Consider the following 112,475-nt stretch of genomic DNA (forward strand, 5'->3'; position numbering starts at 1 on the left):
GCGTCCATGGCAGGTTCCTTATTTGTCGTTGAAGCGGCATTCCACGCTGCGGGCGTGGGCTTCCAGGTTTTCCAGCCGGGCCAGCCGGGCGATCTTCGCGCCATGGGCGGCGATATAGCCCGGAGCGGCGGCGATCAGGCTGGTTTTCTTGGTGAAGGTGGCAACCGACAAAGCCGAGGAGAACCGCGCCGTGCCCATGGTCGGCAGCACGTGGTTGGGGCCGGCGAAATAATCGCCCACCGGCTCGGGGCAGTGGTTGCCCATGAAAACCGCGCCGGCATGGCGCACCTGGCCGACGAGCGCCCAGGGATCGGCCACGCACAGCTCGAAATGCTCCGGGGCAATGGCGTTTATGAGCTCCATGCCGACGGAAAGGTCCGGCACGACGGCCAGCGCCCCGTAGTGGGCCAGGGATGCGGCGGCGATGTCGTTTCGCGGCAGATCGGCCAGTCGCCTGACCAGGGCCTCGCAGGTGGCGTCAAGGAGCTTTTCGTCCGAGGAGACGCAAACGGCCGCGGCCATGGGGTCGTGTTCGGCCTGGGACAGCATGTCCGCGGCCAGCCAGTCGGGATTGGCCGAGGTGTCGGCCAGGATGGCGATCTCGCTCGGGCCGGCGATCATGTCGATGCCGATCGTGCCGATCAGCATCCGCTTGGCCGTGGTCACGTAGATGTTGCCCGGCCCGGCCACCACGTCCACCGGCGCGATGGAGGCCGTGCCGTAGGCCAGGGCGGCAATGGCCCAGGCGCTGCCGACCCGGTAGATTTCGTCGATGCCGAGGACCTTGGCGGCGGTCAGGATATAGGGATTGAGCGATCCGTCCTGGCGTGGGGGCGAGACGACGACGATGCGCGGCACGCCGGCGACCTGGGCCGGGATGGCGTTCATGAGCAGGCTGGAGATAAGCGGGGTCTCGCCGCCGCGTCCGCCGGGCACGTAACAGCCGGCCGCGTCCACCGGGGTGACGATCTGGCCGAGCATGGTGCCATCGGCCGAGGGCATCCACCAGGAGCGCTCTTTTTGGGCGGCGTGGAAGGTGCGGATATTGTCCGCCGCCTCCTCGATGATGGCGCGGTCGGAAGCCGGCACGGCCGCAACGCCGGCGGCGATGTCGGCGGCGGAGACGCGCAGGCAGGCGGCGTCGAAGGTTTTGCAATCAAAACGGCTGGTCAGTTCGATCAAGGCTTCGTCGCCGCGCGTGGCCACGTCGTTCAGGATGTGGCGGACCTTGTCCTCCGCGTCCGAGGCGGCCGCCGTGCGTCCGGCGAGCATGTGCCGTAGCGCCCCGAAATCGTCGGGGCCGGAAATGGTAAATCGTGGGCAGGGCATAGGATATCCTTAGGGATAAGGCATTGCAGAGACGTGCGCCAACTCCCGGATTGGGGTCGCGCCGAACCTCCAGGCATGTAAGCGTATACCCGGCAAATGTCGAGAAGGCATGGGGGAGGGGAGTTCTTCGGGGGCCAGGGGGAATTTTCCGAAAAGCTCCCCCCTGGCATCTTTACTACGACGTACTAGCCGAAGAGCTTCTTCTTGCCTTCGATCAGTTCCGTCACCACGCTCGGATCGGCCAGGGTCGAGGTATCGCCCAGGCTCTCCACCTCGTTGGAGGCGATCTTGCGCAAAATGCGCCGCATGATCTTGCCGCTTCGGGTCTTGGGCAGTCCCGGCGCGAACTGGATCACCTCCGGCGCGGCGATGGGGCCGATCTCCTTGCGCACATGGAGCTTGAGCGTTTTGAGCAGCTCCTCGCTTTCCTCGTAGCCGGCCTTGAGCGTCACGTAGGCGTAGATGCTCTGGCCCTTGACCTCGTGGGGCATGCCGACCACGGCCGCCTCGGCCACGGTCGGATGGGACACCAGGGCCGATTCGATCTCGGCCGTGCCCATGCGGTGGCCGGAGACGTTAATGACGTCGTCCACCCGGCCCATGATCCAGAAATAGCCGTCCGTGTCGCGTCGCGCCCCGTCTCCGGATTCGTAGCTCCCCTTGAACCCGGCGAAATACTGCTGCTTGAAGCGTTCCGGCGCGTTCCAGATGCCGCGCAGCATGCCCGGCCAGGGTTTGCGAATGACCAGGAACCCGCCCTGGTTGGGGCCGACTTCCTTGTTGTCGGTGTCCACGATGATGGGGTCGATGCCGGGCAGGGGCAGGGAGGCAGAGCCCGGTTTGAGCATCGTGGCGTAGGGCAGGGGAGAGATCATGAGCCCGCCGGTCTCGGTCTGCCACCAGGTGTCGACGATGGGCAGTTTCCCGTGGCCGATGTGCTCGTGGTACCACATCCAGGCCTCGGGGTTGATGGGCTCGCCCACCGAACCGAGGATGCGCAGCGACGACAGGTCGTGCTTCTGGGTCCAGGCCGGGCCGGAACGCATCAGCGACCGGATGACTGTCGGCGCGGTGTAAAAAATGTTGACTTTGAACTTCTCGCAGATCTGCCAGAAGCGGTCCGGAGCCGGGTAGGTGGGTACGCTCTCGAACATGAGCGAGGTGGCCCCGAGCGCCAGCGGCCCGTAGACGATGTAGGAATGTCCAGTGATCCAGCCTATATCGGCCGTGCACCAGTGGATGTCGTCGTCGTGCAGATCGAAGACGAGCTGGCTCGTGTGGGCGGCATAGGTCAGGTAGCCGCCGGTGGTGTGGTAGACGCCCTTGGGCTTGCCCGTGGAACCGGAGGTGTAAAGAATGAACAACACGTCCTCGGCGTCCATGGGCTCGGGCTCGCAGCAGCCCTGGACATCGTGGTCGCTCATGACGTCGTGCCACCACAGGTCGCGGCCGGGGAACATCTCCACCTCGTTGCCGGCGTGGCGCACCACCACGACCTTCTCGATGCTGGCGCATTCCTTGACGGCTTCGTCGGCGTTGGGCTTAAGCGGTATGGTCTTGCCGGAGCGGATGACGGCGTCGCTGACCACCAGCACCTTGGCCTCGCAGTCGTTGATGCGGTCACGCAGGCTGTGGGACGAAAATCCGGCGAAGATGATGCTGTGCGGCGCGCCGATGCGGGCGCAGGCCAGCATGGCAATAGCCAGCTCCGGAATCATGGGCAGATAGAGGCTTACCCGGTCGCCTTTTTTCACGCCCATTTTTCGCAGCACGTTGGCGAACCGGCAGACATCGTCGTGGAGCATCTGGTAGGTGTAGGTGCGCACATCCCTGTCGTCCTCACCCTGCCAGATCAGCGCCGCCTTGTTGCGCCGGCCATCGGTCAAATGCCTGTCCAGACAGTTATAGGTGGCGTTGAGCTTGCCCCCGGCGAACCATTTGATCTCCGGCTTGTCGAAATCGTATTCCAGGACCGTGTCCCAGGGCCTAAACCAGGTGAGCAGCTCGGTGGCGCGCTCACCCCAATAGCCGTCCGGGTCCTCGATGGAACGCTTGTAAATGGCGTTGTATTCTTCGATGCTTTTGATGTGGGCGCGCTCGCGGCCTTCTTCCGGCGGCTCGTAGCGGCGTTGTTCGTGCATGAGGCTTTCGATGTTGTCTGCGATCATGTTTTCCCCCCGGGTTGGGTGATGTGGTCGAATCGAAGGCGAGCTTGCCGAAAAGCAGCCGGCCCGGCCAGAATTTTTCGATGAAAGGCGGCTTGCAACCAATAAACCGATCGGCCCCTGGCGCAAAGGCCGTTTATCGAGAATTCCGCGCCGTTCGTCGAAAGAGGGCCGGATTTTGGGCGGTGCCGCATCCATAAAGCCGACCTGATGTGCGGCGGGGGATTGCCAAAGGCCCTCATCCAAAAAAAACACGCCTTGCCATCGAGCCCGGCCACCAGCCGCTTTGCAGCTATTTCCCTATTACACGAGCTGGTTACCCATGGGAAGCCCACGAATAGGCCCCTCCTGCCAGGGCAGCGCTCTCAAGAGATGGTTGCCGTGTCGATAAAATAAGACGATTCTGGCATGATGAGTGCATGTTTTATCTCGACCCACCTTTGCTTCCGGAGGGCCAATCATGCAGCCGAAAACCTGTGGCGAATGCGCGCAATGGATGTGCACCTTGCCAGGACGGCGCAAGGACGACGCGCCCATGGAACGGGTGTGCGCCAAGGGGGGCCGCTGTGTCTGCCACACCATGCTGGCCGATCCGGCCTGCTTTGAGCCCGTTGTCGGGACCGCCTCCCGACCAGACGGAAACGAAGCGGCCACCTGCGGCGACTGCGAGGAATGGCGCCGATCCCCTCATGGGCGTCGGCGGGAAGACTGCGAAGCATACCGGCTTTGCTCCAAAGGCGGCAGGCTCGTTTGCCGCACCATGCGCGCCGATCCCTTCTGCTTCGTTCACCGGGCGGCATGTGCCATGTAAAGGCCGATGGGGCGCATTGCGAACCAGCGGTTCCCGCCGGCAAAAAATGCCTTTTGGGCTTTTCCCGCACAACCTGCCTGCTTCCTCGCAAACATCTTGGACAATTCCGATGTATTTCGTATGATGTTGCGCATAAAGCAGGAGGAAGCATGTCCGACAACGCGACTGCCATGGTTTTGGCCTCTTTTATCGGCGATGCTCTGGCCCTTGGCCCGCACTGGGAATATGATCCCGAGGCGCTCGCCAAGCGATTCGGCCTGGTGACGGGCTACACCACCCCGGACCCCGACGGCTACCATGGCGGCAGGAAGGCCGGTGAGCTGACCCATTACGGCGATCAGACCCTTATATTGCTGCGTTCCCTGGCCGACCGGAAGGGGTTCGACATCGACGATTTCGCCGCCAAATGGCGGCAGCGGATGGCGTCCTATGACGGGTACATCGACGGCGCCACCCGCATGACGCTCAAGATTTTCGATTTCGGCGAGTCCCCCGAAAATTCGGGCTCCAATTCCAACGACCTGGCCGGCGCGAGCCGGGTGGCCCCCCTTGTCTTCGCCCTGCGCCACGACCTGCCCGCCCTGGTCGAGGCGGCGCGTGCGCAGACCAAGATGACCCACAACCATGCCCAGGTCATCGAGGCGGCCGAATTTTTCGCCCGCGCCGCCTGGGCGCTTTTGTCCGGAAAACCCCTCGACGCCGCTCTGGACAGCGCCGCCGAAGCCGGCTACGCCAGCGCCCCCGTCGAACGTTGGCTGGCGCTTGGGCGCGAGTCGGCCGGTGAGGAGACCGTGGCGGCCATCGGCCGTTTCGGCCGGTCCTGCCACATCGACGAAGCCATGCCCGGCGTGATCCATCTCCTCGTCCGTTACGGCGACGACCTGCGCACGGGCCTTGCGCAAAACGTCATGGCCGGCGGGGACAGCGCCGCCCGGGGCATGCTGGTCGGTATGCTGCTCGGCGCATCCCTGGGACGCGACGGGCTGCCCGAGGAGTGGGTCGGGGGACTCGCCGCCCGCGAAACCATCGAGCGGGATCTGGCGGCCATCGGAGCGTAGGGGCGCCGCCGGGAAAAGAGGGCGTGTTCCTTTCGACGCCAACACGCGTAAATAGCAAATTATTTATTCCAACGCGCGGTTGCGTTTTGCAAGCGACGCCAGAGAACGCCGGCGCTTCACCGGATTTTACACCCGTTCCCTTCTGGGGTATGCAGTAAAAGATTGCGCCAAGTCCGCCGGCCCAGGCCGGAGCAAAAGGCCGTCTGCCCCGACGGGCGGCCAGGGGGGGAACATGGAAAGCACCAAGGCGTGTTTGCCCGACATGTTTCAAAACCGGATCGAAGACCTGGTCAACGTCCAGACCACGGACGAGGAGATGACGGCCCACATGAAGGAGCTTACCTGCCGCATCCGCGAGCTGGAAGCCCTGGCCGGCGGCAGCGAGGATGATCAGGTGCGCCAGCTCGGCGAGGACATCCAGCGCCTGTGCGACCGCATCCGCCGGGACTACGTGGCCATGGCCTACCACCAGGGATTCGTCGATGGGGCGCGCTTCAAGCAGATCGTCGATGACCCGGAGGCATGATTTCAAAACCGTTTTGCCGGCCCACCCGCCGTCAATACCTTGAGATGCTATCACCTCTATGCCGCACAAGGATATCCAGGACATCGCCCACTGCGTCTACATGATCGATCTGGTGCTGCGCGAGATCATGAATTCGCCGCATATCACCAACAAGGCTTTCGCCACCCAGTGTATTATCGAAAGCTTTGTGCGCATTCTCCGCGAGGAAGGCTATAGCCTCACGGAAAACCGCCTCAAAAAGATGCTCGCCTACGCGCACTGATTGTCCGCGTCGGGTGTGTTCCAGAGGCGGACAGGCGCCGGTCGGCACAGCCTGCCCTTGATTGCGGCCTGCACCACGGGCCTGGCTGGACAAGATGAAGCACGCCGGATAGTAGCTCTTTTTTTCAACAGCACGGAGGTCCAGCCTGGACGCCACACGAAGGTGGGCGCGGTCGCTTGCGGCCTGCCCAGGGGACGCCCCGGCGAAACGCCATGCCAAGCCCAGTCCATCTGGGTATCTTCCATGAAATAGGCGAGCGGCCGCCGGCTGGCGGTCCCAACCATGCCCGCCCGCCATGGCGGCGACAGGCCGCTTTGCATCCGCCACCGACCGGGAGTTTTTCGTGAGTACAGCCGTCAAACCCGCCTGGATGCTCGGGCCGGTCCGGGAACCCATCACCCCGGAAGTCTCCAAACGCATTGATGTCCTGCGCATTTTGCTCATGTTTCTGATCGTCCTCAACCATGGAGCCAAGGGCGTGACCGTGCGCATTGGCGACCCCGGGCCGCTCACGACCCTGATGGTGACGCTTTTCAACGACCATATCATCCTGGTGACCGTACCGCTTTTTTTCGCCATCTCCGGATTCTTGTTCCTGCGCAAGTTCGAGTTGTCCCTGGCCGCCTACGGCGAGATGCTGCGCAAGAAATTCTTCTCACTGTTCATTCCCTATGTGCTGTTCAATATTTGGATCGTCGCCTGGTTCTATTTCGTCGGCAGCATCGAGACGATGGGCTCCTGGAACTACTTTGTACAGCACGGCCTTTGGGCCAAGATATTCGGCGTCGGCGGCTATGCCACGCCCGTCAACTATCCCTTGTGGTTTTTGCGCGACCTGATGCTGGTGTTCGTCCTCTCGCCCGTCCTGCTCCTGTTTCTCAAGGAAGCCCCGGGGGTGGGACTGGTCACCCTCTTTGTCCTCTGGACAGGGCTTGACCACGATCCCTACTCATACCACAGCTACTTCTTCATGTTCTACCTCGGCGGCTTTGTGGCCCGCTCCCGTCTGACCTTGTCCGGACGATCCTGGTGGCAGCGCTGGGCGGCACTCGTTTTCATCGTGCTGACTGTCGTACTGGTCGCCCAAACTTCCTTTGGCATTACCGACCCAGTGGTGCAGCGCTTTGTTTTCAAGTGCTACCTCGTGATCGGAGTGGCCTTTTTCTGGTATGTCTCGTCGTTTCCCCGCATCCGGGACAGCGCCATGCTGCACCGCATGGCCCGGTTCAGCTTTTTCATTTATCTGGCCCATGAGCCCACGGTTTCCATTTTTCAGACGAGGCTCCTTTCCGTATGGGTGCCTGCGAGCGATGTGCAGCAAACCATATTTTACTTTCTCACGGGAGTGGCCGTGACCTTCTTTTTATGGGGCGTGGGCGAAGTCTTTTCCCGGCTTCTGCCGCGCGTGTATGCTGTGGCCACGGGGGCGCGTCTGCCCAGGCGCAAACCGCTGCCAGCCGCCCTTGCGCCGCAAGGGCATTGATCGATTTTCCTGTTTTACGGGAAAAGAGGATATTCGGACAGCTGGTATCATCCGTATTCATATTGGAATCATTGAAGAAAAAATAGAGAATATAACCAATTTGCACGGCACGGAACATGCTTGGTCTCGCCAAGGGAGGAACGACGCTCTATGTTGCGTATCCTGCTTGCCGAGGATGATGCCAACCATGCCACCCTGGCCCGCCAGGCGCTGGAGGAAGAGGGACATGTCGTCACGACTGTTCCCGATGGCCGCGTTGCCTTGGAAACCATCGCCAAAGAGCCTTTCGACCTCATTTTGCTCGACATGCGCCTGCCGCAAGTGGACGGCCGCGAATTTATCGGCCAAGTGCGGGCCGAGAAGACCCGTCTGGCCGATATTCCCATCGTGGTCCTGACCGGCTACGGCCTGCGCCAGCACCTGGACTTTTTCAACCGCTTCGGCGTGCGCGACTATCTAGCCAAGCCGTACGACTGCGACGAACTCACAACCATCATCCGCGCCTACGACCACCCCGCGCCAAGCGGCGCTCCCAACACGCCGTCGGTGTCCTGAAAAGAAACCGCCGTCCTCGAAATTCGCCTGTACGAATCTCGGGGCACGACACGGGAAGCTCGTTGCCACTCGAGCCGCGCGCTCCCGGCTTCCCTACCGGGGCAGTGGACTTTCCCCGACTTTTTCCGTAGACCGCTCGGGTGACACTCACGCCATCCGGCGGCAACAAGCGAGGAAACCATGCTTCGCATCGAAGACCTGCATGTGAAAATCGGCGACCGGGAAGTCCTCTCGGGCATCAACCTGCACATCGCCGAAAACGAGACGTTCATCCTGTTCGGCCCCAACGGCTCGGGCAAGACCACATTGCTCATGACGCTCATGGGCTTCGGCAACTACGAGATCACCAAAGGCCGCATCCTTTTTCGCGGTCATGATATCACCAACGCAACCATCTACGAGCGGGCGCGTCTGGGCATCGGCATGTCCTTCCAGCGACCGCCCACCATCCATGGCCTGAAGACGCGCCATCTGGTCACCATGTGCGCCCGGGGCGACGAAATCGACGTGGAAGAGCTGGCCAAGAAGGTCAACATGGACGAATTTCTCGACCGCGACATCAATGCCGGCTTCTCCGGCGGCGAGATCAAGCGGTCGGAATTGCTCCAGCTCATGGCCCAAAAACCTTACCTGCTGCTTTTCGACGAGCCGGAATCGGGCGTGGACCTGGAAAATATGAAGCTGATCGGCTCGACCGTGCGCGAAGTCCTCACCGGAGGCATCGAGCCCCGGCCCGGGAGCAGCATGAAGCAGCAGCGGGTGACCAAGCGTCCCGTGTCCGGGCTCATCATCACCCACACCGGCTACATTCTCGAATACGTCAACGCCGACCGGGGGCAGGTGCTCTATAACGGCCACCTGTGCTGCGAGGCCAATCCGCGCGACATCCTGGACCACATCAGCCAGTACGGCTACCAGGAATGCGTGCGCTGCCTCAATTAGCCCAAGGAGCCTGCGTCATGGAAAAGATCGATCTGCACGACTTTCGTTTCAGCGGTTCCACATTGGGCCAGATCCCCGATCTGCGCAATCTCGACCCGGCGGACAAGGCCGAGATGCTCATGTCCGGCGTGGATGTCGAGGAACATCAACGCGCCGGCACCTATTTGCAGGTGGACCACGGCAGCGTTCACTGCAAGAGCCTGCAAAAGGGCGTGGAAATCCTCGACATCAAGGACGCCCTGAAAAAATACGACGGCCTGCCCGGCCACTTCTGGACACAGGTGGACAAGGACAAGGACGAGTTCACCCGGGCCGCGGCCGAGAATCTGCACGGCGGCTATTTCGTGCGCACCGAGAAGGGCGCCAAGATCACCGAGCCAGTGCAGTCCTGCCTGTTCCTCAAGTCCGACATGGTCGGCCAGAACGTCCACAACGTGGTCATCGTGGCGGACGATTCCGAACTGCATATCATCACCGGCTGCTCGGTGGCCCATGGCTCGAAGGGCGCGGCCCACTTCGGCATCTCGGAATTCTTCGTGGGCAAGAACGCCAAACTGACCTTCACCATGATCCACAACTGGGCCGACTCCACGGTGGTGCGGCCGCGCACCGGCGGTGTGGTGGAAGAGGGCGGGGCATTCATCAACAACTACGTGCTGCTCAAGCCCGTCAAGGACCTGCAGTCCTATCCGGCCATCCGTTTGAACGGCCGGGGGGCGGTGGCGCGGTTCAATTCCGTCATCGTCGCGCCCAAGGGGTCCTATGTCGACTCCGGCAGCCGTATCGAATTAAACGCTCCGGACACCCGGGGCGAGATCATCGCCCGCACCATCGCCTCGGGCGGCACCATCGTGTCGCGGGGCTTTATCGGCGGCAACTCCGTGCCGGCCAAGGGCCATCTCGAATGCAAGGGGCTCATTCTCGGCGGCGGCGTCATCCATGCCGTGCCCGAGCTGCTCGGCACCATGGACGGCGTGGAGCTGTCCCATGAGGCGGCCGTGGGCAAGATCGACCAGGAAGAGATCGAATACCTCATGGCCCGGGGCCTGGACGAGGATGAGGCGACCTCCACCATCGTGCGCGGTTTCCTCAACGTGGACATTATGGGCCTGCCCCAGGAGCTCCACGACGTCATCGAAAAGACCATCGCCGAGTCCCAAAAGGACATGTTCTAGTTACACCCGCCTTCCCCAAGACTTGGCCAATGACACGAATGCCTCATTGGCCCCGTAAAAGTTTTGGGGAGGGGAGAGCGCGAGAGGGGGACCCTTTTTTCAAAAAGGGTCCCCCTCTCGCATTTCTTTTCCCGCCGCCCGCCCTTGCCAGACGCGACCGGGTGGGGTAAGCACCGCAGCTGCGGTCGGCAGTTCACCCAGGCGTCGCCGCCCCGTACGGGGAGCTAAACCTGCCATTTCCTTTTTCCGCGCTGACACCTTATCCGTGCCGCGTCGGAAGCCGGCGACCACCGACATCCTTTTTACGGACAGGCACGCTTGATAAGGATAAGCGATGTCCAGGACCGCCTTGCCTTTGGCTGTCGGCGACATAGCGGCCTTTGCCCGCGTGTTGCGCGTCAGAATCATGGAAAGCGAGACCGCGCCGAGCCATTTGGAACTTCTCAACTGGCTGGCCCGGGCCGCAGGCTACAAGAACTTCCAGCATTTCCGGGCGACTGCCGCGCCCGCAGCCGTGCCGGTTTCCGAACCGCGCACGCCCCGGCTCGAACCGGTTGACGAAAACCGGCTCAAGCGCCTTGTCCGCCTTTACGACGCCGACGGACGGCTGGCGCGTTGGCCATCCAAGCGCGGCATGCAGCTGACCTGTCTGTGGACGCTGTGGGCCGCCTTGCCGCCCAGACGTGTTTTCGACGAACCGACCGTCACCGGGATTCTGGGTGCGGCGCACGGGTTCGGCGATCCGGTGCTTCTGCGCCGCGAGTTGTGCGACATGGGGCTTCTCTGGCGCACGCCCGATTGCCGGGCCTATCGCCGCATCGAGCGCCGTCCGCCGCCCGAGGCCCTGGAACTCATCCGCCGGGTGCGCGGCGGACGCGGCCTTGCCCCGGCACTCTCCCAAGCATGATCCTCCGGAGGGAGGCGTCGTATCCGCAGCGCGTCCTTCCTTCCCCGGCCTTCCATGAAAAGCGCCCGGGACCGGCAACATGAACCGGTTCCGGGCGTTTTAACGTCCGTTGCGCATGACTTCAGGGTTTTGGGAGCTCGAAATAATCGGTCCGGTCGATGCCGGGAAATGTGAGCAGCACCGGGGTGCAGGTCCCCTGGCGAATGACGCGAAGCCGGCACGGGAAGACCTTGCCCGGTGCGATGCCGTATTTTTGCAGGAACCTCGAGCCGGGAGCCATGCCGTTTATGAGCGTCAGCGTGTACGTCCGGCCGGGCGTATAGAGCGATTCGCCGGCAATCGGCGTGTCCGGGGTAAACGTGTACGTCACGTCGAAGGCGGGATAGGGCGTGGGGATGGCTCTGGTCGCCGGCGTGTCCAGCGGTCGCGGCGTCACGGCGACGATGACCGCCTTGCCGGGAAAGTCCGCATAGGTACAGGGACCGCCGACGCGGGTGGCGGCAACGCCGGCCAGGGCGGTTGTCGGTTCGAAACACGGGGTGGCGAGCCAGGCGAAGGTCAAGGCAAAGGCCAAGGCCAGGGGCGGGATGACCAGGGGCGTAGGTGTCCGCGCCATTGTTCCCCTCCTCAAGGTTTTCAAGAAAATGAAGGGTTGAATAAAGCAGTATCGGCTGGTTGGTGAGCCGGTTCATTGGATGGTTCGGCTGGATTGTTGGATGTGGGGGCTGGATGGATGTTTGGGTTGGTGGGCCGGCGGGGGCAGGGCGGCCGCATGCGGCGCATATTTGAAGAATACGCCTTCGCGTCCGACCTGCCTCCCGCCGGCCCTGGCCATACGGTCCATGCCCGGAAGCGATTTCAACTCCGGTCACGCGGTTTGGCCGCGCTGTCGCAACAGCAATTTCTCTCTTTTCTTTTGTTGAAACGACTGGCCTCCTGTTTCTCCCAACATAAAGAAACGTTCCAGGAGGGTTGGGATGGAACTCCCCCTTTAAAGTTTTTGAAGGGGGTCCCGGGGGAAACTTTTTTCAAAAAGTTTCCCCCGGGCCGCCGGAGGCTCCCAAATCCTCTTCCTATTTCCTATTTGGCCAGCAGCCGCAGGTACAGGTCGCCGCGCATGGGGCCGATGCGCCGGCCCATGCCTTTGAGCCGTATGGGCCGGCCGACCACGAAATCCGGGGGCAGGGTCACTTCCACCATGGTGGGCTTGCTGTTGCCCAGGCCATGGCGGATGCCCACCCGGATGCGGGTGCCTGGAAAAAGGCTTGTCGTCGGCAGATGCACGGTCTGTTCGTCGTCGAGTTGTTTTTGAAAGTATCCCTTGAGGGATCCCCAAAAACCTTTGGTAATATCGAGCGATAGCGCCTTGTCTCCCCAGTGGAAGGAGACCTTGCGCGGTCCTTTGGCCGTGACCGGGCCGCTGCCGGCGGCGGACTTGTTGCGCACCTGCTGGTAGATGTCCTGGAACACCTGCCGGGCGAACGGGTCCTTGAGCAGGTCCTGGAGCACTTCCTCGCGGCGAAAATAGAATCCGGCATCGGCGTTTTGCTTGGACGCCTGGGTATAGGCGGCCTTGGCCTGACGCTGGCGGTGGGCCTGACCGGCGGTCGGGTCCGGGCGCGGGCCGGTGCCGGCTTTTGTCGTGGTCTTTTGCCCGGGCTTGGGCCTGGGGCCGGTCTGGGAACCGGGCTCACGGTCGCGATTGGCATGGAAATGCCGCAGCAGCAGATAGGCTTCGTTTAAACGCTGGAATTTGCGCTTGGCGCCGGGGTCGTCGGGATGCAGGTCGGGATGCAGGGAAAAGGCCAGCTTGCGGTACGCGGATTTGATGGCTTCGAGCTCGTCCGTTCCCGAAACGCCAAGCAGGGCGCGCGCTTCGTCAAGACGCATCGCATCCGCAGGGGCCATGCTCCGTCTCCTCGGCTGGCTGTGGCGGCATGACGGCCAGGGCCTCGGGCGCTCCCACACCCTGGATCCGGGCCAGCCCATGGCGGCACAGGTATTCCATACCCTGGCGGGCGAATTCCGCGTGGTCCACTTCGGTATTTATGCCCGGGCAATCCTCGGCGGCCATGGCGTGGCTGGCGGCGTCGATGATGTTGCCCCGGAAATACGGCCAGGCCCGGCACACGTCGGGACGGGCCGGATGCACCGAGCACCCTTCGTCGTAGAAGATGCAGTAACCGTCTTTGCCCGTGGCCAGACGGTCCTTGCCGCCGACATGTTCGGCGAACCGCGCGAGCATCGCCTCCGGTGCGAGTTCCAGATGCGCGGCAAGGCGCGTGATGTCACTTTGGGCCAGCATGATGCCGCCCACTCCCTGGCAACAATGGCCGCAACGGCGGCAGATGAAAGCGGCGACTTGCGGCATTGCGACTACCTACCCCCAAAGACGCCGGTGTTCAACCATGATGCAACGATCTTCCACCACAACCATGCCGCTTGGCTGCAAAAGTGTCCGGGCCTCGGGACTGGCGATGCCGGACTGCATCCAAAAGCAGCGCGGCCTATGCGGCAGGGCCAGCGTTTCGGCGGCATGGGCCGGACAATGTTGCGCCGCCCGAAACAGGTTGACGATGTCCACCGGGACATCGATTTCGGCCAGGGTCTTGCGGGCGGGCAACCCCCAGACCACACTCCTGGCCGGATGCACCGGAATGACGGTAAAGCCCGCCTCGAGCAGATAGCGCCCGACCATGTCCACTTCGGTGCCGAGACGGTCCTTGGCCCCGAGAAGGGCAATGGTCGCGCCCGGGGCGAGAAGTTCCTTGAGCGGCGCATCGGCGTACAGCACTGCCTGCCTCCGAGAGGTTTTCGTTTGCCGGAAAAAGGTGTATCCGCTTGGCGGCATTCATGCCCGGAGGTTTCGCGCGCATGTCCGTTTCCGCCATTGATCGTATAAGCACTGCCCAGGCTCGGGCCTTGTGGGAGGACGCCGACGTTTTCGCCATCGGCAAAATGGCCCACACCGCGAGGCTGGCCCTCCATCCCGAGCCGGTCGTCACCTACATTGTCGACCGCAACATCAATTATACCAACATTTGCGCCTGCGGCTGCCGCTTTTGCGCCTTTTTCCGCCCGCCAGGACACGCGGAGGGCTATGTCCTTTCGCGGGAGGAGCTTGCGGCCAAAGTGGGCGAAACCGTGGCGCTCGGCGGCTGGCAGATCTTGCTGCAGGGCGGCATGCACCCGGACCTGCATCTCGATTTCTACACCGGCATGCTGGCCTTCTTGCGCGACCGCTTCCCGGAAGTGGCCGTGCACGGCTTCTCGCCGCCGGAGATTGCCTTCCTGGCCAAAATGGAAGGGCTCTCCATAGCCGAGGTGCTGACCGAACTCAAGGCGGCCGGACTGGCCTCGCTGCCCGGTGGCGGGGCGGAAATCCTGTCCGATCCCATCCGGAGCAGCGTCTCGCCCAACAAGTGCCCGGCCGACGACTGGATCGAGGTCATGCGCCAGGCCCACGCCTTGGGCCTTCGCACCACGGCCACCATGGTCATCGGCCTTGGCGAGACCATCGACCACCGCCTGGAGCACCTGTCGCGCATCCGCGACCTGCAGGACGAAACCGGCGGGTTCACGGCCTTTATTCCCTGGACCTTCCAGCCCGGCAACACCGGGCTCACCGTCTCCGAGGCCTCGTCCTGGGAATATCTGCGCTGGCTGGCCCTTTCCCGCCTTTTTCTCGACAACGTGCCCAACGTCCAGGCCTCCTGGGTGACCCAGGGCCCCATGGTCGGCCAGATGGCGCTTTTTTTCGGCGCCAACGACCTCGGCTCGACCATGATTGAGGAAAACGTGGTGGCCGCGGCCGGGGTGCATTTCCGCATGGAGGAAGAGGAGCTTCGCCGGTTGGCCGTCCGGGCCGGATTCACTCCCGTGCGGCGCAACATGGACTATTCCCGGCGCGAGGATTGATTGTCCCGGCCGGAACGGGTGCTTAAGGCCACGCCGCCAAGGGCCAGTCCCCCACCGGTCCACTGGGCCGGGGTGAGGGTTTCATCCAGCATGAAGTAGGACAACAGGCAGGCGAAGACCGGAATGAGGTTGAGAAACGCCGCCGCCTTGTTGGCCGGGACCAGACTCACGCCGTAGTTGTAGAGCCCGTAGGCCACGAAGGTGACGCCAAGGCCGAGAAAGACCACGGCCAGGGTCGGTCCGAGCTCGATGTGTTCGGGAAAGGGCGTAAAAAGAAGTACGGGCGCGAAAAAGACCGTTCCGGTAAAGGCCTGCATGGCCGTGAGGTAGAGCGGCCTGTGCCGGGCGGCCAACCGCCTGGCCGTGACGATGTAGCCCACGGCGCAGCACATGGCGATAAATTCCAGAAAGTTGCCGAGCACGGGTCGGGGCGCGTCCCCGGTCGCCCCGCCGGACGCGCTCATGATCACCACCCCGCCCACTGCCAGCAGCAGCCCGATGCCCGCTTTTTTCTCAAGCTTTTCTTTAAGGAATAGCGCGGCGGCCACGGCGGTCAACAGCGGCAGCATGGCCGTGACCATGGCCGCTTGCGAGACCTGGGTGAGTGTGAGCGCCTTGGCCTCGAACACGAAATACAGGCACGGTTCGCAAAGGGCCATGAAGAGCATCCCCGGCCAGTCGCCCTTGGCCGCCCTGAATCCGCCCATGCGCCGCCAGATGAGCCCGAAGACCAGCGAGGCCAGGGCCATGCGGCAAAAGACCACCAGCAAGGGCGCGTAACCGCGCATGGCGATCTTCATGGCGATAAACGAGCCGCCCCATAAGAGCGTGCCCGCCGTGAGGGCGAGAACGGCCCGCCAGGGTGGTCTGTCGTTGGCCATGCACCATATCCGGGGGAAGGTTGTGCGGCGCTATATCACTTCGACCGACAATCGGTCGCATTCGTGCGTCGCGACGGAGCGCCGCTATACCGTGTCGGGTCGTAAAAGAAAACACAAAGGGAGTTGTGATGTTTGAAGCCCTGGAACGTTTGCCCGAAGAGGAAATGACGTCCCGCCTGGCCAAGTGCCGGGCCGCATTGGCCAAGGTCGCGCCCGAAGCCGGCGGATTGCTCGTTTTTTCGAGGCTGGCCATCTACTATTTGACCGGAACCTGGGCCAACGGCGTGCTGTGGCTGCCGGCCACCGGCAAGCCGGTCCTGGCCTGCCGCAAAGGCCGGGAGCGGGCGCTGCTCGAAAGCCCGCTGGAAACGATCGTCGGCTTCCGGTCCTACGGCGACCTCATGCCGCTTTGCGAAAAGGCCGGCAGCCCCATAACGCCCCTTTGCGCCGCCGAGCAGTCGGGGCTGTCCTGGAATCTGGCCGGACTTTTAACCTCGCGGCTCCCCGGCGTCAGTTTCGTACCCGGCGACGCGGCCCTGGCCATGGCCCAGGCGCAGAAATCGGCCTGGGAACTCGCCAAGATCCGCCTGTGCGGCGCGCGCCACGCCGAAGGCCTCATGGAACGCCTGCCGGCCGTGATGCGTCCCGGCATGAGCGAGCGCGAGATCGCCTGCAAGTGCTGGGACGTCTTTTTCGACCTCGGGCACCAGGGGCAGCTTCGCATGACAAACGGCGACGAAATCTTTCTCGGCCATATCGCGGCCGGGGACAGCGGCAACTACCCGAGCGTTTTCAACGGCCCGGTAGGACTGCGTGGCGAGCATCCGGCCCTGCCTTTTTCCGGTTACGCTGGCGCGATCTGGAAAAAGGGCGGCGTGCTCACCATCGACAACGGCTTTACCATCGAAGGCTACGTCACGGACAAGACGCAGGTCTATTTTGCCGGCAAGGCGGCCGATATTCCGGACAGCGTCCGGCGCGGCCACGACCTGTGCATGCGGGTGCAGCAGACCGTGGCCGCGGCGCTCAAGCCCGGCGCGAAGCCGAGCGAGCTTTACGCCCTGGCCCTGTCCATCGTCGCGCAGGCCGGCATGGACGAGGGATTCATGGGACTTGGCGAAAACAAGGTGCGCTTTCTGGGCCACGGCATAGGACTTGCCATCGACGCCTGGCCTGTGATCGCCAAGGGCTTCGACGAGCCCCTCGAAGCGGGCATGACCCTGGCCCTCGAACCCAAGTTCGGCATCCCCGACGTCGGCATGGTGGGGGTGGAGAACACCTTCGAGGTGACCGAACAGGGCGGAAAATGCCTGACCGGCGACAGTTACGACATCATCTGCGTCGAGTAGGGAGGGAAGAAGCTGGGGGAAACTTTGTCTTACGAAAAGTTTCCCCCAGGCCCCCTTCAAAAGACTTTTAATAGAACGGGTTGGCTGTTGGAGGGGACTTTGAGAGGGAAGAGGGCACTCGTCAGATTTTCTGCTCCACGGCCATAAAGCAGGGGATGCACAGGGTCTTGCCGGCAAAGCGCCGAGAGCGCGACTCCATCACGGATTCGCCGCAGGCCTCGCAGACGAGGCTCGACAGGATGGCCGCCCGCCTGGGGGCCACCCCGGCCGGCTCGGTGCGCGTGAAAAAGGTTTCGGGATCGCTTTCGAGAATCCGTTTGGCGCAGCGTAAGGCCAGCGCCGGCAGTTCGGCCTTGGCCTTGGCATTTTGGGGGTCGGCGTTGAGCGTCTCGCGCACGGCCGCGAACTCCGGGTCCACCAGCTTGTGCAGGTCCGGCCGGGCAAGCAAACGCACGGCTGCGCCGTCGCGACGACGGTGGAAGGTGAAGGCGTTTTTGCCGTAATCACGGTGGATCAGGTTGCCCTTGCCGTAGGTGCAGCCCATCAAAGCCTGGATGGCGTCCACGGCGCACATGTCCGTTTCGACCACGGCCACCACGTCCTCGTCGCCGTCATGGCCGCAGACGGCGAGGCCAATGCGCGCCGCCTGGATGCCGATGGCCAGCCCCGGACACATATGCCCGTGGTAATCCACCGCCCGGGTCGTCAAGGCCGCCACATCGTCTCTTGCTCTTTCCGTTTCCATGTCTGTCCCCACTTTACGGCTGGGTGTTTTTGAAAAATGCCGGCTTTTGGCCAAGCGGCCCGAAATCGTGGGTCATTTCCGCGTAAACGGGCTTGCCGAGCAGAAACCGGTAGATTTCGTCGGCTTTGGCCACTGGATCGATGTCGGCGAAGGCTTGTGGATAGAGGATTTTCCCGGCCGCGTAGGCGTCGACCACGATGGTGTCCAGGTTGGTCAGATACATGACGAAAGGATAGAGCACAAAGACCTTCCCGTCCTTCACCGCGCGCAGGGACCCGACGAATTCGGGCTGCTGGCTGTATTCGTCGGCAACCAGCGGCAAGCCGCCGGCGTCGACGAAAAGGACATCCGGATTGAAGGCCAGGAGCTGTTCCTTGTCGATGAAGGCATGGCCGTCTTTCGTGACGCGGCTGGCCAGATTGTCGGCCGAAAGCCACTCCAGGGGGGCATACGGGTTGTCGGTGCTGGTAAGCCCATGCGTGCCGCGAAGGCCGGTGCCGCCGACGTAGACCGTGGGCTTGACGTAACCCGGCGCGGCCAGTCCTTTTTGCGCCCGGGCCCGCACGTCGGCCTCGGCCTTTTTCATGAAATCCGCCACCGCCGCCGCGCGGTCCGGGCAGCCGAGAATGTCTCCGGCCAGGGCCAGACTGTCCAGGACCTTGGGATCGTAGCGGGCGAACTGGCCATAGCTCAAAACCACCACGGGAATGCGCAGCTTGGCCTGCATGGCCTCGGCCACGGCGGCGTCCATGGCGGTTACGAAGATGATTTGCGGCGCGACGCCCAGCACGGCTTCCAGGTCAGGCTCCTGGTTGAGGCTTTTGGGGCCGCCCGGACCGATGACGGGGAGCTTGAGGAGCTCCGGATGGGCCAGGCTGTAAGGGCGGCCGGTACGCCTGTCCTTTTCGAAGCGCTCGATGCCGACCACCCGGTCCGTGGCGTCGAGATAGGCGATAAGCCGCAGCGTGCCCGGTCCGAGGCAGATGATGCGCCGGGGATTTTCCGGCACCGTGACCTGGCGTCCGGCTGCGTCGGTTACCTGCCGCGACCCGGCGGGCGTGTCCGGCGCTGCGGGTGCAAGGCCGGCGACCAGAAGGAGCAGGGCGCAACACAGGAAAAAAACGCGAAACGGGTGCGGCATGGCGGGTTCCTTTTGCGGTCGGGTTAGGCGGCGTCGGCAACGCCCAGGGGCGCGGCCACGGGATGGCCACCCACCTCGCCAAAGGCCACGTCCACGCCGTAGACCGCGCGCACGATCTCGGGCGTCAGTCCCTTGGCGTCGACCCGGGCCAGGACCGCGCCCCGGGAAAGCAGCACGAAATCGTCGGCAAAGCGCATGGCCTGGGACAGGTCGTGGAGCACGGCGGCGGCGGCGACGCCCTGGCCGGCCACGGCCTGCCGGACGATGGCAAAGACTTCCAGCATGTTTTTGAGGTCCAGGCTGGCTGTGGGTTCGTCGAGGAGCAGCACGTCCGGCTCCTGGACCAGGGCCCGGGCAATGGCGGTCTTTTGCATCTCGCCGCCGGAGAGCGCGTCGAGGCGACGAAAGGCCAGGGCGGAAAGCCCCAGCCTTGTGAGCACGCCTTCCACGATGCCCATGTCCCGTCTCGATGGACGAAGCCCCATGTGGGGGCGGCGGCCGAGCAGCACGGCCTCGAACACGGTCAGGCTTTCGGCCAGCTGGGACTGGGGCACATAGGCGATGCGCCGGGCCGCCTCGCGTCGGGACAAACGAGGCAGTTCCGCCTCGCCGAGGCACACCGCGCCCCGGTGAGGGCGGATCAGGCCGCCCAGGCACTTGAGCAGGGTGGATTTGCCCGCGCCGTTGACGCCGAGAATGGCGGTGACGCGCCCGGGCGCAAGCCGCAGGCTCACATCCGTAAGCACGGCCGCGCCGTTGTAGGCAAAGGAAAGATTTCGCGCCGACAGGCTCATGTCCGACCTCCTCCCCGCAGCAAGAGAAATAAAAACAGCGGCGCGCCCATAAAGGACGTGAGCACGCCCACGGGCAACGCGCCCGTCCCGGCCAGCAGCCGGCCGGCCGTATCGGCCCCGAGCAAAAGAAGCGCGCCCCAAAGCCCCGCATGGATGGCGAGGGGGCCGTGATCGCAGCCCACGGAACGTCTGGCGATGTGCGGGGCAAGCAGGCCCAGAAAGGCGATCACCCCGCATACGGCCACCACCACCCCGGAACAAAGCGCCGCCAGCCCCATGCCGACAAGGCGCAGGAGCTTGGTGTTGACGCCCACACTCTTGGCCACGTCGTCGCCGGCCAGCAGGGCGTTTAAGTCCTGGCGGGCGTAGAGGCAAAATCCGCCGGTAACGGCGGCGGCAAGGCCCATGACGATAATTTGCGCGCCTCTGGCCCGGGACACATCTCCGAAGCTCCAGAAGACGATGGCCGCGAGCTGGAGTTCGTCGGCGTAGAACTGGATAAGGATGGTGCCGGCGGTGAAAAGCGAGGAGAGCGCTACGCCGCAAAGGATGATCGCCTGGGGCCCGAGCCGCTTGACCAGGGCAAGCCCGGTCACCAGGGCCGTGGTGCCGATGGCCCCGGCAAAGGCGCACAGGGACATGGTGAACACGCCGCCGATCCGGGCGAATTCGGCGCTGGACGTGGCCAGGGCGTTGCCGGAAAACGCGCCGGCTCCCAGGAAAACGATGCCGCAGGCCGCGCCAAAGGCCGCGCCGTGGCTGATGCCGAGGGTGAAAGGCGAGGCCAGCGGGTTGGACAGCAGGCTTTGGGTCAAAACGCCCGAAACGGCCAGACCGAAGCCGCCGGCGATGGCGGCCAGGATGCGCGGCAGCCGGATGCCCGTGACCACCACCGCGCCCGGTCCCTGCCGGTTGCCGGCCAAAACGGCCAGGATGTCGGACAGGCCGAGGTCGTAGCTGCCGGCGGCCAGGGCATAAAGGGCAAGGGCGAGAAGGGCGGCGCACAGGACGAGCGCCTTGACCTGCTTGGCTTTCTGGCGGGCCAGGTGCCCGCCGGCCAGGGACGTCGTGGGGGCCATGCAGGAAGACGGCATGGAAGATGCGTAATACGAAATTAAATATTTTACAACACAGAGTGAACGATTTTCTATTTTCTATCCGCTTGGTCGGAAAGGAACGCGCGCCATCACCGTAGCGCGGGGGCCAAGAAAAAAATCAGATGCGGCCGATCAAAAGGCTTGGCCTGGGAATAGAGCCCGAGCCGCGCCAAGCCGACCCGGAACCGCTCACACGCGCCGCCCCGGCGGCAAGAGCCAAGGCAAAAAGAAGCAACCGCGGGTAAACCCGAAGCCGCCAGGGCGTCAGCAGCGCGTTTTTCACCGAGAGAATCCGGTCCGTCCACGATGCCGGGGCGCTCCGTTTCGTCGTGCCCGCCTACATGGAGTCCATTTTGAAGGTTATCAGTGACAGAAAAGCGCCCTGGGGGTCGCCTATCACGCAAAAGCGCCCGACGCCCGGGATGTCGGTCGGCTCCTTGTAGACGGTGCCGCCAAGCTCCACGGTTTTTTTCGCCGCCGCGTCCACGTCGTCCACGGAAACGTACGAGCCCCACACCGGCGGCATTTTCGCCGCTTCGGGCGGTATGGGCATGATGCCGCCGACCGCCGTGTCTCCGGCCTTGACGATGGTGTAGGTCATGCCCATTTCCGGCATGGGCTTATCCTCGGTGGTCCAGCCGAGCAGCTTGGCGTAAAAGGCCTTGGCCCCTTCCACATCGGTGGTCATCAGCTCGTTCCAGCTGAAAACGCCCTGCCTGGTGAAGTCCTCTCCCATGATCGCACCTCCCGTTTTTTCGGGATGACCGCCAATCGGCATTCCCGCATGATTTCCCTACGAAAAAGGGGGCGGACTGGCAAGAAGGCGGGGGGTAGCGCCAAAGCACGATCCTCTCGGGCCGGATGTCGCATCGCCCATAAAAAAAGCCCCCGCAAAAGCGGGGGCTTTGTCGGCGGAGCCTTGTGAACCCTGCGTTACTTCTGGGCGACGTGGTGGCAGCCGTTGTTGGAACAGGGGGACACGGAAAGGGGCTTTTCACCCTTTTCCTTGCGGGCGATGTTGGTCTTCATGTGGCAGCCGAGGCAGCTGTTGGCGGCGTTCTTGTCGTGGAAGGCCCGGAAGTAGGACATGGGGTCCTGACGTTCCTTGAGGTTGTCGTGGCAACCCTCGGTGGCGCAGCCTTCGATCTTGCTCTTGCCGTCCCACATGTGGTGGCAGGTGACGCAGGGAATATTGCCGTGCTGGCCGTGGGAAAAAGTGACGGGCGCAAAGCTGGTCTTCAGCACCCCGGCCGGGCGCTTGAAGGTCAATTCCAGGGGATAGCAGACAGTGGACTTGGCATCGACGATCGCACTGAATTTGCCGCCCTCGCTGTAGGCCGCCGAGGCCAGCGCCAGGGTGAACACGAAAAGGACCAACATGGAAAACATGACCTTGGAACGCATCCGACTCCCTCCTTAAAAACTCCAACAAACGGTGAATGGATCTTGCCGCTGCGAATACACAGGCGGCCGTCGCAGGCGTGAGCCCCGCCGCCGTAATTCAAGTGAAAAGCGTAAAATTTCACAAGTCGGAAGTCAACAGATTTTCCAAAAATACCGTTGTCCCAAAGCGGATGCGTTCGGTCGGCCAGAGGCCGTCTCAGCGCCTCTTACCGGTCATCCGCGTCGGACGCATCATCGAGGTCATCGCCATCCAATTTTTCACTGGCTTCCAGGGCGTCCATGAGGTCGAGGCTTAAGCGGATGAAATCCGAGGCGGTGATGATGCCGACCAGCTTGCCGCTTTCGACCACCGGCAGACAGCCGTATTTCTGGGTCAGGAGCACCTCGGCCGCCTGGCGCAGGGGGAGTTCCGGCGTGGCCATGGCCACGTCGGCGCGCATGACCTCGGCAATGGGGATGCCGCCGTAGATTTCGTCCTCGGTGGTCTGGTCGATTTCGGCCAGCCGGGACACCGAGGCGGCCAGGATGTCGCGGTGGGTGAGCAACCCCACGAAGGCGCCGGCGACATCGATGATGGGAAGATGGCGGATGCGGGCATCTTCCATGGTCGTTTTGGCCGCAAGCAGGCTGTCGGTATCGCGCAGGGCAATGAGGTCCTCGGTCATGAGGTCGCGGGTGAGCAGCATGGAATCCTCCTTGTCTGCCGGAGATGGCATTGCCGGCTTGCCCTGTCAAGCCGGTCCGCGTTGACTTGAGGCGGAAATTCTGTTTTCCAAATAAGATCGCGCCGGCGCGCGGGATGGCCTGACATCGGGTCGGGCAGAGGGCGGAGGATGAACGGGGCGGAGCCGACAATCGATTTGAAGCGCAATCGGGACCGCATGGTCCGGGACCAGATCGAGGCCCGGGGCGTGTCCGATCCCGAAGTGCTGCGGGCCATGCGCAAGGTGCCCCGGCACTTGTTCGTGGAAGAGGCGCTCATCCCGCAAGCCTACGAGGATCATCCCCTGCCGCTCGGCCATGGCCAGACCATCTCCCAGCCCTATGTCGTCGCCTGGATGACGGAACTGCTGGAGGTGAAACCCGGACTCCGCGTGCTGGAGATCGGCACGGGCTCGGGGTATCAGGCCGCGGTCCTGGCGGAGATGGGCGCGTACGTGTTCACCGTGGAGCGGGTGCGTCCCCTCCAGGCGGCCGCCCGCAAGCGTCTGGAGGGACTGCGCTACCTCAAGGTGTGCTTCAAGCTCGACGACGGCACGTTGGGCTGGCCCGATGCGGCCCCGTTCGACCGCATCCTGGTCACGGCCGGCGGCCCCAAGGTGCCGGAGCCGCTCATCGAACAGCTCGCCGATCCGGGCCGCATGGTCATTCCCGTGGGCGAGACCAGACGCAGCCAGCGGTTGCACGTGGTGCGCAAGGAAAACGGCCGGGTCATAGCCCGAAGGCTCGGCGAGGTGACGTTCGTGGACCTGGTCGGGGCCCACGGCTGGTAGCCGCAAGGGAGAAGGCGCATGGCGCAAGGAAGTTCCTGCCGGTCCTGTTCCGGCAAGCCCGAAGCCCCGGGACGGGACGCCACCCGCGAGGGACGCATCGGCGAGACCCTGGCCAGAATCCGCTACAAGATTTTCGTCATGAGCGGCAAGGGCGGGGTGGGCAAGAGTTCGGTGGCCGTCAACGTGGCCTGCTCCCTGGCCGACGAAGGCGCCAGGGTGGGGCTTTTGGACGTGGACCTCCACGGCCCCAACGTCACCCGCATGCTGGGCATTTCCGGAGCCATGGAAGCCCGGGGCGCGGCGGCCATCGCCCCCAAGCGCCTGGGCGACAATCTGCTCGTGGTCTCCATGCAGTCCCTGCTGACGGACCCGGACCAGGCGGTGCTGTGGCGCGGCCCCATGAAGACCACGGCCATTCGCCAGTTCATCGCCGACGTCGACTGGGGCGAACTCGACTACCTGGTCATCGACTCCCCGCCCGGGACCGGCGACGAGCATCTGGCAGTGCTCAAAACCGTGCGCGACGCCCTGTGCGTGCTGGTGACCACGCCCCAGGAAATCTCCCTGGACGACGTGCGCAAGACCGTCAATTTTCTCCAGTACGCCAACGCCAACATTCTGGGCGTGGTGGAAAATATGAGTGGGCTCGTGTGCCCGTATTGCCACAAGGAAATCGAGCTCTTCAAAAAAGGCGGCGGCGAGACCCTGGCCCGGGCCTACGGCCTGGAGTTTCTCGGGGCCGTGCCGCTTGATCCGGCCACGGTGGTGGCCGGGGACCTGGGGCGGCCGGTGGTGCGCCTGGAAGAGGACTTCCCGGCCAAGCGGGCCTTTGTCGCCCTGGCCCGGTCCATTGCCGCCGCCTGCCACTCGAGTCTCGAAGCCGCCGCGTCGCCCTGTACCTGAGACGGGACGGGCCGGCATTTTTCCAGGCCGCAACCGCCCCGGTCGTGCCGCGCGCGCCTGCCGCCGCCGGACCGAATGCCGCCCGAGGCTTTACGCCGGCCGATGATTGCTTTATTTGCCTGCGAGCCGTCCTTTTTAACACCAAAGGCCAATCCCCATGTTCAATCTCGCCAACAACCTGACCCTCGCCCGTATCGCGGCCGTGCCTATCCTGGTGATTCTGCTGTATTTCCCAGGAAGGATCACCTGCCTTGTGGCCTTGCTCTTTTTCATCGCCGCCTCGGTGACCGACATCATGGACGGGATGGTGGCCAGGCAGCGCAACCTCGTGACCACCTTTGGCAAATTTCTCGACCCGCTGGCCGACAAGCTGCTCGTGAGCTCCCTGCTCATCATGCTGACGAAGCTCGGCTGGGTGGAAGCCTGGATTTCGGTCATCATCATCGGCCGGGAAATCGCCGTGACCGGGCTTCGGGCCATGGCCATCGACCATGGCGTGGTCATCGCTGCCGACCGGTTCGGCAAGCTCAAGACCATATTGCAGATGCTGGCGCTGTGCCCGCTGGTGCTGCATTACCCCTGGTTCGGCTTCAATCCCGTGCCGCTGGGAAATATTCTTTTGTATCTGGCCGTGGTATTGACCCTTGTATCCGGGGGCAATTACTTTTATGGATTCGGGAAAAAAGTGATCTGGGCCAAAGACGCCCCCCGGTAGGGCGACGGCCCGCCCGGACGGAAAAAGCAAGTACGACGCTATGAAAGCCAAAAACATTTCCAAGCTGGCCAGACGCCGGGTCCGCGTGGCGCGGCCGGCCGGCGGTCGAGGGGCGCGCGGCGCGCATCGACGCGACGAGAACCTGTCGGCCCGCATCGAAAACTGCCTGCATACCATTCTGGAACTCGAGCCGGACCTGGAGCGCCTCCAGTTCGGCCACTACCTGCTGCGCGACTTCAACATCCTCAAGATGTTCCTTTCCCATGTCGAGGAAATCGAGGTACAGGAGCAGGACGTGGCCCGCATCGAGGCGGCCACGGAAAATTTCCTGAAGGAGCTCAAGGAACCCTTGGAGCAAAACGAGTACAAACGTTCGAAAAAGTACGTCGTGCAATGATATGATCTGGCGACGGTTCCTGCTGACGGGCCTTATCTTCTTCAATATCTTTCTGCTCTATAATCTTATATGGAGTGATAACGGTATTTTTGCCTATCTGGAACTCAAGACCCGCCATCAGCAACTCAAGGAACGCCTGGAAGCCATCAACGACCATTCCCTGGACCTCAGTCAGGAAATCCGCTGGCTCAAGACGGATCGCGCCTTTACCGAAAAGATGGCCCGATCCCAGATGAATTACCTCAAGGGAAACGAAATCCTCTACCAATTTCCCAAAGACTCCCCCGCACCCGAGCAACAGGAGGGGCAGAGGACCGATGGTCAATAAAATCGATTTTTACCGGGAAGTTCTGGAGATCGAACCCAATTCCAAGATCTTCTTTCCCCTGGCCCGCAAGCTGGCCGAGCAGGGCCAAACCGATGAGGCGGCGGCCGTGCTCGCCAAGGGCATCACCTTTCATCCCGATCATCTCGAGGCCAAATTTTTCCTGATCGAACTGCTTACCGGACTTGACCGGCAGGGGGAGGCGGACGCGGTCTTTGCCGACGTCGGCAAGATGCTCTCCAACTACCCCTCGGTCTGGCTGCTGTGGTCCCGCGAGGCCGCCGCCCGGGCCAAGGACCCGTCGTTGGCCATGCTTTTTCTGGCCAACTATTTTCAAAACCAGACCCTTACCTGGTCCGAGGTCATGGAGCGGGGGCTCAAGAGCCTGCGCCGCAGCGCGCCGGGGGCGGCGCCCGGGCATACCCCGGACGAAGCCGCGACTTCGGAGCCGCCGGCCGCGATGCCCGAGCCTGCGCCGGTCGCGCAGTCCCGGGAGGCCATAGCGCCCAAGGAACCCAAGGAATCCAAGCCGGCCTCGTCGGCGGTCGCGCCAGCGCCCGCCGAGGGAGGCGACGAGGCCCCGCAACTGCGCGGCGCCAGGGAAGTGATGGAACTGGCCGAGATTCTGGAACCGCCCGCGGAGGTCGGTGACAAAGGCAAGGCGCGTTCCGGCAAGAGTCGCGACACCGCCGTGCGCACCAAGACCATGGCCGCCGTGCTGGCCGAGCAGGGCGACACGTCCGGGGCGCTTGGCATTTACGAAGAGTTGCTTCGCAGCGCCCCATCCGAAACCGAACGCCAGGATATCGAGGCCCGCATGGCCGCGCTTGCGCCCGGCAAGGGGGGAGCGACGTCCGATGCCCCGGCGGTGACCGACGTCGCCGACGACACGGCCGGCAAGCCCAAAAGCGCCGCCAAGCTCGTCAGTTTTCTGGAGGCCCTGGCCGGACGCCTGGACGCCCGGGCCGAAAGCTGACGCCGTAGGACGATTCCGGCGACCGCCTGATCCCGTACAATCTGGAACTTCAAGAGGAAATGGCCTTGAAACGCACTGTAAGCGCGGCCCTTGCGGCCTTGTGTTGCCTTCTTTTTCTCAGCGGTTGCGGCTCGATCAAGACCTCGTGGCGCGACACCAAGAAACTGTACCGCGAGTACATCAATACCGACCCGACCATCGATTTCTCCGCCCAGGGCATCACCGACAAGGGACTGCAACGCCTTGCCGCCCTCATGATGCCCGTGGATGAGCGCCTCATGGCCATGCTGCGCGCCCTGGGCAGCCAGGACACGCCCCCGGAAAACGAATGGTGCCAGCAGTTTTTGACCAACCATTCCTGGATTTCGGCCGTGTCCGTGCTCGACGCCTCCGGCGCGGTGCAGTTCCAGGCCCCGTCGGTATCCATGCGGCCCCTCGATTTTGCCGGGCTGTTGGAATTCGGCGACCGCTACAAGGTCCGCAAGATGGGAGCCCAGGTCAAAACCGACGAATTCGGCACCGTGGTCATGGTGGCCGCACCGTATTTCAAGAACAACGAGTGGGCCGGCCTCGTGGTCGCAAGCTTCGATCCGCGCAATCTGGCCAAATTCTCGCCCCAACCCGACGCGCTGTCCATCCTGTCCACCGAAGGCGTGGTCTGGGCCGGCGGCGGCCAGGGCGAAGCCCTTGCCGGGCTCAAATGGGACGAGATCCTCAAGAGCTCGGTTAACGGTGAAATCACCTCCGGCGGCGCGGAGTATCTCTGGCAGGCCCGCTATGTCGGCCAGCTTGAATTCATCTACGTCACCGACGCCCGGGAAGCGCGGGCCACGAAGCCAGAGCCGGCCAAGGCGAAGGAAGCGCCCAAGGCCGATGCGCCCGACGCCGCGACTCCGAAAACAGGCGCGCCGCAAACGCCCGAGTCCAGGGCTTCGCAAGGGGTGCCGGTAAGCCCTCCCGCCATTCCCTAGACGTCGCCGCGACACGTTCTCATGGCCGGCGGCTCGGGCCGCCGGCTTTTTTTTATTTGTGACAACCCCTGGAAAATCTTGTGGGAACCGCCCGGCCATTGTAAAAAGACCGACACCGCACGCACCGTCAGCCGTTTCGCACCCGGCGGAAACCATGACGGCGGGAGGAATAAAGCATGCCCCAAGTTACCGTGACCGAACATCTGCTGTTGCACCAGAAGGAATCCCCCATGGCCTCCGGCCGGTTCACCCGGCTTTTAAACGAGCTCATTTTGGCGGCCAAGATCATTTCCCGGGAAGTCCGCAAAGCCGGCTTGGTCGATGTTTTGGGATTTACGGGCGAGATCAACGTCCAGGGTGAGCAGGTCCAGAAGCTCGACGAATACGCCAACAAGGTGCTCATCCACCGCATGGAGCGTTCCGGCGTGCTGTGCGCCATCGCCTCCGAGGAAAACGCCGATTTGGTCCGCATTCCGGATCAGTTTCCCAAGGGCGATTACTTCCTCATCTTCGACCCGCTCGACGGTTCGTCGAACATCGACGCCAACGTCAATGTGGGCACCATCTTTTCCATCTACCGCACCAAGAGCGAATGCGGCGGCGACAAGCTGTGCGACCTGCTCCAGCGCGGTTCCGAACAGGTGGCCGCCGGCTATTTCCTGTACGGCACCTCCACCATGATGGTGTACACCACCGGTCGGGGCGTCAACGGCTTCACCCTGGACCCGAGTGTGGGCGAATTTCTGCTGTCCCATCCCGACATCAAGATTCCGGAAACCGGCCGGGTCTATTCGGTCAACGAGGCCTACTGGGACTACTGGGACGAACCGACCAAGGAGATCGTCCGCTACTTCAAGGGATCGGACAACCTGCGCGGCCAGCCCTACGCCGGGCGTTACATCGGGTCGCTGGTGGCCGACTTCCACCGCAACCTGCTTTACGGCGGCGTTTTCCTCTATCCGGCCGACCATCGCGATCCCAAAAAGCCCAAGGGCAAGCTGCGGCTTTTGTGCGAAGCCTCGCCGCTTTCATTTGTGTGCGAACAGGCTGGCGGCCTGGGCAGCGACGGCGTGCGTGACATCCTGTCCATCGACCCCGAGGAATTGCACCAGCGGGTGCCGCTTTTCATCGGCAGCAAAAACGACGTGGCCAAGGTGGTGGAAATATACGCCAAGGCGCGCCAGTCGTAAGACGCCCATGCTTTGTCTTGGCCTCGAGACCTCCTGCGACGAGACGGCCGTGGCCCTTTGCGAGGACGGCCGTCCCGTGGCGGAAAAGCTCGCTTCCCAGATCGATGTGCACGCGCTTTTCGGCGGTGTGGTGCCGGAGTTGGCCTCGCGGGAGCATCTGCGCCGCATGGGGCCGCTTCTGCGCGCGCTTTTCGCCGATTCGGGCCTGACCCTGGCCGATGTCGACGCCGTGGCCGTGGCCCGGGGCCCGGGGCTTCTGGGCAGCCTGCTCATCGGTCTGGCCACGGCCAAGGGACTCGCCCTCGGAGCCGGCAAGCCGCTTATCGGCGTGGACCATCTCCATGCCCACCTCATGGCCGCGACCATCGGCCGGGAGGTGCCGTATCCGGCCCTGGGGTTGCTCGTTTCCGGCGGGCATACCCAGATCATGCTGCTGCGTTCGGCTCTCGATATCGCGGTTATGGGGCGCACCGTCGACGACGCCGCCGGCGAGGCCTTCGACAAGGCGGCCAAGTCCCTGAATCTCCCGTACCCGGGCGGGATCTATATCGATGTCCTCGGCCGGGACATCGAAGCCGACCACACGCTTTTTCCCAGGCCCTTTCTCGACAACCACCATCTCGATTTCAGCTTCAGCGGCCTCAAAACCGCCGTGGCCACCTACGTCGCCGCCCACGGCGAGCTGCGCCTGCCCGTGATGCCGTCCCCGGGCGGGGCCATCGACCCAAACGTCTGGCCCATGCCCATGCGGCGTGTCTGTGCCGCGCTCAATTTCGCCATCGCGGATACGCTTCGCGTCAAGATGGAGCGGGCGCTGGACTCCCGGGACACCGGGCCGGTACGCGCGCTTCTGGCCGCCGGCGGCGTGGCCGCCAACAGCCGCATCCGGGAAATGCTCACGGATCTGGCGGCGCGCCGGGGGCTGCCTCTTTTCCTCCCCCGGCGGGAGCTTTGCGCCGACAACGCCACCATGATAGCGGCCACGGGCTGCCTGCTCGGGCGGGCCGGCCTGACCCATGGCCTCGATTGCGACGCCGTGCCCCGCGGCCGGCGGGTGCCCTGGGATTACCGGGAGGGGCCTCCCCTTGGGCGGGCATCGGTTGACAGGCGGCCCGCGCCGCAATAGATTTGCAAAGTTGCAGACTGCGTAACGGTCAGGCGGCGGAGCATTCTCCGCCGCATCCCAATTCGGATAAAACCCGGCCGCCAGGCGGCCGGCCAAGCCACAAAAGGAGTATGCAACCATGGCCATTCAACTTAGCGACGCGAATTTTGAGGCCGAAGCCCTGCAGTGCGATCTGCCGGTCCTGGTGGATTTCTGGGCTCCGTGGTGCGGGCCGTGCCGGGCCATGGGTCCCGTCATCGACGAACTGGCCAACGAGTACACCGGCCAGGTCAAGGTGGCCAAGATGAACGTGGACGAAAACCCGAGCACCCCCAGCAAGTACGGCATCCGCGCCATCCCCACCCTGATCCTTTTCAAGGGCGGCGAAGTGGTCGAGCAGATCACCGGCGCCGTGTCCAAAAGCAGCATCAAGGAAATGCTCACCCAAAAGGCTTTGTAGTTCATGAAACGTTATGACGCCGTGGTGATCGGGGGCGGTCCGGCCGGTATGACGGCCGCCCTGTATCTGGCCCGTTCCGACGTATCCGTGGCCATGGTGGAGAAGCTGGCCCCGGGCGGTCAGATGCTCATGACGCATCTGATCGAGAATTATCCCGGCTTTCCGGACGGCATCGAGGGCTGGAAGCTGGCCGACCTCATGGCCGCCCATCTCGGCCATTACGCCGTGGACCGCGTCGGCGACGAGGTCCGATCCATCGAATCGGTCGACGGCGTCCACCGCATCACGGTCGGCGACGAGACCATCGAGGCCACGGCCGTGGTCCTTTGCACCGGCGCCCGCTACAAACGGGTGGGCATCCCCGGGGAAAAGGAATTCGTGGGCAAGGGCGTGTCCTACTGCGCCCTTTGCGACGGGAACTTCTTCCGGGGCCAGACCGTGGCCGTCATCGGCGGCGGCAATTCGGCCCTTGAGGAATCCCTTTACCTGTCCCGGCTGGTTAAAAAGCTCTACCTCATCCACCGGCGCGACGATTTCCGGGGGCAGAAATGCTACCAGGACCGCTGCACGGTGAGTCCCGTCATCGAAATCCTGCGCTCGACCATTGTGTGCTCCATTATGGGCGGGGAGAGCGTGACCGGCATCGAGGTGCGTAACGTCAAGGATGGCAACTGCCACGTCATCCCGGTTGACGGCGTGTTTGTCTTCGTCGGCTTCGAGCCCCAGGGGGACTTCTATCCCGAGGGACTTGCCCGCGACGACAAGGGATTCATTGCGACCGACGCGGAAATGCGCACCAATATCGAGGGCATTTTCGCCGCCGGCGACATCCGATCCAAATCCTGCAGGCAGGTGGCCACGGCCGTCGGCGATGGCGCCAACGCCGCCCATGCCGCCTACGCCTACATCAGTTCGCGCTTCTCGCAAGGCTGACGGCCGGACCCGGACGGACGCCGTTGCGAGACGGAGGCGGACGGACGGGTTCGGTTTTTTCCATTGTGCGCCCTCGACCCATCTGGTAAGAGGACGCGCATCAAAACGCCGGACGCGACGCCGACATGTGGGGGCGTCGCGTCCGGCGCAATGCGCCCGGACCCCTCCGGGCCGTATTTGGGAATGTACCATGAATGCGATGATGCGCCGCTTTCTGCCGTTGACCTGCCTGCTGCTGTTTCTTGGCGGTTGTGCCGGGCTCATGGACTATTATTTTCTTCCGCCGCCGGAGGATACCGCCCAGGAACTTTATGAAGCCGGGCGGCAGTCTATGTCGGAAAAGGACTACTACGGGGCCATTAAATATTTTATCAAGCTCAAGGACCGCTACCCCTTCAGCCCTTACACCCCGATGGGCACCATCGCCCTGGCCGACGCCTACTTCCTGACCGAGGATTACGGCCCGGCCGCCGAAACCTACAAGGAATTCGAATCCGTTCATCCGCGTAGCGAAGAAATTCCCTACGTCCTCTACCAGATCGGCGTCTCCAACTTCAAGCGCTCCGAATCCATCGACATGCCGCAGGGCAATCTCCAGGAAGCCTTGCAGTACTTCTACCTGCTGCAGCAGACGTTCCCGGACACCGACTACGGCAAGGAGGCGGCGGAATATATCCGGCGCTGCCGGAAGCGCCTGGCCGAGCACGAGCTGTTCGTGGCCGACTTCTACTGGCGTACCGACCAGTACGGCGCGGCCTGGAAGCGCTACATGTACACGGTGGAGAACTTCAAGGACCTGGAGGAAGTGGAGGCTTACGCCAAGCTGCGGGCCGAACTTTCCTACCTCGAATACCAGAAGACCTTAAGCGAAGCCGAGCGCCGCAAGATCGAAGGCAGCTGGCACAACTGGCTCAAGCGCTGGTTGTAACGCAGGCATGCGGGCGGGGCCATTGCCGGTCCCGCCCGTTTGTGCGTCCCATCCCCCTCATCCCCGAGATCCAGATCCCATGACGCCGGAACAGGAAACGGAGCAGTGTGACGCGCCGGCCGCTTTCTGGCCGCCGTCCATGGAGCGCGGCCGCGTGGCCGATGCCGCTTTTGCCAAGGCCTACGCCCGGGTCACGGACCGGCAGCGTTCGCTGCTCAAAACCGGTATCGCCGCCATCTACGCCGCCTGCGGCGGTCCCATGCCCCCGTATCGCCGCCAAAGCGTGGGGCTTGGCCACGATCTGACCCTTGACCGGTTGGATGTGCCGCTCGATTTCGCCGTGGTTTTGTGCGGCGCGGGCTTCACCTCGCCGGCAAGGCTCGCCGCCGCCGTCATCCCGGCCCTGTGCGCCCGGGTGCCGGAAGTCGCGGCCGTGCGGGTGGGCGGGGGAAGCTGGCCCCAGCCGCTTTTGACCACCCTGGAGCTTTGCGGCGTGGAGGCAGCCTGCCGCCTCGGGGTGCGTTCCCTGTCCGGGTTGTGGGCGGAACTGGCGCCAAAGGGCAGGGGAGCCGTCGTGCTCCTGGACGGCGTGCCGTTTCCGAGCGAAAGCCTCGCTGGCGGCCTGCGGCTGTTGTCGGCCAAGACCTCGGGTCGATGCGGTATCCTGTGCGGCCCGGACGACGACCTGGACCACGAGGCCTTGCTGTTCGCCCAACCGGACATGGTCTTTGGCGTCCATGGCCGGGACGAAAATTGTTCCGCGCCGTTTGTCCCTGCCCCGGGCGGGCTGGCCGAAGCGGCCGATTGCGGCTATGATGCCCTTTGCGTCGCGCGTGAAGCGGTGCCCAGCGCCCTTGGCGCGGCGCCGCTGGTCCTTGCTCCCGGCCGGGAAATTTTCTGGCTGTGGCCGCAACTTATGCCCGACGCCTTTCGCCGCGTGGCTACCGCCGCCGCTGTCGACGACAGAGCCGTAAGCGGCTGCTAGCCCACGGCCATCACGTGCCAACCCCGACGGAGCGTTCATGAGCGCCAAGAAGGGAGCCGGCAAAAGCAGGCTCCAAAGCCTCCGCAACATCGGCATCATCGCCCACATCGACGCCGGCAAGACCACCTTGACCGAGCGCATCCTCTTTTACACCGGCAAGATCCACCGCATGGGCGAGGTGCACGACGGCACGGCCACCATGGATTTCATGCCCGAGGAGCAGGAGCGGGGCATCACCATCACCTCGGCCTGCACCACCTGCGCCTGGAATAACGCCGTCATCAACATCATCGACACCCCCGGGCACGTGGATTTCACCATCGAGGTCCAGCGTTCCCTGCGTGTCCTCGACGGCGTGGTGGGCGTCTTTTGCGCCGTGGCCGGGGTCGAGCCCCAATCCGAAACGGTCTGGCGACAGTCCGTGGCCTACGGCGTGCCCAAGCTCGCCTGCGTGAACAAGCTCGACCGGCTCGGCGCGGATTTCGAGGCGGTGCTTACCGCCATGCGGGAAAAACTCGGCGCGAATCCCGTGGCCGTGACCATTCCCGTGGGCCAGGGGGCGGAGCTTGCCGGGCTGATCGACCTGATCGGCATGGAACGCCTGGATTTCGACCAGGCAAGCCAGGGCGGGGAGATCACCCGCCGTGCGCTGTCCCAGCAAGAGGCGGATATGGCCGCGCCCTGGCGCGAGGCGCTTGTGGAGGCGGCCTGCGAGCACGACGAAGGGCTCATGGATGCCTATCTTTCCGGGGAACCCATCGACCGGGCGGTCCTCATGGCGGCCCTTCGCGCCGGCACGCTCTCCCATGCCCTGGTCCCGGTCTATGCCGCCTCGGCGCTCAAAAACATCGGTGTCCAACCGCTGCTCGACGGTGTGCTGGCCTTTTTGCCGAGTCCCCTGGACCGGGGCGAGGTGACGGGCCTTGATCCCCGCACCAAAAGCGAAAAACGCTTGGCCCCGGACCCCGATGCGCCCCTTTCCGCGCTGGCCTTCAAGGTCAGCATGGAAACCGGGCGCAAGCAGGTTTTCGCCCGCATCTATTCCGGCCGCCTCGAAGCCGGCAAGGACGTCTACAACGCCACCCGGGACTGTATCGAACGGCCGGCCCGGCTTTTTCGGCTCCACGCCGGGCACCGGGAAAAGCTCGAATCCGCCGGCCCGGGCGAGATCGTGGCCGTGGCCGGACTGCGCCAGACCGTCACCGGCGACACCCTGTGCGATCAGGGCGACCCCATCGTGCTCGAGTCCATCGCCGGCTACAAACCCGTCATCAGCCTGGCCCTCGAACCCCGAAACGCCGAGGAGTCCGACCGGCTCAAGGAAGTCCTCGACAAACTGCTCCAGGAAGACCCGACCCTGACCCTGGTCCACGACGCGGACACCGACCAGCTGATCCTTTCCGGCATGGGCGAACTGCACCTCGACGTGGTGCTCGAGCGGGTGCGTCGCGAATACGGCGTCTCCCCCCGGGTCGGCAAACCGCAAGTCGTCTACCAGGAAACGGTCACGACCCAGGGCGTCGGTGACGGGCTGTTCGACCGGGAGCTTGGCGACAAGCGCCAGCATGGCCAGGTGGCCCTGGCCGTCTCGCCGCTGCCCCGTGGAGCGGGGCGGGACATCGCCTTTGCCATCGACACCCAACCCTATCCCCAGGCCTGGATCACGGCCATGGAGGAGGGGCTGGTCGACGGTTTGCAAAGCGGGCCCATAAAGGGGTATCCGGTCCAGGACGTGCGGGTGCGGGTAACGGGCATCGGCACGGTCGAGGGGGTAACCTCGGCGGTCGGCTGCCGCCTGGCCGCAAGTCAGGCGCTCAAGGCCGCTCTGACCGCCGCCAAGCCGGCCCTGCTCGAACCCATCATGGAGTTGGAGATCAGCGTGCCCGACGCCTTTGTCGGCGACGTGGTCGGGCTTCTCGGCTCCAAGGGGGCCAAGATCGAGAACATGGTCGATCGCGGCGGGCACAAACTCGTCGAGTCGCTGGCGGCTCTGCGACAGATGTTCGGTTTTTCCACGGAGTTGCGTTCGGCCACCCAGGGCCGGGCGGCCATGACCATGCGCTTTTCAAAATTCGACCTGCTGGCCTGAGCGCCGCGCCATCTACCATTCATGTCCACACGCGCCCTGGTTCCCCCGGAGATTTCCCGACGTTTTGACGTGCTGCGCACGCTGCTCGTCGTTTTCATCGTCGGCGTGCATGCGGAAAAAGGCATCCAGGCCTATTACACCCAGGTGCCCGATGGGCTGCGCGCCTATCTGGTCGTTTTCCCACACAATATCTTCCGGCTGTGCGTGCCGATTTTCTTCAGCATCTCCGGCTACCTTTTCTATCTGACCTACAAGCCGACGGTGGAGGCCTATGGCCGGATGCTGGTCAAAAAGGCCCGTACCATCCTTGTCCCGTACCTGCTTTTCAACGCCATCAGTATTGCACTGATCCTTATATTCAACAAAATCCCCTACATCGGCGACTTCAACGACCTACACCGTGACGGCATCCTCAAATACCTGCTCGGTGTCTACCGGTTTCCGGCCGTTTATACGCTGTGGTTCCTGCGCGACCTCTATGTCTTTTTCCTGCTGGCCCCGGTCTTTTATGTCGTGTCCGTGGAGATTCCCCTGCTCGGGCTGGTGGTCTTCTGGGCCATCTGGATGTTTATTCCCCAGCACGGGCTTCCGGTGGAATTAAGCGGCATGTTCTTTTTCTACCTGGGCTGCCTGCTCTCCCGGACCAGGGCCGACCTCGATGGGGCCAGGCGCTTCACCGTCCCGGCCTGCGTCCTCTATTTGGCCGTACTGCTGGCCGTCAGCTTCGTGGAATATACCCAGGGAACGGGCACCGAGATCTATCAGACGCTTTATCGGCACAACCTGATCTTCGGCACGGTGTGCCTGTGGCTCTTGACCGGTTACTCCCGGTTCGGCGATTCGCAATTTTTGCTGCGCTTCTCCGGCGTCTCCTTTTTCGTCTATTTGACCCATGAACCGGTGCTGTCCTACCTGATCTACGGAACACGGTTCATTTTCCATCCCTCGGGATCGGCGGCGGGCATAGGGTATATGGTGCTGCTGACGACCCTGCCCTTTGCCCTGTGCGTGGGCCTGGGGAACCTTCTTTTGCGCTATGCCCCGGCTGTCTATGCCGTGGCCACGGGGGCGCGGCAACGATGAGCATGCGGGTCATTGCCGGCCGTTTCGGCGGACGGCGCATCCAGGTCGTGGACGCCGTGGGGCTGCGGCCGGCCACGGGCCGGGTGCGGGAAGCGCTTTTTTCCATGCTGGCGGCCCGGGAGGCGATTTTCCCCGGGGCCAGGGTGCTGGATCTCTTCGCCGGGGCAGGGAGCGTGGGCATCGAGGCCCTCTCACGCGGCGCGGGATACGGCCTTTTCGTGGAGAAAAATCCGGCCGTAGCCAAGATGCTGCGCGAGAACCTGCGCGGCCTGGGACTGGCCTCCGGCGAAGCCAAAGTGGTGGAGGCGGACGTGGCCCGGGCACTCCCCCGGCTGGCCGAAACGCCTTTCGATATCGTGGCCATCGACCCGCCCTATGGCCACGACCTGCTCCCGCCAACCCTGGCCGCCCTTGTCGGAAGCGGCCTGCTGGCCCCGGACGGGGTCATTGCGGCGGAAATCGAGGCCGGCGCGCGTCTTGCTCCCGCGGACGTCCCGGAGTCGCTCGCCTGCCTGACCGACCGGACTTACGGTCAAACGAGGATCATCCTATGGACGCCACACAAAACTGCATCGCCGTCTACCCCGGAACCTTCGACCCCCTGACCAACGGGCACGTGTCCCTGGTGCGCCGGGCGGCCAAGGTTTTCGGAGCGATTATCGTGGCCGTGGCCGGCGACTCCCACAAAACGCCGCTTTTTTCCCTCGACGAACGCGTGGCCATTGCCGACGCGGTGTTCGACCATGACGCTTCCGTCATGGTCGAGGGGTTTAACGGCCTGCTCGTGGACTACGTCAAGCGCCGCCGGGCCAATGTCATCCTGCGCGGCATGCGGGCTGTTTCCGATTTCGAATTCGAGTTCCAGATGGCGCTCATGAACCGCAAGCTCGACCGCAGCATCGAAACCGTCTTCATCATGACCGACTACAAGTGGCTCTACATCAGTTCCACCATCGTCAAGGAAGTCTGCAAGCACGGCGGCGAGATACGCGGCATGGTCCCGGAACTGGTGCGGGAACGGATGCGGGAAAAATACGGCCTGGCCGATCCCAAAAAGGGAGCGTGAACGTGGCGGCGACGCGCATCGTCTGCCTGCTCGGGGCCACGGGCACGGGCAAGACAGCCGTGGCCTTGGCCCTGGCCGAGGCTTACGGCGGGGCAGTGGTCAACGTCGACTCCCGGCAGGTCTACGCCGGGCTTTCGGTGCTGACCGCCCAGCCAACGGCCGCAGAGCAGGGCAGATGTCCCCATTTCCTTTACGGCGACACGCCGCTCGACACGGCCGTCAATGCCGGCTCCTTCGCCAAACGCGCCCGGGGTGTGGTCGCCTCCATCACCACGCGTGGCCTGCTTCCGCTGCTCGTCGGCGGCACGGGGCTCTATTTCCGGGCCATTCGCGGCGGGCTGGCCCCCATTCCGCCCGTGCCGCCGGCCGTTCGCGCCGCAGTCGCCGCTCGCTACGACGCCACCGGTGCCCGGGCCATGCACGAGGTCCTGGCCGCCGTGGACCCGGCCGCCGCCGGCCGCATCGCCCCGGCCGACCGCCAGCGCGTGACCCGGGCTCTGGAAGTGCATGCCGCGACCGGCCGGGCCCTGTCCGACTGGCAGGCCGCCGGCGATCCGGATGCGCCGGAGTACGACGCGCTGGTCATCGGCCTGTCCCTCCCTCTGGACGCGCTGACGCCGCGTCTGGCCCGCCGCATCGAGGCCATGGCGCGCGAGGGCGCGGTGGAGGAGGTGCGCGAGGCGCTGACGCGCTATCGGCCCGACGCGCCGGGACTTACCGGCATCGGTGGCCCGGAGATCGTCGGCTACCTCTCCGGCGCGTGCAGCCTGGAGGAAGCCAAGGCCAAATGGCTGGCCAACACCCGGGCCTACGCCAAGCGCCAGATGACCTGGTTTCGCAAGGAGCCGGAGGTGCGCTGGTTCGCGCCCGGCGATACGGCCGGGGTGTGCGAAGCGGCCGGGCGCTGGCTTGAAGGGGGGACGGCATGAACCGTCGGCAAATCCTGCGCCTTCTGGGCCTGTCGGGGCTCCTTGTGGTCGGTGCGCCGAGCGTCTCCCGGGCCGCGTCGTCCGACGAACTGGCTCGAAGCGCCCAGGATGCTTTGGAATCCGGCGATACGGACAAGGCCCTGTCCCTGCTTAACGAGGCTATGGCCAAGGACCCGCGAAACGACCGCGTCCAGGCCCTGCTCGGGCGGACCTATTTCCAACGCGGCGACGCACGCACGGCCCTGGCCCATTTCACCCTGGCCGTGCGCCTCAACCCCGAGGACACGCTGTCGCGCATCATGGTCGAGACCATAAGCCAGTTCCCCTTGCCGCCGGGCGGCGACAAGCCCGGCGATACGCCGCCCCGGCGCGCCATGGCCACGGACAAGGCGGCCATGGCTGAGCGCGAGGCGCTCAGCCATCCGACGGCGGAGGGGGCGCGGAACACGCCGATGCGCCTGCTCATCGATGCGGGCCATGGCGGGATGGATGTCGGCGCGCCGGGGGATGGGCTTCGCGAATCCGACGTGACGCTCGATATCGCCCTGCGTCTGGCCCGGATTCTGGCCGCTTCCCCGCAACAGGTGGCCTTGTCGCTTTCGCGCACGGCCGATGTGTCCCTGCCCGATTGGGCACGGGCGGCCCTGGCCGGTTTTTACGGCGCGGACCTGCTCGTCTCGCTGCATGCCGCCCGTGTGCCCAGACCCGAGGCGGCCGGGATCGCGGTGTATGCCTATGCCCTCACGTCGTCCGACGCCCTGGCCGGGGAAGTGGTCCGGGTGGAGGGAAGGGGGCGGGGACGCCGACCAGCCGAAGCAAGCCGGGCCGGGCGGGACATTTTCCTCACCGCTGCCCGGCGCGCCGCCGGTACCGGACGCATGGAGGCCGGGAAGCGTCTGGCCGGGCAGCTGACCGCCGCCCTGCGCCAGGGCGCGTCGCCGCTCCCCGTGGCGAGTGGCGGGGCGGGGGCGTTTCCGCTTCTGGCCGCGTCCGATGCCCCGGCCGTGCTCGTGGAGACCGGTTTCCTGTCCCATCCGCAAGACGCCGCCGCCCTGGCCGTGCCGGAAAAACGTCAGGCCGTGGCCGATGCCCTGGCCCGGGCCATCCTGGCCGTGGCCGGGCGCGAAAAGGTCGGTGCGCCATAAAAAAGGCCCCGGAAGGCATGCTTCCGGGGCCTTGTCGGCAATTCCGGCCCAGGCTATTTCTTGTCGGCGTCGTCCTTGCTCTTGCCCGGGGTCACGTCGATTTCGTCCGGCTCGTTGGTGGCCTTCTTGAAATTTTTGATGGCCTTGCCCATGCCGGCTCCGATCTCGGGAAGCTTGTTGGCTCCGAAAATGATGAGCACGATGACCAGAATGATGATAAGCTCCGGAAATCCGATTCCAAACATGTCATGCCTCCGCGAGTGGGTTGGCCGAGGCTATACACGCCGCCTAGGGGCAGGTCAAGAAAGCCTGGGCCGCATGGAAAAACCGTCATGTCGGCCGTGGTGACATGCCTGCCGGGTCTTGGCTGCCGGCATTACCTTCTCGGCCGCTGCCTCTACGAGGAACATGTGAACCCCGGCCTCGACCAGGGATTTCGCTGCCGGGTTCTGACGCGCCTTGGCCGTGCCTTCGACGATTTCCTGGTTCGGGCCGAGGCCATGGGCTTGACCGAGGAGCAGGCCGGACGGGTCTGGCGGAGCCGTTTTCCGGAAACCCTGACCAGAGAGGGCTCTTGTCGGGATTACCTGCCCGGTGATACGACTTCTTTCCCGGATTGCGCCAATGCAGCCGGTGAACTGTGCCTGCTCGCCCTGCCGGCCTGTCCGGGCCGGTGTCGGCGCTTTTTCAAACGCCAAGCTCCCTAACGCCGCAAATAAAGGATTGCCCATGAACGGCCTGCTCTTTTTCCCGGGACTGCATCCCGGCCTGACCCGGGACCTTCCCGTCGGCGTGCGGCTGCTCGATCCCGGCCTCGGCGAGGCGGACGAGGCGCGGCTGCGGCCGACCGTGTTGCCGCTTCGCGCCGAGGAACTCGACGCTTGCCTGCGCGAATGCGACCGGTTGCGCCGGGAAGTAAGGGACCCCAAGGATCTAGCCTTGCTCGCCGGCTATGGTTCGGGACATTTCTTCGCCGACACGTCTTTTGCCGCCCGGGAAGAACTCGAAGACCATATGCACCCCGAACGCGTGGTCGACCGCCGGCGACGCGCCGCCCAGCTGGCCCTGTGCCTGGCCTACCGGATCGAGGAAAGCCTGCTCGACCTTGTCGACGCGGGCGAATGCGACGCGCGCTTCGCCTCGGCCATGGCCGAAAGCCTGGGAATGACCGAGGACGACACCGACGAGGAGCTGATTGCCGCCCTGGCGGCCACGGGTATCCCCACCCAGGCCGCCCTGGCCGAAGAGTTCCGGCCGCCCTGGCGACAGCTGTTGCAGCCTTTCTGGGCCATCGCGCCGGAAGACGCCGGGCTTTTCATCGCCGATCCCGAGATCGCCGACAGCCTTCTCGATGCCGGCCTGCCTTTCGCGCCGCTTGGCGCCGGGGATTTGGCCGCGCTCTTTCCTCAGGGCGGGCCCGAAACGCCGTTGCTCGCGGCAACGCTTCCCGGCTGGCGGCTTCGCGGCAACACCCGTCCCGATCCCGAGGCCCCCTGGCTCGATGTCCCCCGGACCATCGTCATCCCAAAACCGTAAGGAGCGCCCGGTGTACGTGTGCGATACCAAGTCCCCCCCCGCATTTCTCGAACGGGTTCGGGGCGTCATCTTCGACTGCGACGGCGTGCTGGTCGATTCCCGCGACGCCAACCGCATGTACTACAACCTCATCCGCGAGGGCGTCGGCATGCTGTCGCTCACGCCGGAGGAGGAAGACTATGTGCACATGCATTCCGTCAAGGAATGCCTGGCCCACATCATCCCGGCCGACCGCCTGGAGGAAGCCCTGGAAGTCCAGCGCAACCTCGATTATGCCGAGGACATTTTTCCTTTTATCTATCTGGAGGACGGCCTGGTCGAACTGCTGGAAACCCTGGCCAAGCGGGAGGTGCATATGGCCGTGCACACCAACCGCACCAACACCGTCGAAATCCTGTTGCGCCACTTCGAGATCGACCAGTACTTCGCTCCGGTCATAAGCGCCGGCCGGCTCAAGCGGCCCAAGCCGGATCCCGAGGGCGTATTCACGATTCTCGACGCCTGGAAGCTGCCGGCCGAATCCGTGGCCTACATCGGCGACTCGGCCCTAGACGAGCGCTCGGCCAGGGCGGCGGCCGTGCCTTTCTGGTCGTACAAGAACCCGGCGCTGTCCGCAGTCATGTACATCCCGGACTTCGACACCTTGCGCGGCTGCCTTGCCGGAGAGTCGGAAACCAAGGACGCATAGCATCGCGTTGCCCATAGGGAGAGCTCGTTTTCAAGACCCTGTTTTTTCGCCCAGGAAAGTGCTCGTTTTCCCAGGCGTGGGCAGGGCCATGGCGTCCCGGATTCGCACCGGGGCCCAAGGCGTGGCGACCCGTTTTTTCCAGGGCGAAAGGACCGGCAGCCGGGCCGGGAGGCCCCGCCGGGCCTTGGCTGGCGGGAATTGTCTTGATTAATGGCCGCCGCTGTGCCATTTTTACGTTACGGCGCGTTTGCGTAAGCGCTGCATGCGAAAGGAAGATACATGGATATCATTGGATATTTTTTGGTTGCGGTGGCCAGGGTTCTGGACATCGTCCTCTCCCTCTACTTCTGGATTATCGTGATCGCCGCGCTCATGTCCTGGGTACGTCCCGATCCGTACAATCCCATTGTCCGATTCCTGCGGGCCATGACCGATCCGGTATTCTACCGCCTTCGGCGCTGGCTGCCCTTTCTGTCCATAGGCGGTTTCGACCTTTCGCCCATTGTGGCCATCCTGGCCGTGCAGTTTCTGCAGTGGTTCCTGGTGCCCACCCTGATGCGGCTGGGCGGCATTGGCCTGGGGCGTATGTAACACGGAGCCGGAGTTCGCGCATGCGCGTGTCTATGCCCCAAATGACGCCAACCGGGCGGCCTGCCGAAGGCCGCCTGCAGTCCGGGCGCGATAGCCGTGATCGTTGAGACGCGAAGCGTAACGAATCGGATGTTTTCCTTCAGCCAGTCCGGAAACAGCCGGCGCAATGCGGTCCGTCCGTTGGTCGGGGCGTCTGCGCGCGTGGCCACGGCCTTTGGCCCGACGATGGCGGGGTCCTGATATGGCCGCGTCGACGAAAATCCGGACCGCAACCCCGGCGATGCCCGTCTTCGCCGCGGCGGACGGGGAGGGCGGCTGGACGCTGCGGGTGGCCGTCACTCCCGGCGGCAGTCGGGATGCCCTGGCCGGACTGGCCGAGGACAGGCTGCGGGTGCGGCTGCGAGCCAAGGCCGTCGAAGGCCAGGCCAATGCCGCGCTCACCGCGTTTCTGGCAGAGTGCTTCGGGGTGCGCCCCCGGCAGGTCCGTATCGTGTCCGGGGAAAAATCCCGGAAAAAGATTGTGCGTATCATCGCCGAGTCCGAACCCGATTGGTCCATCGCGACCGAGACGGGATGTGACTAGAACCGTCAACAAGGAGTCTTTGCCATGGACCAACGCGATCTGGATCTCATTGCCAAGTACGGCGAGGCGGACCCGGAACTCAAAAGCCTGTACGAGGAGCATATCGCGTTCGAGAAGATCCTGAATAAGATGGAAGGCAAACCCTTCCTGAATCCCGCTGAAGAGACCGAGCTTAAGGAAATCAAGAAGAAAAAGCTGTCCGGAAAGACTCGCATCGAAACGCTCCTCAGAAAATACCGCAAGGCGGAGGACCAGTAGACATGGAACTCACCGGGGCCCAGATCCTCCTCGAATCCTTGCGCCGCGAGGACGTGGAAGTCGTTTTCGGCTTCCCTGGAGGAGCGGTCATCGACATTTACGACCAGCTTCCCAACTACCCCCTGCTGCAACACGTGCTGGCGCGCCATGAGCAGGGAGCCATCCACGCCGCGGACGGTTATGCCCGGGCCACGGGCAGGGTAGGCGTATGCCTGGTGACCTCGGGCCCCGGAGCCACCAATGCCGTAACCGGCATTGCCACCGCCTATATGGATTCCGTGCCGGTGGTCATCATCACCGGCCAGGTCCCGACCCCTCTTATCGGTAACGACGCCTTCCAGGAAGTGGACATCGTCGGCATCACGCGTCCCTGCACCAAGCACAATTTCCTGGTCAAGGACGTGCGCGACCTGCCCAAGGTCATCAAGGAGGCCTTCTATCTGGCCGCGACCGGCCGGCCGGGGCCCGTGCTCATCGACCTGCCCAAGGACGTGCAGCAGGCCAAGTGCGTCTACAACTACCCCAAGCAGATCAAGATGCGCAGCTACAACCCCACCTACGCCCCCAACCCCAAGCAGGTGGCCAAGGTCGCGGACGTGGTGCGCAAGGCCAAAAAGCCCATCATCTACGCCGGCGGCGGCGTCATCGCCTCCAATGCCTCCGAGGACCTGACCTGGCTGGCCCGCACCTTCAACATCCCGGTCACGGCCACGCTCATGGCCTTGGGCTGCTTTCCGGCCGACGATCCGCTGTGGCTCGGCATGCTCGGCATGCACGGCACCTACGCCGCCAACATGGCGATAAGCGGTGCCGACCTGATCCTGGCCGTGGGCAGCCGCTTCGACGACCGGGTCACGGGCAAGCTCAGCGAATTCGCCAAAAACGCCAAGATCGTGCACATCGACATCGACCCCACCTCGATCCAGAAAAACGTGGCCGCTGGCATTCCGGTGGTGGCCGACTGCAAGAGCTTCCTCATGGCGCTGCGCCAGACGCTGGAGGCCGATGTTTCCGACGCCTCTGCCGCTCCGGTCCGCGACACTCCCTGGCTCGCCCGTCTGGCAAGCTGGAAGGAGGAAAAGCCGCTGGCTTACGAGCAGGGCACGGACGTCATCAAGCCGCAGTACGTGGTGGAGATCATTTCCCGCCTGACCAAGGGCGAGGCCATCATCACCACCGAGGTCGGCCAGCACCAGATGTGGGCCGCCCAGTTCTACCAGTTCACCAAGCCCCGGTCGTTTATCAGCTCCGGCGGGCTCGGCACCATGGGCTTCGGCTTCCCAGCCGCCATCGGGGCCCAGGTGGCCTTTCCCGACCGTCTCGTCATCGACGTGGCCGGAGACGGCTCCATCCAGATGTGCATCCAGGAACTGGCCACGGCCGTCTGCTACGGCCTGCCGGTCAAGATCGTCATCCTGAATAACGGCTACCTCGGCATGGTTCGCCAGTGGCAGGAGCTTTTCTACGCGAAAAACTACTGTTCCACCTGTCTCGACGTGGCCCCGGACTTCGTCAAGCTGGCCGAGGCGTACGGCGCGGCCGGCTTCCGCGTGTCCGACCCGGGGCAAGTCGAATCCGTGCTGACCGAGGCCTTCGCCCTGCCCAAGACCGTCATCGTGGACGTCGTCGTCGATCGCGAGGAGAACGTTGCGCCCATGGTCCCGGCCGGCAAGTCCATAACCGAGATGATTCTCGTCTAGGAGCCGCCCATGCGCCACATTCTTTCCATTCTGGTCGAAGACGAACCCGGGGTGCTCTCCAGGGTGGCCGGGCTTTTCAGCGGTCGCGGCTACAACATCGAAACGCTCAACGTGGCCCCGACCCTGACCGAGGGCCTTTCCATGATGACCATCACCACCGAAGGCGACGAAGCCATCGTGGAACAGATCATCAAGCAGTTGCGAAAACTCGTCACCACGCTCAAGGTCGTGGACCTGACCGACGTCAAGTCCGTGGAACGCGAAATGATGTTGCTGCGGGTGGACGCCGAGGGCGCCAAGCGGGCAGAAGTGCTGCGCATCGTGGACATCTTCCGCTGCAAGGTGGTGGACGTGAGTCTCGACGAGCTCATCCTCGAGGTCACGGGAACCCAGGACAAGCTCGGCGCGCTGATCAATCTGTTGCAGCGTTTCGGCATCAAGGAAATCGCCCGCACCGGCGCCGTGGCCATGCGGCGCGGCATGCAGGAATAAAAAAGGAGCTACAATGAAGATTTATTACGACCAGGACGCCGACCTTTCCCTGCTGGCGGACAAGACCGTCGCCATCATCGGCTACGGCAGCCAGGGGCACGCCCATGCCCAGAATCTGCGCGATTCCGGCGTCAAGGTGGTTATCGGCCAGCGTCCCGGCGGGCCCAATTGGGATCTGGCCAAGGAGCACGGTTTCGTTCCCATGTCCGCCGCCGAGGCTGCCGCCGCTGCGGACGTCATCATGATCCTGGTTCCGGACCAGACCCAGCGGTCGCTGTACGAAAAAGACATCCTGCCGAACCTCAAGGCCGGCAAGATGCTCATGTTCGCCCACGGCTTCAACATCCACTACCAGCAGATCGTGCCCCCGGCCGACGTGGACGTGACCATGATCGCGCCCAAGGGCCCGGGCCATCTGGTGCGCCGCGTCTACACCGAGGGCGGCGGCGTGCCCTGCCTGGTGGCCGTGCACCAGAACGCCAGCGGCAAGGCGTTGGAATTGGCCCTGGCCTACGCCAAGGGCATCGGCGGCACCCGCAGCGGCGTGCTCACCACGACCTACCGCGAAGAGACCGAGACCGACCTCTTCGGCGAGCAGGCCGTGCTGTGCGGCGGCGTGGCCGAACTCATGAAGGCCGGCTTCGACACCCTGGTGGAAGCCGGGTACGAGCCCGAGAGCGCCTACTTCGAGTGCATGCACGAAATGAAGCTCATCGTGGACCTGATCTACGAGGGCGGCCTGTCCCGCATGCGCTATTCCATCAGCGACACCGCCGAATACGGCGACTACACCCGCGGCCCGCGCATCGTCACCGACGAGACGCGCAAGGAGATGAAGCGGGTGCTCAAGGAAATCCAGGACGGCACGTTCGCCAAGGAATTCATCGTGGAGAACATGTCCGGCCGGGCTCATTTCCTGTCCATGCGCCGCCTCAACGCCGACCATCCGGTGGAGAAAGTGGGAGCCAAGCTGCGCGACATGATGAGCTGGCTCAAGAAGTAGTTCTTTGACGCGATGGCGCGGCCGTGCCTTCGGGGGCGGCCGCGTTTCGAAGGAGATGTTCATGCCTGATCGCGTCCATTCTGGAAGACGTTTGTCAGCCTGTGCCGCTGCCCTTTTGCTTGCCGTCGTATGTTGTCCCTTGACCGCTTCGGCCCGAAGCACGGCCGATGCGTCCAAGGCCGTGGAAGTCGACGCCCAGCCCACCTTTGCCGCCATGCTGGCCAAGGCCCGCACCGGCGACCCCAGGGCGCAGTGCGAGGTGGGGGTGGCCTATTTAAACGGCGACCGCGTGGCCCAGGATTTTCGCCAGGGCCTTGCCTGGCTGACCCAGGCCTCGGATGCCGGCTTCGGCTATGCCCGGTATGTTCTGGCCGACGTGTACAGCCGTGGCTATGCCGGCGTGCCGGCAAGCGATGCCAACGCGTATTATTTCGCGACGTTGGCTGCCGCTTCTTCCTCGCTTGGCGAAAAGTACAAGGACCGGGCCATCAAACTGCGTGATGCCAGCGCCGAACGCCTGAGTACGGCCCAGGTGACGGGACTGCAGGCCAAGGCCGCTCTGGCGCCGCTCAATGGCATGGCCGACAACGAGAACTGATTCGAACCGGCGGCGGCTGCGCCCGCCACGAACGCCGATGCACGCCTGTTTTTCGTCGCGGCCGGTCGGTCGCCTCATGCGCCTTTTCATGACCGCCCTTGTGCTGGCTGGTCTGGTCCTGCCCCTAACGCCGGGGCAGGCCCTGGCGGCCAAGGTCGACACCAGGGCCTTTTCCGCCTTCTTCTCGGGCCAGAGCGCGAAAATCTACGACCATCTGCTCAAGGTCACGGATTATTACACGTCACTGGTCAAGGAGGGCAACACCGAGCGCATCAAGGACGTGCTGGCCCTTCGCGCCTCGTTGTCCGCCTGCTGGGAGATCTTCCTCAATGCCGGCGACATGATCTTCGTCTACAACCAGCTCGACACCGCCTGCCCCGTCGATGTGGACCGGATGGGTGGGCTTATCCACACCGGACTCGGCATCATCGCCGGCAAGCTGGACAAGGAGCTGGAGTGGATGGGACTCACGGAAAAAAACGTGGGTGACCTGCCCGTTTCAGTGGAGCTTACCCAGGCCCGCCGGGATATCGCGGCGGCCGCAACCTATTTCCGCCAGGCGGCGACGCTCTTTCCAGAGGCGGGCAGCGGCGGTCAGACGCGCCAACCCGTTTCTCCCTGACCGGGCGACGCCTTTTTTAACGCGGGCAAGCGGGAAGAAAGTCCGCCCCAGGAACCATCAGCACGCGCCCGGACGGCGCGGGGAGGCCCCATGCGCGCCATGTGCCTGTTGCTTGCCTGCCTTGCCCTGTCGGTTCTTTTCTGTTCCGGCTGCGCCCGGCACACCTATCTCGTCGAGCTCAACGACAACAAGACCTTCTACGCCGATCCGCCGCTCGTGCTCGATACCGAAAAGCGCCTGTACCATATGTGGATCGCGGGCAAGCAGTACCGCATCCCCATGGAGGACGTGCGTTATATCGATGACGCGGCCCAGGTCTGCTACCAGAACGGCTTCGACGACACCTACACCTGCTTCGATGCGCTGTATCAGTATTAAGAAGGGGGGGGGCATGCGAGAGGGGAAACCCTTTGCAAAGGGTTATCCCCTCTCGCGCTCTCCCCTTCCTAAACCTTCTCCCGGGAAAAGTCTTTGGAAAGGGGGCCCGGGGGAAGAACCTTTCTCCAGAAAGGTTTTCCCCCGGTTCCTTTCTTTTCAAATGCATTACCGCCATGGATGAGTTGCGGGCCGCTGTGTTGCGGCTCCTGGAGCGCGAGCCGCCGCCTGGGCCGGTCATGGCCGAAGATATCTTTGTGGCGGATTCCCTGGCCGGGCATATCGAACGTCTTGGCCGGGAGCGGACGCCTGTCACGGCCGGGGGGCTGGCCAGCCTGTGCCTGGCCTACGCCCATGCCTACGTCCATCCCGAGCGGCTCGGCGAGGCGGTTTCCCTGGAAGACGCCACCTTACTCGCCGGCCGGTTCGCCCGTCGCCGGGGCGGTTGCCGGGCCCTGGCGGGGCAGGATGCCTTACGCCGGGTGCTGTTGCATCACGGCTTCGCCCTGCAAATGCTTTTCGACATCCCCAAGACCGTCCATCTGCTCGACGCGCTGCTGCGGCGCGAGGTCACGCCCGGGGCAGGGGAGTTCGTCGGCCTGGACCTCGGGACCGGCACGGGCATTTTGCTTCTTGGCCAATATCTGCTGGCCAAACGCCATGGCTATGCCGCGCCCCGCCTTTGGGGCGTGGAACATCTGCCCCAGGTGGCGGCCCGGGCCGATGCGCTGCTGGCCACGCTGGGAGTGGGGCGGGTGGTCAGTGGCGACGCGACCACATCCGCAATCTACAACGACGTTCCGCAAGGGAATATCGCCTGCGTGACCAACGAAACCCTGCCGTCGTGCGGCCGCCGACTCTACAAGGAGCCGTTTTCGGCCATCAGCGGTGCCCTTTTTGGCGCCTTGGGCAGTCGCCTCGATCATGCGGCCTTTTTGCCCGAAGCGGTCTGGGGCTCGGACAGAGCGGGGCGGAACTGGCTGCGGCTGGCTCCGGAAAACGCCTTTGCCGGCGACGCCGGCCCGATGCCGGCGCGCCTATTTTACATGCGCGACGTGGAACTCGGCGGGGAGCGCATCCCGGCCGACCAGGTCGGCGCGTCGTTTCAGGCCCTGGTCAGCCCCGTCTGGGCGGAAGCCCTGGGACGCCGTTGGTAGAAGAGACTGAGGGGAAACTTTCTGGGGGAAAACTTTTCTGAAGAAAAGTTTTCCCCCAGACCCCCTTTCAAAAGACTTTTAGCGAGAACGGCTTCTTGTTACGGAAGGATACACCTAACCAATTTATAAACTTTAGGAAGGGGAGAGCGCGAGAGGGGAGAACCCTTTTTAAAGGGTTTCCCCTCTCGCATCCTCTTCATCCTCTCGCATCCTCTTCACCTTTAAAGCTTCAATTCGTAAAACAAGGCACCGGGCAGGGGATTGTGGCAGTAGGGGGGGATAGGGACGAAGCCGAGTTTTTGGTAGAGCGCGTTGGCGGCGGTCATGGTGGTGAGGGTATCCAGGCGGATGGCTTCGTAGCCGCGTTCCCGGGCGCCATCCACGGCCGCTTCGGCCAGCCCCCGGCCAAGCCGCTGGCCGGCATAGGCCGGACGCACGAAAAGCCGTTTCATTTCGCACAGCCCGGCTTCGAGGGGGCGCAGGGCCACGCATCCCGCCGGCATGCCCTCCATCCAGGCCAGCCATATGCCGCCTTGGGGCTGGGCGTAGCAGCCGGGCAGGTCCGCCAGTTCCTCGTCGAAATGCTGAAAGCACAGGTCGAACCCCAGTCCGTCGGCGTATTCCTGAAACAGCAGCCGCACCACGGCCATGTCCGTGGCCGGGGCGATGCCGGTGCCAAGCGGCAGGATCTTCGAGCCTGGTGTCAGATGCATTGCTGCGCCCCTTCTAAGTCCCTTGGCGCGCCTTGCGGATGGGGCAAGGCCGTCGTTGTGTCCAGGAGGCCATGCGCCTTATTCCGCTTGCAGCCACTCGGATTTACACTGTTTGCGGCGGCGATCCTAAAGGATGACGTGGCGCTGAATGAACTGTACCGCCTCCTCTGGCGTGTCGAGGACGGTAAAGAGGTCCAGGTCTTTCTCGGCAATGAACCCGCGCGTCAGCAGCGTGCCGCGAAACCAGTCCATAAGCCCGCTCCAAAAGGCCGAGCCCAGAAAAATGATGGGAAATGGCTTGATCCGTTTGGTCTGGATGAGCACCAGCGCCTCGGAGACCTCGTCGAGGGTGCCGAAGCCGCCGGGCATGGCGATGTAGGCGACGGCGTATTTGACGAACATGAGCTTGCGCACGAAAAAATAGCGGTAGTCGCTTTTGATCGTCAGGTAGGGATTGGGCTTTTGCTCCAGGGGAAGGTGGATGTGCAGACCGATGGAATCCCCGCCGGCATCGGCCGCGCCCTTGTTGGCCGCTTCCATGAGGCCCGGACCGCCGCCGGTGATGACCGAATAGCCGGCACGGCTCAAAAGATCGGCCAGCTTTACCGTCTCGCCGTAGAGCGGATCGTCCGCAGGCACACGGGCCGAGCCGAAAATGGACACGGCCGGCCGCACGTCGCCCAGGACCTCGAAGCCGTCCACGATTTCGGCCATGATGCGGAAAAGCCGCCAGGATTCGGTCACCGACAGATCGTCGATAAGATATTGGCGAGACGCGGTCATGCGCCCTCCCTCGGTTGTGCGTCCCGGGGCTTTTCAGGATCGGCCAAACGCAGTACACGGCGGCCTCGACCAACCGCCCGCAATCCTGATTGTGCTCCCTTGGAGATGGATGATCAAGTCGGGCAAGCCATTATCCGGAGGCTCCATGAAGGTCAAATTTCTCGGCGCGGCCGGGACCGTCACCGGCTCCTGCCATGTGATCGAAACCGACAATACCCGGTTCGCCATCGACTGCGGCCTGCACCAGGGCAGCGAATCCATTGAGGACCGCAACCAGGACACCGACGTCTATGCCCCCAGGCGCATGGACTTCTTCATTGTGACCCACGCCCACATGGACCATTGCGGGCTGCTGCCGCGCATGGTCAAGACGGGGTTTTCCGGCAAGATCTACTGTACGCCGCCGACAAAGGAACTGCTCGGCATCATGCTCGAGGACAGCGCCCACATCCAGGAGATGGAAGCCGAGTGGGCCAGCCGCAAAAGCCGGCGCCATGGCGGACGGCAAGTCGAGGCTCTCTATACCCGGGCCGACGCCGCCGCCACCGTGGGCCGGCTGGTGGCCGTGCCTTACGGGGAGCCTTTTTCCCCGACCCCGGGTGTTACGGCCATCTACCACGACGCCGGCCACATTCTGGGCTCGGCCTTCATCGAACTGAGTCTCGAACAGGACGGGAAACGGACCCGCATGCTTTTTTCCGGCGATCTTGGCCGGCCTTCCCAGCTTCTGGTCAACGACCCGGCCAAGCCGGTGGACGCGGACTACCTTTTTCTCGAGGGCACCTACGGCGACCGCGACCACAAAAACGAGTCCGCCAGCCGCGATGAACTGGCCGAGGCCATCGCCTACAGCTATGCCCGGGGCGGCAAGGTCATCATTCCGGCCTTTGCCGTGGAACGGACCCAGGAGGTGCTGTACTGCCTGCACCTGCTCCTCAAGGAAGGCAAACTGCCCAAGGACATGCCGGTGTTCGTGGACAGCCCGCTGGCCATCAAGGCCACCGAGATTTTCCGGCGCAATCCCCAATACCTCGACGCCGCCGCCCAGGCCTATTACAATCGTGGCGAGGACCCCCTGTCCCTGCCGGGCCTGCGCTTCACGGAAACCACGGAACAGTCCCGGGAGATCAATACGCTCCAAGGACCGGCCGTGGTCATCTCGGCCAGCGGCATGTGCAACGCCGGCCGGGTCAAGCACCATCTGCGCCACAACATCTGGCGTCCCGAGGCGAGCATCGTCTTCGTCGGCTTCCAGGCCATGGGCACCCCGGGCCGCAGGATCGTGGACGGGGCCAAGGTCCTTCGGCTGCTCGGCGAGGAGGTGGCGGTCAATGCCAAGGTGTTCACCATTGGCGGGTTTTCCTCCCATGCCGGGCAAAGCCAGATTCTCACCTGGCTCACGCATTTCAAGGTGAACCATCCGCAGGTTTTTCTGGTCCACGGCGAGCAAAAGGCCCTGGACGTGCTGGCCGGCCTGGTGCGGGAACGTTTCGGGCTCAAGGTCCGCATTCCAGGCTATCTCGACGAATATGTCCTCACCCCGGGCGTGGAGCCGGTGGTGTCCACCGACGAGGCCAAGGCCCGGCCACGTATCGACTGGGATGCCATTTTCGGCGCCATGGAGGACCGGTTGCGGCTCTTGAAGGATCGCAAGGAAAAGCTTGCCGCCCGTTCGGCCGAAGAACAGGAAGACTTCCGCCGCCGGCTCGCGGCCGTGGACGGCGACATGCTGCGCGTGCTGTCGGAGATGTAGGGAGAGGGGAGAGAAAGCTTCCGGGGGGAAACCTTTCTTGGCGAAAGGCTTCCCCCTGGCCCCTCTTCCAAAGACGCTCCACACGTCACCATTGAAAAGTCTCGGCAGGGGAGAGCACTGGAGGGGCGACGACTTTTTTCAAAGGAAGTCCCCTCTCGCACGTTCGTTACATGCGAGACGGGACAGCTTGGTCCGTGCCGCCCGGCCGGAGCGGCCATGCGCCGCAAAACGGCTTACTTGAGGCGGTAGGTGATACGGCCGCGGGTGAGGTCGTAGGGGGAGAGTTCAACCTTGACCCGGTCGCCGGGCAGGATGCGGATGTAGAACTTGCGCATTTTGCCGGAGATATGGGCCAGCACTTCGTGGCCGTTTTCCAGCTCCACGCGGAACATGGCGTTGGGCAGGGCTTCCTGGACCTTGCCGTCGACCTCGATGGCACCTTCCTTGGCCATAAAAAATATCCTCCTGGCGGCGCGCGAAAAAACGGCGTCCGCCTGTGTGTTTTCATGTGAACCTATGCAGATAGTCGTTTTTTTGCCTTCTGGCAAGCGCGGTGAGGGGGAAAGGCGTGTTGCCCGGCCCGGTCCTTGCCGCCGGCCGCCTTTTGGGGCTATGCTGCGTCGAAAAGGAACATACCGTGCTGACGCGCTCCCAATGCGACAAATACGCCGACGTCCTGCTGTGGGGCCTGACCACCTCCCGGGTCGAGCCCTACAAGCCCGGCGACGTCGTGCTCGTCCAGTTCGATCTCGCCGCCCTGCGTCTGGCCGAGGCCGTTTACGGCAAACTGCTTGCCCGCGGCCTCAATCCCGTGCCGCGCCTGACGCTCACCCCGCGCATGGAAACGGAATTTTACGACAAGGCCGACGAGGCCCAGCTCATCTTCCAGACCCCGGGACAGGCCGTGCTGCACGAACATATTCACGGGGCCATGCATCTGCTTGCCCCGGACAGCCTCACCCACTTAAGCGCCATCGACCCCAAGCGCATCGCCACGGCGGCCCTGGCCAGAAAACCCCTGCGCGACATTCTGGTGCGCCGGGAAGAACGGGGCGAATTCGGCTGGACGCTGTGCATCTTCCCCACCAAGGAGCTCGCCGCCAAGGCGGGCATGACGGCCCGGGAATACGCCGCCCAGGTCGCGGCCGCCTGCTTCCTGAAGGAACCCGAGCCGGTCGCCCTGTGGCGCAAGCTTTACGAGGACGCCAGGGAGATCAAGGCCTGGCTCGACGGCATGAAGACCAGCTACCTGCACATCGAATCGGACAACGTGGACCTCAAGGTGACCCCTGGCGAACACCGGCGGTGGCTCGGGCTTTCCGGCCACAACATCCCGAGTTTCGAGATTTTCACCTCTCCGGACTGGCGCGGCACCTCCGGCCGGTACTACGCCGACCAGCCGTCGTATCGCAGCGGCAACTACGTCACCGGCGTGCGCCTGACCTTCGAGAATGGCGTGGTGACCGATATCGCGGCCGACCAGGGCGCCGAATTCGTGCGCAAGCAGCTTTCCATGGACCCCGGGGCCTCGCGTCTGGGGGAATTTTCGCTCACGGACAAGCGGTTTTCCAAGATCGACATGTTCATGGCCAACACGCTTTATGACGAGAACTTCGGCGGCCCGCACGGGAATTGCCATGTTGCCGTGGGAAGCTCCTACTCCGACACCTTTGACGGCGATCCGGCCAGCCTCGACAGCGCGCGCAAGGAGGAACTCGGGTTCAACGACTCGGCCCTGCACTGGGACCTGGTCAACACCGAACCCAAGCGTGTACGCGCCCACTTGACCGACGGCCGTGACGTGACATTGTATGAAAACGGACAGTTCCGCTATTGACGCGGCGGTCAGGGAGCCGTATCGCCTGCTTGTCGCAGCGGCTTGCGGCCGCTGCCGGGAATTGTGTTTCGAGGAGAAGCCCATGCGCAAGCTTGCCGTGTTGCTCTGTCTTAGCATGCTCGTCTGTCTGGCCGGCGTCGCCCATGCCGGTTCCAAGGCCAAACCCGATATCAAGGGTTGGGAAAAAGGCAGCGAGTACGATAAGCTTTTCGATCCCAAGGAAGTCGATTCCATGAAGGGCAGGGTGGTCAAGATCTACGACATCACCCCGTTTGACGGCATGGCGACGGGCGTCGCCTTGCAGGTCGAGGATAAAAAGGACAAGAGTCTGGAGACCGTCCATCTGGGGCCCAAGGATTTCGTTGATCTGGGTTCCATAGGCCTCAAGGAGGGCGATCAGGTCAAGATCGTCGGCGCCTGGGCCGAAGTGGACGGGCATGATGTGCTGCTGGCCGTCAAGGTGAAAAAGGGCGAGAATACCCAATTGAAGGTTCGCCGCACCAGGGATGGCTTCCCGTTTTGGAGCATGACCCCGGATGAGCTTCGCGCCGAAACCTCCGGCGACTAGTTTTCGAGGTTTTCCCGGGATGTCGCTTGCATAAACCGGGAAGAATTGGATAGGTACTCGAATAGCCACGCTTTTGCCGCCGCCTGCGCGGCCACACCACATAAACGGGAGCTTGCCGCATGGAGGAAACCCTCAAAAAACAGGATGCCGAACTTCTCCAGCTCGTTACGTTCAGTATCGGCGAGGAAGAGTTCGGCGTGGATATCCTCAGCGTGCAGGAAATCATCCGCATGATGGATATCACCAAGGTTCCGCGCGCTCCGGATTTCGTCGAGGGCGTCATCAACCTGCGGGGCAAGGTTATTCCCATCATCGACCTGCGCCGGCGTTTCGGCCTGTCCACGCGTGACCACGATAAACATACCCGGATCATCGTCATCGAGATCAACAACATGATCGTCGGGTTCGTGGTCGATTCCGTCTCCGAGGTGCTGCGCATACCCGCCAGCACGGTGGAGCCGCCACCACCCGTCGTTTCCGGACTCGAATCCGAGTACATCAGTGGCGTTGGCAAGCTTGAGGATCGTCTGCTGATCCTGCTCGACCTCGACAAGTTGCTTTCCGGCGAAGAGCGCGACATGCTCGGTTCCTTCTAACGGAGCCGTCTCTCCCGAAAGGGGTGTTTGTCACAACATGCTCGCGTCATAACGCCAGGAAATGGTTGTTTTTTTCATAAAACCTGCCTGGAGCGCCGCCGCCGCGTAAGCGGTTTGTGGCTCCGGGCGGCCCAGCACCGAAAGACGTTTCCGGCCGCCGTCACAGGCAAGTGACGGCGGCCATCCCGTATTTTCAACGAGGCACGCCTTGTCCCGTACCCCCGCGCTTTCCGAATTGCTCGCCAGTCCCGATTCCGCCTCGGTCTACAAAAGCGGCCCCGCCACCCTGGCGTTTCTGGCCGCCGAAGCCCTTTCCCGCGGCCAATCCGCCGTGGTGGTGACCCCGGGCATTCACGAGCTGACCAAGATCGCCTCCCTGCTCGACCTTGTGGCCCCCAAGCCGCAACGGCAGCTGTGGGGCGCGTCGTCCATGTCCCTGCCGTCCTACGCCCCGGGCCTGCCGAGCGGGGCCTTCTGGGCCCGGCGCATGGCTTTTCTGGCCTTTGCCGCCATGGGCACCGGGCCGCGCGTGCTGCTTTTCTCCGCCGACAACCTGTTGCCCAAATGGCCGCCGCGCCAGGCGCTGGAAGGCAACATCCTGACCGTGGCCGTGGGCGAGGAGCTGCCCCGCGACCTCATTGCCGAGCAGGCCGTGCTGTGGGGCTACAAGCGCGCCCCCATGGTGACGAATCCCGGCGAGTTCTCGCTTCGCGGCGACATCCTGGATATTTTTCCTCCGGGGTACGATTCGCCGCTGCGCCTGGAATTTTTCGGCGACACCCTGGAAACCGCCCGCCGCTTCGACGCCGGGTCCCAGCGCTCCCTGGCCGAGCTGACCGAGGCGGTGCTGTTGCCGGCGGCTCCGGCCGTGCTCTCCGAAACCTTCAAGGAGCAGGCCGCGACGCTTTGGGAGACCATCGCCGGTACGGGGGAACTCCACCGCGCGGCCAAGACCCGGCTGGAGGCAGCCATCGAGGCCGGGGACGGCGGCATCTGGCCGGGACTTTTCTATGAACGCCCGGTGGAGTTGGCCGCCTGGTGCCCGGACGACGCCGTCTGGATCGTCGACGATCCCACCCGGGTCAAGGAGCGGCTGGAGGAGACCGAGCACGCCTGGCGGCGGTTTTTCGAGGCCCAGACCAAGGAGCAAGGGCATCCCTGGCCCACGTCCCGGGTGTTGTGGCCGGAGAACATGGCCCGCAAATCCCTGGTCGCGGGCCGGCGCGTCCTGTTCGAGGACCTGGTCATGGGACGGGGACGCCATGGCCCGGACATGGCGGAAAAAGCCCTGGAGCGCTTTGGCGACCTTTTCTGGAAGCCCGGCTCGGACAAGCGACCATGGACCACCCTGACCGCGGCGCTCAAGGAGTGGAGCGGCCACGGCCAGACCATTCTGTCCTTCCACGGCGAGCGGTCGCGCAAGAAGTTTCTCCAGATGATCGAGCCCGAGGGGCTGACCTTTCGCACCGGCTACAGCGCCGGCGAAACGGGCCTTTTCGCGCTTATCTCGGATCTGCGCCAGGGCATGGAGCTTGCCTGGCGCGACACGCGCGTACTGCCCGAGGACATTCTGCACCCCGATGCCGCCAAGGCCGGGGCCGGGCGCAGCCGGGACAAGGATTTCAAGGGGCTGACCTCGTTTGACGACATCCGGCCGGGCGATCTGGTGGTCCACCGCGACTACGGCGTGGCCAGCTTCGAAGGGCTCACCCGCATGACCGTGGACGCCACGGGCGGCGACTTTCTGCTCCTGGTCTTTGCCGACGAGGACAAACTGTATCTCCCGGCCGACCGGCTGGGGCTGATGCAGCGCTACAAGGGCCCCGAAGGCGCGACGCCGCCCTTGGACCGGCTCGGTGGGGCGCGCTGGAAATCGGTGCGGGAGCGGGCCAAAAAGGCCATCGAGCGCATCGCCGCCGATCTGGTCGAAATGTACGCCTACCGGCAGGTGGCCAAGGGCTATGCCTATGGTCCCACCAACGAGCTGTACCTGGAGTTCGAGGCCACCTTCGGCTTCGAGGAAACGCCGGACCAGGAAAAGGCCATCGCCGAGGTGCTGGCCGACATGGAGCGCCCGGAACCCATGGACCGGCTCGTGTGCGGCGACGTGGGCTTCGGCAAGACGGAAGTGGCGCTTCGAGCCGCATTCCGGGCCGTGCTCGACGGCAAGCAGGTGGCCATGCTCTGCCCGACCACCGTCCTGGCCGAGCAGCACTACCAGAATTTCATGGCCCGGCTGGAAGGTTTCCCGGTGCGGGTGGAAATGCTCTCGCGCTTCGTTTCGCCCAAGCGCCGTAAGGTGGTGCTCGAGTCCGTCTCGCGCGGCGAGGTGGACATCCTCATCGGCACCCACCGCATTTTATCCTCCGACGTGACCATCCCCAACATCGGCCTCTTGATCCTCGACGAGGAACAGCGGTTCGGGGTCAAGCACAAGGAACGGCTCAAGGCCTTCAAGAAGAATATCGACGCGCTGACGCTGACGGCCACGCCCATCCCGCGCACCCTCCAGCTGTCGCTGTCCGGGGTCCGGGGCCTTTCGGTCATCGAAACGCCCCCGGCCGAGCGCAAGACCGTGGAAACGGCGCTGGTCGAGCGCGACCCGGCTTTTTTGCGCGAGGTGTTGCGCCGGGAGCTGGAACGCCAGGGGCAGATTTTCTGGGTGCACAACCGCGTCCAGGGCCTGGAGGAAGTGGCTGCGTTCGTGCGGTCCCTGGCTCCCGAGGCCAAGGTGGCCATGGCCCACGGCCAGATGTCGGAGTCCGCCCTGGAAGAAGCCATGCACGGCTTCTGGCACGGCGAGACCGACATCCTCGTGTGCACCTCGATCATCGAATCCGGTCTGGACTTTCCCCGGGCCAACACGCTCATCGTGGACAACGCCCACATGTTCGGCCTGGGGCAGCTCTACCAGCTGCGTGGCCGGGTGGGGCGCTCGCCGCGGCAGGCCTACGCCTATTTCGTGGTGCCAAGCCTCGAGCGGGTGCCGGAGCTGGCCAGAAAGCGCCTGCGCGTCATCCTGGACATGGACTACCTCGGGGCCGGGTTCCAGGTGGCCATGGAAGACCTGCGCCTGCGCGGGGCGGGCAATATTCTGGGCGAGGCCCAGTCCGGGCACATCGCCCGCATAGGCCTCGACATGTTCCTGGAAATGCTGGCCGAGGAAGTGGGGCGGCTCAAGGGCGAGCCGGTCAAGGAACGCACCGAGCCGGAGCTGACGCTTGGCGTCGCCGCCCGCATTCCGGAACGCTACGTGCCCGAGGCCTCGGACCGGCTGCGGCTCTACAAGGCCCTGTCCACGGCCAAGACCGAGCAGGGACTGACGGAACTCATGGCCGAGATGCGCGACCGGTTCGGGCCGCCGCCGGTCGAGGTGGAAAATTTTCGGGCCGTTCTGGCCCTCAAACAGCTTCTTTCCAGGCTTGGCGGCACCAAGGCCGAGATCGCGCCCACCAGGCTGGTGGTTTCTTTCGGGGCCGAAGGCGCGGCCGTTTCGCCGGAGCGTTTGGTGGCTTTTGCCGCGACACGGGGCGAGGGGGTGCGGCTTTTGCCCCCGGGACGCCTGTCCCTGCCCCTCGACGCCAACATGCCGCTGCCCGAGGCCATTACCGGCTGGATCGTGGAACTGGCCGCTCTGGGAGCCGAGGAGGAAGCGCCGTAATGCGCGCCGCCGCGTTGTCGCCCCGAGGCCTCGCCCTGTGCCTGTTGGCCGTTTTCGTCCTGCCGGCCCTTGGCGGTTGCGGCCGGGACGTGGCCAGGGAACCCGGCGTGGTGGCCGTGGTGGCGGGGTCCCCCATCCGGCTGGCCGATGTGGAGGCCCGCCACGACCTGGGGGAGATCGGCCTGCCCGAGGTGGACAATCCGCCCGTGGAGACGCTCCGCGCCGCCTACGGCAAGGTGCTGGCCGACATGATCGTGGCCCGGCTCATACGCCAGGAGTTGGCCCGGCGGCATGAGTCCGTGACCGCCTCGGAACTGGACGCCGCCGAGAAGCGGGTGCGCGCCGATTACCCCGGCGACAGCTTCGAGCGCATGCTCCTGGAGGAGCGCATCGACCTGGCCCGCTGGCGGGCGATGCTCGCCGACCGGCTGGCCCTGGAGAAGTTCACCCATGAGGTGTTGCGCCCGGACGTGCGGGTGGAGGTGACCAAGGCGGCGGACTATTATAAAGAACACATCGACGCCTTCACCATCCCCCCCCGGGTGCGGCTGGCCCGGGTCCAGGGGCGCGACGGCGCGGCCGTCAAGGCGGCCCTGGCCGCCTATCGCCGCTCCGGGTTCAGGGTGGAAAGCCTGGCCGGGCATGCCGGCATCACGGTCCAGGAGGCGGTGTTGCCGGAAAGAAATCTCCCCGCTTCCTGGCGCGAAGCGCTCAAAGACCTCAAGGACGGCGAGCCCTCGGCGATCCTGACCAGCGGTGGGGCGAGCTTTTTTTGCATCCTGCAAAAGCGTCTGCCCGCCACGGTGATCGATCCGGCCAAGGCCTACACCCGGGTCGAGGCCATCCTGGCCGGGCGCCAGACGGCCAAGGCCTTTGCCGCCTGGCTGGCCGAAACGCTGCGCACCACCAAGATTTCCGTCAACAAGGAACTGCTGGCCGCCATGTCGCCAGGCAAGGACACCGTGGCCGCGACGGACGCCCGCGACGAGGCGGGCCTGGCCCGGGAAGACGCCGCCGTCCGGTCGGACCTGGCTCAACGCGCCAGGGGCGCTTTGCCCGCCGAAGCCCGGCCGGAATCCAGGCCCGAGCCGGCGCGGACGGCAATCGCTGCCGAGGCGCAAAGCGCGGCCCCGGCGCAAAAGGAAACCCCGCAAGCGCCCGCCGCCCGAGCGCCCGAGCCGGCCCCGCAAACCGGTCAGACCGGACCATCCGCGCCGGCGACGCCGGCCGAGCCTCCGAAGCAGGACGCAACCGGGGAAACGTCGACCAAACCGGATCAGGCCGCCCCCGCAGCACCGGTCGCGAGCGAACCGGTCCAAACGGTCGCTGCGCCGAGCGTCCCTTCCGATGCCGCGAAAGAAGCCCAACCGGCTCCGGCGCCGCCTGCTGCGGTTGCGGACGCGGCGCCTTCGCCGCAGCCGGATACGGCGAAGGCCGCGCCAATCGACACGCGGCCCGCTTCTCCCGTCCAGCCGTCCGGCGGTGGCGCGGTGGAATTCACGGCCATCAAGGCGAGCTGGATTCGCTACTCCGTGGACGAGGGCGAGGAAAAGCGGGTCTATCTCAAACCGGGCAAGCCCTATGAGATTACATATACGAAAAAACTCGTTGTCAGGCTGGGCAGCCCTAGCGAGCTGCGCTACAGCCACGCCGGTCGGGAGCAAACGGTCGCAGTCGGCAACAAGGAAAATCGGAGTCTTGAATTTCCTTGAATCCGGCCGCGCCTTGCCCGCCCGACGCCGTTGCCTGGGCTGGCAAAAACGTTTATAGGCCCCGGATACGCGGTTGCGTCAGCCTGGGAGGAGGAAGGCGCAGTCACGGCTTTGCAACCAGGGAACGCGTCAGCCCGGGAGGCGCACCTTGCCGATCATGCCTGAAAAGCCCCGCATGGAGGAGATACCTTGCCTCGCCTTCCCAAATGCCTCGTCATCATAAGCCTGTTGGTTGCATTGTCCGGCTCCGCCCATGCGGCGCAACTGGTGGACAGGGTGGTTGCCGTGGTCAACGGCAAGCTCATCACCCTGTTCGACCTCGACTCGCGCGTGGCCGACCTTGTGCAGCGCACCCAGGGCATCTCGTTCGCGCCCGGCGACCCCAGGGCCGAGGAGTTGCGTCGTCAGGTCCTGGAGTCCATGATCAACGATATCCTCATCGAGCAGGAAGCCGCCCGGCTCAAGATCACGGTTTCGGAAACCGAGCTCGATTCCCAGATCGATGAGCTGAAAAAGAAAAACAACCTGACGCAGACGCAGTTCCTGGCCGAACTGGCCAAGGAAGGACTCACGCTCAAGGAGTTCCGGAAACGCATGCGTGAGGACAGCATGAAGAAGCGGCTGCTCGGCTTCATGGTGCACCGCAAGGTCCTGGTCACCGACGATGAGATCCGGGACTACTACGAAAAAAACAAAGGCTCCCTGCCGACCACGAGGTCGATTCTCGGCCCCAAGGTCTCCGGCAACATCAGCTTCATCATGGTGCCCAGTAAAAAACAGGCCGAGGAACTGCGCCAGAAGATCAGCGCGGGGACGATCACCTTCGCCGATGCGGCCCGGAAGTTTTCCGTCGGTCCCGGCCGGGATCAGGGCGGGGACCTGGGCGACGTGCAGGTCAAGGACCTGGCCCCGCCGTTGCGTGACGCCCTGACCGCCGTTCCGGCCGGCCAGGTCAGCCAGCCGGTGATGCTCGACGGCAAGGCCGTGCTGCTCAAGCTGCGCGCCGGGAACGCCCCGGCCCCGGCCAAGGCCCCCCAGCCGGCAGCGGCGGCCGGACCGTCCTTCGAGAGCGTCCGGAACCAGATTCAGGAAACGCTGTACAAGCAGAAATTCGACAAGCTCTTCCAGGACTATATGGACAATCTGCGGTCCAAGGCGGTTATCGAGGTCAAGCTGTAACGACCCCGGTTCGCCTCACGGGTGTCCCTCCCGCCCGCCGCCGTGGTTATAGAGGAGTTTTTCTATGGATTTGAGCGAGTTAGGGACAATGCTGCGTGAGGAAAGGGAACGGCAGGGCCTTTCCATCGAGGCCGTGTCGGACAAGATCAAGATCACGCGCAGCTGTCTGACGGCCATCGAGGAGGGCAATGCAAGCCATCTGCCTCACCCGGTGTACGCCAAGGGATTCATAAAAAACTACGCCAAGCTGCTTGGCGTGGATCAGGAAGATTTTTCCAAAAGGCTGTCCGAGGTTTATCAACCCGAGGAACCGGCCCTCGATAGCGCACCGATTTTGCAAGGCGTGCCCGACGACGACTGCGGCTGCACCATCAAGTCGTCCTCGAAGTTCCCGGTCGTGCCGGCCATCGTCGTTGTCGTCATCGTGCTCATCGTGGCGGGGCTCGGCTGGTATCTCTACGGCCATGTCCTGCACAAGTCCGGTGCCGAACCGGAAACCCCGGCCCCCCAGGCCGCGGTCGAACCGACCCCCAAGGCAGCGCCGCCGCAGCCCGCCGGGGAACCGGAACGGCCCGTGCCGACCGTGCCCGTGGCCAAGCCGGCCGAACCGGCCGCGCCGTCGGCTCCGGAACAGGCTTCGGCCGATGCCACGACGCTGCCGCCGGCTCCGGCGACCCAACCGGCCGCGCCGACTCCCACCCCCGAAGATCAGGTCACCCAGGATATCGCCACCAGCGGTCCGGCCGCCGGAGGCGCCCATGCGTCCATCCCCCCCGCGCCCGAACCGGCGCCGCCCGCGCCGGGCGCTCCGTCCGCGCCGACCCTGTCCGTGGGCGAGGCCGGTCCCCATACCGTCGTCATCACGGCCAACGACCGCTGCTGGATTCAGGCCGGCGCGGACGGCGGCTCCATGCGCGAGGCCATGCTGGCCAAAGGCGACACCTTCCAGGGCCGCTTCGCCGATTACCTGCTCGTGCGCCTGGGCAACGCCGGCGCGGTGGAAATCCGCTTCGACAACAAGCTCTATCCGCTCCAGGCCACCAAGGGCGCGGTGAAAACCCTCAAGTTCGTGGCCAAGAAGACCGAGGCCGAGGCCGCCAAGACGCCGGCTGCGACCGAAACGCCGCCAGCTGCCGCCCCGGCTGTGGCCCAGGCCCCGACGCAGTCCGCTGCTGCCGGACCCGCCGCCGGCGATGCCGCCGCCACGGCCAAGGAAGTCGAGATCTACGGCCAGGACGGCAGCTGGGTCATCGTCACGCCGGACAAGGGACCGTCCAAGGAAATCTACGTGAAAAAGGGGCAGCGGCTCACGGTGCCCTTCGATGAAAAGGTCGAGATCCGCCTGGGCAATCCGAGCAGCGTGGTGTTTCGCTACGCTGGCAAGGAAACGCCCGTCACGACCGAAAAGGGCGAAAGCAAGACCATCCGGTTTCCCTAAACCAACACAGGAACCCTCCGGCGGAAAACCGTTTTCGCCGGAGGGCGGCCAGGCAACGCTTCGAGACGGCCATGGAATTTTCCGAACAGGCTCTCGTGCTCAAGGTGGGACGGTTTCGGGAAATCGACGCCTGGGTACGGCTTTTCTCTCCGGTACGTGGCGGGTATACGGCCTTCGCGTTCGGCGGCATGAAAAGCCGCCGTCGTTTTCTTGGCTGCCTGGACCCGCTCAACCATGTCCGCTTCAAGGTGCGGCGTTCGGGGCGTGGCGGGTATCATTGCCTGACCGAGGCCAGGCTGCTTGACGCCCCGACCAACCTGCGCCACGATCCCTCGCGCCTGGGCATGGCCATCAATTGCTTGAAATTTTTCGAGGCCGTGCATATCGGTCCCCAGGGCGCGGCCGATGCCTATGCGCTGTTGCGGGCCATGCTGGCCGCCCTGGAAAACGCGTCCGCGCCGTCGGCGCTTTTTCCGCTTTTTTTTCGGGCCAGGCTCGCGACCCTGCACGGCACTTTTCCGGTTTGCGACCGGTGCGCCGTCTGCGGCAAGCCCTTGGCGGACGACGAAGCCGTCTGCCATGTGGAGGCCGGCCGGCTGACCTGTCCGGATTGCCGGCATGGCGCGGACCACGGCGTGCGGCAGCATCTTTGCGGCGAAGCGCTGACCCTGCTTGGACTGGCCGTCTCCGGCGACCCGTGCGCCTGGGCGTCCTGCCGTCCCGAGCCGTCGGCGGCCCGGGAGTTTTCCCGGACCGTGGACCTGCTCGTGCGCTACCATCTGGGCCTGGCCTGGGAGCAGGGGGGCTTCGTGCGCGCCTGACCGACGACGCTTTTTCGGCTGCGGCCATGCCCGACGTTTTTTTCCGCCCCGGCGCCCCGGCCCGGCCGGCGGCGTAACCTTGAAATCGGAGCGACCATGTATTTTCAGGATCTCATCTTGACGCTGCAACACTACTGGGCCAAGTCCGGCTGTCTGGTGGTCCAGGGCTACGACACCGAGGTCGGCGCCGGCACCTTCAATCCGGCCACCTTCTTTCGCGTCATCGGCCCTGAACCCTGGAAGGCCGCCTATGTCGAGCCTTCGCGTCGGCCCACCGACGGCCGCTACGGCGAAAATCCCAACCGTCTCCAGCATTATTACCAGTTCCAGACCATCCTGAAACCCTCCCCGGACAACATCCAGGACCTCTACCTGGAGAGTCTGGCCGCCATCGGTTTCAATGCCCGCGAGCATGATATCCGCTTCGTCGAGGACGACTGGGAATCGCCGACCCTCGGCGCCTGGGGCCTGGGTTGGGAAGTCTGGCTCGACGGCATGGAAGTGACCCAGTTCACCTATTTCCAGCAGGTTGGCGGCATCGATCTGTCGCCGGTCTCCGTGGAGATCACCTACGGCCTTGAGCGCATTTGCATGTACCTGCAGCAGAAGGACTCGGTCTACGACCTGGCCTGGAATGAGCACGTGACCTACGGGCAAGTCCACCAGCGCGGCGAATACGAACATTCGCGCTACAATTTCGAGGAATCCGACGCCGCCATGCTGCTCCATCATTTCAACGCCTGCGAGAAGGAATGTCGGCGGCTTTGCGAGCTTGGTCTGGCCTGGCCGGCCTATGACTACTGCCTCAAGTGTTCCCACGCCTTCAACATGCTCGAAGCCCGGGGGGCCATCTCCATTACCGAACGCACCGGCTACATCGGCCGGGTGCGCGCCCTGGCCTCGGGGCTGGCCCGGCTCTACGCCGCCCAGCGCAAGGAACTCGGCTACCCCCTCCTCAATCAAAGCGCATAAAGGACTCCATGCCATGCCCCATTTTCTGTTCGAGATCGGATTCGAGGAGATGCCGGCCCGGTTTCTGGCCGGACTGACCGAGGAGGCCCGGGCGCTTTTTTCCGAAGAGCTGGCCCAGGTCAAGCTTGGCTGCGACACCGTGGCCGCCTTTGCCACGCCGCGCCGCCTGGTGGTGAGCATCCCGGAACTGCCCGACGCCTCGCCCCGTGAAGAGGAAGTCGTCACCGGCCCGCCCGAGCGCGTGGGTTTCGATGCCTCGGGCAACCCCACGCCCGCCGCTTCGGGCTTTGCCAAGGGCCAGGGCAAGGACGTCGCCGACGTGTTCGTCATGGAAACGGAAAAGGGCCGTTATCTGGCCCTGCGCAAGACCGTGGGCGGCGAGACGGCCATGGCTCTTTTGCCCGCCATCTGCCAGGACGTGGTCAAGAAGCTGTCCTTTCCCAAGCGGATGCGCTGGGGGGCCCGGGAATTCGCCTTCGGCCGCCCGGTGCACTGGTTCGTGGCCCTGCTCGACGACGCGGTGGTGCCTTTCTCCCTGGACGACATCGCCTCGGGCCGGGAAACGCGCGGGCACCGCATCATGGGCCCGGGTCCCTTTTCCATCGCCACGGCCAAGGACTATTTCGCCGTCATCCGCGACCAGGGCAAGGTGATCCTGGACGCCCGGGAACGCGAGGCCATGGTCCGCTCCCAGGCCGAGAAGCTGGCGACCGAAGCCGGCGGCACCGCGGTCATCAATCCGTCGCTGCTGATGGAAGTCACGGGCCTGACCGAGCATCCGGTGGTGATCCTCGGCCGGTTCGACCCCAAATTCCTGGACGTGCCGCGCGAGGTGCTGATTACCAGCATGGAATCGCACCAGAAAAGCTTTGCCGTGGAGGACGGGAAGGGCGGACTGCTGCCGGTCTTCCTCACCACCCTCGGCCTCATGCCGGCCGACCTCGAACTGGTGCGTCGGGGCTGGCAGCGGGTGCTGACGGCCCGCCTGGAAGACGCGCGCTTTTTCTGGGAAGCCGATCTGGCCACCGACATCGAGACCTGGCAGAAAAAGCTCGAAAGCGTGGTTTTTCTGGCCGGCCTTGGCAGCATGCGCGACAAGGCCCGTCGGCTCGAGCGGCTGTGCGGGGTGGTGGCCGAGCTGGCCGGCAAACCCGAGATCATGCTCGAAGCCTCGCAAGCCGGCGGTCTGGCCAAGGTGGATCTGGTTTCGGATATGGTCGGCGAATTCGCCGAATTGCAAGGGATCATGGGCGGCATCTACGTGCGGCGCAAGGGCCAGTCCAAGGCCGTGTCCCGGGCCGTGGGCGAACAATACCTGCCGGCCGGACCGGACAGCCCGGTGCCGGCCAGCCTGGCCGGAGCGCTCCTGTCCGTGGCCGACAAGGCCGACACCTTGGCCGGCTGTTTCGGCAACGACATGGCCCCGACCGGCGCGGCCGATCCGTATGCGCTGCGTCGCGCGGCGCTCGGCATCTGCCGTATCGTCATCGAGCACGGGCTGCGCTTCGACCTCATGGAACTGCTCCAGGCGGCCATCGACGGTTACGGCGACCTGAAGTTCAAGGTGGACCGCACCCATCTTCTGGCCAAGCTGCTCGATTTCTTCGGCCAGCGCCTGCGGGCCTACTTCACCGGACGCGGCTTCGACACCCTGGTGGTCGAGGCGGCGGTCGGCGCGTCGTTTACCGACATCGCGGCCCTGTCCGAGCGCGTGACGGCCCTGGCCGCCTTCGCCGCCAAGCCGGACTTCGGCCAGGCCGTGCTGACCTTCAAACGCGCGGCCAACATCATCCGCAAACAGGGCGTCGGAGCCGGGGTGCCGCTTTCCGGCGCCATCAAGCCCGAGCTCTTGGAAGAACAGGCGGAAAAAGACCTAGCCGCGGCCTGCGAGGCGGTCTTTCCGCGCTACGACGCGCTGTTTTCCTCCGGCGACTATGCCGCCGTGCTCGATGTGCTCTACGAACTGCGCCCGACCGTTGACGCCTTCTTCGACAACGTCATGGTCATGTGCGACGATATGGACGTGCGTTTAAACCGCCTCAACCTGCTCAAGGCCCTGGTCGACCGCCTGGGCCGGGTGGCCGACTTCGCCGCGTTGCAGGTGTAAGAGGGGGAGCCTCCGGCGGCCAGGGGGAAACTTTTTGAAAAAAGGGGTTCCCTCCCCCGGCTAATCAACATTTTACTTGACGCATTATGCGAGTTCGCATAAGTAAATCTGCTTCAGCGAACACTACATGGAGGAACGATCCTTGGCCAATCATAAATCCGCTCTGAAACGGCATCGTCAAAGCCTCTTGGCCCGGGCTCGCAACCGGGCGGTGAAGACCCGCGTGCGCAACGTCATCAAGGCCGTGCGCGTGGCCCTGGCCGGTGGCGACACCGCCGCCGCCGAGACCGCGCTGCTCACCGCCACGAAGGCCCTGGACAAGGCTGCCGGCAAGAAGATCATCCATTGGAAGACCGCTGCCCGCAACATTTCCCGCCTGTCCACCGCCGTCAACAAAACCAAACAGGCCTAGGGCGCTTCCTTCGCCTCGTCTGTTACGCCTTTTCGCCCGTCACGGTTCGCCGCGACGGGCTTTTGGCGTTTGTCTCCCCCCCCGCGTCATAGCGCCACCGGCCCGTTCCCGCTTGTGAGCACCGGTCGGATCGCCTCCAGTATCCAGGCGCATTCGCTTTGCAGCTCCGCGTCCACGCCGGTCAGCCGCCAAGAGAGATAGCGTGCCGTGCGCCGGGCCTCGTCCGCTTCCCCGGCCAGGGTCTGGATGCGAAAAAGCTGGTAGAGGTTCTCGACGGTCTGCTCGATGCGAAACGAGCGGGCCATGGCCTGGCGCGCGTCCCCGTGTCGGCCGCAGAGCGCCAGGACCAGGGCGCGCAGGCTCCAGGCCCCGGAATTTGCGGCATGAGCGGCCACAAGCTCCCGGGACAGGGATTCGGCCAGGTCCGGGCGGTTGCGTTCCAAGAGCAGCCGCAGCCGTTCGCTGTCCGCTTCCCAGTCGGCGGGAGCGGCCGGGGACGGCCAGTTCCCCTCCAACCGCGCCCGCAGTCGCGGCACAAAGCGTTCCATGTCCCGGTCCGGGATGGTGTAATGCCGCAACTGGTAATCGAAATCCGCCATGTTGTGCCGAAAGGCGCTCGTTGGCATGTCGCCCCGGCCGCGTTCGATTTTTTCCTGAAAATCCTGGCGTGACCGAAAGAAATAATGGTTGAGTTGTATCCGGTCGTTGTGGTGCGGCCCGTAGGGGCCGGGCAGGGGAAAGCCGCCTTCGCCCACGCAGCCGTTTCCCTCCGTATAGGCGAAATGGTGCGGGGACAGGGGGGCGCGCACGGCGCGCGGCTTGACGATGCTTTTGATGTGGAGATTGACCGGGGCGGCGTAGTCCGAACGGTGGGTGTAGTTTTCGAGGACAAGCCCGGGCGGGGTCTCGTGGCCGGAGGAGCCGAACATGACCCAGTTGACGCCAAGGCCGGCAGCGTCCTCGAAATCGGTCAAGAGCAGGCGCAGGTCGTCTTCCCGGCGCGGCAGCAAAAATTCGTCCACGTCGATGAATCCAAGCCAATGCGTGCCCGGGCCGTACGTTTTCAGGCAATGGGCGTAGGCGTTGAGCTGCCGGGCCGGGCCGGCAATGGTTTCCACGGTGCAGGGGATATGATCGGCGTGAGGGGCCAGGGTCTCGGCCAGGGGGACGCGCGAACCGTTATCGTAGATGACGAGCCGCTCGACGCCAAGCATGGCGTGGTAGGCCGCCCACTCGACAATGAAAGCGTTTTCGTCCTTGGCGATGCAGCAAAGGGTCAGGTAGTCCATGGGACGGCGACTATGGCTTTACGTAGGCATAGCCTTCGGCCTGGCGCGCAACCAACTCCACCACGCCGGCCGGCACGATCTCGCACACCGGGCAGAGCCACTCGGGGGCAAGGCCAAAATGCCGCAGCGCATTGCGGCAGACCCGGACCGTCAGCCCCAGTCCGGCGGCTTCGGTGAGCGCCTGCGCATGCGCGCCGTCCGCGCCCATCAGCTTGATGGCCGGGCCATTGACCAGGAGCACGGCCGTGAAACGTTCCTGGGGCAGGGCGGCGTAATAGTTGCGGATATTGGTCAGCGCCGCATCAAGATGGGCGGCGTCCTCATCGACATGGAAAACAACGTCGTAGCGCATAAACGATCTCTCCTTGCCGGAAATCTCTATCAGACGATGCGCAGCCGCGCCATATCCGGGCGCACCGCGACCACCCGGCCGACCACCGCCGCCAGATCGCCGGCATCGAGCAGCATCCGTCGCGCCGCCGCGACCTTCGCCTCGGGCACGGCCAGAACGAGGCCTCCCGATGTCTGGGCGTCGAAGACCAGATCGGACTTGATGGGGTCGAGGCCTTCGGCCACGGAAACGGTCTTGGCGCAGTAGTTGCGGTTGGCGAAGCTGCCGGCCGGGAGCATTCCCAGCCCGGCCAACTCAACGGCCTGGGGCAGGAAGGGAACGTCGGCAAGCCGGATCTCCACGGCAACGCCCGAAGCGGCGGCCATTTCCAGCAGATGGCCGCCCAGGCCGAAGCCGGTCACATCCGTGGCCGCCTTGAGCGAAAGTTCCCGGATCACCCGGCCGCCGGCGGCATTGAGCCGTCCGGCCCAGGTGAAAAGCTCGTTTTCGAGCACGACCGGATCGCCGAAATCGCCCTTGAGGGCCGTGGCCAAGACGCCCGTGCCGAGCGGCTTGGTCAAAATGAGGATATCGCCGGGCACAAGCCCGGTGTTGCTGGCGAAGGCGTCGGCATCGACCAGCCCGGATACGGCCAGGCCGTATTTGACCTCCGGGTCCTCCACGCTATGCCCGCCGGCCGGGACCGCCCCGGCCTCCAGAACGGCGTCCAGCCCACCGCGCAGAATTTCGGCCAGCACCTCCCGCTCCATGGTCTTTATGGGAAAGCAGACGATGTTCATGGCGGAAAGCGGCGTGCCGCCCATGGCGTAGACGTCGGACAGGGCGTTGACCGCCGCGATGCGGCCGAACTTGAAGGGATCGTTGACGATGGGGGTGAAGAAATCCACGGTCTGGACCAGCCCCCGGCCGTCCGGAAGACGCACCACTGCCGCATCCTCGTTGACGCCGGAAGCCGTCAGCAGGCGAGGATCGGTTACGGGCGGCAAGCCCTGCAAGACGGCCTCCAGGTCCCCTGGAGAGATCTTGGCCGCTCAGCCGGCGGCGGTGACGGTCTTGACCAGTTCGATGCTCATGGATTTTCCTTGTTGATTGCCATCGTAAGATCATGCACCAGCGCGTCGCGGTCAAGGCCGAAACGCGCGGCCAGTCCGTTTATCGTCTCGAAAAGCCCCTGGCACAGCAGGCAGCAGCCCGCCGCCGCGTCGTAGTCGCGAAAGACGTCCTGGGTGGCCGGATGGGCCGCCACCAAGTCCAGGACCGTCATGGCATCCGAGTCGAACGGCGGTGGTTCTCCTGGCAATCGATTCATATCAATCCTCAAGAGAGTAAAAATAACTACTTTAATTTATTATCAATTTTAAAAATCGACAGGCCAATGGCACCTGGGTGGCGGTGTTTCCAGGCAAAGCCAAGAGGTGACTCGTTTGATTCATTCCGTCCGTTGCGTGGCCGGCGGGAGGGGGCGCGGCCACGTGCGGCGCATATTTGAAGAATACGCCTTCGCGTCCGCGCAACCTCCCGACAGCCCTGATCCTGTGGTCCATCCGTGGAAGCCTTTCCTGGCTCGGAGAAGCGCCCGACGTCTGGCCTACCGCTCCTGCGCCTCTTTGTAGCAGCTCGATAATATTCTAGTATATTTAAATATTTTTATAATACATCATGTTATGGTTTAACTTTTTAATTGGTCCCTTTGAAAGTTTTTGAAGGGGGTCCAGGGGGAAACTTTTTTCAAAAAGTTTCCCCCTGGCCGCCGGAGGCTCCCCCCTCCTCCAAAGTCTCCGCGCCGCTTTGGACGGCCCACATGCCGGCGTAGACCCCGCCTGCAGCGAGAAGCGCTTCATGGTCGCCGCGTTCGACCACGTACCCGTCCACCACGACCAGAATCTGCGAACACTGGCGCACGGTGGAAAGGCGGTGGGCCACGGCCAGGGTGAGACGGCCATCGCGGAAGGCGTACAGATTCTGCTGGATAATGGCCTCGGTGCGGGTGTCCACGGCCGAGGTGGCCTCGTCGAGGATCAGGATGGCCGGATCGCGCAGGATGGCCCGGGCCAGGGACACCCGCTGGCGCTCGCCGCCGGAAAGCTTGAGGCCGCGTTCGCCAATGACCGTGTCGTAGCCGGCCGGGAGCTTCATGATGAAGTCGTCGGCACCGGCCACGGCCGCGGCATGGCGCACGGCGGCCATGTCCGCCTCCGGGCGGCCGAGCAGGATGTTTTCGGCCACGGTGCCGTGAAAGAGAAAGGCGTCTTGGGACACGTAACCGAGGTGGCCGCGATAGCTGTTGAGCGTGTAGGCGGCAAGCGATGCACCATCGACGGTGATGACCCCGCCGGTCGGCTCGAAATAGCGCAGGAGCAGTTTGACCAGAGTGGACTTGCCGGCCCCGGTCGGGCCGACCACACCCAGCACTTGGCCCTTTGCCAGGCTGAAGCTGATGCTGTTTATGACCTGTCCGCGCGAAGGGTAGGCGAAGCGCACGTCCGTAAATTCCAGGCGGCTGGGCTTCCCTATCAAGGCCACGGCCCCAGGCGCATCGGCCACGCGGGGGCGCACGGCGAACAGCTCGCTGACGCGCGAAGCGGCGGCCTCGGCCCGCTGAATCTGGTTAATGAGCATGCCGAAGACGAAAAGCGGCAACACCAGCCGGGCGGCAAAGAGCACAAAGGTGGTGTAGTCGCCGACCGTCGGGCCATGTCCGGCCGCCACCAGATAGCCGCCGCCGGCGAAGACCGCGCCGAAGGACAGCCCGGCCACGGTATAAATGGCCGGCAGAAACCGGGCCCGCTCGCCCTCGGCGGCGATGGCCTCGTCGCGGTAACTGGCCGAACGCGCGGACACGGCCTTGTAAAGCCTGTCCTCGGCCGTGTAGGCCTGGATGACCCCCATGCCGCTGATGTTGTTTTCGAGAATGCCGGCAATGGCCCCGACGGCCCGGCGCGTTTCCCGGTAGCGGGGCTGGACCCGGGTCACGAAGCGGCGCACGGCGAAGATGGCCAGGGGCAGGGGCACGAAAAGGAGCAGGGCCAGCCGCCATTCCAGGAAAAACAGGTAGCCGTAGATGCCGCAGAAAGTGACGACCAGCCGGATGATCGAGGTCGTGGAGTCGGTGAGGAAACTTTCCAGGGCATCCACGTCGGCCACGATCACGGACATGATGTCGCCGGTCTGGCGGTCCTCGAAAAAGGCCGGCTCCAGGGATTGCAGATGGCCGTAAAGCGCCAGCCGGATATCGTGGCGGGTCTTCTGGGCCAGGGCCGAAAGCATGTAATCCGAGCCGCTTTGGAACACGGCCAGAAAGATGAAGCTCGTCAGTACGGTCAGACCGTAGAAGAGGTAGACCTTGGGATCGGACTCGCCGCGCGCGGCGGCGTCGATGACCCGGCCGGCGATGGCCAGGGGGAGCAGGTCGCAGGCCCGGGCCAGAATGTTGAGGGCCAGACCGCCGATCATGGCCTTTTTGTACGGACGCAGGAAGGTGTAGAGCCGCCAGACCTGCCGGCCGAGAAAGGCATGGCGGTCTTTTTTCGGGGGAGAGACTTGGTTTTGTGTCATAAGAGGAGCAGCAATGCGGCATAGCCGGCCGCGCCCAGGGCAAAGGCCGGGAAATTGCCCGATCCGTCGAGCGGGACTTCATCCTTCATGGTGTTCATGACCACGCCGCCGGCCAGAAAGGCGAACAGCACGGCCAAAAGTGCCTCGTGAACGCGAAAGACCACGCCAAAGGCCCAGCCGCCAAGGACCGCGCCGGCCAGCACCTTGCGGCCAAGGCGATGGTAGTCGCCGGTGAAATGCCGCCGCAGCCCGTGGTCGGTTCCGGCCATGTGCAAGGCCATGGCCACGGTGTAGGTGACAAGGCTCACCGGTCCCGGCACCTCCCGGTTGTCCAGCAGGTAGCCGATCAGAAAACTGTACAGGCCAAACGAGGTCAGATGCAACCAGAAGACGCCGCTTTTCTCCGGCCCGGCCGGCGGGGCGTCGCGTCCCCCCCGGGCCAGGATGGCCGCCCGCTCCAGGCCGTAGAAGACGAGCAGCCCGGCCAGGGCGACCAGGAACACGTGGTGGTCAAGCGCCGGCAAAACGGTCCAGCCGGCCCGAAGCACCGCTTCCTGGCCCGCGCACAGATCGGGAAAGATGTGGACGAAGACGTAGGCCGTGGCCGCGCCGCCGGCCAGGGACAGCCATGGGCTTCGCGGCGCGTCGAGGGCCGGGGAGAGCAGGCGGATGTAGAGATGGGTCAGCGCCAGAAAAAGGGCCATGATCCCGGTCGCGCCGGTCACACACCGCCCTCCTTGGCCTTGGCGGCGGCCCGGCGCACAAGCTTTTCTTCGTCGGCCCAGGCGTCCTTGTCCGCGTTTTTGACCAGCCGGCCGGCAACGGCCAGTTCGTCGGGAGTCAGCTCGATGCCCAGTTCCGTCAGGCGCAGGGCCAGCGCCGCCCGACCCGACATGGGCGAAAGGGGCAGGCGAAAGCCGTGCGCCCCCACGGTTTCGGGGTGAAAGGGCAGGTAGGTGTCGGGGTTTTTGAGCAGCCCGTCCTGGTGCACTCCGGCCGCCGTGGCGAAGATGTTGGCCCCGACCACGGCCTTGTTCGGGGCGATGGGCACGCCCGAGCGCGCGGAAACGAGACGGCACAGCCCGGTAAGGTGACTCGGATCGACGCCGACGCTGCGACGGTACTGCCTGCCGTGCAGGCGCAGGGCCATGACCGTTTCCTCAAGCGGCGCGTTGCCGGCCCGCTCGCCGATGCCGCCCACGGTCAGATGCACGATATCCGCGCCGGCCCCGGCGGCGGCCAGGGTGTTGGCCGTGGCCAGACCCAGGTCGTTGTGGAAATGCACCCGCAGGCGTACCCCGCGCGGATGGGCTAAGCGCGTGAGCATGCGCACCCGACGCCTGACCATCTCCGGGGTGAGCACGCCGAGGGTGTCGGGAAAACCGATGCCCGTGGCCCCGGCGTCCATGGCCACGGTATAGGCCTGGCGCAAAAAGGCCGGCTCGGTGCGGCTGCCGTCCTCGCAGCTGAAGGTCACCTTCAAAAAACGCTTGCGCGCGTAGGTCACGGCCTGCCGGATCATCTCCAGGCACTCGCCCTTGGTCTTGCCGAGCTTGTCGCGGCGGTGCAGGGCGCTTGTGGCCAGAAAAACCCCGACGCCGCGCCGGTCGGGATCGGCGTGTTGCAGGGCTTCCCAGGCGGCGTCGATATCGGCCGTAAGCGCCCGGCACAGCACCATGATCCGTGGACCGGCCACCTCGGCGGCGATGCGGCGTACCGCCTCGATTTCCCGGTCGGAAACGGCCGGAAAGCCGGCCTCGATGACGTCCACGCCGGCTGTAGCCAGGGCCTTGGCGATGACCACCTTGTCCTCGACGGAAAAGCGCACCCCGGGCATCTGCGCGCCATCGCGCAAGGTGGTATCGGAAATGGTGAGCGGTGTTACACGGTCCGTTAAAGGATTGGGCAAATGTTCGGACATGGGGCTTTTTGCGCTCTTTTCGCCCCAAAGGCAACGCGGGTGATTTTGTACGAGGGCGTGCTCACCGGTGCATACGGTTTGACGAAAAGAGGTGCCGAGGCTAGGATTTATCGGATCGAAAACGCAGTGCAACACCCTGTTGCGGCAGGGGGAGGGATGCGATGGCGACCATCGGCGTTTTACTGTCGGGATGTGGCGTGCTGGACGGCTCGGAAATCCACGAGGCGACGTTGGCGCTCTATTTTCTGGACAAGGCCGGGGCCAAGGTCATCTGTCTGGCTCCGGAGATGACCGCGCCGGCCATGGACCATGCCGCCAAGGCCCCAAGCGGGGAGATGCGCAACGTGCGCGTGGAGGCCGCGCGCATCGCCCGGGGGGCGGTGACCGACGTGGCCAGCATGACCGCCGACTCCCTGGACGGGTTGATCTTGCCCGGCGGCTTTGGCGCGGCAAAAAATCTCTGCGATTTTGCCGAGAAAGGCGCGAAAGGAACAGTCTTTCCTGCCGTGGCCACACTGCTTGCCGCCATGCATGCCGCCGGCAAGCCCATCGGCGCCATCTGCATCGCCCCGGCCGTGCTGGCCTTGGCTCTGGGCCGGTTTCATCCCGAGCTGACCATCGGCAACGATCCCGGCACGGCCCAGGCCCTGGAAGCGGCCGGCGCGAAACATGTCGCCTGCGCCGTGGACGAAATCCACGTGGACGCGGCCAACAACCTCGTCACGACCCCGGCCTACATGCTCGGTCCGGGCATCGCGGACATCGCCAAGGGCATCGAAAAGCTGGTGGCGGAAGTCCTGTCCCGGGTCCGTCCGTAATGGCGGGCTTGCGACCGTTTACGGTTTGAGCGCAGAGGAGGGCGGATGCGCCGGCTTTTCGTCAATGCGGACGATTTCGGCCTGACCGAAGGGGTGAGCGCCGGGATTCTCACGGCCATGGCCGCCGGCGTCGTCGGTGGCACGACGGCCATGGTCTGCGCCGAGGGCGGGCTTGAGCGACTGACCCGCCTGGGGCCGCAAATCGCCGGCCGGGTCGGGTTGCATCTGCAACTCACGGGGGGGCGTCCCTGCCTGCCGCCGGAGCAAATCCCCAGTCTGGTCACGGAAGAGGGGCTTTTCCCCCGCAAAAAGAAAGCGGTCGTGGACGTCGATCCGAACGAAGTGCGCCGGGAATGGCGGGCCCAGTTGGCCCGGTTCCGGCAATCGGGCCTCATGCCCAGCCACCTCGACTCCCATCATCATATCCACAACCGGCCGGAGGCGTTTCCGGTCTTTGCGGAGCTGGCCCGGGAACTCGGCGTGCCGGGGCGGGCCGTTTCCGACGCCATGCGGGAGTCCCTGACCTCCGCCGGTGTGGTCCATGCGGATTTGTGCCTCACCCGGTTTTACGGCGAGAACCTGAGCGCCACGACGTTTTTGTCCCTGGTGGACGCCGCCTTCGCCGCCCTTGGCGGTTCGGGAACGGTGGAGGTCATGGTCCACCCCGGCCGCCACGACGCCGCGTTGGCCGCGATAAGCACCTACAGCGCTGGACGCGAGCAGGAACTTGCGGCGCTTACCGAACCGGGCCTGGCCGAAGCCCTGGCCGAGCGGGGCATCCGCATCGTCACCGCAGCAAGCCTGCTTGGAACCGGGCCGGACCAGGCGGTTGCGCCGCGTCGCCAAGCCTTGTAAGGGCCCGGGCAACGCTGTATCCTGCGTCAGCCGTCGTTTTCTCGAGATGGCCGACACCATATCCGGCAGAAAAATCGAACGTCGGGGGAACCGGCGCAACGACACGCCGCCAGGGGGAGGGCGCATGCGGGACGACATTTTGCTTGCCATGCGCAAATTCGTGGCCCCGGAATTCGTTTTCGGCAACGGGGCGCTGACCCTGGCCGGGCGTCAGGCGGCCGGCCTCGGCGTACGCCATGCCTTGCTCGTGGCCGATTCCGGCCTCATGGATTTCGGCTGGCCGCAGCAGGTCCAGGCGAGCCTTGACGCCTCCGGGGTGGAAACCACCCTTTTTACCGCTTTTTCCTCCAATCCGCGTGACCACGAAGTCATGGCCGGAGCACACGTTTTCGATGACGCCGGTTGCGACGCCCTGGTGGCCGTGGGCGGCGGTTCGGCCATGGACTGCGCCAAGGCCATCGGCATCGTCAGCGTCAACAAGCGGCATATCCGGGAATTCGAGGGCGTGGACAACGTGGAACGCCCCGGTCCGCCGCTTCTGTGCGTGCCGACCACGGCCGGCACCGGGGCCGAGGTCTCCCAGTTCGCCATCATCACGGATAGCGTGCGCCGGGTGAAAATCGCCATTGCCGGCAAGACGCTGATCCCGGACGCGGCGCTCATCGACCCCGAGACCACCGTGACCATGCCGGGGACCCTGACCGCCCATACGGGCCTGGACGCCCTGACCCACGCCATGGAGGCCTACGTTTCCAACGCCAACAGCCCCATGACCGACCTGCTGGCCCGGGAGGCCATCCGGCTCATTGCCGCCCATCTGCTCCCGGCCATGCGCAATCCCAAGGACATGCAGGCCCGTGGCGGCATGCTCCTGGCCAGTCTTTACGCCGGCATGGCCTTTTCCAACGCCATCCTCGGCGCGGTCCACGCCATGTCCCACAGCCTGGGCGGGCTGCTCGACCTGCCGCATGGGCTTTGCAACGCCATTTTGATGGATCACGTGGCGCGATACAATTTCAGCGCCGCGCCGGAGCGGTACGCGGACATCGGGCGGCTTCTGGGCGCCCGATTTGACGATGCCGCCGCGCCGGAGGAAAAAAAAGAGGCTGTGCTGGCCGCCATGCGGGACTTCAAGCGCGCCGCCGGGGTCACCATGGGGCTGGCCGAAATCGGGGTCGACCCGGAAGCCCTGGCCCAACTTGCCCACAATGCCCTGGACGACCCCTGTCTCCTGACCAACCCCCGGCAGCCAAGCCAAGCCGATATCGAAGCCATCTATGAAGACGCCAGGCAAACGAGCCGCTGACGCCAGCCGCCGGGACAGGCTGCTTGGCTTCGGCGAACATTCGGTCAGCAAAAGCTATTACCCGGAACTCAAGCGCCGCCTTGACGAGCTCGAGCGCTTCCGTTCGCTCCTCGAGCAGACCGGCGAGGCCATTTTCCTGGTCGATGGGCGCACGGGCCGCATCACCGATACCGCCGGCGCGGCCGGGGGCATTCTGCGCCAGGAGCGCGAGGCCCTCGTCGGACTTCCTTTTGCCGAACTGCTTCCCGTGGAGGCCGTGGAGCATCTCCATGGGCTTTTTTCCGGGGATTTCGCCGCTGGACGCCTGGAAACGGTCCTGACCCGGCCGGGAGGCCAGGGAACGACCCCGCCCGTGGAGATGACGTTCCGCATGGCCAAGGGCGAGGACGGCCCCATCGCCGTCATCGTGGCCCGGGACGTGTCGGAGCGTAAAAAAAGCGAACTGGCCTTGCGCCGGGCCGAGGAAAAATACCGGGGTATCGTCGAAAACGCGGCCGAAGGCATTTTTCAAAGCTCCCTGGACGGCCGGCTCATCAGCGCCAACCCGGCCGTGGCCTCCATACTGGGCTATGCTTCGCCGCGCGAGATGATGCGCCGCGTCAAAAGCCTCATCGACCAGACCGTGGCCCACGAGGAAGACCGTCGCCGCATCCGGACCGAACTGGAACGCTACAATCAGGTCAAAAACCTGGAAGTCCAGCTCGTCACCAAATCCGGCGACCTGATCTGGGGCCTCATAAACGCCCGGTGCATCCGGGACGCGGCCGGCGAGGCGGAACGCTTCGACGGGTCGCTCCAGGACGTGAGCATCCGCAAGCAGGCCGAGCAGACGCTGCTGCGCTACCACGACGAGCTCGAACGCCGCGTGGCCGAGCGCACGGCGGAACTCACCCGCGCCAACGAACGCCTCACCCACGAAGTGACTATCCGCAAGCGGGCCGAAGAGGCGGCCGACGCCGCCAACCGGGCCAAATCCGAATTCCTGTCCATGGTCTCCCACGAGATCCGCACCCCGCTGACTTCGGTCATGGGGTTTGCCGTCATCATCGAAAAGCGCCTGGATCAGCTCTTCAGCCGCCTGCTCGGCGACGATCCCCGGCAGCGCCGCCAAGCCGAGCAGATCATGGAAAATCTCGGCATCATCGTTTCCGAGGGCGAACGACTCAAGCACCTCATAAACGACGTGCTGGACCTGGCCAAGCTCGAGGCCGGCAAGATGGCCTTCCGGCACGAGCGGGTGGACCCGGCCGAAGTGGTGCGCCATGTCATGAGCGCTTCGGAAGGGTTGCTTGCCGCAGCAAGCCGCAAGGTCGCCCTGAAAACGAGCATCCAGGGACGATTGCCCGAGGTCATCGGCGACCGCGACCGGCTGATCCAGGTGCTGGTCAACCTGGTCTCCAACGCCCTCAAATTCACCGAGCAGGGCTCCGTCACCTGCCGGGCCAGAGCCGAGGACGGCTATGTCGTCATCGATGTGGCCGATACCGGCATAGGCATTCCGGAAGCCGACCAGCATAAGGTTTTCGAAAAATTCAACCAGATCGGCGCAACGTTGACCAACAAGCCCAAAGGCACGGGCCTGGGGCTTGCCATCTGCAAACACATCGTCGAGTCACACGGCGGACGCATTTCGTACGTATCACGCTTCGGTTCGGGCAGCACATTCACCTTCGCCCTGCCGATTGCCTAACCGTGGGCATTACGGTATGTCCCCTGGCCCGACGCGCGGCACTGCGCGCGTCGGCAACGTTTTTCCCAAGGACCCCCCGCATGAGCCAGAAAATTCGAAACGAATCGCTTCGCAATATCGCCATCATCGCCCACGTCGACCACGGCAAGACCACGCTGGTCGACCATATGTTCCGCCAAAGCGGCCTTTTTCGCCAAAACCAGGAAGTTGCCGACCGCATCATGGACAGCATGGACCTGGAACGCGAACGCGGCATCACCATTGCCGCCAAGAACTGCGCCGTGATCTCCAGCGGGGTCAAAATCAACATCATCGACACCCCGGGCCACGCCGACTTCGGCGGCGAGGTGGAACGGGCGTTGTCCATGGTCGACGGCGCGGTGCTTTTGGTCGATGCATCAGAAGGGCCGTTGCCCCAAACGCGCTTCGTGCTCAAAAAGACCCTGGACCGGGGCCTTCCCGTCATCGTCGCGGTCAACAAGATCGACCGCAAGGACGCCCGCACCGAGGAAGTCTTAAACGAGATTTACGACCTTTTCATCGACCTGGACGCCTCCGAGGAGCAGTTGGAATTCCCGGTGCTCTATGCCATCGGCCGCGAAGGCATGTGCAAGGAATCGCTGGAGGAGGAGGGCAAGGACCTGGCGCCCCTGTTCAAGCATATCCTGGCGACCATCCCGGCCCCGTCCCATGACCCCGACGAGCCCTTCCGCATGCTGGTCTCCGACCTCGGCTATTCCGACTTCCTGGGCCGGCTGGCCATTGGCCGGGTCATCTCGGGCACGGCCCGCATCAACGAGACGCTCGTGTGCATCGACGAAAGCGGGGTGGCCAAGCCCCTTCGCGTGTCCAAGCTGCAAGTCTACCAAGGGCCGAGCCTGACCGAGACCGACGAGGCCGAGCCGGGCGACATCATCGTGCTTTCCGGCGTGGAGGACGTCACCATCGGCGACACCATCTGCACGGCACAGGCGCCCAAGGCCCTGCCGCGCATCCATGTGGACGAGCCGACCGTGGCCATGCGCTTTGCCATCAACTCCTCGCCGTTCGCCGGCCGGGAGGGCAAGTTCGTGCAGTCGGCCAAGCTGCGCGAGCGCCTCTACAAGGAAACGCTGCGAAACGTGGCCATCCGCGTGGAAGAGACCGAGGACAAGGACAGCTTCACGGTCAAGGGCCGGGGCGAGTTCCAGATGGCCATCCTGGTCGAGACCATGCGCCGGGAAGGCTTCGAACTGTCGGTCGGTCGGCCGGAGGTCATTTTCAAGACCGAGGACGGCGTGCGCAAGGAGCCCATCGAGCACCTCTTTATCGACTGCGACGAGGCCTTCGTGGGCGTGGTCACGGAAAAGCTTTCCATCCGCAAAGGCCGCATGTTGAACCTGGTCAACCACGGCTCGGGCCGGGTACGGGTGGAATTTTCCATTCCATCACGGGGACTTATCGGTTACCGCGACGAATTTTTGACCGACACCAAGGGTACGGGCATCATGAACTCGTCCCTGGACGGCTACGAGGAATACCGGGGCGATTTTCCCAGCCGCTTCACCGGTTCCATCGTCTGCGACCGGCAAGGCGTGGCCGTGCCGTACGCGCTTTTCAACCTGGAGCCGCGCGGCCGGCTTTTCGTCGTTCCCGGCGATCCGGTTTACGAAGGCATGATCGTCGGCGAGCACAACCGGGATAACGACATCAACGTCAATCCGTGCAAGGAAAAAAAGCTGTCCAACATGCGCGCGGCGAACAAGGACGAAAACGTCATCCTGTCGCCGGTGTTGCCCATGACCTTGGAGCGGGCGCTGCATTTCGTGCGCGAGGACGAGATGGTCGAGATCACGCCGGTGTCGCTGCGGTTGCGCAAGACCGTGCTGTCGGCCAAGGATCGCCACACCATGGACGGCGCCAAGAAAAAAGACAGCGCCTAGTCCGACAAGTCGTAGCGTGATTTTCACGAAAAAAGCCCGGAGCGTGTCCGGGCTTTTTTTATGGGCGGGATTGCCAGGGCGTTAGCGGGAAACGCGCTGCGGCCACCGATTGGCGATTGGCGTCGGTCTCAGGCGCGGCTGTGGCTGTGGCGAAGGTCAGGCGGTCGGACGGTGTAAAAAACATGAGCTCTTTGGTTGGCCGGCGTCGGGATGCCGCAGCCGCATGCGGCGTATATTTGAAGAATACGCCTTTGCGTCCGCGGCATCCCGACGTCGGCCCTGGCCAGGCAGCAGCCTTCGTGGGAAAAATTCCGTCTTGAGAGTCACTTTTGCAGTCGTGTTGCTTGAAGGATTGGGAGCGCAATAAAGAATGAGGGGGGCAATAGAAGAGAAAAGCGGCTGGGCACGTCGTCGTGGAGGCAAGATCGTGAGGAAGGAGACGGCAGTTTTTGCCTGGCAATTCCCCTTTCACTATAGCAAAGTTAACATAATTTACATTATGAGACAAATAGAAAGGGACGGAAGGGTTCCCCAAAGGCCCGTTGGAAACCTCGATATCCTACAGCGCCAAGCCTCCCCGCGTCTCATCAAAACAGCCTGGGAATGCCCCCGTGCCGCGCCATGCAAGCCTCCGCCACCTGGCGGACCTCAGTCAGGCATCAGCGACCGCTGGGATTTTTCACGGCGCACCGGCAGTCGCCAAGCTTTTTTGCCGCGACGATGCGTTCTAGGATTGTGGACCTTCCGCTGGCAACCACGTCTTCCTCGATGTCCCGGACCGTGTAGCCAAAACAATGGCAAATCAATGTATCAGCGGTCTTTTCCATGAAAAACAACCTATTGGGCGTAATGACCGTAAAGCCTACGCTTCTCGTGGCCGTCCCCGACCCTGTCAACCCGTTGTCATGAGCGTGTGAAAGACGATTTGTAATACGATACGGATATGTAAACGTTTTCTATACGTCCGACGGCTAAAGAAACAAGCCCACCCGGGAAAACGACGCCACGTCGAAAAGCCCCTGATCCGTGAGCCGCAGTGCCCCGATCACTTCCAGGGAGACAAACGACATGGCCATGAAGGGATGGTCCAGCGCCTCGGGCTTCGGCCTGGCGATCTGCCTGTACGCCGCCCGCAAGGCGACAAGGCCCTCCATGACCACCTCCAGCGGCGCATCGCTCATGAGCCCGGCCACGGGCAGCCGCACCTGGGCCAGGAGCTTGCCGCCGCCGGCCACGGCGAAACCGCCGCCCGAAACCATCAGCGCCTGGGCGGCCAGGATCATGTCCGCGTCATTGGTGCCGGCCACAATCAGGTTGTGCGCGTCGTGGGCCACGGTGCCGGCGATGGCCCCGTTTTGCAACTTGAGCCCGGCAATAAATCCCAGGCCGATGTTGCCCGTGGCCTTGTGGCGCTCGATGACCGCCAGCTTGGCCAGGTCGCGTGACGGATCGGCCACGGCCAGTCCATCCTTGACCAGGGCGTCCATGACGCGGCATTCGGTGACGATCTGCCCGGGAATGAGTCCGATAGCCCTTATCCGAGCGCCCTTTTGGGCCGGGATGGCCAGCCGGGCCTCGGTCACGTCCCCGGCCACATGCATGGCCCGCGGCGGCGTCAGGCACGAATAATCGGAAAACTCCATGTCGGCAACATGCCGCCCTTTCAAGAAAACATCCGCAATATCAAAGGATTTGAGATCGTTTACGAGAACGAAATCCGCCCGGTAGCCCGGGGCCACGGCCCCCCTGCGACGCAGGTTGAAATAGCGGGCCGGATTGATCGAGGCCATGGCCACGGCCGCAACCGGCGGCACGCCGCAGGCGATGGCTTGGGCTACCAGGGCATTGAGGTGCCCTTTGCGGCTCAAATCGACCGGGTCGCGGTCGTCGCTGACCAGGGAGAAACGTCCGGCGTTTTCGGCCGTGACCAGCGGGATCAGCTCTTCGAGATTTTGTTCGGTGCTCCCCTGCCGGATCATGATATGCATGCCCCGGCGCAGCTTTTCCCGGGCTTCCTCAAGATGCGTGCATTCGTGGTCCGAACCCGGCCCGGCCGTGACGTAGGCATCGAGCGCCCGGCCGGTCAGCCCCGGAGCGTGGCCGTCGATGACCCGGCCCCGGGCGGCCCGTATCTTGCGCAGCATGTCCTCGTCGCCGGCCACCACGCCCGGATAGTTCATGACTTCGGCCAGGCCCAGGATGCGGTCCGGGTGCCGGGCCAGCATGGCCGCCACGTCCGTCGCGCCGATCCTGGCCCCGGACGTGGCCATGTCCGTGGCCGGCACGCACGACGGCATCATGAAATAGCAGGTCACGGGCAGATCGCGGCTACAGGCCAGCATGTACTCGATGCCGGCGAGCCCCAGGACGTTGGCGATCTCGTGGGGATCGCACATGACGGCGCAGGTGCCGTGCGGGGCCACGGCCCGGGCGAAGACCGGCGGGGACAGCAGCGTCGATTCGATGTGAATGTGCCCGTCGATGAGCCCCGGACAGAGGTAGCGGCCGTCGGCTTCGATGACCCGCGCCGCCTCCCGGCCGGAAAAACCAACGACAACGCCGTCGGCCACGGCCACGTCGGCCTCGTGGATTTCACCGGAGAGCACGTTGACCAGTCGTGCGCCCTTGATGAGCAGGTCCGCCGGCGCGTCGCCGCGGGCTACGGCCAGTCGTCGCCGGTAAGTGTCCAGTTTTTCGGGTTCGGGCATAAGGAGGCCTCCGCGTTGTCTTGATGGGTGTCGGGAAATCCCTTATATCATGGCACATGAACCTGCCAGGAACTTTTACGCTGGGCCCCGGCGACGGGCGCGCCCGGACCGGCCGGCTGACCACCGCCCACGGCGAAATCGAAACCCCCGTCTTCATGCCCGTCGGCACCCAGGGGACGGTCAAGAGCCTCTGCCCGGACGACCTGCGCGCCATCGGGGCACAGATCATTCTCGGCAACACCTACCACCTCTACCTGCGCCCGGGCGACGAGCTTGTGGCCAAGATGGGCGGCCTACACCGCTTCATGGCCTGGGACGGGCCCATTTTGACCGATTCCGGCGGATTCCAGGTGTTCAGCCTCTCCGGGCTTCGCCGCATCACCGAGGAAGGCGTGACCTTCTCCTCCCACATCGACGGCTCCAAGCACCTCTTTTCCCCGGAAAAGGTCATCTCCATCGAGCGCAACCTCGGCTCGGACATCATGATGGTGCTGGACGAATGCGTACCCTATGGCGCGGACCGGGCCTACACCGAAAAATCCCTGGGGCTCACCACCCGCTGGGCGACGCGCTGTCGGGCGGCCCATGCGCCCTTGGACCGGGGCCAGCTCCTTTTCGGCATCGTACAGGGCGGGTTCTTCAAGGACCTGCGCGCCGAAAGCGCCCGCCAGCTCATCGACCTGGACTTCGAGGGCTACGCTCTGGGCGGCCTGTCCGTCGGGGAAAGCCGGGCGGAAATGTACGACATCCTTTTCGACGCGGCCCCCCTGCTCCCGGCCGACAAGCCCCGCTACCTCATGGGCGTCGGCGCGCCGCGCGATCTGCTCGCCGGCATGGCCGCCGGGATCGACATGTTCGACTGCGTGCTGCCCACGCGAAACGCCCGAAACGGCACCCTTTTCACCTTCCAGGGCAAGGTCAACATCAAACGGGCCGAATACCGCGAGGACGACAGCCCCCTGGAAGCGGACTGCCCCTGCTACGCCTGTCGCACCTTCTCCAAGGCCTACCTGCGCCATCTCTACGTCGCCCGCGAACTCCTCTCCTACAGGCTCAACACCCTGCACAACCTGACCTTTTTTTCCCGCTTCATGGCCCAGGCCCGCCAAGCCATCCGTGAAGGCCGCTTCGATGCCTTCCGCTCCGCCATGGAAGCGGCGTATCCGGAGACGGATGCGTAAGGCGCTGGGGGAGGGGACCCTTTTTTGCAAAAAAGGGTCCCCTCCCCCAGACCCCCACCCTCCCCAAAAACTCCTCACGGGCTATATTCGCAAAAAAAATTGGTCACAGTGATCGGATGATCCCCGTTGAAAGTTTTTGAAGGGGGTCCAGGGGGAAACTTTTTTCAAAAAGTTTCCCCCTGGCCGCCGGAGGCACCCTCCTCCCCCTCCTCCTCAAAAAAAGGTCACAGGCGGCATGTCGCGGGGGGGAATAGCGAGAGGGCGGATGGCGGGCTGGCCGAGGAGCAGCGCTGCGTAGCCCTTGTGCCCTTCCGGAATGCCGAGGAGCGCGCCGAGGGGCGGATGGGCGTCGAGGGCGAAGATCAGGTAGCCGCACCAGCAAGCCCCGTAGCCGCCGGCCGCGGCGGCGATTTCCAGCCAGGCGGCGGCAATGGCCGCGTCGAGGGCCGGAGTGATGCCGGCATCCGGCGCGTGGACCACCACCACATGGGGCGCGCCACGGAAGATCACGTCCCGACCCTTGGCCACGGCCCGGGCCGCGCCAGCCAGATGCAGATCGGCGGCGCGCTGGGTATCGGCCGCGACCTCGGCCGCGATCCACTCGAGCACGCCGCGGCGCGCCACGTCCATGCGTTCCGGGCCATCCACCACCACATAGCCGACCTGCCGGGCGTTGTGTCCGGTGGGGGCATGGCGCACCGCCTCGATAAGCGCCAGGATTTCCTCGTGGGAAAGCGTCTGGGGCGCGTAGTTGCGGCAGGAGCGGCGGGACATGAGCAGCCGGCGCAGGCTGGCCAGGTCCGGCAGTTCCCGGCGTTTGACCGGCGAAAACTGCTCCTCGGGCAAAAGCGCGTGGTGAAAGGCCCCTGTCGGGCAGGCAATGACGCAGTGGCCGCAGCGGATGCAGTGCGCTTCGCGGCCGGCCAGGGCATGGGGCGGTTCCTCCCCTTTCTGCCGGACCAGACTGGCTGGGCAGGCCGCCACGCAAAGGCCGCAGCCCGTACATTTCTCGCCGATGGTGAAAAGGGGCATACTACTTCGTCTCCGCGTTGTCGTTTTGGGAGCCGCCGAAGCGGGATTGCAGGACGGCCAGGGCTTTTTCTTCCTGCTCCACATATAATTCCGGCGCAAAAAGGGCCTTGTGCCCGCCGACGGTATGGCGCAACACCGGGGACAGGGAAACATGGCCGAACGTGTGGCCCAGGCGGACCATATCCCCGAACCAGGCCACGCCGATGTCCAAAATGCCGTTGCCGGTCTCGGGATTGCCCACGTCGACATAGGCCCCGAACGGACGCGCCTGCCCTTGCGGGCAGGTGACCGGCCGGGCCATCTCCATATTGATCAGACAGCAATATTCGTTGAGCCGGCATTCTGGCAGCGGCCAGGGATGGCGCACGAGTTCCTCGGTCGGCTCCTGGGTATACAGCCGGCGGTAGATCTCGGCCGGCAGGGCGTCGTAGAGGGCGCGGAGTTCGGCGAAGTCGGGCCGGTATTCCAGGTAGCGGCCCGGGCCGCAATGGCCGAAACGTTTGGCCGGACACAGCCAGCACTGCCCCACTTCTCCCACGCCGATATTTTCGCCCATATGCCCGAGCAGCAGCCCGACCGCGTCGCCGATAAACTCGCAGTCGTTGTGGATAAGGAGCAGATAGCGCTTGTCCATGTGTTCGAAGGCGTACTGGTAGCGCAGGCTGTGGCGGTAGCCGGTGTCGCCCAGGCGTGACGGATCCACGGCATAGCGCCAGTTCATGAGCTGCGGGCGGAAATGCACGAGCCGATCGCCGAGCACCTGTCGGATGTCCCCATGGGCGAAGGCTTCATTGACCGCGGCGCGTTCCTCGATGAAGTAGACCTTGTCGATCCAGCGGCCCGAATGCTCAAGCAACGACAAAAGGGACAGCACGGTCTGGGCCGGTTTGCCGAAGACGTTTATGGCCACGTCGACGATGCGCGTGTTCATCATGGGCGGCGGGCCTTAGGGGATGGAGGTTGCGGGGATGCTCTTCGACCTTTTAGCCCATGGTCGGTCAGCCGGCAACCTGACCGGCCTGGGCTCCTCCCCGGGCCGGGATCACTTGGCGGGCACCAGACGCAGTTTGCGAATAAAAAGGGCCATCGGCCGCACGTCCGTGGCGGCGAAGGTGGTCTTGCCGTGGTTCCAGTCACTGTAGGCGATGGCGATCGTGTTGTGTCCCTGGCGTCCGGCGATGGGGATGCGACGGGACTCGCGGGCGTCGGCCGGCAGGTTGGCGAAGGTTTCGACCACCGTCCCGTTGACGGCGACCGTCACGGTCTGGCCGGGAATGACGTTGGCGAAGTCGAACTCGAGGACGTAGTTCCCGGCTTGTGGCAAATCGAAGGCCAGCTCGCTTTGGGGACCGAGCCCCCAGCGCCAAAGGTTGAGGTCGCTGTGTTCGATCTTGCCGAGTCCCCCCTGCACCCGCACGGCAAACGGCACTGGGGAATCGAAATGCCCGAGCGGCACGATTTCCAGGTCGAAGTCCCGAAACGCCGTGGTTTCGAGGTTGCCGCCGGGATAGCGGGCGGTATAGGGCGCGCAGACCGTTTCCAGGCGCAACGTCAGGGTCTTGTAGGGCTTTTCGCGCACCAGCGTCACCATGCGACCGCCCTGCCCGTCCGGGCCAACGGACGTGAAAAGCGGCACGGCCGGCTCGTCGTCGAAGCGGGCCGAAAAAGCCATCGTGCTGTCCCGGCCCTGGTTCTTATATTCGATCATCCACTGGAGTTGCTGGGGCGCGTCGCCGGCCGCGTTGTCGATCCTGTATTCCAGAAAGGCCGGCCGGCTGTTGCGGGTGGGGATGGCCTCTCCACCCCAGTACGGATTGATGGTCATATCCGAAAAGGCTGTCACCTGCCGGTAGAAGTCCGGAAAGGCGGCGCGCCGTCGCAGATGAAAGGGCGCGGCGGCAATGACCGGGGCCGGCTCCCGGTGGATGGGCAGATCGTAAATCTTGGCGTTTAAGACCTGCTCGGACCGGCTGATGGGGCCAACGGCGGTGGTGAAAGCCTGTTCGGTTTTGCCCAGGTGTCCCCAATTGTGAAACGGCGCGAAAAACCGCAAGGTAAAGTCGGGGCTTACCGCGTCGAGCTTCTGGTCGCGGAAGGGATTGCCGGCCACAAACCGGTCCAGGTACCAGGACACGGCATTGACCGTGCCCGGGTCCGAGGCGGCGACAACCTCCCCGGGCCGAAGCCTCCAGGCCAGTTCCCGGGCCATGGGCTTGAAGTCCGTGACAAAAACCGGATGATGGTAGCTCGTGGGCCGGTAATAGGCGTCCGGGTGGGTGAAAAAGACGTTGGCCGCCGCAGTGATGGCGAGCAGCAAGGCCGCCGGCGGGACGAGCAGACCGGGACGGGGCAGGAAACGCGTTGCCTGGCCGGCGAAAAGGGCCGCCACGACCGTCATGTAGAGGAAATGGCGCGGCGAAAAATAGGCGGTCTTGCGCATGAAAAAAAGGATCAGGGCCGGGATGAGCACAACGAGCAGGCAGGCGGCCAGTTCGCGCGGGGCGCGCCGCGCCATGGCCAGTCCCCCGAGGGCGACAATGGCGCCCATGAACAGGCGCATGGCCGTGTCGTCATGGCTCCACAGCACATCGGCCGCATAGGCGACGATGAGCCGGCCTATGGCGGCAAAGCTGCTCTTGTCGGCGAAGATCGACAGCGTGGTCTGGCTGGGCAGGAAAAAAATGAGCAGCACCGGCAGCGCCACGATGGCCGTACCACAACAGAAAACCACAAGCTGCCGCAAGGTGAGGCCCTGCCCGCGCGGCCGCCAGTTGGCCACGAGCACGACGCCCTCGGCAAAGACGACCTCGAACATGAAGTAATGCAGGCACAACAGGACCGCGTTGATCCCAAGCAGGGCGTAGAGATCGCGGTTTTGCCGCTCCCTGATCAGCCGCAGGCAGAAATAGAGTGAAAAGACGAACAGCAGCGTCAGGATGGCATAGGGGCGGACCTGCCGCACATGCCAGACCTGCATGGCGCTGCCGGCGAGAAACGCCGCCGCGACGAGCCCGACCGCGCGGTCGTAGAGCCTGCCGAAAAGACGCCAGGCGGCATAGACCGCGGCCAGTCCGCACAAGGCCGAGGGCAGGCGCAAGGCGAAATCGGAGATCCCCGCCCATTCCACCGCCTTGATGAAAAGGTGATACAGCGGCGGGTGCATTTCGCAGTGGCGCGAGAAGTCGAGGATGTAGGAGACCGGGAAACGTGCTGTCAGCGGGACGACGATTTCGTCCCACCACATGGTCGGTGTTTCCAGATGATACAGGCGCAGGCAGGCGGCGACGGCCAGGATGGCGGCCAGGACCAGCCGCTCCGCCCAGTCGCGGGATGCGCCCTTGGTATTATGAAACGTCTGCTGCATGCTGCAAAAGGCGCAAGGGCCACGACCGCCATCGTAATGGGCCGCGACGCCGAAGGGAAAGGGTCAGGAACTCGCCGCGCCCGGGGCCGGGCCCGTCACCGTGAAAAAAAGCGGTGCGCGCCGGACGGAGGGCTGTAGGCGACTACCCCCGGCCCTCTTCGGCATGCTCGGCTTCCTTGGCATGCTCGACGGACTCGGTACGGGTGGCTTCCAGGCGCTTGACGAAGGCGTCGCGGCATTCGTAGCTGCAAAAGGCGTAGACCTTGTTGCCGTCGCGAACGCGAATGTCGGCGTCGGCCGGAACGTAGGTGCCGCAAACCGGGTCCTTGACCATCTCGCCGGTGGCGGCCATGCGCGTTTTCGTTTCGGCTTCCTGGGTCTTTTTACGGCCTCGATCGCCGAGGAAAAGCTTATAGAGGATAAAGCCGGCCACGATCAGTATGAGCCAACGGTACATAACGCTCCTTGCAGGTCCTTTGCGGACCCGGTCAATGTCCCGCTCTTACGGTATTTCCAACGATTTTGAAAGGGATTTTCGCAAGCGCTGTCGCAACGCTTCCGCCCTCCCCGTCCGGGATGATCACCCCCGGGGCGATATCCGCCAGGGGCACGAGGACAAAGGCGCGCTGGCGCAGCCTCGGGTGGGGCACGACCAGATCGGGCTCGTCGATGGCCGCGTCGCCGTAAAGCAGCAGATCGAGGTCCAGGGTGCGCGGCCCGAAGCGACGTTCCCCACGCACGCGCCCAAGGGCTGTTTCAATGTTCAAAAGCGCGGTGAGGAGTTTTGCGGCTGTCCAGTCGGCGGCAAGTTCCAGCGCCACGACCTGATTGAGAAAAAACGGCTGGTCGGCATCGCCCCAGGGTTCGGTTTCGTAAATCGGGCTTGCCGCCGCGAGACTTGCCCCGGGGAGCATGGCCAGACGCTCCCGGGCCACTTCCAGGGTAGCCGCCCGGTCTCCGAGATTGGAGCCCAGCCCGACATAGGCGGTCGTGACGATATGGCGTTTCGTGATGGAGTCTCCTTTCTCGCGGCAGCGCAGAGGTAAAAAAGTCGTCAAGGCCGTGTCAAGCAGGGCGATCACGCCAGGAGGCCTGGTTTCGTACTTTCCCATGGCGGATGTGGGGGGATGCTGCATTTTATGCGTACTCGGATCGCACTTGCCGCAAGGTTTGGCAACGGCCTGGGAAAATCATTTCAGAACACTTGCTTGGGAAAACAAGAATCCACTTGTTATTTTTAATATGGTTGGATAGATCGGAAGAACTATGCGTAAAAAGGAACCAGCAAACGAAACCGTCGCATCGACGACACAACATCATAGCAACAGATTGTCTTTTTCATTGCAATTGACTGTCCATTCTTTTGTAGTTTTGTTCCTTGTGCTGCTCATCTGGGGGAATCTTTTTCTTGAACATGGCCGTATTGAAAAACGTGAAAAGGAACTCTTGCAGCTTCAAACCCATATTGTTCAAAATATCGTCGAGCAGAACCTTGCCGATCTCAATACAGTGCTCAAGGATATTCAACGACAGGGCACCGCGTTGCGCGCTCTACACGGGGAAACTCTTCGGTTGGATATCCTTGCCGATGCCCTCAGCGGTATCCGGGTGCTGAGCGTTTACGATGTCAAAGGCGTTATCGAAGCATCCAATCGGCAGGAAATGATCGGGAAAGACTTTTCCCAAAGGGATTATTTCAAAACGATTCAGCAACAGCCCAACCTTGATACCTTGTATATCAGCGCCCCCTTCCAGTCCGTCCTTGGCGCCAGGGTCATTTGTATCGGGCGCATGATCGGCAATGCTCAGAACCAATTCGACGGCATCGTCAATGCCTCGCTGGACCCGGCTTATTTTGCCCCGCTCCTTGGCTCGATTCTTTATGCCCCGGATATGTGGGCGGCACTGGCCGATGCCGATGGCTCCATTTTTGTTGCCATGCCGCAACGTGAGAGAAAAGATGAAAATGATGGGAAGAAAATTAACGTTTTTTTAGAAAAATACAGCCAGAGCGGTGTTGCTCTAGAAACATTCGTCGACGCCACGCTTGATCATGACAACGGAAGCATGGTTTCCATGCGTTCAGTAAATCCAGCAGCATTACATCTCAACAAGCCGCTCACGATCATCGTCACGAGAAGTGTCAAAGAAATTTACAAAGATTGGAGAAGAGATGTAGTTGTTCAAAATTTCATTCTTTTTCTTGTAATATCATTTGCCACATTAGCATTGGTAGCCATTCAAAAATGGCGTCGTGACAATGAACAGTTAAGGCTGAAAGCAGAAGAGGAAGCCGCCCGGCACGATAAATTTACGCACATGGTGATGGACAATATCCCCGCCATGGTCGCCTATTGGAACAAAGATATGTATTGTGAATATGCCAATAAAATTTACTATGAATGGTTCGGCAAAACGAAAGAACAGATATACGGGGCCCACGCCAAGGATATTCTCGGGGATACGCTCTTCGCTCACAATGAAACGCGCATGCTTGGCGCGCTACGCGGTGAACCCCAGATGTTCGAGCAGGACAGAACAAAGGCCGATGGATCGACAGGCCATACACTGGCCCGCTATATTCCTGACCAGAGCGGAGACTCCATACGCGGTTTTTTTGTACTCGTATCGGATGTCACCGAACTGAAGGAAACGCAATTTGAATTACAGCAACGCGTCAAGGAACTCCATATCCTCGCCACAACGGATTCTCTGACAGGTTTGAGCAACAGACGGTATTTTATCCAAAAAGTCATGGAGGAAATAACTCGGGCCAAGCGTTATGCCGCTCCGTTGGTTTTTCTTATGGTGGACATAGATCATTTCAAATCCATAAACGATACCTATGGCCACGATGTAGGCGATGCGGTACTTAGGTCAATGGGTGAAGTATTACAAAAAACGATGCGGGAAACGGATCATATCGGCCGTCTTGGCGGTGAGGAATTCGGCATATTGCTCATTGAAACAAGCCGTTCCGAGGCCAGTAACATTGCAGAGCGTCTTCGAAAGTCCCTTGAGAATAGCTGCGCGGAAACGCATTCCGGCCAGATTTGTTTCACAGTGAGCATCGGCTTGGCCTTTTTTCAAAAAGACAAGGACGACCCTCTCGAAGATATGTTGCGCCGGGCCGACAATGCCCTGTATCAGGCCAAAAACAACGGACGCAATCAGGTCTGTTGCGACGAGGATATGTAACGCTTCTCCCTGGCAACTCCTTTGACATGTCCTACGCGGCTACTTCTTTGTTAGAGATTCGAAGCATTGGCCAATGGTATCGATTGGCCTTCTCCCCCTGTTCCTGTTGCCCTGGTGTGACCGCTCGGTCGCGCCGGGCACCAAGGTCCTCCTGGAGCGCGCCTGCCCATCGGATATGCCGTTGCGCTCGGATCAGACGTTGAATCCCGGGCGAAATCGTGTCACGAAGTCCTGGCGTATCCGTCATGCCCACAGAAAACACTTCCCCCCCTGCCCCCTCCCATCCCTGGGTGGACCGCTACCTGGAACACTTGGTCGTGGCCAAGGGGCTGGCCGAGCACTCTATTGCCGCCTATTCCACAGACATCGCAAGCTTTTTAACTTTTTTAAACGAGCATGACGGCCACCTCGAAACCGTCAATGACGATACGCTGTTTCTCTACCTCATGCATTTGCGTTCGCGCGGGCTGGCCAGCCGCTCCCTGGCCCGGCATCTCTCGGCCCTGCGCGGCTTTTTCGCCTATGCCGCCGGCGAAGGCTGGCTGCCCGAATCCCCGGCGGCCCTGATTGAAAATCCCAAGCTGCCGCGTCTGCTCCCGGACGTGCTTTCCCGCGACGATGTGGCAAGGCTCCTCGATGCCCCGGACACGGCCACGCCGCTCGGGTATCGCGACCGGACCATGCTGGAACTGCTCTATGCCGCCGGGCTTCGCGTATCGGAGCTTACCGGGCTTGCGCTGACGGATTTCGACGCCCAGGCCGGGCTGCTGCGGGTTTTCGGCAAGGGCTCCAAGGAGCGGCTTATCCCTATCCACGCGTTGGCCCAGGAGTTTCTTTCCACCTACGTGCAGACGATCCGGGGCGCGTTTCATCCCAAGGAGCAGTTTATCTTTCTGAACCGCTCCGGTCGCGGGCTCTCCCGGCAGGCCGTGTGGAAAGGCATCAAGCGCCACGCCCAGGTCGCGGGCATCTCCCTGCGCATCTCGCCCCACAGTCTGCGCCACTCCTTCGCCACCCACCTGCTCGATGGCGGGGCCGACCTGCGCACGGTGCAAACCCTGCTCGGCCACGCGGACATCAGCGCCACGGAAATCTATACCCACGTTCAGGCCGAACGCCTGCTGGCCGTGCATCGCGCCCACCATCCCCGGTCCCGCTCCCAAAATTAAAGTGAAAGTAGAACGTTACCTATGAGTTTCCCCTCCAAACCGCCGCTCAAAGAGGCACCGGTCATCGTTACCGGCCATGCCAACGCGGATTTCGACTGCCTGGCCGCCATCATCGCCGCCGGCAAGCTCTATCCCGGCGCGACCCTGATCTTTCCCGGCAGCCAGGAAAAAAATCTCAGGCACTTCTTCATCCAAAGCGCCACCTACCTGTTCAATTTCAAAAACTTCAAGGAAATCGAGCCGGGAAGCGTCAAGACCCTCGTCCTGGTCGACACCCGCCAGCGCTCGCGCCTGCCCCATATCGAACCGGTCTTCGCCAATCCGGGGCTTGTCGTTCACTGCTACGACCACCACCCCGACACCGAGGAGGACGTTCCGGCCGCCCTGTCCGTGGTCAAGCCCTGGGGATCGACCACGGCCATCCTCATGGAACGCATCATGGCCGAGGACCTGGCCCTTTCCACCGACGAGGCCACCATCCTCGGCCTTGGCATCTACGAGGACACGGGCTCGTTCACCTTTGCCTCCACCACCGAGCACGATCTTGCCGCCGCCGCCTGGTTGCGTGCGCGCGGCATGGACGTGGGGGTTATCGCCGACCTCATGACGCGCGAGCTCTCCTCGGAACAGATCACCATCATGAGCCAGCTCATCGAGTCGGCCCAGACCCACGACATCAACGGCGTGGAAGTGGTCATCGCCGAGGCCACCTCCGACCAGTACGTTGGCGACTTCGCCCTGCTCGTGCACAAATTTCTGGATATGGAGAACCTGCGCGTGCTTTTTGCCATCGGGCTCATGAACGACCGGGTGCACCTTGTCGCCCGCTCGCGCAGCCCGGACGTGGACGTGGGCAAGATCTGCGCCTCGCTTGGCGGCGGCGGCCACCCCTACGCGGCCTCGGCCTCCATCAAGAACCGCACCCTGACGCAAGTGCGCGAGGAGCTCTTCGGCCTGCTCTACTCGCAGGTCAACCCGCAGATCCTGGTACGCCAGCTCATGAGCAAGCCGGCCGTGTCCATCGAGGAATGGGCCAACATGCGCCGGGCCGAGGAGATCATGACCCGCTATGGCTTGAAGGCCCTGCCGGTGGTGACCAAAAACGGCAAGAAATGTGTGGGGGTCATCGAGCACGACATCATGGACAAGGCCATCAACCATGGCCTGGGCGACGTGCCGGTGGCCGAATACATGATCCGCGAACCTGCCGTGGTCACGCCCGACACCGACCTGTACCCGGTCATGGAGATCATCCTCGGCCGGCGGCAGCGCCTGGCCCCGGTAGTCGAGAACGGTAAGCTCGTGGGGGTGGTCACGCGCACGGATATCGTCAACACGCTGGTCAAGGAGCCCTCGCGCATTCCGGAGTCGCTGCTGCCCGAGCGCAAGCGCGAACGCAACATTTCGGGGCTGTTGCGCGAGCGGCTGCCCAAGGACATCCTCACGCTCCTCAAGCGTGCCGGCAAGCTCGGCCAGGAACTGGGTTATGCCGTCTATGTGGTGGGCGGGTTCGTGCGCGACGTGCTTTTAAAGCATGTCAACTTCGACGTGGACCTGGTGGTCGAGGGCGATGGCATAGCGTTTGCCGCGGCTATGACCCGGGAGATGGGCGGCCGTTACAAAGCCCACCCCAAGTTCAAGACCGCCGTGGTCGTGCTGCCGGACGGCCAGCGGGTGGATGTGGCCACGGCCCGGCTGGAATACTACGAATACCCGGCCGCGCTGCCGACGGTGGAGCTGTCCTCCATCAAGATGGACCTCTACCGCCGCGATTTTACCGTCAATGCCCTGGCCGTGCATATCTCCCCGGACCGCTTCGGCGATCTGGTGGATTTTTTCGGGGCCCAACGCGACATCAAGGACCGGGTGCTGCGCGTCCTGCATTCCTTAAGCTTCGTCGAGGACCCCACCCGCATCGTGCGGGCCATCCGCTTCAGCGAGCGCTTCGGTTTCCGCATCGGCGGCCAGACGGACCGGCTCATTAAAAACGCCGTGCGTCACAATTTCTTCCACCGCCTGTCCGGCTCCCGGGTCTTCCACGAGTTGCAGCTGATCCTGGAGGAAAAAACGCCCCTGGCCTGCCTGCGCCGCATGCACGACTACAAGCTTCTCGCCGCCATCCATCCCCTGCTCGCCCTGACCCCGGCCCGGGAAACGGTGCTCATGGAGGTGGAAAACGTCATCAACTGGTACCGCCTGCTCTTCATCGACCCCAAGCCGCAGGCATGGCTGATCTATTTTCTGGCCTTGTGTTCGGGTATGGACCCGGAGCAGTTCGCCTTGGTCGGCAAGCGACTCAACTTCTCCAAGCGCACGGCGGGCGACATCGCCCATCTGCGCCTGCAGATCCGCGAAACGGCGCAAGGGCTTTTCAATTGGGAGTACCACAAGGGCACATTGTCCGAACTCTATTTCCTGATGGAGCCGCTGCCGGTCGAGGGGGCGCTTTTTCTCATGGCCCGCAATCCCCGGGAGCCGTTGCAAAAATACGTTTCGCTTTTTCTCACCACCCTGCGCGGGAAAAAACTGGAGATTACCGGCAACGACCTCAAGGCGCTGGGCGTCGAACCGGGGCCCGGTTATACTTCCATCCTGCGCCGGGTTCGGGGCGCGGTCATCGACGGCCATGCCCCCTGCCGGACCGAACAGCTGGAAATGGCCCGCCGGCTGGCCGCCGGTGAATCCATCGAACCGCTGTTGTCCCGGCTGACATCCGGGGCGCTTTGTTCCCTGCCCGAACCTCCGGTAAGGCCGGAAGCCGACCAGGATGTTTTACCGCAACAGGCTGTCGATCCACACAAAAAGTGATGGGATCAGACACCTTCTTCAATGGCACAAAACGGAGAGAGGATGGCGCGGGAAGGAAAAACTCTTTTCAAAGCTTTTCCCCCTCTTGCGCCGTTTTTTCGAACGGCTAAAGCATGTCGTAGCCGAAAGCCTGGAATTCCGGGGCGAACACGTCGTTTATCTGTCTGAGCTGGTCACGGCGAAAGACTGTGGCCGGATCAAGCGTATTGGCCATGATGCCTTTTTGGGCATGGGGCAAGGCTACGGCAGCCTCGATACCAGGATGTTGCAACAGGCGTGAGAAATCGTATTGCAAGGATTCGTGGCGCAGGACTCAGTGTCGTCCCCTCTCAGCGTGCGGCAGCTTCCGTCAGCGGACAGGCGAGCCGCCAGTCGCTTTCCGGCTCGAACTGCCGGGCCACGTCCAGGCGTTTTTGGAACTCGCTTCGCCGCACGGGCACCGCGCCGAAATGGGCCAGGTGCCCGGTTTCCTGCTGACAGTCGATGAAATGGAAGCCGCGCTTGTCCAAGTGCCGGCAAAGGGTCACGAAGGCGACCTTGGACGCGTCCGTGACCCGGTGAAACATCGACTCCCCGAAAAAAGCCCGGCCGATGGCCACGCCGTAGGCACCGCCAACCAGTTCCCCGTCCAGCCAGGCCTCGACGCTGTGGGCATAGCCGGCCGCGTGCAGGGCCTCGTAGGCCGCGATCATCTCCGGCACGATCCAGGTGCCGTCGCCGACCGTGCGCGACACGCCGGCACAGCCCCGGATCACGCCGCTAAAATCCTTATCCAGCGTCACGGTGAATTTCCCGGACCGGATGGTCCGGGCCAGCCGATGTGAAACGTGGACCAGGCCCGGAAAGAGGATCGGCCTGGGGTCCGGCGACCACCACAGAATGGGCGTGTCCGTGTCGTACCAGGGGAAGATACCCCGCCGGTAAGCCGCGACCAGCCGCGTGACGCACAGATCGCCGCCCACGGCCAAAAGTCCGCCCGGCTCGGCCAACGACGGCCGTGGGAAAAGCATCGGGTCCTCGGTCAGCGAAAAAACCGGCATGCCGTTTGTGTCCTGGAGGACTGGGGGAGGGAACCCCTTTTTGCAAAAAGGGGTTCCCTCCCCCAGACCCCCACCCTCCCCAAAAATTCTTTATGGGGTTAAAAGATAGGGTGGGACTCCGTATCCCTTTGAAAGTTTTTGAAGGGGGTCCAGGGGGAAACTTTTTTCAAAAAGTTTCCCCCTGGCCGCCGGAGGCATTCCGCCTCCTTCTCCCTTATTCGACAACCGCCGGTTCCTGGGCCGCCTTTTTGGGCGCGCGACCGGTGAAGTTGAAGGTGAACAGTTCGGGCGCGCCTTCCGGGGCTGCGTCGATGAGGGCTTCGCCGCCCTTTTGCAGCTTGCCGAAGAGCATCTCCTGGGCGAGCGCGTCCTTGATCTCTTCCTGGATGACCCGGGCCAGGGGCCGCGCGCCGTAGTCGTGGTCAAAGCCCTTTTCGGCCAGTCTGGTCACCGCGGCCGGGGTCAGGCGCACGAACACCCGCTTCTCGACCATCTGGGCGTTGAGTTCGCGCAGGTACTTTTGCACGATCCGGTCCATGATCTCGGGCGTGAGCGACTTGAAGGTCACGATGCCGTCGAGGCGGTTGCGGAATTCGGGGCTGAAAAGCTTGTTGACGGCCTTGAGCCCCTTGTCCGAGGTGTCCTCGGGCTTGCCCGAACCGAAACCGATGCTTTTGGCCGACATCTCCCGGGCTCCGGCGTTGGTGGTCATAAGCAGCACCACGTGGCCGAAGTCGGCCTTGCGGCCGTTGTTGTCGGTAAGCGTCGCATAGTCCATCACCTGGAGCAGGATATTGAACATGTCCGGGTGGGCCTTCTCGATCTCGTCGAGGAGCAGCACCGAATACGGGTGCTTGCGGATGGCGTCGGTAAGCAGGCCCCCCTGTTCGAAGCCGACATAGCCCGGAGGCGAACCGATCAGCCGGGCCACGGCATGCTTCTCCATGTATTCGCTCATGTCGAAGCGCACGAAGTTGATGCCGAGCACGGCGGCGAGCTGCTTGGCCATCTCGGTCTTGCCCACGCCGGTCGGGCCGGCGAGCAGAAACGATCCGGTCGGCTTGCATTCGTTGGCCAGCCCCGCCCGGGAGCGCAGGATGGCCTTGGCGATGGCTTCCACCGCCTGATCCTGGCCGAAGATGAGGTTTTTGAGCTCCCCTTCCAGGTTCTCCAGGCGCACCTTGTCCGAAGACGTCACCCGGGCCGCCGGGATCTTGGCCATGGAAGCCACGACCTTTTCCATCTCGGCCACGCCGATGGCGCCCTTGGTATTGCCGGACAGCTTGCGCACGGCCCCGGCCTCGTCGATGACGTCGATGGCCTTGTCCGGCAGGAAGCGGTCGTTGATGTGGCGGGCCGAGAGCTCCACCGCCGCCCGAAGCCCGGCCGGGGTGTAGCGCACGCCGTGATGCGCCTCGTAGTAGGTGCGCAGGCCCTTGATGATCTCCACGGCCTCGTCGATGGTCGGCTCGCCCACGTCGATCTTCTGGAACCGGCGGGACAGGGCCCGATCCTTCTCGAAGTAGTTCTTGTACTCCTCGTAGGTGGTGGAGCCGATGCAGCGCAGCTTCCCGGACCCGAGCACGGGTTTCAGGATGTTGGAGGCGTCGAGGGTACCGCCGCTGGTCGCGCCGGCGCCGACGATGGTGTGGATCTCGTCCACAAAGAGGATCGCCCCGGGCTTTTGCTCAAGCTCGGCCAAAACGCCCTTGAGCCGCGCCTCGAAATCGCCCCGATACTTGGTGCCGGCCAGAAGCGCGCCCATGTCCAGGGCGTAGATGAGCGTGTCCTTGAAGGACTCGGGCACGTCGCCCCCCACGATGCGAAGGGCCAGCCCCTCGGCCAGGGCGGTCTTGCCCACGCCCGGATCGCCGACGAAGATGGGGTTGTTCTTGCGGCGGCGCAACAGCACGTGGATGGTGCGGGTCAGCTCCTGATCGCGGCCGATCAGCGGGTCGATCTCGCCCTTTTTGGCCTTGGCCACCAGGTCCACGGTATATTGTTCCAGGGCCGAGCCGGACTTGCCGCCCGTCTCGCCGTCGCCCTCACCTTCGGCGGAGGCCTGTTCGCGGCCGGAGCCATGGGAAATGTACTCCAGCACGTCCAGGCGGGACACATTGTGGGACTTGAGGTAGTAGACCGCGTAGGAATCTTCCTCGTCGAAAATGGAGGCCAGCACGTCGCCCACTTCCACCTGCTGTTTGCCGGACGACTGCATCTGCATGATGGCGCGCTGGAGCACACGCTGGACGCTTATGGTCTGCACCACCTCGGAATCGGCGTTCTGGGGCAGGGCTTCCATGTGGTCGGTAAAAAAGCGTTCAAGCTGATGCTTGAGGCGCACCACGTTGGCGCCGCAGTGGACCAGGATGTCCCGGCCCGTCTCCTCCAGGAGCATGGCGTAAAGCAAGTGCTCCAGGGTGAGGTATTCGTGATTGCGGCGCTTGACCTCCTTGACGGCACTGGTCAACACCTTCTCCAGTTTCTTGCTAAGCATTCAGACCTCTTCCATGCTGCATTTGAGCGGGTAGCCGTTTTCCCTGGCCAGCCGGTGCACGAGAGACACCTTGAGCTCGGCCACTTCGGCCGTGTACTCCCCACAGACGCCCACACCGTTGTTGTGGACGTTCAGCATGATCTGCGTGGCTTCGTTTTCGTTTTTATGAAACACGTCGACGAGGACCTGGATGACGAATTCCATGGTCGTGTAATCGTCGTTGTGCAAAAGCACCTTGTACCTTCTCGGCTCACGGACTTCCTCTTCGACATCGACGCCGAGACCCGGTTGTTCCTGTTCGATGGGATGGCTCATTGGGCTTGCCGTCACCTTTTCCCGGATATCGGGGAACTTCGGGGCGTCATCACGCCCGGATTGCGGTTTCTGGATAGAAATAAGTCGCCCTGGCGCACTGTCGAGGGGTAACGGCGTAAGGCGCGCCGCGTCCACCCTGCCTTGCACTCCATGAAATGGGGTACGAGAAATCGCGCCTACTGACAACAGGCTTCGCAGTACATTGAAATTGTTGCGGATCAGAAGGTAATTACAAAATAGTCGAAAATACGGGGCGGGAGTGGCCACGCTTTGCCGGGTTCTCCCTTCTCGCGTTCTCCCGTTCAAACGTCTTCTGGCCAAGGCGTGCGCAACATGGGGCAAGGGGGAAAACCGCCCGCCCAAGCCACAAGGGGAAAGGAAGTCAGGACAGGTCGGACAACACGCCGGCGCGTTCGTCGGGGTCGAAAACGAAACTGTCGCAGGCCGGCAGGCCGCAGGCGGCCAGATGGGCCTGGTAGAGGGCGTGATAGGTCAGCGGTATGGCCTCGGCCATGGCAAGCCCGAGATTCTCGGCCACGGCGGCAATGGCCGAGGCCGGCCCCTCGATTTCCAGGTAGCGGCCGAAAGGGAGCCGGTCGAGGCAGACATGGGTTTCGCCCACCTGCCAGGTCTCCCGGACTTTTTCGTAGCGCAGGGCCGGAGCGTAGCCCAGGGCGCAAAAGATCGATTCCATGACGGCGGGATCGGCTACCCCGGTCTCGAGCTCCCGGCGAACCTTGATCCCGGCGGCGGCGGCCGTTTCGGACGGGAGCTTGAGCGTCACCCGGCCCTCGCCGTCGCGGCGCAGGCGCAAGAGCACGTCGCGACGCCGCAGCTCCCTGCCCGGCGTATCGAAGACGATATTTTCCTCGAACACCCGGGACAGGCGCACGCCGCCGGCTTTTTCGAGCTTTTCGCGCACGGGCGCAAACGCCGTCACGGCGAACTTGGTTTCAATCTCGTCGGCATCGGACACGGCGGCCGCTCCTCGGGTTGCAATCCTGCCGGAATTCCAAAGGGCGTCGCCCTTTGGCCGCCGAAGGTTTTCCCCCAGACTATGGCACCTACAGGTCGAGCCTGTACTTAAAGTAGGCGGCGCAGCCTCCTTCGGTGGAGACCATGCACGGCCCCACGGGCGTGGCCGGGGTGCAGGCCTTGCCGAAAAGCGGGCACTCGTTGGGGGCCATCTTGCCCTTGAGCACCTCGCCGCAGCGGCAGCCGGGAAGCGGCGGCGTTTCCTTGAGTTCCACGCCCGGCAGGCGCATGGCGTCGAAATCGGCGAATTCTTCGCGGATGACCAAGCCGCTTTGGGGAATGAGCCCCAGGCCCCGCCAGAGCGCATCGGCTGGGGAGAACACCTCGTCCATAATGGCCATGGCCACGGGATTGCCGGCGTCGGACACCACCCGGGTGTAGCCGTTGCGGATGGCCGGAGCGTTATTTTTGAGCATGCCCGTGATGTCGAGCAGCGCGGTCAGGATGTCCAAGGGCTCGAACCCGGTGACGACTGAGGGCACATGGTATTTTTCGGCCACAAAGGCGTACGGGGTCGCGCCGATAATCGCCGAGACATGCCCCGGCAGGATGAACGCGTCCACGTTGATGTCCGGATCGGAGAGCAAGGCCTCAAGCGCCGGCGGCACGAGCTTGTGGAAGGAAAGCACCCGGAAGTTTTTCAGATTCTGTTCCCGGGCCAGCTTGATGGTGGCGGCCACGGCCGGGGCCGTGGTCTCGAAGCCGACGCCGAGGAAGACGACCGTGCGGCCGGGGTTGGCCGCGGCCACGGCCAGGGCGTCGACCGGCGAGTAGACGACTTCCACCCGCGCCCCGTCGGCCTTTGCGGTCTTGAGGTTGCGTCCCTTGGGGCCGGGCACGCGCATGAGGTCGCCAAAGGTGGTCAGCACCACGTCGTCACGGCCGGCCAAGTCCAAAAAGGCGGCCACTTCGGACTCGTGGGTGACGCACACCGGGCAGCCCGGGCCGGTCAGATGGGTAATGGTCGGGGGCAGCAGGCTGCGCAACCCGGATTGGAATATGGCCACGGTATGGGTGCCGCAGACTTCCATGAACCGAAAAGGGGTGGTCGCCTCGGCGGTCAGACGCGCAAGCAGCGCCCGGCACAGCTGGGGGTCCTTGAAAGCCTCAAACGAGTTCAAGGTCCAGGCCTTCCTGAAAGAGTTTGATGGTTTCCAGGGCGTCCTCGCGGTCCAGACGGCGAATGGCGAACCCGGCGTGGACAATGACGAAATCGCCTATGGCCGGCGCGACGTCGATGAGCTCCAGGCGCACCTGGCGGGTGACGCCGCCGATTTCCACATCAGCCACCTTATCGTTGATGGCGGTTACTTCCATGGGAACGGCAAGGCACATGGGGTGCTCCTCCGGCAAAGGGATGGCGACGGGCGAGGATGCCCGGCGCGTTTGGGGAAATATGCGCATCCGCAACGGCTTTGTCAAAAGCCGAAGGTTTGTTGGTTGGTCGGCCGGTGGGGGAAGGCGTTGCGGCCTTTGGTTAGCCGGCGGGGGGCATTGCGGACGCGGGCGGCGCATATTTAAAGAATACGCCTTCGCGTCCGTAATGCCCCCGCCGGCCCTGGCAACGCGGTCCAGGCTCGAAGATAATCTTTCCCCCAGTCCGCGCGGATAATCAGGTATTGCCAGCGCGTTACATTTTTCTGGCCCTCTTTGTCTCCTCGCCGACGGATAACCGTCCAGCCTCGTAAGCGGCCTCTTGTCCCTCTGAAAAACCAAGTTGAATAGACTCCCCGCCCTCCTTTGAAAATTTTTGAAGGGGGTCCAGGGGGAAACTTTTTTCAAAAAGTTTCCCCCTGGCCGCCGGAGGCGCCATTACAACGCGACAACCTCCAACGCCTTGAAGCACTTGGGCGGGATAAGCTCCTGGTGCACGGCGAAGCGGGCCTTGGACACGGCCTTGTCCGCGTCGGCCGCCTCCACCTCGACCTCGCCGGAGAGCGGCGTTTCCACCTTTGTCCGGTAGGCCACTTCATAGGTCCCGGCCGGCTCCAGGGGCCGGATGGTACGCGGTTCGAAATGAAAGTAGGGCTCGTCCCGACGCTGGTCGGGGTGCACGATGGCCTGGGCCGCGAGCATGGCCTGTCCCTTGCCGGTGGCCGTCACCACTTCGGCGCCTTCCTTGGCCTGCATAATTCTGGTTTCGTAGCGCACACGATATTTCGGCATGATCGACCAATCCATTTCCGGCCGGCGAAAGAACCGCGGCCGGGCGTTGCTTTTTCCCGAAGGGTTGCTATCAATCCGGTTGCCGGGCGCAAAGCTTTTCAACCCGTCCGGCAACCGACGTTTTCCATATGTCCGAACACATCCATGATCCTGCCCAGCCCAAGCCGGAAACCGGCTCCGGGGAGCTGCCCTTCCCGCCCGATCCGCCGCGGGTGTCCTTTGTTCCCACGGACGCGCAGTGTCGCGAATTGTGGGACGCCTACGGCATGTTGCCCAACATCCGGGAGCATAGCGCTCTGGTCGCCTGTCTGGCTACCGCCCTGGCCGAAGCGGCCGTGCGGGCCGGGCTTGACGTGGAAGTGGCGGCCGTGCGGGCCGCCGGACTGCTCCACGACCTGGCCAAGACCTACACCATCCGCCACGGCGGCAACCACTGCCAACTCGGCGGCGCCTGGGTGCAGGAACTGACCGGCAATCCGGTCCTGGCCCAGGGCGTGGCCTGCCACGTCACCTGGAGCCTGCCCATCGACCTGCGGGCACATTTTCTGCCGCTGGCAATCATTTACAGCGACAAGCGGGTCAAGCACAACCAGATCGTCACCTTGGAAGCCCGCTTCGACGATCTGCTGACCCGCTACGGCAAGACGGAATACATCCGGGAACGCATCCGGGAATCCTTCCAACAGGCCGCGGCCATCGAAAAGGCCCTGGCCCAAACCCTGGATTTGGATCTCCATGAAAATACTTTTGGTTGCGGGCGGCTGGTCGAGTGAACGCGAGGTTTCGCTGTCCGGCGCCGTCCAGATCGGCAAGGCGCTTACAAGCCTTGGCCACGAGGTCGTTCCCTGCGACCTGTCCGACGATTTTCCGGGGTTTGTCGACGCGGCCAGAGGCTGCGATTTCGCCTTTTTGAATCTCCACGGCGCGCCGGGCGAGGACGGCCTGCCCCAGGCTTTGCTCGACGCGGCCGGCGTGCCCTACCAGGGATCCGGCCCGGCCGGCTCGTTTCTGGCGCTCAACAAGGCCGCGTCCAAGCAGCTTTTCATCCGCCACGGCCTGCCGACGCCACGCTGGGATTTCCTGCCCACGCCGCCGCCGGCAGGGTACGCGCCCGATTTCCCGACGCCCTGGTTCGTCAAGCCCAACAGCGGCGGCTCGAGCGTCTACATGTCGCTGGTGCGCGATCCGGCCGATCTGCCGGCGGCCCTGAAAAAAATCTTCGCCACCGGCGACACGGCGCTTATCGAGGAAGGGATTTGCGGCGGCACGGAGCTGACCTGCGCCGTGCTTGGCGACGAGGCCCTGCCGCCCATCCTCATCCGGCCCAAGGCAGGGGAATTTTTCGATTACACCAGCAAATACCAGCCCGAGGCGGCCGACGAGATCTGCCCGGCCCCCATCCCGCTGGCATTGACCGACGAACTCGGCCGCCTCAGCCTGGCTGCCCATGCGGCGCTCGGACTTGCCGGCTACAGCCGGGCGGATTTCATCCACACCGACAGGCACGGACTGACACTCCTCGAGGTCAACACCCTGCCCGGCATGACGCCGACCAGCCTGCTGCCCCGCTCGGCCCGGGCGGCCGGGCTCGACTTTCCCCAACTGATCGCCAAACTCATGGAACTTGGGCTTGCGCGACGGGGCAAGAGGCCTTAATTGACCCCGACCCACGGCGCGTCCGGCCTTTACGCCGGCCCCGTTCCACTATACCCTGCCGGCGGCCGTAAACCCGCGGCCGACGGCCCATACGCGCGGAGACCTGCATGAAAGCCATCCTGGCCCTTGAAGACGGCACCCTTTTTCACGGCCATACATTTACCGACAAGGGCGGCGCCGGCGGCGAAGTGATCTTCAACACCGGCATGACCGGGTATCAGGAAGTGCTGACCGATCCGTCCTACACCGGACAGATGGTGTGCATGACCTACCCCCACGTCGGCAACTACGGCATCAATCCCGAGGACGTGGAATCGGCGAAGATCCGCGTGGCCGGATTCATCGTCAAGGAATGCTGCAAAGAGCCCTCCAACTGGCGCTCCACCATGAGCCTGCCCGAGTACCTCGTCAGTCAGGGCATCACCGGGATCGAGGGCATCGACACCCGGGCGCTCACCCGCCACCTGCGCCTGCACGGGGCCATGCGCGGCTACATTTCCACAGACGTGTCCGATCCGCACCAGGTGGTGGAACTGGCCAAGGGCCTGCCGTCCATGGAAGGCCTCGGCCTGGCCAAGGACGTTTCCTGCGACGCCCCCTTCGTCTGGACGGGAGGCAGCATCAAGCCGGCGACCATCGTCGACGGAGCCTACGACTGGCCCGGCGACGGCCCCCGGCTGGTGGTCTTCGACATGGGCATCAAGTGGAACATCATGCGGCTTCTTTCCGCCCAGGGCTTCGACCTGCTCATGGTGCCGCACACCACCACGGTGGACCAGGTCAGACGCTTCGACCCGGACGCCATTTTCCTTTCCCCCGGCCCCGGCGACCCGGCCGCCCTGACCGACCTCGTCGCGACCACCGCCCGCCTGGCCGAGGACTATCCCCTGGCCGGCATCTGCCTGGGGCATCAGCTCCTGGGGCTGGCCCTCGGCGGACGGACCTACAAACTCAAGTTCGGCCACCATGGCCTCAACCACCCCGTCAAGGACCTGGAAACGGGCCGGATTGAAATTTCATCGCAAAATCACGGTTTTTGCGTGGACATCGAAAGCCTTTCCAACGTAGAGTTGACGCACGTAAATTTAAATGACGGAACTCTTGAGGGCTTTGCCCACAAGAAAAAACCCGTCATCGCCATCCAGTACCACCCCGAGGCCGCTCCCGGGCCTCATGACAGCCGATATTTCTTCACCCGTTTCCGAAATCTCGTGCGCCGGGAGACGGGCAAATAACCTCGGGCGCCGACGCGTCGGGAAAGCATGTCCTCGGAACTGACCAAGGCCCGGTCCCAGATCAACAAGGTCAGGACGTTTCTCAAGCAGGCCAAACCGCTGCCCGCCGTGTCGGCCTTGTACGAGGCCATCGGGGCGATGCTGCGCACGCCGCTTATCAAGTCGGAAAAAGAGGAGTTCTGCAAGCTCATCACCGACGCGGTGCTGCTTCTTAACGGCGACCGCACCCTGCGCAAGATCTATCCGCTTATTCTCGATTACACTCCGGGAAAGGAAAAGGAGCTGGCCGACACCCTGGTCACCCTCCTCGGCGAGCTGCAGGCCACGGCCGTGGAGGAAGCCAAGGACATCATGGCCGACATGGCGCAGCGCATCGCCAGCGGTCTGGCCGAGGGCAAGCTCCTTCTCGAAGAGAAGCGTTTCGACGAAGCCAAGCAGTCCCTGGAAAAGCTGGCCCGGGAATTTCCCCGCGACGCCGATCTGCGGGCGCACATCGCCGAGCTTTTCATCTCCGGGGAACAGTACGAGCAGGCGTTTTCCTACCTCGACGAGGCCATCAACCTCTCGCCCGATCAAATCCACCACTACAACCGCATCGGCATCGTGCTACGCAAGCTCCACAAGTACGATATTGCCGAGAAATACTTCATGCGGGCGGTGGAATTCGCCAAATCCGATCCCAACCTCTACTTCAACCTCGGCCGGGTCTATCTGGACTGGCAACGCTGGGACAAGGCGGAAAAAGCCTCCCGACTGGCGTTGCGGCTCTCCCCTTCTTTCGTCGAGGCCCAGAAGCTGCTCAACTTCGCCCTCAAAAAACAAGGCAAGGAACCCGAGCCGGCATCTTAATTGGGAGGCCTCCGGCGGCCGGGGGGAAACTTTTTGAAAAAAGTTTCCCCCCGGACCCCCCTTCAAAAACTTTCAAAAGGGGATGGAGGCATTATCGAGGATACGAATGGCTCCGTCATTTTTTCGGAAATGACGGAGCTGTTTTTTTTGAAGGGCAAGATATTGCGAGTGTGCGTCCAGGGCGGGCATCCGGACATGAGACATGTAGCCAGGGCCGACAGGGTCAGGGCGGACGCGAAGGCGTATTCTTCAAATATGCGCCGCGCGCGGCGGCCCTGACCCCGTCGGCCAACCAAACTCTTTCGATTGTTAAAAGGCCCGGCCTGGATTGTGCGCGCCCCCCTTTTTAGCGCATCCCGGAAACCAGTTCCGGCGCGCCCCAGACCGGGGCCAGCCTCTGCAGCTCCGCGCGCGGCAGTTGCACCACCACCGGCTTTTTCGCGGCGTCGATCCAGCCGAGCAGGGTCCGCATGGACGACTCCCGCATGGCCGTGCAGCCGACGGTCGGCGCACCCGGGCGTCGCCAGAGATGGAAAAAGATACACGAGCCCGCGCCGGGTTTGGTGTCGGGCGCGTTGTGCTCGACCATAAGACCGTAGCGGTACAGGCCGTCGGGCCGCAGCATCCGGTCCGGACTCGTCCAATCGTGCACGGCCACGGTATTTTCATCCACGATCCGGTTGTAGGAGGCAGAGGTGGCGGTCTCCACGCACACGGTCTGATCGGTGACCCTGTGCATGGGCATCTTGGCCGGCGGGGAGAGCGTTTCTGGCTGATAGGCGAAGGCCGTGCCGAAGGCGAAGACCCCGGCCGGGGAACGGCCGTCGCCCTCGACCTTGACCGGGCCGTCCGCCGCCGGGTCGCCGGAAAGCCCCCTGCCCCAGGCCATGCCGTTTTTGCCGATGGTCACCGGCACGGCGTCTCCGACCGGCTGCCAGGGGCCGTCCCCCGCCCGTTCGAAGCGACGCATGGTGGCCTGGTTGTCGTTGAAGCTTTCGGGCACCACCAGGACCAACTGTCGCGCCCCGGCCAGCGGTGAAACGCTTCGACCGGCTTCCGGGGGCGTTGCCGGCGTCCGGGGAGAAATCGCCTTGGGACCAGGGGCGGCCGCCTGGCAGGAAGCCAGCAGCAGGCAACAAAACAGGCAGGCAAGCAGGGAAGAATACGTACGTGGCATAAGGACTCCAGGGAGGTCAGGATAGCGGCGAGGCAGCCGCGGAAACAATACGCCAATCCCCTTCCACGGCGACATGGTCGGCCGGGAAAAACAATCGCGCCGGGCGCTCCAGGATACAGGGCGCCGGCGCAAAACGAAACGGTCTTGCCGTGTCAAAAACGTCATGGGAACGAGGATCTTGACTTGGAGCGCTTCCCCGGCGACAACACTAAGCTATGGGGATTTCGCCATCGGGCGGGCCGACAACATACCGCCAGTCCACCACACGGAGCACCACATGATCGCATGGGACCCGGCCCTGGCCGTCGGACTCGAAAAAATCGACGCGCAACACCAGGAAATCATCCGGTTGATCAATGAGCTGGCCGCCAAGCGGGGAGGCGGGAACGCGCAACTCGCCGCCGAGACGTTACGATTTTTGCACGACTATTTAAACAGTCATTTCGCACTGGAAACCGAGCTGATGCTGCGTATCGGCTATCCTGGCATAGACCGCCATCGGGAAAATCACGAGCTGTTCGCCAATCATGTCGTCTTTTTTGAAATCGAAAAGGAATTCGGCATGGTAACGGACCAGATGCTCGACGACATCCTGGCCTTCCTGCTGGACTGGTTTCTTCACCACATCGCCACCGAGGACAGGGATCTGGCCGCCTTCGCACGCACCCGGGCAGCGTCCGAATAAAACGGCCTTCTTCTCCCCTCAGGCCAAGGACAGCAGCAATTCGCACACCCGACGGCTGTCGGCCTTGCCCGGTTCGTCCTCCCGGGCCATGGCCACATCCACCACCTCGACGCCGAGCTTGCGGATGGCGGCGAGGTCCAGCGGATTTTCGTAACGGCCTTTTTTGCTATCCACCAGCACGAACCGCAACAGGTCCTCGCTCCGGCAGGACTTGGTGCAGCCGGCGCGAAGCGTTTCCAAAAGCCGCTCCACCTGCCCGGCCACGGTCATGCCGCGCTGTTCCGGGTCGTGGCCGAGGTTGGGGATGTAGACCTTGGGGCAGTGGGTGGCGGCCACGGCATCCCCCACGCCCTGGGGGAGCAGGTTGGCGAGCAGGCTCGAATAGAAGCTGCCGTACGGGTAGCAGATCACGTCGGCCTGACGGATGAGGACTTCGGTTTTTTCCCGGATGCGCACCGTGGCCGGCGTGGGGTCATGCAGGTTCGCCACCAGCCATTGCCGCGCGATGGGCGCATCGATGGGCGCGGTTTCCTTGCCGGTCATGAGGTGCTGGCCCAGGAGCACGCGGCCGTTTTCCAGCTGGCAGGCCAGATGCAGGTCGCAGTTGACGATGGGCCGCACCACGCCGCGCGCCTCGACCAGCTTCATGAACAGGTAGATGACCGGGTCGAGCATGCGGTTGTAGTTGAAATAGCCGCCGGTCAGGATGCAGTTGCCGATGCTGGCGCCGCGCAGGTCGAAGGCATCGGTCCGTTTCTGCTCGAAAAAGCGCAGATGCGTGCGGATGATCTTGCGCATGGGATCGGGAATGTGGCGCACGAGCGGATCGTCGCCGGTGAGCATCTTGCCGAGCCGCGCCGCCAGCTCTTCCTGGGAGGCATCCTTGGGCAGGCGGTAGGCGAAAAGCTCGAACACGGCCGGGTTGCCGGTGATGGAACGGTCGGCCAGGGCCATGATGCGGTTTCGCAGGTCGCCCACGGCCGGCATGTGGAAGGCCTTGCGCAGCACGGCCGAGGAGCCGCCGGAGTCGAAGGGCGTGATCAGGTGGATGGAATTGGAGGTGTATTCGATGAGCGTTTCGCTTAAATGCCGCAGCGCCGTGCCGCCGCTGAAAAAGAGTATCTTGGGTCCCAGTTCCGGGGCGCGGCGGTAGAGCGCCGCCTTGGACAGGTCGGGCAGATTGACGGAACGGGAGATGTTCACGCGCGGAAAGGATTTCGAGTCAGCCACAGGCATTCCTCTGTCCCGAATGGGGAACGGATTGATGACGTCGTAGGGCGGGCGCGGCAAACCTTCAGACACAACAGGGTGCGGCAGCCGGCCCGGAGGCCGGGACGGCGGGCGGCCCCAGCACGTCCAGGCACAAGGCGGCGGCCCGCTTAAAATCCACACCGCCGCCGATGACCAGCACCGGGCAGGCTCCCAGCAGGACGCGATAGGCGTCTTGCGTGGCGGGACGCGGCCCCTCCTCGAAAAACACGCCCACATCCTTCATGAAGGCCGGCAGCAGCTCCGGGGAGGCGTCGACGTCCGTCCAACGCGCGCGCATGTCGCCGCCGCCGCGCCGCCAACCGAGGACCACCAGCGCCCGAAGCCCGGCCCGAAGCCGAAACCGGCCGGGGCCGAAACAGTCGCGGATGCGCACGTCGTATTTGTGCTCGACGCGCCACAACGCGTCAGGGGAAAGCCCGGCGTAGGCCGCCCGCTCCGCTTCGGTCAAAACCGGGGCCAAGGCTTCGTTATGGAGCAGCGTCCCCGGATTGATGCGGGGCATGCGGGCGATGCCGGTCATGGTCAGGCCGTCGGCGCCGGGGCCAATAAGCACCCGGTCGTTGGAGACGAACGAAGCGCCGTGACGCATGATTTCCAGGGCCAGCGTGGATTTCCCGGCCCCGGCGAAACCGGACAGGGTAATCCCCGCCCCGCCCAGGCACACGCCGGCGGCGTGGAAGAGCAAGGCTCCGGCGCGCAGTTCCCGGTCCCCGCAACGGGCGTTGACGGCATTGACGACCTGGTCGACGTTTTGCCGGCAGGGGCCGAGCACGTAGTGTCCGCCCGGGCCGAACACCAGCCACAAGCCCGTGCGGCGCTTGCGCACCACGCGGCCGTCCGGCAGGTCGACGTATTCTTCCTTGGCCTCCTCGCCCTGCCCTTCCCGCGAGGCGAAAGGCAGGACGCTCGGCACCGGGCCGCCGTCCAGGGCCGTGACCACGATGTCGGGATTGCCGGCCTCGTCGAGAAAATCCTGGTAATGGGCGGTCA

At 63.9% G+C, this 112,475-nt stretch carries 112 protein-coding genes (2 of these 112 only partly in view); 69 read left to right on the top strand and 43 right to left on the bottom strand.

Features of this window, described 5'->3' with window-relative positions; all coding sequences use genetic code 11:
- The 3 genes from K9F62_16220 to acs form a co-directional block, all read right to left on the bottom strand.
- Positions 1-8: the 5' end (the start) of a phosphoribosylaminoimidazolesuccinocarboxamide synthase gene (locus tag K9F62_16220; GenBank protein UJX40231.1), read on the bottom strand. 886 nt of this gene lie to the left of the window's left edge; the window shows 8 of its 894 coding nt (coding positions 1-8); the start codon lies at positions 6-8; its stop codon lies off the left edge, out of view.
- Between the two features lie 10 nt (positions 9-18).
- A complete protein-coding gene (gene hisD / locus K9F62_16225; GenBank protein UJX40232.1) occupies positions 19-1,329 on the bottom strand; it encodes a histidinol dehydrogenase in 1,311 nt (436 codons plus the stop codon).
- Between the two features lie 185 nt (positions 1,330-1,514).
- The gene (acs, locus tag K9F62_16230) at positions 1,515-3,497 is read right to left on the bottom strand and encodes an acetate--CoA ligase (protein UJX40233.1); all 1,983 of its coding nucleotides are present in this window, start codon (positions 3,495-3,497) and stop codon (positions 1,515-1,517) included.
- A gap of 457 nt (positions 3,498-3,954) precedes the next feature.
- Here acs and K9F62_16235 point away from each other — a divergent pair, with 457 nt between their 5' ends.
- The 9 genes from K9F62_16235 (at position 3,955) to K9F62_16275 (ending at position 11,213) form a co-directional block, all read left to right on the top strand.
- Positions 3,955-4,305: a hypothetical protein gene (locus K9F62_16235; protein ID UJX40234.1), complete on the top strand. Its 351-nt coding sequence runs from the start codon at positions 3,955-3,957 to the stop codon at positions 4,303-4,305.
- Between the two features lie 149 nt (positions 4,306-4,454).
- Positions 4,455-5,363: an ADP-ribosylglycohydrolase family protein gene (locus K9F62_16240; protein ID UJX40235.1), complete on the top strand. Its 909-nt coding sequence runs from the start codon at positions 4,455-4,457 to the stop codon at positions 5,361-5,363.
- A gap of 232 nt (positions 5,364-5,595) precedes the next feature.
- The gene (locus tag K9F62_16245) at positions 5,596-5,889 is read left to right on the top strand and encodes a hypothetical protein (GenBank protein UJX40236.1); all 294 of its coding nucleotides are present in this window, start codon (positions 5,596-5,598) and stop codon (positions 5,887-5,889) included.
- Positions 5,890-5,947: 58 nt separating this feature from the next.
- On the top strand, positions 5,948-6,151 hold the full coding sequence (locus tag K9F62_16250; GenBank protein ID UJX40237.1) for a hypothetical protein: 204 nt from the start codon (positions 5,948-5,950) through the stop codon (positions 6,149-6,151).
- Positions 6,152-6,494: 343 nt separating this feature from the next.
- Positions 6,495-7,634, top strand: a complete 1,140-nt coding sequence (locus K9F62_16255; GenBank protein UJX40238.1) for an acyltransferase — start codon at positions 6,495-6,497, stop codon at positions 7,632-7,634.
- Between the two features lie 150 nt (positions 7,635-7,784).
- Complete coding sequence (locus tag K9F62_16260; protein ID UJX40239.1) at positions 7,785-8,189, top strand: response regulator; 405 nt, start codon at positions 7,785-7,787, stop codon at positions 8,187-8,189.
- 180 nt (positions 8,190-8,369) lie between these two features.
- Positions 8,370-9,131: an ABC transporter ATP-binding protein gene (locus tag K9F62_16265; GenBank protein ID UJX40240.1), complete on the top strand. Its 762-nt coding sequence runs from the start codon at positions 8,370-8,372 to the stop codon at positions 9,129-9,131.
- A gap of 17 nt (positions 9,132-9,148) precedes the next feature.
- Entirely contained in the window at positions 9,149-10,306 is a 1,158-nt protein-coding gene (locus K9F62_16270; GenBank protein ID UJX40241.1) for a SufD family Fe-S cluster assembly protein, read from the top strand.
- A gap of 334 nt (positions 10,307-10,640) precedes the next feature.
- Positions 10,641-11,213 carry a DUF2087 domain-containing protein gene (locus tag K9F62_16275; protein ID UJX40242.1) on the top strand — a complete coding sequence of 191 codons (573 nt, stop codon included), beginning with the start codon at positions 10,641-10,643 and terminating at the stop codon, positions 11,211-11,213.
- Positions 11,214-11,334: 121 nt separating this feature from the next.
- On the opposite strand, the gene K9F62_16280 is transcribed toward K9F62_16275, so the two are convergent.
- From K9F62_16280 to K9F62_16295, 4 genes are all read right to left on the bottom strand, one after another.
- The gene (locus K9F62_16280; GenBank protein ID UJX40243.1) at positions 11,335-11,829 is read right to left on the bottom strand and encodes a hypothetical protein; all 495 of its coding nucleotides are present in this window, start codon (positions 11,827-11,829) and stop codon (positions 11,335-11,337) included.
- 464 nt (positions 11,830-12,293) lie between these two features.
- On the bottom strand, positions 12,294-13,121 hold the full coding sequence (locus K9F62_16285; protein ID UJX40244.1) for a DnaJ domain-containing protein: 828 nt from the start codon (positions 13,119-13,121) through the stop codon (positions 12,294-12,296).
- The gene (locus K9F62_16290; GenBank protein UJX40245.1) at positions 13,093-13,584 is read right to left on the bottom strand and encodes a YkgJ family cysteine cluster protein; all 492 of its coding nucleotides are present in this window, start codon (positions 13,582-13,584) and stop codon (positions 13,093-13,095) included. The genes K9F62_16285 and K9F62_16290 overlap by 29 nt, the downstream gene beginning before the upstream one ends.
- 9 nt (positions 13,585-13,593) lie before the next feature.
- The gene (locus K9F62_16295; GenBank protein ID UJX40246.1) at positions 13,594-14,007 is read right to left on the bottom strand and encodes a CoA-binding protein; all 414 of its coding nucleotides are present in this window, start codon (positions 14,005-14,007) and stop codon (positions 13,594-13,596) included.
- 80 nt (positions 14,008-14,087) lie between these two features.
- Between K9F62_16295 and mqnC the strand changes: the two genes are divergently transcribed.
- Positions 14,088-15,131 (top strand): dehypoxanthine futalosine cyclase, encoded by a 1,044-nt coding sequence (gene mqnC / locus K9F62_16300; GenBank protein ID UJX40247.1) that lies wholly within the window; start codon positions 14,088-14,090, stop codon positions 15,129-15,131.
- On the opposite strand, the gene K9F62_16305 is transcribed toward mqnC, so the two are convergent.
- A complete protein-coding gene (locus K9F62_16305) occupies positions 15,110-16,012 on the bottom strand; it encodes a DMT family transporter (GenBank protein UJX40248.1) in 903 nt (300 codons plus the stop codon). The genes mqnC and K9F62_16305 overlap by 22 nt on opposite strands.
- A 128-nt stretch (positions 16,013-16,140) precedes the next feature.
- On the opposite strand from K9F62_16305, the gene K9F62_16310 reads away from it, so the two are divergent.
- A complete protein-coding gene (locus K9F62_16310; GenBank protein ID UJX40249.1) occupies positions 16,141-17,361 on the top strand; it encodes a Xaa-Pro peptidase family protein in 1,221 nt (406 codons plus the stop codon).
- A gap of 121 nt (positions 17,362-17,482) precedes the next feature.
- Here K9F62_16310 and K9F62_16315 read toward each other — a convergent pair whose 3' ends face one another.
- The 7 genes from K9F62_16315 to K9F62_16345 all read right to left on the bottom strand — a co-directional run bounded on the left by K9F62_16315 (position 17,483) and on the right by K9F62_16345 (position 23,228).
- A complete protein-coding gene (locus K9F62_16315; protein UJX40250.1) occupies positions 17,483-18,106 on the bottom strand; it encodes a TraR/DksA C4-type zinc finger protein in 624 nt (207 codons plus the stop codon).
- 13 nt (positions 18,107-18,119) lie between these two features.
- Positions 18,120-19,247, bottom strand: a complete 1,128-nt coding sequence (locus K9F62_16320) for an iron ABC transporter substrate-binding protein (GenBank protein ID UJX40251.1) — start codon at positions 19,245-19,247, stop codon at positions 18,120-18,122.
- Between the two features lie 23 nt (positions 19,248-19,270).
- Positions 19,271-20,041, bottom strand: a complete 771-nt coding sequence (locus K9F62_16325; GenBank protein ID UJX40252.1) for an ABC transporter ATP-binding protein — start codon at positions 20,039-20,041, stop codon at positions 19,271-19,273.
- Positions 20,038-21,120 (bottom strand): iron ABC transporter permease, encoded by a 1,083-nt coding sequence (locus K9F62_16330; protein UJX43229.1) that lies wholly within the window; start codon positions 21,118-21,120, stop codon positions 20,038-20,040. The genes K9F62_16325 and K9F62_16330 overlap by 4 nt, the downstream gene beginning before the upstream one ends.
- A gap of 355 nt (positions 21,121-21,475) precedes the next feature.
- The gene (locus K9F62_16335; GenBank protein UJX40253.1) at positions 21,476-21,874 is read right to left on the bottom strand and encodes a VOC family protein; all 399 of its coding nucleotides are present in this window, start codon (positions 21,872-21,874) and stop codon (positions 21,476-21,478) included.
- A 197-nt stretch (positions 21,875-22,071) separates the two neighbouring features.
- Positions 22,072-22,542, bottom strand: coding sequence for a cytochrome c3 family protein (locus K9F62_16340; protein ID UJX40254.1), 471 nt, complete (start codon positions 22,540-22,542; stop codon positions 22,072-22,074).
- A gap of 206 nt (positions 22,543-22,748) precedes the next feature.
- On the bottom strand, positions 22,749-23,228 hold the full coding sequence (locus K9F62_16345; GenBank protein ID UJX40255.1) for a CBS domain-containing protein: 480 nt from the start codon (positions 23,226-23,228) through the stop codon (positions 22,749-22,751).
- A gap of 147 nt (positions 23,229-23,375) precedes the next feature.
- On the opposite strand from K9F62_16345, the gene K9F62_16350 reads away from it, so the two are divergent.
- The 19 genes from K9F62_16350 (at position 23,376) to K9F62_16440 (ending at position 40,235) form a co-directional block, all read left to right on the top strand.
- The gene (locus tag K9F62_16350; GenBank protein UJX40256.1) at positions 23,376-24,035 is read left to right on the top strand and encodes a protein-L-isoaspartate(D-aspartate) O-methyltransferase; all 660 of its coding nucleotides are present in this window, start codon (positions 23,376-23,378) and stop codon (positions 24,033-24,035) included.
- 18 nt (positions 24,036-24,053) lie between these two features.
- Positions 24,054-24,938 carry an Mrp/NBP35 family ATP-binding protein gene (locus K9F62_16355; protein UJX40257.1) on the top strand — a complete coding sequence of 295 codons (885 nt, stop codon included), beginning with the start codon at positions 24,054-24,056 and terminating at the stop codon, positions 24,936-24,938.
- 157 nt (positions 24,939-25,095) lie between these two features.
- Entirely contained in the window at positions 25,096-25,653 is a 558-nt protein-coding gene (gene pgsA, locus K9F62_16360) for a CDP-diacylglycerol--glycerol-3-phosphate 3-phosphatidyltransferase (protein UJX40258.1), read from the top strand.
- A gap of 40 nt (positions 25,654-25,693) precedes the next feature.
- On the top strand, positions 25,694-26,050 hold the full coding sequence (locus K9F62_16365) for a hypothetical protein (GenBank protein UJX40259.1): 357 nt from the start codon (positions 25,694-25,696) through the stop codon (positions 26,048-26,050).
- 1 nt (position 26,051) lies between these two features.
- Positions 26,052-26,378: a septum formation initiator family protein gene (locus K9F62_16370; protein UJX40260.1), complete on the top strand. Its 327-nt coding sequence runs from the start codon at positions 26,052-26,054 to the stop codon at positions 26,376-26,378.
- Positions 26,368-27,351 (top strand): tetratricopeptide repeat protein, encoded by a 984-nt coding sequence (locus K9F62_16375; protein ID UJX40261.1) that lies wholly within the window; start codon positions 26,368-26,370, stop codon positions 27,349-27,351. Before K9F62_16370 ends, K9F62_16375 begins: the two co-directional genes overlap by 11 nt.
- 65 nt (positions 27,352-27,416) lie before the next feature.
- Positions 27,417-28,322, top strand: coding sequence for a hypothetical protein (locus K9F62_16380; GenBank protein UJX40262.1), 906 nt, complete (start codon positions 27,417-27,419; stop codon positions 28,320-28,322).
- Between the two features lie 176 nt (positions 28,323-28,498).
- Positions 28,499-29,512: a class 1 fructose-bisphosphatase gene (gene fbp / locus K9F62_16385; GenBank protein UJX40263.1), complete on the top strand. Its 1,014-nt coding sequence runs from the start codon at positions 28,499-28,501 to the stop codon at positions 29,510-29,512.
- Between the two features lie 7 nt (positions 29,513-29,519).
- Positions 29,520-30,638 (top strand): tRNA (adenosine(37)-N6)-threonylcarbamoyltransferase complex transferase subunit TsaD, encoded by a 1,119-nt coding sequence (tsaD, locus tag K9F62_16390; protein ID UJX40264.1) that lies wholly within the window; start codon positions 29,520-29,522, stop codon positions 30,636-30,638.
- 118 nt (positions 30,639-30,756) lie between these two features.
- Positions 30,757-31,077, top strand: a complete 321-nt coding sequence (gene trxA, locus K9F62_16395) for a thioredoxin (GenBank protein UJX40265.1) — start codon at positions 30,757-30,759, stop codon at positions 31,075-31,077.
- A gap of 3 nt (positions 31,078-31,080) precedes the next feature.
- The gene (trxB, locus tag K9F62_16400; GenBank protein ID UJX40266.1) at positions 31,081-32,010 is read left to right on the top strand and encodes a thioredoxin-disulfide reductase; all 930 of its coding nucleotides are present in this window, start codon (positions 31,081-31,083) and stop codon (positions 32,008-32,010) included.
- A 190-nt stretch (positions 32,011-32,200) separates the two neighbouring features.
- Positions 32,201-32,938 (top strand): outer membrane protein assembly factor BamD, encoded by a 738-nt coding sequence (locus K9F62_16405; protein ID UJX40267.1) that lies wholly within the window; start codon positions 32,201-32,203, stop codon positions 32,936-32,938.
- 79 nt (positions 32,939-33,017) lie between these two features.
- Positions 33,018-33,923: a hypothetical protein gene (locus K9F62_16410; protein ID UJX40268.1), complete on the top strand. Its 906-nt coding sequence runs from the start codon at positions 33,018-33,020 to the stop codon at positions 33,921-33,923.
- A 37-nt stretch (positions 33,924-33,960) separates the two neighbouring features.
- Positions 33,961-36,012 (top strand): elongation factor G, encoded by a 2,052-nt coding sequence (gene fusA, locus K9F62_16415; GenBank protein ID UJX40269.1) that lies wholly within the window; start codon positions 33,961-33,963, stop codon positions 36,010-36,012.
- A gap of 21 nt (positions 36,013-36,033) precedes the next feature.
- Positions 36,034-37,095 carry an acyltransferase gene (locus tag K9F62_16420; GenBank protein UJX40270.1) on the top strand — a complete coding sequence of 354 codons (1,062 nt, stop codon included), beginning with the start codon at positions 36,034-36,036 and terminating at the stop codon, positions 37,093-37,095.
- Positions 37,092-37,700: a 16S rRNA (guanine(966)-N(2))-methyltransferase RsmD gene (rsmD, locus tag K9F62_16425; GenBank protein UJX40271.1), complete on the top strand. Its 609-nt coding sequence runs from the start codon at positions 37,092-37,094 to the stop codon at positions 37,698-37,700. Before K9F62_16420 ends, rsmD begins: the two co-directional genes overlap by 4 nt.
- Positions 37,646-38,161 (top strand): pantetheine-phosphate adenylyltransferase, encoded by a 516-nt coding sequence (coaD, locus tag K9F62_16430; GenBank protein UJX40272.1) that lies wholly within the window; start codon positions 37,646-37,648, stop codon positions 38,159-38,161. Before rsmD ends, coaD begins: the two co-directional genes overlap by 55 nt.
- Positions 38,162-38,163: 2 nt before the next feature.
- Positions 38,164-39,090: a tRNA (adenosine(37)-N6)-dimethylallyltransferase MiaA gene (miaA, locus tag K9F62_16435; GenBank protein ID UJX40273.1), complete on the top strand. Its 927-nt coding sequence runs from the start codon at positions 38,164-38,166 to the stop codon at positions 39,088-39,090.
- Positions 39,087-40,235 (top strand): N-acetylmuramoyl-L-alanine amidase, encoded by a 1,149-nt coding sequence (locus K9F62_16440; protein ID UJX40274.1) that lies wholly within the window; start codon positions 39,087-39,089, stop codon positions 40,233-40,235. The genes miaA and K9F62_16440 overlap by 4 nt, the downstream gene beginning before the upstream one ends.
- A gap of 53 nt (positions 40,236-40,288) precedes the next feature.
- Here the strand turns inward: K9F62_16440 and K9F62_16445 are convergent, their stop codons facing one another.
- Positions 40,289-40,480: a twin-arginine translocase TatA/TatE family subunit gene (locus K9F62_16445; GenBank protein UJX40275.1), complete on the bottom strand. Its 192-nt coding sequence runs from the start codon at positions 40,478-40,480 to the stop codon at positions 40,289-40,291.
- 87 nt (positions 40,481-40,567) lie between these two features.
- On the opposite strand from K9F62_16445, the gene K9F62_16450 reads away from it, so the two are divergent.
- The 13 genes from K9F62_16450 to K9F62_16510 all read left to right on the top strand — a co-directional run bounded on the left by K9F62_16450 (position 40,568) and on the right by K9F62_16510 (position 49,838).
- Positions 40,568-40,942: a hypothetical protein gene (locus K9F62_16450; GenBank protein UJX40276.1), complete on the top strand. Its 375-nt coding sequence runs from the start codon at positions 40,568-40,570 to the stop codon at positions 40,940-40,942.
- 22 nt (positions 40,943-40,964) lie between these two features.
- A complete protein-coding gene (locus K9F62_16455; protein ID UJX40277.1) occupies positions 40,965-41,771 on the top strand; it encodes a hypothetical protein in 807 nt (268 codons plus the stop codon).
- A 10-nt stretch (positions 41,772-41,781) separates the two neighbouring features.
- Positions 41,782-42,459, top strand: coding sequence for an HAD family hydrolase (locus tag K9F62_16460; GenBank protein UJX40278.1), 678 nt, complete (start codon positions 41,782-41,784; stop codon positions 42,457-42,459).
- A gap of 279 nt (positions 42,460-42,738) precedes the next feature.
- Positions 42,739-43,050 carry a YggT family protein gene (locus K9F62_16465; protein UJX40279.1) on the top strand — a complete coding sequence of 104 codons (312 nt, stop codon included), beginning with the start codon at positions 42,739-42,741 and terminating at the stop codon, positions 43,048-43,050.
- A gap of 241 nt (positions 43,051-43,291) precedes the next feature.
- A complete protein-coding gene (locus K9F62_16470) occupies positions 43,292-43,633 on the top strand; it encodes a DUF167 domain-containing protein (GenBank protein UJX40280.1) in 342 nt (113 codons plus the stop codon).
- Between the two features lie 24 nt (positions 43,634-43,657).
- Positions 43,658-43,891: a DUF465 domain-containing protein gene (locus tag K9F62_16475; GenBank protein ID UJX40281.1), complete on the top strand. Its 234-nt coding sequence runs from the start codon at positions 43,658-43,660 to the stop codon at positions 43,889-43,891.
- Positions 43,892-43,893: 2 nt separating this feature from the next.
- Positions 43,894-45,591 (top strand): biosynthetic-type acetolactate synthase large subunit, encoded by a 1,698-nt coding sequence (ilvB, locus tag K9F62_16480; protein ID UJX40282.1) that lies wholly within the window; start codon positions 43,894-43,896, stop codon positions 45,589-45,591.
- A gap of 9 nt (positions 45,592-45,600) precedes the next feature.
- Positions 45,601-46,083: an acetolactate synthase small subunit gene (ilvN, locus tag K9F62_16485; protein UJX40283.1), complete on the top strand. Its 483-nt coding sequence runs from the start codon at positions 45,601-45,603 to the stop codon at positions 46,081-46,083.
- A gap of 13 nt (positions 46,084-46,096) precedes the next feature.
- Positions 46,097-47,086, top strand: coding sequence for a ketol-acid reductoisomerase (ilvC, locus tag K9F62_16490; protein UJX40284.1), 990 nt, complete (start codon positions 46,097-46,099; stop codon positions 47,084-47,086).
- A gap of 61 nt (positions 47,087-47,147) precedes the next feature.
- The gene (locus K9F62_16495; GenBank protein UJX40285.1) at positions 47,148-47,684 is read left to right on the top strand and encodes a hypothetical protein; all 537 of its coding nucleotides are present in this window, start codon (positions 47,148-47,150) and stop codon (positions 47,682-47,684) included.
- 37 nt (positions 47,685-47,721) lie between these two features.
- Positions 47,722-48,306 carry a hypothetical protein gene (locus K9F62_16500; protein ID UJX40286.1) on the top strand — a complete coding sequence of 195 codons (585 nt, stop codon included), beginning with the start codon at positions 47,722-47,724 and terminating at the stop codon, positions 48,304-48,306.
- A gap of 90 nt (positions 48,307-48,396) precedes the next feature.
- Positions 48,397-48,684 carry a hypothetical protein gene (locus K9F62_16505; protein UJX40287.1) on the top strand — a complete coding sequence of 96 codons (288 nt, stop codon included), beginning with the start codon at positions 48,397-48,399 and terminating at the stop codon, positions 48,682-48,684.
- Between the two features lie 173 nt (positions 48,685-48,857).
- Positions 48,858-49,838, top strand: coding sequence for a hypothetical protein (locus K9F62_16510; protein UJX40288.1), 981 nt, complete (start codon positions 48,858-48,860; stop codon positions 49,836-49,838).
- A gap of 221 nt (positions 49,839-50,059) precedes the next feature.
- Here K9F62_16510 and K9F62_16515 read toward each other — a convergent pair whose 3' ends face one another.
- Positions 50,060-50,551, bottom strand: a complete 492-nt coding sequence (locus K9F62_16515) for a GNAT family N-acetyltransferase (GenBank protein ID UJX40289.1) — start codon at positions 50,549-50,551, stop codon at positions 50,060-50,062.
- Positions 50,552-50,677: 126 nt separating this feature from the next.
- Entirely contained in the window at positions 50,678-51,334 is a 657-nt protein-coding gene (locus K9F62_16520; protein UJX40290.1) for a TIGR00730 family Rossman fold protein, read from the bottom strand.
- A gap of 145 nt (positions 51,335-51,479) precedes the next feature.
- Here K9F62_16520 and K9F62_16525 point away from each other — a divergent pair, with 145 nt between their 5' ends.
- On the top strand, positions 51,480-53,087 hold the full coding sequence (locus K9F62_16525) for an MBL fold metallo-hydrolase (protein ID UJX40291.1): 1,608 nt from the start codon (positions 51,480-51,482) through the stop codon (positions 53,085-53,087).
- Positions 53,088-53,320: 233 nt separating this feature from the next.
- On the opposite strand, the gene infA is transcribed toward K9F62_16525, so the two are convergent.
- Positions 53,321-53,539 carry a translation initiation factor IF-1 gene (gene infA, locus K9F62_16530; GenBank protein ID UJX40292.1) on the bottom strand — a complete coding sequence of 73 codons (219 nt, stop codon included), beginning with the start codon at positions 53,537-53,539 and terminating at the stop codon, positions 53,321-53,323.
- Positions 53,540-53,724: 185 nt separating this feature from the next.
- Between infA and K9F62_16535 the strand changes: the two genes are divergently transcribed.
- The 11 genes from K9F62_16535 (at position 53,725) to rpsT (ending at position 68,390) form a co-directional block, all read left to right on the top strand.
- A complete protein-coding gene (locus K9F62_16535) occupies positions 53,725-54,924 on the top strand; it encodes an aminopeptidase (protein UJX43230.1) in 1,200 nt (399 codons plus the stop codon).
- Positions 54,925-55,006: 82 nt separating this feature from the next.
- A complete protein-coding gene (locus tag K9F62_16540; protein ID UJX43231.1) occupies positions 55,007-55,492 on the top strand; it encodes a hypothetical protein in 486 nt (161 codons plus the stop codon).
- 119 nt (positions 55,493-55,611) lie between these two features.
- Positions 55,612-56,088 carry a chemotaxis protein CheW gene (locus K9F62_16545; GenBank protein UJX40293.1) on the top strand — a complete coding sequence of 159 codons (477 nt, stop codon included), beginning with the start codon at positions 55,612-55,614 and terminating at the stop codon, positions 56,086-56,088.
- Positions 56,089-56,296: 208 nt separating this feature from the next.
- Complete coding sequence (gene mfd / locus K9F62_16550) at positions 56,297-59,749, top strand: transcription-repair coupling factor (protein ID UJX40294.1); 3,453 nt, start codon at positions 56,297-56,299, stop codon at positions 59,747-59,749.
- Entirely contained in the window at positions 59,749-61,461 is a 1,713-nt protein-coding gene (locus K9F62_16555; GenBank protein ID UJX40295.1) for a peptidyl-prolyl cis-trans isomerase, read from the top strand. The genes mfd and K9F62_16555 overlap by 1 nt, the downstream gene beginning before the upstream one ends.
- Before the next feature lie 189 nt (positions 61,462-61,650).
- Complete coding sequence (locus K9F62_16560) at positions 61,651-62,640, top strand: SurA N-terminal domain-containing protein (GenBank protein UJX40296.1); 990 nt, start codon at positions 61,651-61,653, stop codon at positions 62,638-62,640.
- 64 nt (positions 62,641-62,704) lie between these two features.
- Complete coding sequence (locus tag K9F62_16565; protein UJX40297.1) at positions 62,705-64,078, top strand: DUF4115 domain-containing protein; 1,374 nt, start codon at positions 62,705-62,707, stop codon at positions 64,076-64,078.
- Positions 64,079-64,149: 71 nt separating this feature from the next.
- The gene (gene recO / locus K9F62_16570; GenBank protein ID UJX40298.1) at positions 64,150-64,899 is read left to right on the top strand and encodes a DNA repair protein RecO; all 750 of its coding nucleotides are present in this window, start codon (positions 64,150-64,152) and stop codon (positions 64,897-64,899) included.
- A gap of 96 nt (positions 64,900-64,995) precedes the next feature.
- A complete protein-coding gene (locus K9F62_16575) occupies positions 64,996-65,871 on the top strand; it encodes a glycine--tRNA ligase subunit alpha (GenBank protein UJX40299.1) in 876 nt (291 codons plus the stop codon).
- A 13-nt stretch (positions 65,872-65,884) separates the two neighbouring features.
- Positions 65,885-67,978 (top strand): glycine--tRNA ligase subunit beta, encoded by a 2,094-nt coding sequence (gene glyS, locus K9F62_16580; GenBank protein UJX40300.1) that lies wholly within the window; start codon positions 65,885-65,887, stop codon positions 67,976-67,978.
- 142 nt (positions 67,979-68,120) lie between these two features.
- Positions 68,121-68,390 carry a 30S ribosomal protein S20 gene (gene rpsT / locus K9F62_16585; protein ID UJX40301.1) on the top strand — a complete coding sequence of 90 codons (270 nt, stop codon included), beginning with the start codon at positions 68,121-68,123 and terminating at the stop codon, positions 68,388-68,390.
- Positions 68,391-68,476: 86 nt separating this feature from the next.
- On the opposite strand, the gene K9F62_16590 is transcribed toward rpsT, so the two are convergent.
- The 7 genes from K9F62_16590 to K9F62_16620 form a co-directional block, all read right to left on the bottom strand.
- Positions 68,477-69,679 (bottom strand): glycosyltransferase family 2 protein, encoded by a 1,203-nt coding sequence (locus K9F62_16590; protein ID UJX40302.1) that lies wholly within the window; start codon positions 69,677-69,679, stop codon positions 68,477-68,479.
- Between the two features lie 10 nt (positions 69,680-69,689).
- Positions 69,690-70,031, bottom strand: a complete 342-nt coding sequence (locus K9F62_16595) for a DsrE family protein (GenBank protein UJX40303.1) — start codon at positions 70,029-70,031, stop codon at positions 69,690-69,692.
- 29 nt (positions 70,032-70,060) lie between these two features.
- Positions 70,061-71,104 (bottom strand): selenide, water dikinase SelD, encoded by a 1,044-nt coding sequence (gene selD, locus K9F62_16600; protein UJX40304.1) that lies wholly within the window; start codon positions 71,102-71,104, stop codon positions 70,061-70,063.
- Entirely contained in the window at positions 71,101-71,340 is a 240-nt protein-coding gene (locus tag K9F62_16605) for a hypothetical protein (GenBank protein ID UJX40305.1), read from the bottom strand. The genes selD and K9F62_16605 overlap by 4 nt, the downstream gene beginning before the upstream one ends.
- Positions 71,341-71,759: 419 nt before the next feature.
- Positions 71,760-73,586 (bottom strand): ABC transporter ATP-binding protein/permease, encoded by a 1,827-nt coding sequence (locus K9F62_16610; protein UJX40306.1) that lies wholly within the window; start codon positions 73,584-73,586, stop codon positions 71,760-71,762.
- Complete coding sequence (locus tag K9F62_16615) at positions 73,583-74,290, bottom strand: hypothetical protein (GenBank protein ID UJX43232.1); 708 nt, start codon at positions 74,288-74,290, stop codon at positions 73,583-73,585. Before K9F62_16615 ends, K9F62_16610 begins: the two co-directional genes overlap by 4 nt.
- Before the next feature lie 17 nt (positions 74,291-74,307).
- Entirely contained in the window at positions 74,308-75,507 is a 1,200-nt protein-coding gene (locus K9F62_16620; protein UJX40307.1) for a pyruvate carboxyltransferase, read from the bottom strand.
- Positions 75,508-75,668: 161 nt separating this feature from the next.
- On the opposite strand from K9F62_16620, the gene elbB reads away from it, so the two are divergent.
- From elbB to typA, 5 genes are all read left to right on the top strand, one after another.
- Entirely contained in the window at positions 75,669-76,325 is a 657-nt protein-coding gene (gene elbB / locus K9F62_16625) for an isoprenoid biosynthesis glyoxalase ElbB (protein ID UJX40308.1), read from the top strand.
- A 45-nt stretch (positions 76,326-76,370) separates the two neighbouring features.
- Complete coding sequence (locus K9F62_16630) at positions 76,371-77,180, top strand: carbohydrate deacetylase (GenBank protein UJX40309.1); 810 nt, start codon at positions 76,371-76,373, stop codon at positions 77,178-77,180.
- 124 nt (positions 77,181-77,304) lie between these two features.
- Complete coding sequence (locus K9F62_16635) at positions 77,305-78,486, top strand: iron-containing alcohol dehydrogenase (protein ID UJX40310.1); 1,182 nt, start codon at positions 77,305-77,307, stop codon at positions 78,484-78,486.
- On the top strand, positions 78,458-80,176 hold the full coding sequence (locus K9F62_16640; GenBank protein UJX40311.1) for a PAS domain S-box protein: 1,719 nt from the start codon (positions 78,458-78,460) through the stop codon (positions 80,174-80,176). Before K9F62_16635 ends, K9F62_16640 begins: the two co-directional genes overlap by 29 nt.
- Before the next feature lie 80 nt (positions 80,177-80,256).
- Positions 80,257-82,098 (top strand): translational GTPase TypA, encoded by a 1,842-nt coding sequence (gene typA / locus K9F62_16645; protein UJX40312.1) that lies wholly within the window; start codon positions 80,257-80,259, stop codon positions 82,096-82,098.
- A 659-nt stretch (positions 82,099-82,757) separates the two neighbouring features.
- On the opposite strand, the gene K9F62_16650 is transcribed toward typA, so the two are convergent.
- Positions 82,758-82,925, bottom strand: coding sequence for a hypothetical protein (locus K9F62_16650; GenBank protein UJX40313.1), 168 nt, complete (start codon positions 82,923-82,925; stop codon positions 82,758-82,760).
- 144 nt (positions 82,926-83,069) lie between these two features.
- Positions 83,070-84,806, bottom strand: coding sequence for an adenine deaminase (gene ade / locus K9F62_16655; GenBank protein ID UJX40314.1), 1,737 nt, complete (start codon positions 84,804-84,806; stop codon positions 83,070-83,072).
- A gap of 56 nt (positions 84,807-84,862) precedes the next feature.
- On the opposite strand from ade, the gene tgt reads away from it, so the two are divergent.
- On the top strand, positions 84,863-85,987 hold the full coding sequence (tgt, locus tag K9F62_16660) for a tRNA guanosine(34) transglycosylase Tgt (GenBank protein UJX40315.1): 1,125 nt from the start codon (positions 84,863-84,865) through the stop codon (positions 85,985-85,987).
- Between the two features lie 213 nt (positions 85,988-86,200).
- Here the strand turns inward: tgt and K9F62_16665 are convergent, their stop codons facing one another.
- The 5 genes from K9F62_16665 to folK all read right to left on the bottom strand — a co-directional run bounded on the left by K9F62_16665 (position 86,201) and on the right by folK (position 91,495).
- Positions 86,201-87,019: a nitroreductase family protein gene (locus K9F62_16665; protein ID UJX40316.1), complete on the bottom strand. Its 819-nt coding sequence runs from the start codon at positions 87,017-87,019 to the stop codon at positions 86,201-86,203.
- Position 87,020: 1 nt separating this feature from the next.
- A complete protein-coding gene (locus K9F62_16670) occupies positions 87,021-87,950 on the bottom strand; it encodes a hypothetical protein (GenBank protein ID UJX43233.1) in 930 nt (309 codons plus the stop codon).
- A gap of 111 nt (positions 87,951-88,061) precedes the next feature.
- The gene (locus K9F62_16675) at positions 88,062-90,383 is read right to left on the bottom strand and encodes a glycosyltransferase family 39 protein (protein UJX40317.1); all 2,322 of its coding nucleotides are present in this window, start codon (positions 90,381-90,383) and stop codon (positions 88,062-88,064) included.
- Positions 90,384-90,525: 142 nt separating this feature from the next.
- The gene (locus K9F62_16680) at positions 90,526-90,840 is read right to left on the bottom strand and encodes a transcriptional regulator (GenBank protein ID UJX40318.1); all 315 of its coding nucleotides are present in this window, start codon (positions 90,838-90,840) and stop codon (positions 90,526-90,528) included.
- A 31-nt stretch (positions 90,841-90,871) separates the two neighbouring features.
- A complete protein-coding gene (folK, locus tag K9F62_16685; protein ID UJX40319.1) occupies positions 90,872-91,495 on the bottom strand; it encodes a 2-amino-4-hydroxy-6-hydroxymethyldihydropteridine diphosphokinase in 624 nt (207 codons plus the stop codon).
- Between the two features lie 154 nt (positions 91,496-91,649).
- Here folK and K9F62_16690 point away from each other — a divergent pair, with 154 nt between their 5' ends.
- The 3 genes from K9F62_16690 (at position 91,650) to K9F62_16700 (ending at position 97,558) form a co-directional block, all read left to right on the top strand.
- Entirely contained in the window at positions 91,650-93,581 is a 1,932-nt protein-coding gene (locus K9F62_16690; protein UJX40320.1) for a diguanylate cyclase, read from the top strand.
- Between the two features lie 245 nt (positions 93,582-93,826).
- On the top strand, positions 93,827-94,750 hold the full coding sequence (xerD, locus tag K9F62_16695; GenBank protein ID UJX40321.1) for a site-specific tyrosine recombinase XerD: 924 nt from the start codon (positions 93,827-93,829) through the stop codon (positions 94,748-94,750).
- Between the two features lie 21 nt (positions 94,751-94,771).
- Entirely contained in the window at positions 94,772-97,558 is a 2,787-nt protein-coding gene (locus K9F62_16700) for a CBS domain-containing protein (GenBank protein UJX40322.1), read from the top strand.
- Between the two features lie 329 nt (positions 97,559-97,887).
- Here K9F62_16700 and aat read toward each other — a convergent pair whose 3' ends face one another.
- The 7 genes from aat to K9F62_16735 all read right to left on the bottom strand — a co-directional run bounded on the left by aat (position 97,888) and on the right by K9F62_16735 (position 104,611).
- A complete protein-coding gene (gene aat / locus K9F62_16705) occupies positions 97,888-98,598 on the bottom strand; it encodes a leucyl/phenylalanyl-tRNA--protein transferase (protein ID UJX40323.1) in 711 nt (236 codons plus the stop codon).
- Positions 98,599-98,812: 214 nt separating this feature from the next.
- Positions 98,813-101,095 (bottom strand): ATP-dependent Clp protease ATP-binding subunit ClpA, encoded by a 2,283-nt coding sequence (gene clpA, locus K9F62_16710; protein ID UJX40324.1) that lies wholly within the window; start codon positions 101,093-101,095, stop codon positions 98,813-98,815.
- Positions 101,096-101,410, bottom strand: coding sequence for an ATP-dependent Clp protease adapter ClpS (clpS, locus tag K9F62_16715; protein ID UJX40325.1), 315 nt, complete (start codon positions 101,408-101,410; stop codon positions 101,096-101,098).
- A gap of 382 nt (positions 101,411-101,792) precedes the next feature.
- Complete coding sequence (locus K9F62_16720) at positions 101,793-102,386, bottom strand: class IV adenylate cyclase (GenBank protein UJX40326.1); 594 nt, start codon at positions 102,384-102,386, stop codon at positions 101,793-101,795.
- Between the two features lie 88 nt (positions 102,387-102,474).
- A complete protein-coding gene (gene hypD / locus K9F62_16725; protein ID UJX40327.1) occupies positions 102,475-103,566 on the bottom strand; it encodes a hydrogenase formation protein HypD in 1,092 nt (363 codons plus the stop codon).
- Positions 103,553-103,780 (bottom strand): HypC/HybG/HupF family hydrogenase formation chaperone, encoded by a 228-nt coding sequence (locus tag K9F62_16730; GenBank protein UJX40328.1) that lies wholly within the window; start codon positions 103,778-103,780, stop codon positions 103,553-103,555. The genes hypD and K9F62_16730 overlap by 14 nt, the downstream gene beginning before the upstream one ends.
- A 477-nt stretch (positions 103,781-104,257) precedes the next feature.
- Positions 104,258-104,611, bottom strand: a complete 354-nt coding sequence (locus K9F62_16735; GenBank protein ID UJX40329.1) for a hypothetical protein — start codon at positions 104,609-104,611, stop codon at positions 104,258-104,260.
- Positions 104,612-104,739: 128 nt separating this feature from the next.
- On the opposite strand from K9F62_16735, the gene K9F62_16740 reads away from it, so the two are divergent.
- The 4 genes from K9F62_16740 (at position 104,740) to K9F62_16755 (ending at position 108,351) form a co-directional block, all read left to right on the top strand.
- The gene (locus tag K9F62_16740) at positions 104,740-105,384 is read left to right on the top strand and encodes an HDIG domain-containing protein (GenBank protein ID UJX40330.1); all 645 of its coding nucleotides are present in this window, start codon (positions 104,740-104,742) and stop codon (positions 105,382-105,384) included.
- On the top strand, positions 105,347-106,267 hold the full coding sequence (locus tag K9F62_16745) for a D-alanine--D-alanine ligase (protein ID UJX40331.1): 921 nt from the start codon (positions 105,347-105,349) through the stop codon (positions 106,265-106,267). Before K9F62_16740 ends, K9F62_16745 begins: the two co-directional genes overlap by 38 nt.
- A gap of 107 nt (positions 106,268-106,374) precedes the next feature.
- Positions 106,375-107,502: a glutamine-hydrolyzing carbamoyl-phosphate synthase small subunit gene (gene carA, locus K9F62_16750; protein ID UJX40332.1), complete on the top strand. Its 1,128-nt coding sequence runs from the start codon at positions 106,375-106,377 to the stop codon at positions 107,500-107,502.
- A gap of 27 nt (positions 107,503-107,529) precedes the next feature.
- Positions 107,530-108,351 (top strand): tetratricopeptide repeat protein, encoded by an 822-nt coding sequence (locus K9F62_16755; protein UJX40333.1) that lies wholly within the window; start codon positions 107,530-107,532, stop codon positions 108,349-108,351.
- A gap of 346 nt (positions 108,352-108,697) precedes the next feature.
- On the opposite strand, the gene K9F62_16760 is transcribed toward K9F62_16755, so the two are convergent.
- The gene (locus K9F62_16760) at positions 108,698-109,528 is read right to left on the bottom strand and encodes a hypothetical protein (protein UJX40334.1); all 831 of its coding nucleotides are present in this window, start codon (positions 109,526-109,528) and stop codon (positions 108,698-108,700) included.
- A gap of 277 nt (positions 109,529-109,805) precedes the next feature.
- Between K9F62_16760 and K9F62_16765 the strand changes: the two genes are divergently transcribed.
- Complete coding sequence (locus tag K9F62_16765; protein ID UJX40335.1) at positions 109,806-110,213, top strand: bacteriohemerythrin; 408 nt, start codon at positions 109,806-109,808, stop codon at positions 110,211-110,213.
- 18 nt (positions 110,214-110,231) lie between these two features.
- Here K9F62_16765 and K9F62_16770 read toward each other — a convergent pair whose 3' ends face one another.
- Complete coding sequence (locus tag K9F62_16770) at positions 110,232-111,449, bottom strand: GAK system CofD-like protein (protein ID UJX40336.1); 1,218 nt, start codon at positions 111,447-111,449, stop codon at positions 110,232-110,234.
- Positions 111,450-111,507: 58 nt separating this feature from the next.
- A protein-coding gene (locus K9F62_16775) for an HprK-related kinase B (protein UJX40337.1) crosses the window boundary here: on the bottom strand, positions 111,508-112,475 show its 3' portion. 139 nt of this gene lie beyond the right edge of the window; 968 of the gene's 1,107 nt are visible here — the last part of the coding sequence; its start codon lies off the right edge, out of view; the stop codon is at positions 111,508-111,510.

This window comes from Desulfovibrio sp. JY, assembly GCA_021730285.1.
GTDB lineage: Bacteria > Desulfobacterota > Desulfovibrionia > Desulfovibrionales > Desulfovibrionaceae > Solidesulfovibrio.

Bases quoted from the DNA above. Each gene is read 5' to 3' on its own strand.
- hisD (UJX40232.1), bottom strand. From the start codon at position 1,329: ATGCCCTGCCCACGATTTACCATTTCCGGCCCCGACGATTTCGGGGCG.
- acs (UJX40233.1), bottom strand. From the start codon at position 3,497: ATGATCGCAGACAACATCGAAAGCCTCATGCACGAACAACGCCGCTAC.
- K9F62_16235 (UJX40234.1), top strand. From the start codon at position 3,955: ATGCAGCCGAAAACCTGTGGCGAATGCGCGCAATGGATGTGCACCTTG.
- K9F62_16240 (UJX40235.1), top strand. From the start codon at position 4,455: ATGTCCGACAACGCGACTGCCATGGTTTTGGCCTCTTTTATCGGCGAT.
- K9F62_16245 (UJX40236.1), top strand. From the start codon at position 5,596: ATGGAAAGCACCAAGGCGTGTTTGCCCGACATGTTTCAAAACCGGATC.
- K9F62_16250 (UJX40237.1), top strand. From the start codon at position 5,948: ATGCCGCACAAGGATATCCAGGACATCGCCCACTGCGTCTACATGATC.
- K9F62_16260 (UJX40239.1), top strand. From the start codon at position 7,785: ATGTTGCGTATCCTGCTTGCCGAGGATGATGCCAACCATGCCACCCTG.
- K9F62_16265 (UJX40240.1), top strand. From the start codon at position 8,370: ATGCTTCGCATCGAAGACCTGCATGTGAAAATCGGCGACCGGGAAGTC.
- K9F62_16270 (UJX40241.1), top strand. From the start codon at position 9,149: ATGGAAAAGATCGATCTGCACGACTTTCGTTTCAGCGGTTCCACATTG.
- K9F62_16275 (UJX40242.1), top strand. From the start codon at position 10,641: ATGTCCAGGACCGCCTTGCCTTTGGCTGTCGGCGACATAGCGGCCTTT.
- K9F62_16280 (UJX40243.1), bottom strand. From the start codon at position 11,829: ATGGCGCGGACACCTACGCCCCTGGTCATCCCGCCCCTGGCCTTGGCC.
- K9F62_16285 (UJX40244.1), bottom strand. From the start codon at position 13,121: ATGGCCCCTGCGGATGCGATGCGTCTTGACGAAGCGCGCGCCCTGCTT.
- K9F62_16290 (UJX40245.1), bottom strand. From the start codon at position 13,584: ATGCCGCAAGTCGCCGCTTTCATCTGCCGCCGTTGCGGCCATTGTTGC.
- mqnC (UJX40247.1), top strand. From the start codon at position 14,088: ATGTCCGTTTCCGCCATTGATCGTATAAGCACTGCCCAGGCTCGGGCC.
- K9F62_16305 (UJX40248.1), bottom strand. From the start codon at position 16,012: ATGGCCAACGACAGACCACCCTGGCGGGCCGTTCTCGCCCTCACGGCG.
- K9F62_16310 (UJX40249.1), top strand. From the start codon at position 16,141: ATGTTTGAAGCCCTGGAACGTTTGCCCGAAGAGGAAATGACGTCCCGC.
- K9F62_16315 (UJX40250.1), bottom strand. From the start codon at position 18,106: ATGGAAACGGAAAGAGCAAGAGACGATGTGGCGGCCTTGACGACCCGG.
- K9F62_16320 (UJX40251.1), bottom strand. From the start codon at position 19,247: ATGCCGCACCCGTTTCGCGTTTTTTTCCTGTGTTGCGCCCTGCTCCTT.
- K9F62_16325 (UJX40252.1), bottom strand. From the start codon at position 20,041: ATGAGCCTGTCGGCGCGAAATCTTTCCTTTGCCTACAACGGCGCGGCC.
- K9F62_16330 (UJX43229.1), bottom strand. From the start codon at position 21,120: ATGGCCCCCACGACGTCCCTGGCCGGCGGGCACCTGGCCCGCCAGAAA.
- K9F62_16335 (UJX40253.1), bottom strand. From the start codon at position 21,874: ATGGGAGAGGACTTCACCAGGCAGGGCGTTTTCAGCTGGAACGAGCTG.
- K9F62_16340 (UJX40254.1), bottom strand. From the start codon at position 22,542: ATGCGTTCCAAGGTCATGTTTTCCATGTTGGTCCTTTTCGTGTTCACC.
- K9F62_16345 (UJX40255.1), bottom strand. From the start codon at position 23,228: ATGCTGCTCACCCGCGACCTCATGACCGAGGACCTCATTGCCCTGCGC.
- K9F62_16350 (UJX40256.1), top strand. From the start codon at position 23,376: ATGAACGGGGCGGAGCCGACAATCGATTTGAAGCGCAATCGGGACCGC.
- K9F62_16355 (UJX40257.1), top strand. From the start codon at position 24,054: ATGGCGCAAGGAAGTTCCTGCCGGTCCTGTTCCGGCAAGCCCGAAGCC.
- pgsA (UJX40258.1), top strand. From the start codon at position 25,096: ATGTTCAATCTCGCCAACAACCTGACCCTCGCCCGTATCGCGGCCGTG.
- K9F62_16365 (UJX40259.1), top strand. From the start codon at position 25,694: ATGAAAGCCAAAAACATTTCCAAGCTGGCCAGACGCCGGGTCCGCGTG.
- K9F62_16370 (UJX40260.1), top strand. From the start codon at position 26,052: ATGATCTGGCGACGGTTCCTGCTGACGGGCCTTATCTTCTTCAATATC.
- K9F62_16375 (UJX40261.1), top strand. From the start codon at position 26,368: ATGGTCAATAAAATCGATTTTTACCGGGAAGTTCTGGAGATCGAACCC.
- fbp (UJX40263.1), top strand. From the start codon at position 28,499: ATGCCCCAAGTTACCGTGACCGAACATCTGCTGTTGCACCAGAAGGAA.
- tsaD (UJX40264.1), top strand. From the start codon at position 29,520: ATGCTTTGTCTTGGCCTCGAGACCTCCTGCGACGAGACGGCCGTGGCC.
- trxA (UJX40265.1), top strand. From the start codon at position 30,757: ATGGCCATTCAACTTAGCGACGCGAATTTTGAGGCCGAAGCCCTGCAG.
- trxB (UJX40266.1), top strand. From the start codon at position 31,081: ATGAAACGTTATGACGCCGTGGTGATCGGGGGCGGTCCGGCCGGTATG.
- K9F62_16405 (UJX40267.1), top strand. From the start codon at position 32,201: ATGAATGCGATGATGCGCCGCTTTCTGCCGTTGACCTGCCTGCTGCTG.
- K9F62_16410 (UJX40268.1), top strand. From the start codon at position 33,018: ATGACGCCGGAACAGGAAACGGAGCAGTGTGACGCGCCGGCCGCTTTC.
- fusA (UJX40269.1), top strand. From the start codon at position 33,961: ATGAGCGCCAAGAAGGGAGCCGGCAAAAGCAGGCTCCAAAGCCTCCGC.
- K9F62_16420 (UJX40270.1), top strand. From the start codon at position 36,034: ATGTCCACACGCGCCCTGGTTCCCCCGGAGATTTCCCGACGTTTTGAC.
- rsmD (UJX40271.1), top strand. From the start codon at position 37,092: ATGAGCATGCGGGTCATTGCCGGCCGTTTCGGCGGACGGCGCATCCAG.
- coaD (UJX40272.1), top strand. From the start codon at position 37,646: ATGGACGCCACACAAAACTGCATCGCCGTCTACCCCGGAACCTTCGAC.
- K9F62_16440 (UJX40274.1), top strand. From the start codon at position 39,087: ATGAACCGTCGGCAAATCCTGCGCCTTCTGGGCCTGTCGGGGCTCCTT.
- K9F62_16445 (UJX40275.1), bottom strand. From the start codon at position 40,480: ATGTTTGGAATCGGATTTCCGGAGCTTATCATCATTCTGGTCATCGTG.
- K9F62_16450 (UJX40276.1), top strand. From the start codon at position 40,568: ATGTCGGCCGTGGTGACATGCCTGCCGGGTCTTGGCTGCCGGCATTAC.
- K9F62_16455 (UJX40277.1), top strand. From the start codon at position 40,965: ATGAACGGCCTGCTCTTTTTCCCGGGACTGCATCCCGGCCTGACCCGG.
- K9F62_16465 (UJX40279.1), top strand. From the start codon at position 42,739: ATGGATATCATTGGATATTTTTTGGTTGCGGTGGCCAGGGTTCTGGAC.
- K9F62_16470 (UJX40280.1), top strand. From the start codon at position 43,292: ATGGCCGCGTCGACGAAAATCCGGACCGCAACCCCGGCGATGCCCGTC.
- K9F62_16475 (UJX40281.1), top strand. From the start codon at position 43,658: ATGGACCAACGCGATCTGGATCTCATTGCCAAGTACGGCGAGGCGGAC.
- ilvB (UJX40282.1), top strand. From the start codon at position 43,894: ATGGAACTCACCGGGGCCCAGATCCTCCTCGAATCCTTGCGCCGCGAG.
- ilvN (UJX40283.1), top strand. From the start codon at position 45,601: ATGCGCCACATTCTTTCCATTCTGGTCGAAGACGAACCCGGGGTGCTC.
- ilvC (UJX40284.1), top strand. From the start codon at position 46,097: ATGAAGATTTATTACGACCAGGACGCCGACCTTTCCCTGCTGGCGGAC.
- K9F62_16495 (UJX40285.1), top strand. From the start codon at position 47,148: ATGCCTGATCGCGTCCATTCTGGAAGACGTTTGTCAGCCTGTGCCGCT.
- K9F62_16500 (UJX40286.1), top strand. From the start codon at position 47,722: ATGCACGCCTGTTTTTCGTCGCGGCCGGTCGGTCGCCTCATGCGCCTT.
- K9F62_16505 (UJX40287.1), top strand. From the start codon at position 48,397: ATGCGCGCCATGTGCCTGTTGCTTGCCTGCCTTGCCCTGTCGGTTCTT.
- K9F62_16510 (UJX40288.1), top strand. From the start codon at position 48,858: ATGGATGAGTTGCGGGCCGCTGTGTTGCGGCTCCTGGAGCGCGAGCCG.
- K9F62_16515 (UJX40289.1), bottom strand. From the start codon at position 50,551: ATGCATCTGACACCAGGCTCGAAGATCCTGCCGCTTGGCACCGGCATC.
- K9F62_16520 (UJX40290.1), bottom strand. From the start codon at position 51,334: ATGACCGCGTCTCGCCAATATCTTATCGACGATCTGTCGGTGACCGAA.
- K9F62_16525 (UJX40291.1), top strand. From the start codon at position 51,480: ATGAAGGTCAAATTTCTCGGCGCGGCCGGGACCGTCACCGGCTCCTGC.
- infA (UJX40292.1), bottom strand. From the start codon at position 53,539: ATGGCCAAGGAAGGTGCCATCGAGGTCGACGGCAAGGTCCAGGAAGCC.
- K9F62_16540 (UJX43231.1), top strand. From the start codon at position 55,007: ATGCGCAAGCTTGCCGTGTTGCTCTGTCTTAGCATGCTCGTCTGTCTG.
- K9F62_16545 (UJX40293.1), top strand. From the start codon at position 55,612: ATGGAGGAAACCCTCAAAAAACAGGATGCCGAACTTCTCCAGCTCGTT.
- K9F62_16555 (UJX40295.1), top strand. From the start codon at position 59,749: ATGCGCGCCGCCGCGTTGTCGCCCCGAGGCCTCGCCCTGTGCCTGTTG.
- K9F62_16565 (UJX40297.1), top strand. From the start codon at position 62,705: ATGGATTTGAGCGAGTTAGGGACAATGCTGCGTGAGGAAAGGGAACGG.
- recO (UJX40298.1), top strand. From the start codon at position 64,150: ATGGAATTTTCCGAACAGGCTCTCGTGCTCAAGGTGGGACGGTTTCGG.
- K9F62_16575 (UJX40299.1), top strand. From the start codon at position 64,996: ATGTATTTTCAGGATCTCATCTTGACGCTGCAACACTACTGGGCCAAG.
- glyS (UJX40300.1), top strand. From the start codon at position 65,885: ATGCCCCATTTTCTGTTCGAGATCGGATTCGAGGAGATGCCGGCCCGG.
- K9F62_16590 (UJX40302.1), bottom strand. From the start codon at position 69,679: ATGGACTACCTGACCCTTTGCTGCATCGCCAAGGACGAAAACGCTTTC.
- K9F62_16595 (UJX40303.1), bottom strand. From the start codon at position 70,031: ATGCGCTACGACGTTGTTTTCCATGTCGATGAGGACGCCGCCCATCTT.
- K9F62_16605 (UJX40305.1), bottom strand. From the start codon at position 71,340: ATGAATCGATTGCCAGGAGAACCACCGCCGTTCGACTCGGATGCCATG.
- K9F62_16610 (UJX40306.1), bottom strand. From the start codon at position 73,586: ATGACACAAAACCAAGTCTCTCCCCCGAAAAAAGACCGCCATGCCTTT.
- K9F62_16615 (UJX43232.1), bottom strand. From the start codon at position 74,290: ATGGCCCTTTTTCTGGCGCTGACCCATCTCTACATCCGCCTGCTCTCC.
- K9F62_16620 (UJX40307.1), bottom strand. From the start codon at position 75,507: ATGTCCGAACATTTGCCCAATCCTTTAACGGACCGTGTAACACCGCTC.
- elbB (UJX40308.1), top strand. From the start codon at position 75,669: ATGGCGACCATCGGCGTTTTACTGTCGGGATGTGGCGTGCTGGACGGC.
- K9F62_16630 (UJX40309.1), top strand. From the start codon at position 76,371: ATGCGCCGGCTTTTCGTCAATGCGGACGATTTCGGCCTGACCGAAGGG.
- K9F62_16635 (UJX40310.1), top strand. From the start codon at position 77,305: ATGCGGGACGACATTTTGCTTGCCATGCGCAAATTCGTGGCCCCGGAA.
- K9F62_16640 (UJX40311.1), top strand. From the start codon at position 78,458: ATGAAGACGCCAGGCAAACGAGCCGCTGACGCCAGCCGCCGGGACAGG.
- typA (UJX40312.1), top strand. From the start codon at position 80,257: ATGAGCCAGAAAATTCGAAACGAATCGCTTCGCAATATCGCCATCATC.
- K9F62_16650 (UJX40313.1), bottom strand. From the start codon at position 82,925: ATGGAAAAGACCGCTGATACATTGATTTGCCATTGTTTTGGCTACACG.
- ade (UJX40314.1), bottom strand. From the start codon at position 84,806: ATGCCCGAACCCGAAAAACTGGACACTTACCGGCGACGACTGGCCGTA.
- tgt (UJX40315.1), top strand. From the start codon at position 84,863: ATGAACCTGCCAGGAACTTTTACGCTGGGCCCCGGCGACGGGCGCGCC.
- K9F62_16665 (UJX40316.1), bottom strand. From the start codon at position 87,019: ATGCCCCTTTTCACCATCGGCGAGAAATGTACGGGCTGCGGCCTTTGC.
- K9F62_16670 (UJX43233.1), bottom strand. From the start codon at position 87,950: ATGAACACGCGCATCGTCGACGTGGCCATAAACGTCTTCGGCAAACCG.
- K9F62_16675 (UJX40317.1), bottom strand. From the start codon at position 90,383: ATGCAGCAGACGTTTCATAATACCAAGGGCGCATCCCGCGACTGGGCG.
- K9F62_16680 (UJX40318.1), bottom strand. From the start codon at position 90,840: ATGTACCGTTGGCTCATACTGATCGTGGCCGGCTTTATCCTCTATAAG.
- folK (UJX40319.1), bottom strand. From the start codon at position 91,495: ATGGGAAAGTACGAAACCAGGCCTCCTGGCGTGATCGCCCTGCTTGAC.
- K9F62_16690 (UJX40320.1), top strand. From the start codon at position 91,650: ATGCGTAAAAAGGAACCAGCAAACGAAACCGTCGCATCGACGACACAA.
- xerD (UJX40321.1), top strand. From the start codon at position 93,827: ATGCCCACAGAAAACACTTCCCCCCCTGCCCCCTCCCATCCCTGGGTG.
- K9F62_16700 (UJX40322.1), top strand. From the start codon at position 94,772: ATGAGTTTCCCCTCCAAACCGCCGCTCAAAGAGGCACCGGTCATCGTT.
- aat (UJX40323.1), bottom strand. From the start codon at position 98,598: ATGCCGGTTTTTTCGCTGACCGAGGACCCGATGCTTTTCCCACGGCCG.
- clpA (UJX40324.1), bottom strand. From the start codon at position 101,095: ATGCTTAGCAAGAAACTGGAGAAGGTGTTGACCAGTGCCGTCAAGGAG.
- clpS (UJX40325.1), bottom strand. From the start codon at position 101,410: ATGAGCCATCCCATCGAACAGGAACAACCGGGTCTCGGCGTCGATGTC.
- K9F62_16730 (UJX40328.1), bottom strand. From the start codon at position 103,780: ATGTGCCTTGCCGTTCCCATGGAAGTAACCGCCATCAACGATAAGGTG.
- K9F62_16735 (UJX40329.1), bottom strand. From the start codon at position 104,611: ATGCCGAAATATCGTGTGCGCTACGAAACCAGAATTATGCAGGCCAAG.
- K9F62_16740 (UJX40330.1), top strand. From the start codon at position 104,740: ATGTCCGAACACATCCATGATCCTGCCCAGCCCAAGCCGGAAACCGGC.
- K9F62_16745 (UJX40331.1), top strand. From the start codon at position 105,347: ATGAAAATACTTTTGGTTGCGGGCGGCTGGTCGAGTGAACGCGAGGTT.
- carA (UJX40332.1), top strand. From the start codon at position 106,375: ATGAAAGCCATCCTGGCCCTTGAAGACGGCACCCTTTTTCACGGCCAT.
- K9F62_16755 (UJX40333.1), top strand. From the start codon at position 107,530: ATGTCCTCGGAACTGACCAAGGCCCGGTCCCAGATCAACAAGGTCAGG.
- K9F62_16760 (UJX40334.1), bottom strand. From the start codon at position 109,528: ATGCCACGTACGTATTCTTCCCTGCTTGCCTGCCTGTTTTGTTGCCTG.
- K9F62_16765 (UJX40335.1), top strand. From the start codon at position 109,806: ATGATCGCATGGGACCCGGCCCTGGCCGTCGGACTCGAAAAAATCGAC.
- K9F62_16770 (UJX40336.1), bottom strand. From the start codon at position 111,449: ATGCCTGTGGCTGACTCGAAATCCTTTCCGCGCGTGAACATCTCCCGT.